Here is a 114,026-nt window from a genome sequence, read left to right on the forward strand (position 1 = left end):
CCAGGTTCGCTACTTCCCGAACCCGACAGCACCGCTTCCCTTCCTCCCGCGCCGTGTTTCCGTTAGCGCGAAAGAGGCGTGATTCTAAGCACCCGCCCCCATCCGCGCAAGCCCTTTGTGAAGAAAGTTTGAAAAAGCCCCCGTGCGCTCACGCGCACGGGGGCTTTGGGCTCGCGGAACGATGTCGCGTTGCCGGCCCGCAGGCCATCGGCAACCTTTCCCTCTATATATGGAGGCGCGTCACTTGCCGCCCACCGCAGCCCGCAGTTGCTCGACGGGCACCGCGTCGGCCATCGCCGTGTAGCCCGCATCGCTCGGATGGATGCCGTCACCGCTATCGTATCGGCGCTGCAGCATGCTCGGGCGCGCCGGATCGCGCAGCACGGCGTCGAAGTCCACTACACCGTCGAACCCGCCGCCACTCCGGATCCACCGGTTCACCTCGAGCCGGATCGCTTCCCGCCCGGCCGGCAACGCCGCCGGCGTCAGCGTCGCGCCGAAGACCTTCACGCCCTGGCGATGCGCCGCCTCGATCAGCCGGCGATAGCCGTCGATCAGCGACGCGGCCGTCACCTGCGTATGCGGGTGATCGCAATCCAGCCCCGCGCGCGGCGGCATCGCCGCGAAGTTGATGTCGTTGATACCGATCAGCACGATCGCCGCCTTCACGCCCGCGCGCGACAGCGCGTCACGCTCGAACCGCGATGCCAGCGACATGCCGTAGCACGGGGAATCGCTGAGCAGCCGATTGCCGCTGATGCCGAGATTCACGACGCCGATCGAATCGGCGCCCGACGCCGTCAGCCGGCGTGCGAGCGCGTCGGGCCAGCGACGGTTCCGGTTCAGGCTGGAGCGCAACCCGTCGGTGATCGAATCGCCGATCGCGGCGATGCTGCCGCGTGCGGAGCCGGCTTCGACGGCGAGCTCCGTCACCCATGCATATTGAGTAAACCGGGTACGGAACGCGGCGGCATCCGGATCGCCCACATGATCGCCCGGCGCCGATACGTAGTTGAACTGGTTCGACACGCGATGCCAGACCGTCATCCGCTGTTTCGGTCCCATTTGGAGACTGATCGCATACGGCTGCGCGGCCGTCACGTCGATCGACACAGGGTCGCTTTCGAGGGCCTGGCCCGGCGCGAGCGTCACCGATGCCTTGCCGCCGAACCGCACCGGCACCGCCACGCCGCCGGCGAGCGCCGCCCCCTCGCCGGCCCGCGCGAGGCTCGCGGCCTCGACGACCAGCGGCGTGCGACCGTACACATTGCTCACGCGGAGCCGCGCGGCTCGCCCGGACACGGTCGGGTAGACGATCTGCCGCACGGTTCGCCCGGCCACGTCGGGTGCGCGGTAGAGCGGCGGCGGTGCGGCAAGATCGGGAATCGGCTGCAGCGCGGTCGCCCACGCGGCGACCCAACCGACCTGCGCGGTCGGCGCGGCCAACGCCGCCAGCGGCGACGCGAAAACGGCCGCGCCCAGCACGGCCGCGGCGAAACTGCTTCGAAATGACATCGGCAAAAATCCTCATCGGAAAGCGGGCATTGTGCCGCAGAAGACGCGAGACCCGCGTGCGAGGCCACACTTGCGCGACCCGATTGCACCCCCGCGTCCCTCGTTTACCCGAGTCCCGCCGAAAATACGCAACAAATTTATTAACCGACCGGTCGGTTGGTTTATACTGCGCACACATTCAACCGGACGAGAGTTTTCGCCATGTACACGCAATCCCTCGACATCCCCGGCAACGTCGCGCCGCTCGACGCCGCAGCCGAGTCGCCCGAGCAGGCGCGGTTCGATGCGGTGATGGCCGCGGACGGCAAGATCGAACCGCAGGACTGGATGCCCGACGCGTACCGCAAGACGCTGGTGCGCCAGATCTCGCAGCACGCGCATTCGGAAGTCGTCGGCATGCTGCCGGAAGGCAACTGGATCTCGCGCGCGCCGAGCCTCAAGCGCAAGGCGATCCTGCTCGCGAAGGTGCAGGACGAAGCCGGCCACGGCCTCTATCTGTATAGCGCGGCCGAAACGCTCGGCGTATCGCGCGACGCGCTGATCGACGCGCTGCACGCCGGCAAGGCGAAATACTCGAGCATCTTCAACTATCCGACGCCGACCTGGGCCGACGTCGGCGTGATCGGCTGGCTGGTCGACGGCGCCGCGATCATGAACCAGATCCCGCTGTGCCGCTGCACGTACGGCCCGTATGCGCGCGCGATGATCCGCGTGTGCAAGGAAGAGTCGTTCCATCAGCGCCAGGGTTTCGACGCGCTGCTGTCGATGATGAAGGGCAGCGTCGCGCAGCGCGCGATGGTCCAGCAGGCGGTCGACCGCTGGTGGTGGCCGGTGCTGATGATGTTCGGCCCGAGCGACGCCGATTCGGTCCACAGCAGCCAGTCCGCGAAATGGGGCATCAAGCGGATCTCGAACGACGATCTGCGCCAGAAATTCGTCGATGCGACGGTCGAGCAGGCGAAGGTGCTCGGCGTGACGCTGCCCGACCCCGACCTGAAATGGAACGAAGCGCGCGGCCACCACGACTACGGCGCGATCGACTGGGACGAATTCTGGCGCGTGGTCAACGGCGACGGCCCGTGCAACAAGGAACGCCTCGCGACTCGCGTGAAAGCGCACGAGGACGGCGCCTGGGTGCGCGAAGCCGCGCTCGCGCACGAAGCGAAGCGCCGCGCCCGCGCCGAACAGCACGCCGCCTGAGCGGCACCCCCGAATTCAGGAATCAGGAGAAAGCGATGAACAAGGAATGGCCGATCTGGGAAGTGTTCGTGCGCAGCAAGCAGGGCCTCGACCATAAACACTGCGGCAGCCTGCACGCCGCCGACGCGACGATGGCGCTGCGCATGGCGCGCGACGTCTATACGCGCCGCCAGGAAGGCGTGAGCATCTGGGTGGTGCCGTCGTCGGCGATCACCGCGTCGGATCCGAGCGAGAAGGCAGAACTGTTCGAGCCGGCGGGCGACAAGATCTACCGTCACCCGACGTTCTACACGCTGCCCGACGAAGTCAACCACATGTAACGCCCGCGCCATGACGATCACGCCCGAACACCTCTCCTACGTGCTGCGCCTCGCGGACAACGCGCTGATCCTCGGTCAGCGCAACGCCGAATGGTGCGGCCATGGCCCGATCCTCGAGGAAGACATCGCGCTCACCAACATGAGCCTCGACCTCATCGGCCAGGCGCGCATGCTGTACACGCACGCGGCCGAGCTCGAGCGCCAGCTGACCGGCGCGACGAAGACGGAAGACGATTACGCGTACTTCCGCACCGAGCGCGAATTCGCGAACTTCACGCTCGCCGAACTGCCGCACTACGGCCCGGTGTCCGGTACCGCGCACGCCGACAAGGACTACGCGGTGACGATCGTGCGCAACTTCCTGTACGCGGCGCTGATGCTGCACGTGTGGAGCGCGCTCGAAACGTCGACCGACACGCAACTGGCCGCGATCGCCGCGAAATCGGTGAAGGAAACCCGCTATCACGTGCAGCATGCGCGCGAATGGCTCGTGCGCCTCGGCGACGGCACCGACGAATCGCACCGCCGCGCGCAGGCCGCGCTCGACTACCTGATGCCGTACACGCGCGAATGCTTCGCCGCCGATGCGATCGACGACGCGATCGTCGCCGCGGGCATCGGCCCGGCACCGGCCGCGATCGAGGCCGCGTGGCGCGCGGACGTGGACGACGCGCTCGCCGAAGCCACGCTCGTGCTGCCGGCGCCGGTGAAGCATGTGACGACCGGCAAGCAGGGCGAGCACTCGGAACACATGGGCTACCTGCTCGCCGAAATGCAGAGCCTCGCGCGCCAGCACCCCGGCGCGAGCTGGTAACCGGCCCACGCCACGGAGCCCGACGATGTCCGCCCAGACCGCCGCCCCTGCCCACGCCGCCCCCGCCGCGCACCGCGACGATCCGCTGCTCGCCCGCGCGTGGGACGTGCTGGAGGCCGTGCCCGATCCGGAGATTCCGGTCGTGTCGATCCGCGAGCTCGGCATCCTGCGCGACGTCCGCCGCGCGGACGACGGCCGGCTCGAAGTCGTGATCACGCCGACCTACTCGGGCTGCCCGGCGATGTCGCAGATCGCCGAGGACATCGCCGCCGCGCTGCAGGCAGCCGACCTGCCGCCGCACCGGATCGAGACGGTGCTCGCCCCCGCGTGGACGACCGACTGGATCACGCAGGAAGCGCGCGACAAGCTGCGCGCGTACGGCATCGCGCCGCCGGTCGGCCAGTGCGGCAGCGCCGCGCCGCGGGAGCACGTCGTGCGCTTCGTGCCGCGGCCGGCCGCGGCGCCCGTGTGCCCGCGCTGCGGCTCCGCGCGCACCGAACGTCTCGCGCAATTCGCGTCCACGGCCTGCAAGGCGCTGTATCGCTGCATCGACTGCCGCGAACCCTTCGACTACTTCAAACCCTACTGAGATGAAACAGCCCCCACGCTCTCTTCGTTCGCTGCCTCCCGAGGGGGCTGACGCCCCTCTTGGGGCGGCCCGGCGGGGGTCGTCGTCGACCCCGCAATTTCATCCGCTGCGTATCCGCGACGTGCGGCCCGAGACCGCCGACGCCGTGACCGTCTCGTTCGACGTGCCGCCCGAGCTGCGCGACGCATACCGTTTCACGCAGGGCCAGTTCGTCACGTTGAAGACCCACATCGACGGCGAGGAGACGCGCCGCTCGTATTCGATCTGCGTCGGCACGACGGACTACGATCGCGACGGCGAACTGCGCATCGGCATCAAGCGCGTGCGCGGCGGCCGCTTCTCGAACTTCGCGTTCGACACGCTGAAGCCCGGCCACACGATCGACGTGATGACGCCGGACGGCCGCTTCTTCACGCACCTGAACGCCGACCACGGCAAGCAGTACGTCGCGTTTTCCGGCGGCTCGGGGATCACGCCGGTGCTCGCGATCGTGAAGACCACGCTGGAACTCGAGCCGCGCAGCACGTTCACGCTGATTTACGGCAACCGCAGCGTCGACGCGATCATGTTCGCCGAGGAGCTCGAGGACCTGAAGAACCGCTACATGAACCGCTTCGTCCTCTATCACGTGCTGTCGGACGACCTGCAGGACGTCGAGCTGTTCAACGGCGTGCTCGACCAGGCGAAATGCGCGGAATTCCTCGCGACGCTGACGCCGGCCGACGCGATCGACGAGGCGTTCATCTGCGGCCCGGCGCCGATGATGGACGCGGCCGAAGCCGCGCTGAAGGCGGCCGGCGTGCCGCCGGCGAAGGTGCACGTCGAGCGCTTCGGCACGCCGCTGCCTCAGGCCGGCGCACCGGTGGTCGAGATCACCGACCAGACGCCGGCCGCCGACCTCGAGATCGTGCTCGACGGCAAGAAGCGCAAGCTGCGTCTGCCGTACGAAGGCGTGAGCCTGCTCGACGTGGGCCTGCGCGCGGGCCTCGCGCTGCCGTACGCATGCAAGGGCGGCGTGTGCTGCACGTGCCGCGCGAAGGTGGTCGAAGGCGAAGTGCGCATGGAAAAGAACTACACGCTCGAGGAGCACGAAGTGAAGGACGGTTTCGTGCTGACGTGCCAGTGCCACCCGATCAGCGACAAGGTCGTCGTGAGCTTCGACGAGCGTTGAGCGGCATCGCGTCGCGGCGCCGGACGGTTTCTCGCCGTCACACATCTCGCTTACACTAGGGGCCGCCGGCCGGCTGGACAACCGCAACGTCCGCCCGGCCGGCGGTTTTCTTTTGTTGACGACAGGCCGATGAGTACCATTCATGTGATTCAGGGCGGCACCGCCGCCGCGTCGTTGCGCGAGGCCCTTGCGCAAGCCGGACGCGACGAGCGCGTCGTCGGTTTGCTCGACGATCTCGGCGTCGGGCCGCTGAAGGGCGCCGACGAGACGCCCGACACGCGCGCCACCTTCTGGCAGCACGTGCTCGGCGACCAGATCCTCGACTGGAACGCGGAAATCGAGGCCGAATTCGCGCGCCTCGACCAGCTCGCGACGGAGACCGGCCAGGTCGTCGTGTGGCACGCGCCGAGCGTCGGCGACAAGCTGCTGTTGCGCCGCGTCGCCTATCACCTGCGCAACGTGCCGCAGCGCCTGAACGAGGTGCGGCTGTCGGCCGCCGACCTCGACGCCGCGCAGCGCGCAGCGCTGTCGCGTACCGACCAGGCGTGCGCGACCGGGATGTTCTCGCCCGCGGAGCTGGCGCGCAAGCGGCCGGCGGCCGCGCCGGTCTCGGTCCTGCGCATCGGCCGCCTCGCGCTCGAATGGCAGGAAGCGAAGCACCTGAACGCCGAGCTGCGCTATTGGGTCAGCAACACGATCAAGAGCGGCTACTACGCCGATCTCGACGCACTGATCGTCGCGCGCGCGGAACCCGACTGGCAGCCCGCGCGGCGCCTCGTCGGCAGCATCATGGCCGCCGCCGACCGCGGCGGGCTGTTCGTCAGCGACTCGATCGCGTGGTGGCGCTGCCGCGAACTCGCGGCAGCCGGCCGGCTCGAGCTGCAGGACGACGCGCCCGACGCCCTCTCTTCCACGCAGGTGCGCGCCGCCGCGCATCGCTAATCTTCCGCATTCGACCATGGCCCGAACCCGAGCGCCCGACCACGAATCCCAGCGCGAGCAGATCCTCGATCTGGCCGCCGAGAAATTCGCGCAGACGAGCTACCCAAGCACGTCGATGTCCGATCTCGCGACCGCGAGCGGCACGTCGAAGGCGCGGCTCTATCACTATTACGAGAGCAAGGAAGCAATCCTGTTCGACCTGCTCGACCGCTACACGAAACGGCTGATGCTGATCATCGCCGAGGTCGAGGGCGCGAGCCAGCGGCGCGGCCTCAGCGAGCGCGACGCGTTCGCCGAGCTCGTGCGCGCGTTCCTCGCCGAATACGAGACGTCGCACAGCCGCCACGTCGCGCTGCTCAATGACGTGAAGTATCTCGAGGACGCGCAGCGCGAAATCGTGCTCGACCGCCAGCGCGACATCGTCGCGGCGTTCACGCGGCAGCTCGCGCGCGCGTATCCGGACCGCATCTCGAAGGAAAACCAGACCTCGGTGACGATGATGGTGTTCGGGATGATCAACTGGACCTTCACGTGGCTGAAGCCGGGCGGCCGCCTTGGTTACCGCGACTTCGCCGAACAGGTGATCGACCTGATCGAACGCGGACTGTCGACGGCGCCCTGATTGCCGCGGGGCAGCATGCGTTGCGCGACGGGCACAGCCGACCGCCCGTCGCGCATTTCATATGATGAATTTTAAATCCGTTCAAAATCAATGTGTTACAGAATGAACTAAGCGGATTTAGAATTCCTCCTCAGCACAAACACCGTCAAATACGGGTTTTCCCCAACCCCGCTCAGGTAAAATGCTGCTGCATTGCACAACCCGTTTGTGCGCCCACACTGAGGAACCCACGATGAACACGCAATTCAACGGCCGTGCCGATGCTGTCGGCAAGGTCGGTACTGCGCCGGTTCTCGTCAGGGAACTGGCTTCCAAAGACCGTGAGCAGATGCTCACCCACTTTCTCTCGCTCGACGAAGAGGACCGCCTGCTGCGCTTCGGCCAGATGGTGCCCGACCACGTGATCGAGAACTATGTCCGCACGATCGATTTCGGTCGCGATACCGTGTTCGGCGTGTTCGACCACGAACTCGAACTGATCGGCGTCGGCCACCTGGCCTATCTGCCGGCCGAAGGCGACACGCGCACGGCCGAATTCGGCGTGTCGGTGCTCGAAAGCGCGCGCGGCCGCGGCGTCGGCTCGAAGCTGTTCGAGCGCGCGGCGATCCGCAGCCGCAACACGCACGTGACGATGCTTTACATGCATTGCCTGTCGCGCAACGCGACGATGATGCATATCGCGAAGAAGTCCGGGATGCGGATCGAGTACGCGTACGGCGAAGCCGACGCGTATCTGTCGCTGCCGCCGGCCGACCACTCGACGATCATCACCGAGATGCTGCAGGAACAGGCCGCGGTGTTCGACTACGCGATGAAGCGCCAGGCGCGCCGTACGACGAAGTTCATCGAATCGCTGATGCCTGCCGCACTGACGGCCTGACGTCGACGACGTCGGCCAGCCGGGCCGTGCCCGCGGCGCGCCCGGCGCCCCCTCCTCCCTTCCCCGCTGCGCTAGCGCACCGAACGGATCGGCAACGCCGTCGTTTCCTTGAAGCAATCGAGCGAGAAGCTCGTTTTCACGTCGATCACCGACGGGTGATGCAGCAGATGCTCCTGCACGAAGCGGGAGAAATGCGCCATGTCCTCGACCTGCACGCGCAGCAGGTAATCCATGTCGCCCGTCATCGCGTGGCACGCGACCACTTCCGGCCAGGTCTGCACGGCCGCGCGGAACAGCTCCGCATGGGTCGCGCCCGCGCGCGCCGACGTCTCGTCGGCTCGCATCGGCGCGAGGCCGCCGCGCTTTTCGAGCCGCACGCTCACGTAGGCGAGCAGGTCGAGCCCGAGCTTCTGCGGATTCAGCAGCGCGACGTAGCCGGTGATCACGCCGATTTCCTCGAGCCGCCGGATTCGCCGCAGGCACGGGCTCGGCGACAGGTTCACGCGCTCGGCGATCTCCTGGTTCGACAGGCGCCCGTTCTCCTGAAGAATCGCGAGAATGCGCCGGTCGATGGCATCCAATTCGGCTTGCGCCATCTTCTGCCCTCCACTGATTATTTTGAGACTGGAAATTGCGCCATCGTAGGCGCGGGCGATTAAGTTCGCAAGTTTCCGCTCGCGACCGCCCGCTACACTCTGTCGCATGTCTCGGCTTGCCGCGCCCGCTCATCGCGGACGCGGCCGTCGACACCGAACCACGCCGGGCACGCGCACGCCGCCCCGGCCGATCGCCCCGCACAGGAGACACGACATGCAGATCCCCACCTGGGACAACCCCGTCGGCACCGACGGCTTCGAATTCATCGAATACACGGCACCGGACCCGAAAGCACTCGGACAGCTGTTCGAACGGATGGGTTTCACCGCGATCGCGCGCCACCGCCACAAGGACGTGACGGTGTACCGGCAGGGCGACATCAACTTCATCATCAACGCCGAACCCGATTCGTTCGCGCAACGCTTCGCGCGGCTGCACGGCCCGTCGATCTGCGCGATCGCGTTCCGCGTGCAGGATGCCGCCAAGGCGTACAAGCACGCGCTGGAACTCGGCGCATGGGGCTTCGACAACAAGACGGGCCCGATGGAGCTGAACATCCCGGCGATCAAGGGCATCGGCGATTCGCTGATCTACTTCGTCGACCGCTGGCGCGGCAAGAACGGCGCGCAACCGGGCGCGATCGGCGACATCAGCATCTACGACGTCGACTTCGAGCCGATTCCCGGCGCGAATCCGAACCCGGTCGGCCACGGCCTCACCTACATCGATCACCTGACGCACAACGTGCATCGCGGCCGCATGCAGGAATGGGCCGAGTTCTACGAGCGCCTGTTCAACTTCCGCGAAGTGCGCTACTTCGACATCGAAGGCAAGGTGACGGGCGTGAAGTCGAAGGCGATGACGTCGCCGTGCGGCAAGATCCGCATCCCGATCAACGAGGAAGGCTCGGACACGGCCGGCCAGATCCAGGAATATCTCGACGCGTATCACGGCGAAGGCATCCAGCACATCGCGCTCGGCGCGAGCGACATCTACCAGGCGGTCGACGGGCTGCGCAGCAAGGAAGTGAAGCTGCTCGACACGATCGACACGTATTACGAACTGGTCGACCGCCGCGTGCCGAACCACGGCGAATCGCTGGACGAGCTGAAGAAGCGCAAGATCCTGATCGACGGCGCCCGCGACGACCTGCTGCTGCAGATCTTCACCGAAAACCAGATCGGGCCGATCTTCTTCGAGATCATCCAGCGCAAGGGCAATCAGGGCTTCGGCGAAGGCAACTTCAAGGCGCTGTTCGAATCGATCGAGCTCGACCAGATCCGCCGCGGCGTCGTGCAGGACAAGGCCTGACGCATCGGCCGCGCGGCGGCGGCTCCGGGCGACCGGGCGATCCGGCCGCGCAAAGAAAAAGGGCGGGAATCCGACGATTCCCACCCTTTTCGCATGCCGGCGCAAACCCGCGGGCCGCGGGCCGCGCGATCGCGTCAACGCACGTTCGCCGTCGACTCGGCGGCACGCTCGGCCGACAACTGGGCCGCGGCGTCCTGGGCCGGCACGATCTGGCGCATCTGCGCGCCGGCTGCCGCCAGCGCGCTCGCGCCGCGGGCGTGCACCGGGCCCGTCATCGAGAAAAACGCGGCGGACACGATCAGGAAACTCTGGATATGACGTGTGTTCATTGCACCTCCTGTAAAACTGCCGGCGCCTCCCCGACTGCGTCGGAACGAACCTACGCGGCCGGGCACCTCCGGCAGGCCGACAAGATTAACGGCATTTGCCCGCAGATCAACGCCGCTTTACATGCTTTTACATGATGTAACGCATCCTCTCACCCCGTTTGATGGTGCACGGCCGCCCTTTCCCCCGCGTTGCGACCGATGGGCGGCGGGTTTGCCCCAGTGCTACCATCCCTTAAAACCGGCGAACATGCCGGCCACTGCAGACGCGCCCAAAAGATGCCGACGCAACCGAAGTTTTGGTGATCCCAGACCGGGTGGAGGAGACAGTTAATGAATGCCCCGCTAGACGCAGACCAACGCGCGTCGCTAGAAGCCGCGCTGAAGTCCGTCACGCTTGACGACAAATACACGCTGGAACGCGGCCGCGCGTACATGAGCGGCATCCAGGCCCTCGTGCGCCTGCCGATGCTCCAGCAGGAACGCGACCGCGCCGCCGGTCTCAATACGGCCGGCTTCATCTCCGGCTACCGCGGCTCGCCGCTCGGCGGCCTCGATCTGTCGCTCTGGAAAGCCAGGCAGCACCTGGCCGCCCACCAGATCGTGTTCCAGCCCGGCCTCAACGAAGATCTCGCCGCCACCGCCGTGTGGGGCTCGCAACAGGTGAACCTGTACCCCGGCGCGAAATACGACGGCGTGTTCGGCATGTGGTACGGCAAGGGCCCGGGCGTCGATCGTACCGGCGACGTCTTCAAGCACGCGAACTCGGCCGGGTCGTCGCAGCACGGCGGCGTGCTGGTGCTGGCCGGCGACGACCACGCGGCGAAATCGTCGACGCTCGCGCACCAGTCCGAACACATCTTCAAGGCCTGCGGGCTGCCGGTGCTGTTCCCGTCCAACGTGCAGGAATATCTCGACTTCGGCCTGCACGGCTGGGCGATGAGCCGTTATTCGGGCCTGTGGGTCGCGCTCAAGTGCGTGACGGACGTCGTCGAATCGTCGGCGTCGGTCGACATCGACCCGCACCGCACCGAGATCGTGCTGCCGACCGATTTCATCCTGCCGGAAGGCGGGCTGAACGTCCGCTGGCCCGATCCGCCGCTCGTGCAGGAAGCGCGGCTGCTCGACTACAAGTGGTACGCGGCGCTCGCCTACGTGCGTGCGAACAAGCTCGACCGGATCGAGATCGACTCGCCGCATGCGCGCTTCGGGATCATGACCGGCGGCAAGGCGTATCTCGACGTGCGCCAGGCGCTGACCGACCTCGGCCTCGACGACGACACCTGCGCGCGGATCGGCATCCGGCTCTACAAGGTCGGCTGCGTGTGGCCGCTCGAAGCGCAGGGCGCGCAGGCGTTCGCGCGCGGCCTCGACGAAATCCTGGTCGTCGAGGAAAAGCGCCAGATCCTCGAATACGCGATCAAGGAAGAGCTGTACAACTGGCCCGACGCGCAACGCCCGCGCGTGTTCGGCAAGTTCGACGAGAAGGACGGCGCCGGCGGCGAATGGTCGGTGCCGATGGGCAACTGGCTGCTGCCCGCGCACTACGAGCTGTCGCCCGCGATCATCGCGAAGGCGATCGCGACGCGGCTCGAGAAGTTCGAATTGCCGTCCGACGTGCGCGCGCGCATCGCCGCGCGGCTCGCGGTGATCAACGCGAAGGAAATGGCGCTCGCGAAACCGCACGTGCAGACCGAGCGCAAGCCGTGGTTCTGCTCGGGCTGCCCGCACAACACGTCGACCAACGTGCCGGAAGGCTCGCGCGCGATCGCCGGGATCGGCTGCCACTACATGACCGTGTGGATGGACCGCAGCACGAGCACCTTCAGCCAGATGGGCGGCGAAGGCGTGCCGTGGATCGGCCAGGCGCCGTTCACCGACGAAAAGCACGTGTTCGCGAACCTCGGCGACGGCACCTATTTCCACTCGGGCCTGCTCGCGGTGCGCGCGGCGATCTCGTCGAAGGCGAACATCACCTACAAGATCCTCTACAACGACGCGGTCGCGATGACGGGCGGCCAGCGGGTCGACGGCGTGCTGACGGTGCCGCAGATCACGCACCAGCTCGCGTCCGAAGGCGCGAAGAAGATCGTGATCGTCACCGACGAGCCGGAGAAGTACGACAGCCAGAAGGCGCTGCTCGCGCCGGGCGTGACGGTCCATCACCGCGACCAGCTCGACGACGTGCAGCGCGAGCTGCGCGAGATCGAAGGCACGACGATCCTGATCTACGACCAGACCTGCGCGACCGAGAAGCGCCGCCGCCGCAAACGCGGCACGTATCCGGACCCGGCCAAGCGCGTCGTGATCAACGAGGCGGTATGCGAAGGCTGCGGCGACTGTTCGGTGCAGTCGAACTGCCTGTCGGTCGAGCCGCTGGAAACCGAATTCGGCACGAAGCGCCAGATCAACCAGTCGAGCTGTAACAAGGACTTTTCGTGCGTGAAGGGCTTCTGCCCGAGCTTCGTCACGGTCGAGGGCGGCCAGTTGAAGAAGCCGAAGGCGGTAGCGGTCGACGGCGGTGCGCTGCCGCCGATTCCGGAACCGACGCTGCCGGCGATCGACCGCGCGTACGGCGTGCTCGTCACCGGCGTGGGCGGCACGGGCGTCGTGACGATCGGTGCGCTGCTCGGGATGGCCGCGCACCTGGAGAACAAGGGCGTGACCGTGCTCGACGTCACCGGCCTCGCGCAGAAAGGCGGCGCGGTGATGAGCCACGTGCAGATCTCGCACGCGCCGACCGATATTCACGCCACGCGAATCGCGATGGGCGAAGCCGATCTCGTGATCGGTTGCGACGCGATCGTCACGGCCGGCGACGAGTGCACGTCGCGGATGCGGCACGACACGACGCGCGTGGTCATCAACAGCGCGCAGACGCCGACCGCCGAGTTCATCAAGAACCCGAACTGGGCGTTCCCGGGCCTGTCCGCCGAGAACGACATCCGTGCGGCGGCAGGTGAATCGGTCGACTTCATCGACGCGAACCGCTTCGCGGTCGCGCTGCTCGGCGACGCGATCTACACGAACCCGTTCGTGCTCGGCTACGCGTGGCAGAAGGGCTGGCTGCCGCTGACGCTCGCGTCGCTCGAACGCGCGATCGAGCTGAACGCGGTGTCGGTCGACAAGAACCGCGCGGCGTTCGACTGGGGCCGCCGCGCCGCGTACGACCTGGCCGGCGTGAAGCAGGCCGCGGCCGGCGACGCCCGGCCCGCGCAAGGCGCCACGGTGATCGCGCTGCACACGAAGAAGGCGGTCGACGCGCTGATCGCGAAACGCGTGGAATTCCTGACCGCGTACCAGAACGCCACGTACGCGTCGCGTTATGCGGCCTTCGTCGACAAGGTGCGCGCCGCCGAGCGCGCGCTGGCGGACGGCGACGCGGTGCAGGAGCCGCTGACCGAAGCGGTCGCGCGCAACCTGTTCAAGCTGATGGCGTACAAGGACGAATACGAGGTCGCGCGGCTGCAGTCCGACCCCGCGTTCGTCGCGCGCCTGACCGCGCAGTTCGAAGGCGACTGGAAGCTGAAATTCCACCTCGCGCCGCCGCTGTTCGCGAAGACGGACGCCCACGGCCATCTCGTGAAGAAGGCGTACGGCCCGTGGATGATGTCGGCGTTCCGGCTGCTCGCGAAGGCGAAGTTCCTGCGCGGCACGGGGCTCGACCCGTTCGGCCGCACCGCGGAGCGCCGCACCGAGCGCGCGCTGATCGGCGAGTACGAAGCGCTGATCGGCGAGGTGCTGGCGCGGCTGAACGCGGCCAACCGGCCGCTCGCGCTGGAGCTCGCGGCGCTGCCGGACGGCATTCGCGGCTACGGCCACGTGAAGGAGAACAACCTGCGCGCGGTGCGGCAGAAGTGGGACACGCTGCTCGCGAAGTGGCGTTCGCCGGCAGGCGGCCAGTCGCACCAGCAGGTCGCGTAACGGCCGGCGCCGCGGGCGTTCGCGGTCCGGACGCTCGCCCCGCGCCGCCGTCGCCCCTTGCGGTTCACAAAAAAAACGCCACGGAACGCTGGTTCCGTGGCGTTTTTCATTGCGCCGCGCGTGACGCGCGGCACACGCAAGCGTGGACTTACTTCGTGTTCACGTTCGCGGCGGCAACGGCCGTCATGTTGATGATCCGGCGCACGGTCGCGGCCGGCGTCAGGATGTGGACCGGCTTGGCCGCGCCGAGCAGGAACGGGCCGACCGTCACGCCTTCGCCGCCGACCATCTTCAGCAGGTTGTACGCGATGTTCGCCGCTTCGACGTTCGGCATGATCAGCAGGTTCGCTTCGCCCGACAGCGTGGTGCCCGGGAACGCCTGCTTGCGGATCAGTTCCGACAGCGCCGCGTCGCCGTGCATTTCGCCGTCGACTTCGAGGTTCGGCGCACGTTCGACGATCAGCTTGCGGGCCTCGGCCATCCGGCGCGACGACGCCGACGGCGCGCTGCCGAAGTTCGAGTTCGACAGCAGCGCGGCCTTCGGCGCGATGCCGAAGCGCTCGATCTCGGCCGCGGCCTGGATCGTCATGTCCGCGAGTTGCTCGGCGCTCGGCAGCTCGTTTACGTACGTGTCGCACACGAACAGGTTGCGGCCCGGCAGCATCAGCAGGTTCATCGCGGCGAAATGCTCGGCGCCCTTCGCGCGGCCCAGCACCTGCTCGATGAACTTCAGGTGGCTGTGGAACGTGTCGATCATCCCGCAGATCATCCCGTCCGCATCGCCCAGGTGCACGAGCATCGCGCCGATCAGCGTGTTGAACTTGCGCATCGCGGCCTTCGCGACTTCCGGCGTCACGCCGTCGCGCGCGCCGATCTCCTGATACGCCTGCCAGTAGCGGTGGTAGCGCGCATCGTCTTCCGGATCGACGATTTCGAAATCGGTGCCGGCCTTCAGCTTCGAGCCGATCTTCGCGAGGCGCATGTCGACGACCGACGGGCGGCCGATGATGATCGGCTTCGCGATCTTTTCCAGCAGCACGAACTGCGCGGCGCGCAGCACGCGCTCGTCCTCGCCCTCGGCGAACACGATGCGGGCTTCCTTCTGCTTCGCGGTCGCGAACACCGGACGCATCACCATGCCGGTACGGTAGACGGTCGCGCCGAGCTGCTCGCGGTACGCGTCCATGTCCTGGATCGGGCGCGTGGCGACGCCCGAATCCATCGCGGCTTGAGCGACGGCCGGCGCGATCTTGATGATCAGGCGCGGGTCGAACGGCTTCGGAATCAGGTAGTCCGGCCCGAACTCGAGCGAATGGCCTTCATACGCCTTCGCGACTTCCTCGCTCTGGTCGGTTTCCTGGGCCAGCTCGGCGATCGCGCGCACGCATGCGAGCTTCATTTCTTCCGTGATCGTCGTCGCGCCGACGTCGAGCGCGCCGCGGAAGATGAACGGGAAGCACAGGACGTTGTTGACCTGGTTCGGGTAGTCCGAACGGCCGGTCGCGACGATGGCGTCCGGGCGCACGGCCTTCGCGTCTTCCGGGCGGATTTCCGGTTCCGGGTTCGCGAGCGCCAGGATCAGCGGCTGGTCGCCCATCGTCTTGACCATGTCCTGCTTCAGCACGCCCGCGCTCGAGCAGCCGAGGAACACGTCCGCGCCGACGATCGCGTCGGCGAGCGTGCGCGCGTCGGTGTTCGCCGCGTAGCGCTGCTTCGACGGATCGAGGTTGCCGCGCCCTTCGTAGATCACGCCCTTCGAATCGGCGACGAGGATGTTCGTCTTCGTGAGGCCGAGGTTCACCAGCAGGTCCAGACACGCGATCGCGGCCGCGCCGGCGCCCGAACACACGAGCTTCACGTCGGCAAGCTGCTTGCCGACGACCTTCAGGCCGTTCAGGATCGCGGCCGACGCGATGATCGCGGTGCCGTGCTGGTCGTCGTGGAAGACGGGGATCTTCATGCGCTCGCGCAGCTTCTGCTCGATGTAGAAGCATTCCGGCGCCTTGATGTCCTCGAGATTGATGCCGCCGAGCGTCGGCTCGAGCATCGCGATCGCCTCGACGAGCTTGTCGGGGTCGGACTCCGACAGTTCGATGTCGAACACGTCGATGCCCGCGAATTTCTTGAAGAGGCAGCCCTTGCCCTCCATCACCGGCTTCGCGGCGAGCGGGCCGATGTTGCCGAGGCCGAGCACGGCCGTGCCGTTCGTGATGACGCCGACGAGGTTGCCGCGCGACGTGTACTTCTGCGCGTCGAGCGGATCGGCGTGGATCGCCTCGCACGCGGCGGCGACGCCCGGCGAATACGCGAGCGACAGATCGAGCTGGTTCGACAGCGGCTTGGTCGGGGTGACCGAAATCTTGCCGGGTTTCGGGTTCAGGTGATAAGCGAGAGCGGCCTGCTTCAGTTGTTCGTCCATGATTGACCTGCGAGAGACATGCGAAATATTGACGACTCAGTACACAGCACCTTCGGCCGCGTCTGCTTGAATCGAGGGGATGGTCGACTGCGAGACGGCCCGCGACGCGCCGGATCGGCACGCCATCGAACCTTGGCGGGTGGCAAGAGGAAAGTACAAAGTACTGAACGATTTCTTAGGGTCGCCTAGTGTACACCCCCTAAATGACCTCCGTTGGTGCACCGCCGCATCCCCGGCATCCGCATCGGGACGGTCGCGCCCCGTTTGTTTCGCCGGTGATGAGCGGCGCGGCGGCACGCGCGAATTCCGCCGAAAACTGGCCTGAATCAGGTAAAATAGCGGGCTACGCGCGCAGCGATGCGATTGGCCTGCCGATCGCGCCCCGGCCCCCCGGCGGGTTCTCTTGCTGCGCCACCGGGCCCGCGCCCGCTCCTCGCTCATCACCCAAGGAATGCCCATGACAGGCTACGATCGTCAGTCGATCTCGGATACGACCGCCAAAATCCTGCTCGAAGTGCAGGCGGTGCACTTCAATGCCGAAAAACCGTTCATCTTCACGTCCGGCTGGGCAAGCCCCGTCTATATCGACTGCCGCAAGCTGATCTCGTATCCGCGCGTGCGCCGTGCGCTGATGGAAATGGCGGAAACGACGATCACGCGCGACATCGGCTTCGAGCAGATCGACGCGGTGGCGGGCGGCGAGACGGCCGGCATCCCGTTCGCGGCATGGATCGCGGACCGGATGATGGTGCCGATGCAGTACGTGCGCAAAAAGCCGAAGGGTTTCGGCCGCAATGCGCAGATCGAAGGCCATCTGGAAGAAGGCTCGCGCGTGTTGCTGGTGGAAGACCTGACGACCGACAGCCGCAGCAAGATCAACTTCGTCAACGCGCTGCGCACCGCGGGCGCGACGGTGAACCACTGCTTCGTGCTGTTCCACTACGACATCTTCAAGGAAAGCGTGTCGGTCCTGAAGGACATCGACGTCGACCTGCACGCGCTCGCCACGTGGTGGGACGTGCTGCGCGTCGCGAAGGCGTCGGGCTACTTCGAGACGAAGACGCTCGACGAAGTCGAGAAATTCCTGCACGCACCGGCCGAATGGTCGGCCGCGCACGGCGGCGCGACGGCCCCGAAGGAATGACGCCACGCCGGCATGCGTGCCGGCGCGCTGGCTGAAGAGCCGCCTGCTTCATCGCAGGCGGCTTTTTTTCGTCCGTCGGCCGGCGCCCTGACCGATCGCAATCGCGGGCGCCGGCGTGCGTCGCTCATCGAACCCTAATGCTAGACTTGATCCATTGCCGCCGCGAGCGGCGCGGGCAACACACCACGCCAACAATGCCGGGCGCCGCGGCCCGGCCCACGTGACGGGAGAAGCGCCATATGCGTGTGGATCGCCGGATCACTCCGCCTGCGCCATCGGGTCGCCCGTCTCCGTTGCTCCTCCCCGCCCTCCTGTGCGCCGCCGTTTTCGCGGCGCTGCCCGCGCATGCGGAAGGCCCGTTCACCGTGACGAGCGACGACCTGACGCCCGGCGCCCGCGTGCGGCCCGCGAACGTGTTCGATCGCGGCGACTGCAAGGGCGCGAACCGCTCGCCGCAACTCGCATGGCGCAACCCGCCGCCCGGCACCCGCGGCTACGCGGTCACGATCTTCGATCCCGACGCGCCCGGGCACGGCTGGTGGCACTGGGCCGTCGCGGGCATTCCGGCGACCGTCACGAGCCTGCCGGCCGACGCGAGCGCCTCCGGCTTCCTGCGCCGCATCGGCGCGAGCGAGGCGCGCAACGATTTCGGGATCGACGGATACGGCGGCCCGTGCCCGCCGCCCGGCAAGCCGCACCGCTACGTGATCACCGTCTACGCGCTGAAAGGCACCGACCTGCGCATCTCGCAGGGCCGCCCCGCGCCGATGTTCGAGCACGAGATCGGCACGCTCGCGATCGGCACCGCGCAGCTCACGGTCACTTACGGCCAGTAGTCGCGCCGCCGCAATTGCCGGCCGCCGCGCCTTTCCAGGCGCCGCACGCGCACGTCGTCTCGTCATTTCGGCTTGCTAGACTCGTCGTCACCGGTCGCGGCATCCCCTGCCGCGCGACCGTCGCGCCGCCCGCCGGCGACGCGTGACGCGGCGAGCCGTGGCGGTCCGCCGTTCCCGTCCCTTTCCGGAGAACGCTTCATGTCGAACATCGTCATCGTCTATCACAGCGGCTACGGTCACACGCAGAAACTGGCCGAAGCCGTGCACGCCGGCGCGCAGGACGCCGGCGCGAACGTGCGCCTGATCGCCGTCGGCGACCTCGACGACGCAGGCTGGGCCGCGCTCGACGCGGCGGACGCGATCGTCTTCGGCGCGCCGACCTACATGGGCGGCCCGTCCGCGCAGTTCAAGCAATTCGCCGACGCCACGTCGAAAGCGTGGTTCACGCAGAAATGGAAGGACAAGATCGCCGCAGGCTTCACGAACTCCGCGACGATGAACGGCGACAAGTTCTCGACGATTCAATATTTCGTCACGCTGGCGATGCAGCATGGGATGGTGTGGGTCGGCACGAGCCTGATGCCGGCGAACTCGAAGGCGGCCACGCGCAACGACATCAACTACCTCGGCGGCTCGACGGGCCTGCTCGCGCAGTCGCCGGCCGATGCGACGCCCGACGAGGGGCCGCTGCCGGGCGACCTCGAGACCGGCAAGGCATTCGGCCGGCGTGTCGCCGAAGCGACCGCCCGCTGGGACGCCGGCGCCCGCTGAACGCGCCCCTCCTGCGGCCCGCGCGCGTACCGGCGGGCGTCGAAGGGACGCAAAGACGGACACGAAGACGGCCCGCTGGCCGTCTTTTTTCGCCCCGCGCGGTGCAGGGCCGCCGGATGACGTCTTAAAATGGCGGTTTCAGGGCGCCGCGGCTCCCGTTTCATTCAGTGAGAGCGAAATGAGCACCAAAGTTTTTGTCGACGGCCAGGAAGGCACGACCGGCCTCAAGATCTTCGAATACCTGTCGGCACGCAGCGACATCGAGATCCTGCGCATCGAGGAAGCGAAGCGCAAGGACGTCGACGAGCGCCGCCGCCTGATCAACGCGTCGGACGTCACGTTCCTGTGCCTGCCGGACGTCGCGTCGCGCGAATCGGCCTCGCTCGTCGAGAACCCGAACACCACGCTGATCGACGCGAGCACCGCGTTCCGCACCAGCGCCGACTGGGCCTACGGCCTGCCCGAGCTGACCCGCGCGCAGCGCGAGAAGATTCGTACGTCGAAGCGCATCGCGGTGCCCGGCTGCCACGCGTCGGCGTTCGTGCTCGCGATGCGTCCGCTCGTCGATGCGGGCATCGTCGCGCCGACGTTCGCCGCGCACAGCTACTCGATCACCGGCTACAGCGGCGGCGGCAAGTCGATGATCGCCGAGTACGAAAGCGCCGCGCCGGGCGGCAAGCTCGCGAGCCCGCGCCCGTACGCGCTCGGCCTCGCGCACAAGCATCTGCCGGAAATGGCCGCGCACACGGGCCTCGCGCACGCGCCGATCTTCACGCCGATCGTCGGCCCGTTCCTGAAGGGCCTCGCGGTGACGACCTACTTCACGCCCGAGCAGCTCGCGAAGCGCGCGACGCCGCAGGACGTGCAGCGCGTGTTCGCCGAATACTACGCGGACGAAGCGTTCGTGCGCGTCGCCCCGTTCGATGCGGACGCGAACCTCGACGGCGGCTTCTTCGACGTGCAGGCGAACAACGACACGAACCGTGTCGACCTGTTCGTGTTCGGCAACGCGGAGCGCTTCGTCACGGTCGCGCGCCTCGACAACCTCGGCAAGGGCGCGTCGGGCGCCGCGATCCAGTGCATGAACCTCAACATCGGCGCGGCCGAGGACGCGGGCCTCAAACGCTGATTCAACATCGCATGCCATGCAAAGCCGGCCATTGGCCGGCTTTTTATTTACCCGTGTCAGGCAATATATAAAACCACTACACCGCGCATTTACAAATATTTACAAGCTTTCGATTGCGCGATTACAAGTGGATTAATCCAGCCCCCTCCTTATCCAGTCAATCCCGAATAGGGATAAACCGGATACCGTCTGTTTAAACGCTGCCGTTATACGCGAGAAGGCGCCGCGAGAGCGTGTCGGGCGTCGCGCATCCCCCACTGCGGCAGCTTTCGGCGGCCCGTCTCGCGTTTAAATTCTTACCGATAGCCTTATTGGGAAAGCATTCAATTAGACGATCCCGTTTCAATCGCCTTTTTTAGACGGGTTCATCAATTGACAGCAAAAACACAGGCAGCGACATTAGCTCGCACAATTAAACGATTGGAGACAGCGGCATGTCGCACACCTTATCGAAGGGGGTGGCAACGGCCTTTGCCATTGCCCCTTTCCTGGTTGCATGTGGTGGGGGGGACTCGGGCGGCGCGCTCGCGCCGATCAATGCACCCCAATGTTCCGGCTCGAGCTGCGGCACGCAAGGGCAGCCGCCTTCGCAGCCCATCAACGGCGCACTGTGCCCGGCCGACGCGGATATCGTGAAGAGCACGTATCTCGGCGGCGCGGGTAGCGGCGAGATCGTCAGCGTCAACATCGACGCGGTCGCGATGACGTACACGCTCAAGTGGCTCGAATCGCCGATTCCGCTGAAGACGGGCACCGTCACGCCGAGCCGCGTCGGCACGACCATCACCGGCAAGGTCATCCATCCGCCGACCGGCACGCTGCCGACCGCCGAGCAGACCCGCTGCGCGTTCGTCCTCACGCCGGGCACCGGCCCCGCGCCGAACGGCTCGACCTATTCGACGGCCGCCGACTTCAACCAGGCGAACCCGCCGATGCTGCTGGTCGGCATGGGCGTCGCGGGCGGCGGCATTCCCGGCGCGACGATCCAGTACGACGGGCTGACGATCATCCCGGGCGTCGTGCAGAACGTCGGCCAGGTGCCGAACCGGCACTTCGATTTCTATCCGTTCCTCGGCTTCGCGAACACGACGACGGACCTCTCGAAGCTGCCGGGCACGTACAACGCGCTGCTCTACCACCTCGTGCCGTCGGGCAACTACGCGACGAAGGGCTCCACCTCGAGCGAGACGTTCGACGCGAACGGCGCGTGCACGTCGAGCGGGTCGGGCGGCTGCCAGACGACCGGCGATCCATGGAAGACGAGCCCGAACGGCGGCTACTTCGATAGCGCCAAGGCGCCGCAGACGCTGCCGCAGACGCAACTGCCGATCGTCGGCGCGACCGGCAAGTCGGCGACCGCGCACATGGTGATCGGCCAGCTCAACGGCGCGACCGTGCCGGTGATCGTGCGCACGGGCAACGTGAATCTCGGCACGCCGCCGCTGCACCTCGATGCGCAGGTCGACGACGAATCGGGCATCGCGGTGCTCGGCGCGGCGACGGCCGTCACGTCGGGCACGATCGACGGCGGCTACGCGGGCGCGGACTCGAACTTCAAGTACACGGCCGCGCTGATCCGCGGCGGCAACGCGTCGTTCATCAACCCGTCCACGCAGGGCGAGGAAGACGGCTTCACGCTCGACTACGGCCAGACGACGCCGGGCCTGCTGAACGCGAAGACCACTCCGCCGAGCGGCGCGAGCTACCCGTCCGCATCGGGCGTGGTGATCGCGACGGGCGGGCTGTACGCGGCGCTGATCCAGGGCACGGTGAACGGCGGCGTCACGTCGACGTCGGCGAATTCGACGACGTCGTCGACCCCGTACTTCGGCGTGGGCGCGCAGATCAGCAAGTAGCGGGCGAGGACGCGGCGGCCGGCCTGCCGCCGCGTGACGCAGGGAAGGCACGAAAGCGTCCGGCACGGCGCGAACAAGACGAGCACGACCAACAGAAGCGGCCGACAGGGAGCTGGCCGCCGCACAAGACAAATCTGGAGGAGCAACATGAAGCGCAACCTCATTCTGGCGGCGGCCTTTGCCGCCCCCCTTCTTTCCGCCTGCGGCGGCGGCAGCGACAACCCGCCGCCGCTCGTCGAAGACCGGCTTTGCCCCGCCACGCTCGACTACAACACCGTGTTTACGGGCGGCGCGGGCAGCGGCGAACTCGCGAAGGTCCAGCTCGACACGACCAAGATGACCTGGCAGGTCACCTACGTCGAATCGGCGGTGCCGCAAAAGACCGGCACCGTCACGCCGACCCGCGCGGGCACCGTCGACAGCGGCACGCTCACGCAGGAAACGCTGCTGCCGACCAACAAGCTGAACCAGTGCGCGTTCCGGCTGAACGGCGCGAGCCTCGATGCGTCGCGTCCGGCGCGCATCTTCGTCGGCTTCGGCGTCGCGGGCGGCACGATTCCCGGCAAGGAGATCCAGTTCGACGGCGTGCTCGGCCAGGCCGCGGTGCCCGACACGACATTCCCGTATTACCCGTTCATCGGCTTCTCGTCGATCGAAACCGACATCACGAAGGTCGCGGGCACGTACAGCCACATCGGCTTCGGCGAAGTGCCGTCGCAGAAATTCGGCCCGGCGTCGATCGACGCGAAGGTGACGATCAACGCGGACGGCACGTGGACCAAGTGCGACACGACCGGCCAGTTCGCCGGCGGCGCGTGCACGCAGCAGGGCACGAACTTCGTGCAGTCGGCCGACGGCAGCGGCGCGTTCCAGTCGAACAACTACGCGAGCCAGTTGAAGCCGACGCTGTCGGCCACGCCGCAGGGCAAGGGCTTCATGGTCGTCGGCAAGCTGCGCAACCAGCTCGTGCCGATCCTCGTGCGCACCGGGGTCGCGAACCCGAACCCGACGCCGGACAGCAACGGCGTGCCGGGCCTGACCGCCGACGACGAATCGAGCATCTCGATCCTCGCGCCGCAGACGGCCGTCGCGGCCGGTTCGCAGAACGGCGAGTACATCGGCGTCGACAGCCAGTTCGATTACCGGACCACCGCGCTGATCGACAAGCAGGCCACGCTGCTCGATCCGTTCCAGCCGTCGCAGGCGTCGCTCACGAGAGTGCTCGACCTCGACTACACGCAGAAGGTGCCGGGCACGGTCACGACGATCCATACGGGTTCGGGCAGCACGTCGCCGACCGGCAAGTTCATCTTCTCGGGTGGCGTGTTCGGTTTCCTCGACAACGCGGGATCGACGCCGTATTTCACGATCGGCGCATTCGTCCAGTAAACGGAGGGGAAAGCCGTGATGAAGAAAACCCTTCTCTGCGCGGCGGCCGGCGCCGCCGCCGTGGCGCCGCTCGCCGCGCACGCGCAGAGCGCCGGCAGCAACGTCGTCACGCTGGGCTGGTTCCACGTCATGCCGCAGCAGAGCAGCACGCCGATGACGACCAACGTCGCGCCGACGCCGATCAACACGCCGCTGCGGCTGCCGCCGTCGTTCACGTCGGCCGGCACCGGGCTGCATACGAGCGGCGCCGACACCGTCGGCCTGACGATCAGCCACTTCCTGACCGACCACATCGCGGTCACGTCGGTGGCCGGCGTGCCGCCGGTGTTCAAGGTGTCGGGCCAGGGCACGATCAAGCCGCCGGGCCCGGCCGGCGCGCTCGGCACGCAGAACATCGGGCTGGGGTCGGTCAACCCCATCGTGAAGAGCGTGCGGCAGTGGAGTCCGGCGGTGATCCTGCAGTACTACTTCGGGCAGGCCACCGCGAAGTTCCGGCCGTTCCTCGGCCTCGGCGTGTCGTACAACTGGTTCAGCGACCTGCAGCTCAACACGAACTTCATCAAGCAGACGCAGGACAACCTCGGCGCGATCCTCGCGGCGGGCGCGGGCAAGCCGGGGACGACCTCGGTGGAGGCGAAGGCGTCGTCGTCCTGGCAGCCGGTGTTCAACGCGGGCCTGCAGTACAACGTGACGGAACACTTCGGGCTGGTCGCGTCGGTGACCTACATTCCGCTGAAGACGACGTCGACGGTGACGATCAAGGCGGCGGACGGCTCGGTGCTCGCCGAGTCGAAATCGGACCTGAAGGCGGACCCGATCATCAGCTACGTCGGGATGACGTACAAGTTCTGAGTGCGCGGCGTCGGCCGGCGAATGGAAATGGAGCGCTGCGACACAATCGCGGGCAAAAAAAAGCCCGCCTGATCGGCGGGCTGAATCCATATCAGAGGAGACATGGAGGAGACAGGTGCAATCATAGCGAATCGGTTTCCGCAATGCAACATTTCCGTAGGGAAAATAAGGATTTTCCCTCGAATGCGGCCTCTAGTTCGTTGTTACGGCGCCTGACCCCTTTTCGTTTCCCGGTCGAGCACCTCGCCCAGCGCGTCGCGCAGCAGCTCGACCGGCCGCATCAGGCGGCCCGGCAACGTGCCGTGCACGATGTCGCATAAACATCGGACACCTACGATGGGAGTTCCTTCGCTCGCCCCCAGGTTTCCGATGAACTGCCCTGCCCCTCGTTGCGCCGCCCCCGTTTCCCCGCCCGTCGCCGCGCCGGCTGCGCTGAGCACCGGCATGACGCTGTTCTTCGCCGCGACGGTCGGCGTGATCGTGATGGACCTGTTCGCCGCGCAGCCGTTGACCGGCCCGATCAGCGCCGATCTGCATCTGCCGGCCGGCCTCGCCGGCCTCGTCGCGATGCTGCCGCCGCTCGGCTACGCGGCCGGGCTCGTATTGCTCGTGCCGCTGGTCGACCTGCTCGAGCACCGCCGCCTGATCGTCGCGACGCTCGCCGTCTGCGCGGCCGCGCAGCGGCTCGCGCACGGCACGATACTCATGGCGCTCGTCGTGCTCGGCGTCGCCGGCGCAGGCGGGTTCGGCTTCGATGCGCACGCCCATCGCGGTGTCGCGCTCGCGCTGCTGGCCGGCGGCGCGGCGCTGCTCGATGCGGGTGTGATCGTCGACCAGACGATCGGCCGCCGCGCGATCAACCTGCTGAACCCGGCCGCGCGCGGACGCCTGAACGGGCTGTTCGTCGGGCTGTTCTTCGTCGGCGGCGCGCTCGGCGCGGCGCTCGCCGGCAGCGCATGGGCATGGGGCGGCTGGAGCGCGGTGTGCGGGGTCGGGTTCGCGTTCGCCGGCGCGGCGGCCGTGTTCGGGCTGGCGGCCGGCCGCGGCGGCGGCGCAGCGGCGCTGGATCGGCCGCGTGCGTGAGCACGCAGCGGTAAAGCACCGCCCAATAGCCGAACGCCCCGCCCTTTTTCAAGGGACGGGGCGTTCGGTACGCCGGGTCGCCGGAAATCAGTGGCGAACCAGCGCCATCATCGCGCCGAAGCCGACGAACAGGCCGCCCGTCAGCCGGTTGAACACCTTCGCGACGCTCTGGCTCTTCAGCGTGGCGCCGATGCGCGTGCCGAACGCCGCGTAGACGAGATACCAGCTCACCTCGATCACCGCGAACGTGACGACGAGGATGCCGAACTGCGGCAGCGTCGGCTCGGCGGCATTGATGAACTGCGGCAGCAGCGCGGCCGCGAACAGAATCGCCTTCGGGTTGCTGCCCGCGACCAGGAAGCCATTGCGGAACAGCGCGACGCGCGAGGCCGATGCCCCTTGCGACACGGCATCGACGTCGGCCGCCGGCGCATCGTCCACGCGGGCGCGCCACGCCTTCACGCCGAGATAGATCAGGTAGGCGGCGCCCGCGAAGCGCAACGCATTGAACATCGCCGGCCATGCGTCGAGCACTGCGCCGAGCCCCGCCGCGGAGACCGCGAGCATCAGCACCAGCGCGCTCAGGCAGCCGGCCATCGTCGCGGACGAGCGGCGCAGCCCGTGCCGCGCGCCGTGCGTCATCACGAGCAGCATGTTCGGGCCCGGAATCGCCGACACGACGAACACCGTCGCCACGAAAAGCCACCACGTATGCAAATTCATCACTGCCTCTGTCTGGAATAGGGGAACGATCCGCCGATTATGCCGCGCGCACCGCGCGTCTGTCGCGTGTCAGCGGCCCGCGCGGCGCAGCGCGGCTTCGCCGAGCACCGCGAAATCCTGGTCGCCGCCGCCGTGCGCGAGCGCGTCGAGCAGGCTGTCGCGCACGACGCTCGCCACCGGCAGCGGCACCGACGTCGCGTCGCCCGCCTCCAGCGCGAGCCGGACGTCCTTCAGCCCGAGCCGCGCCTTGAAGCGCGCGGGCTCGTAGCGCCGCTCGGCGATCATCGCGCCGTAGCCTTCGTAGACGGGCCCCGGAAACACGCTGCTGGTGATCACGTCGAGGAAATCGCGCATCGCGACGCCGTGCGCGCCGAGCAGCGCGGACGCCTCGCCGAGCGTCTCGATCGCCGACGCGAGCGTGAAGTTCGCGGCGATCTTCGCGACGTTCGCGTGCTGCGGCAGCGAGCCGAACCGCCAGGTCTTCTGGCCGATCGCATCGAACAGCGGCTGCACGCGGTCGATCGCCTCGGCCGGGCCGCCCGCCATGATCGTCAGGCGCGCGGCGGCCGCGACGTCGGGCCGCCCCATCACCGGCGCGGCGACATAGTGGATGCCGCGTGACGCATGCGCGTGCGCGAGCGATTCGGCGAGCGCGACCGACACCGTCGCCATGTTCACGTGGATCAGCCCGCGCGGCGCCTGCGCCAGCAGCGCATCGTCGAACACCGCGCGCGCGGCCGCGTCGTCGCCGAGCATCGAGAACACCGCGTCGCCGCGAAATGCGTCGGCCGGCGTGTCGACGACCTGCGCGCCGAATGCCGCGAGCGGCTCGGCCCGCTCGCGCGACCGGTTCCAGACCCGCACCGTGTGGCCCGCCTTCAGCAGGTTCGTCGCGATCGCCTGCCCCATTTCGCCCAGCCCGATAAACCCGAGATCCATGTCCCGCTCCTTCGCATCGTGAAGCCGCGAGTTAAGCACAGATGCCGGCGCTCTGCAGCGCCCGCCACCGGCCGCCGGCCGGGCGCGGTGCACACCGGGCGCCTGAAAAAACAAAACCCCGCATGCCGGAGCATGCGGGGTTGGCCGACCGATGGCCGGCAACGCCGGCCGTGGCGGCGAGCCGCTTAGTTTTGCGCGCCTGCGTCGTTCGTGCCGGCGGCCGATGCGGCTGCACTCTTCGCCTGGCCCTTCTTCGAACCGTGGTGCTTCAGCTGGTGCTTCGGCTTGCTGTGATCCTTCTTCATCGGCGCGGAAGCCGGCGCCATCGCGCCTGCCGGCGCCGACGCCGTCTCCTGGGCGAATGCCGAAACCGATGCGAGTGCGAATGCTGCGGCGATGATCGAAGCGAGCGTCTTCTTCATTGTTCTTCCTTTAGCGGAGAAAAAATCAAACGTACCGGTAAGTAAAGATGCGAGGCATTCGCATCGGAGCCCCAGGCCGCGAGGCCGGCTTTCGCCGTTCCGTCGCGACAAAACCTGACGCACTGGTTCCATAACGCACCGCCTTCGCGGCAAGTTGACACGTTGCTTGCATCCTCGGGTTTCCCCGGGGGCGGGCGCGTCAGCCGGCGCCGGCGGGCCGGACGGGCCGCCGCCGCACGGCGCCGCAAACCGGCTCGCGCGGCGCCGGGGCGACGCTTATACTGGCGTCCATCCGTCCCTTTCCCCGGAAACCGGATCGCGGCCGGTCGCACGACCGCCGCCGTCTCGAGGCGCTCAAATTGCCCGATCACAATCTGGACAAACTGAAAATCGACCGGCGTCCGATCGCCCCGGTGCCGCGCCGGCGCCGCTGGGTGCGCTATGCGGTCGCCGCCGCGCTCGTCGCCGCCGCGATCGCCGCCGGCCTCGCGCTCACCGGCCGGCCGACCGTCGACACCACGTCCGTCACGTCCGCCTACCCGTACCAGAACGACACGCAGCTCAATGCGACCGGCTACGTCGTGCCGCAGCGCAAGGCCGCGGTGGCGTCGAAGGGCCAGGGGCGCGTCGAGTGGCTCGGCGTGCTCGAAGGCACGCGCGTGAAGCAGAACGAGATCATCGCGCGGCTCGAAAGCAGCGACGTGCGCGCGTCGCTCGCCCAGGCGCGCGCGCAGGTGCAGGTGTCCCGCGCGAACCTCGGCGTCGCGCAGGCCGAGCTGAAGGACGCCGAGATCGCGCTGCGCCGCACCGCCGCGCTCGCGCCGAAGGGCGCGGTGCCCGCCGCGCAGCTCGACACCGACACGGCACGCGTGAACAAGGCGCGCGCGACGCTCGACAGCGACCGGGCCGCGATCGCGTCGGCGCAAGCGAACGCGCAGGCCGCGCAGGTGGCGGTCGACCAGACGGTGATCCGCGCGCCGTTCGACGGCATCGTGCTCGCCAAGCATGCAAACGTCGGCGACAACATCACGCCGTTCTCGTCCGCGTCGGACAGCAAGGGCGCGGTCGTGACGATCGCCGACATGGAGACGCTCGAGGTCGAGGCCGACGTCGCCGAATCGAACATCGCGAAGATCCGCGCCGAGCAGCCGTGCGAGATCCAGCTCGACGCGCTGCCCGACATGCGTTTCGCGGGCCGCGTGTCGCGCATCGTGCCGACCGTCGACCGCTCGAAGGCCACCGTGCTCGTGAAGGTGCGCTTCGTCGACCGCGACGAGCGCGTGCTGCCCGACATGAGCGCGAAGATCGCGTTCCTGTCGAAGCCGGCGTCGCCGCAGGACCGGCAGCCGGTGACCGCCGTGCAGGCCAGCGCGGTCGTGGAGCGCGACGGCCGGCCGGTCGTGTTCGTCGTGAAGGACGACGCCGTGCATGCGGTGGCCGTGACGAAGGGCGTGCGGATCGGCGAGCTCGTCGCGGTGCGCGGCGTGACGCCCGGCGACACGGTCGTGCTCGCGCCGGGCGCGAAGCTGAAGGACGGCGCGAAAGTGACCGTCGCGAAGAAGTAACGCGCGTGAACGACGCCCGGCCGCCCCTCGTCGAGCTCAGCCACGTCGCGAAGTCGTACCGGCGCGGCAACCAGATCGTGCCCGTGCTGACCGACATCACGCTCGACATCGGCGACGGCGACTTCGTCGCGCTGATGGGGCCGTCGGGCTCCGGCAAGAGCACGCTGCTGAACCTCGTGGCCGGCATCGACCGGCCCGACAGCGGCGAGCTGCGCGTCGGCGGCCTCGACATCTCGCAACTCGCCGAGGCGCAGCTGGCCGAATGGCGCGCGGCGAACGTCGGCTTCATCTTCCAGTTCTACAACCTGATGCCCGTGCTCACCGCGTTCGAGAACGTCGAGCTGCCGCTGATGCTCACGCACCTGTCGCGCCGCGAGCGGCGCGAACGCGTCGAACTCGTGCTCGACATGGTGAATCTCGGCGACCGGACGAGCCATTACCCGTCGGAGCTGTCGGGCGGCCAGCAGCAGCGCGTCGCGATCGCGCGCGCATTGATCACCGATCCGGTGCTGATCGTCGCCGACGAGCCGACCGGCGACCTCGACCGCGCATCGGCCACCGACGTGCTCGCGATGCTGCAGCGGATGAACGCCGAACTCGGCAAGACGATCATCATGGTGACGCACGACGCGCACGCGGCCGGCGCCGCGCGCTCGCTCGTCCATCTGGAAAAAGGGGAGCTGATCGATGGGCACGCGGCCTGACCGACGCGAGCGCGCGCCATGTATGTGCTGAAGCTGATCGCGCGCAACGCGCTGCGGCACCGGCTGCGCACGCTGCTGACCGTGCTCGGGCTCACGATCGCCGTGCTCGCGTTCGGGCTGCTGCACACCGTCGTCGACGCGTGGTACGCGGGCGCAGCCGCCGCGTCGAGCGGCCGGCTCGTCACGCGCAACGCGATCTCGCTGGTATTTCCGCTGCCGGTCAGCTACGAGAACCGCATCCGCGGCGTGGACGGCGTGACGGCCGTGGTCCGCTCGAACTGGTTCGGCGGCATCTATCGCGACCCGAAAAACTTCTTCGCAAGCTTCGCGGTGTCGGACAACTATCTCGACCTGTATCCCGAATTCATCCTGCCGACGCAGCAGCGCGCCGACTACGACCGCGACCGCCGCGGCTGCCTCGTCGGCCGCCAGCTCGCGACGCAGTTCGGCTTCAAGGTCGGCGACGTGATTCCGCTGAAGGGCACCATCTATCCGGGCACGTGGGATTTCGTCGTGCGCGGGATTCTCGACGGCCGCGACGATTCGACGATCACGCGCCAGCTGGTGTTCCACTGGGATTACCTGAACGAGACGGTGCGCAAGCGCACGCCGAAGCAGGCCGACCAGGTCGGCGTGTTCGTGCTCGGCGTCGCGAACCCCGACGACGGCGCGTCGATCGCGCGCAACGTCGACGCGGTGTTCAGGAACTCGCTCGCCGAAACGCTGACCGAGACCGAGCAGGCGTTCCAGCTCGGCTTCGTCGCGATGTCGAACCAGATCATCGCGGCGATCCGCCTCGTGTCGTACGTGGTGATCCTGATCATCATGGCCGTGATGGCCAACGCGATGGCGATGAGCGCCCGCGAGCGCACGGCCGAATACGCGACGCTGAAGGCGCTCGGCTTCGGCCCCGCGTTCCTCGCGCTGATCGTGTTCGGAGAATCGGTCGTGATCGCGGTGGCTGGCGGCGGGCTCGGGATTCTCGCGACGCCGCCCGCCGCAAGCCTGTTCAAGCAGGCGGCCGGCGGCATCTTCCCGGTGTTCAAGGTGTCGACCGAGACGGTCGTGCTGCAGGCCGCGTGTTCGGTCGCGGTCGGCTTCGCGGCGGCAATCGTGCCGGCATGGCAGGCGGCGCGCGTGCGCGTCGTCGAAGGCCTGCGGGCGATCGGGTAGCGACGCGCATGGCGATCCCGCTCACCTACATCGCGCGCAACCTGTGGACCCGGCGCCTCACCACCGCGCTCACCGCCGGCGGGATGGCGCTCGTGATCTTCGTGTTCGCGACGGTGCAGATGCTCGACGCCGGCCTCACGAAAACGCTCGTGTCGACCGGCGAACCCGACAACGCGGTGGTAATCCGCAAGGGCGCCGAGACCGAGATCCAGAGTTCGATCGACCATCAGCAGGCCAACGCGCTCGAGATGCACCCGGCCGTCGCGCTCGGCCCCGACGGACGGCCGCTCGTGTCGAAGGAAGCCGTCGTGCTGATCTCGCTCGTGAAGACGTCGACCGGCAAGCCGTCGAACGTCGTGATCCGCGGCGTATCGCCGGCCGGCCTCGCGCTGCGCCCGCACGTGAAGCTCGTGGCCGGCCGCCCGTTCGCACCGGGCTCGTCGGAAATCGTCGTCGGCAGCGCGATCGCGAAAGGCTTCAGCGGCACGCAGCTCGGCGACAGCCTGCATTTCGCGCAGCGCGACTGGACCATCGTCGGCATCTTCGACGCGGGCGGCAGCGGCTTCGATTCGGAGATCTGGGGCGACGTCGACCAGCTGATGCAGTCGTTCCGGCGCACCAGCTATTCGTCGATGGTGCTGCGCATCCCGAGCGCGGACGGCTTCGCGCGCTTCAAGGCCGACATCGACGTCGACCCGCGTTTGACCGACGAGGCGAAACGCGAGCAGACCTTCTACGGCGACCAGTCGAAGGCGCTGTCGACCTTCATCAACATCCTCGGCATCACGCTGTCGACGATCTTCTCGATCGCCGCGATGATCGGCGCGATGATCACGATGTACGCGTCGGTCGCGAACCGCGTGGCCGAGATCGGCACGCTGCGCGCGCTCGGCTTCAAGCGCACCAGCGTGCTCGCCGCGTTCCTGCTGGAGGCGCTGCTGCTCGGCTTCGTCGGCGGCGTCGCGGGGCTCGCGTGCGCGTCGCTGATGCAATTCGCGTCGTTCTCGACGACCAACTTCCAGACCTTCTCGGACCTGTCGTTCCGCTTCGTGCTGACGCCCGCGATCGTCGTGAAGACGCTCCTGTTCTCGCTCGCGATGGGGCTCGTCGGCGGGTTTCTGCCGGCGATGCGCGCCGCGCGGCTGAAGATCGTCGACGCGCTGCGCGCGCAGTGACGCGCGCCGCCGCCGCGCACGTTCAACGTTCGCGCGGCACCCACGCGCCGTGGAACCCGGCCGGCACGCGCCGCGGCAGATGCACCGTCCCAACCGGCCCCGCATCGATCGCGCGCGCATCGAGGATCACGACGTCGCTCGTGTCCGTCGCCGCGCGGTAGACCATCACCAGCAGCCAGCCGTCGTCCTCGTCCGCGCCGCCCGGGCGCGGCACGAACACCGGCTCGCCATTCTGGTCGCCGGCCGGCACCGCGTAGTGCGTCGTCGTGCCGCGCGCGTGGTCGAAGCGCATCACGCCGCGCATTTCCGCGTTGGTCGGCTGCTCGGCCGCATACAGATAGCGGTAGCGGCGCCCGGTCCGGCTTTCGTTGATGCGCGGCAGCTCGATGCCGCCGTCGGCGAGCGGCCCTTCGTCGATCAGCCCGTTCGCGGTGTCGATCACGTAGCGCCACAGCTCGCCGACCGGGTTGTCCGCGAAGCGGCCCGTGCGCGGGTCGAGCCGCAGGAACGACGGATAGCGCACCGCATCGAGCACGATGCACGATGCGTCGCAGTCGTACGCATTCACGACGTGCTGGATGAAGCACGGCTCGACGCCGAACCAGCGCACGTCGCCACCGTGGCGCGGCAGCACACCGATGCGCGCGGGCCGGTCGTCGTGCCAGCGCAGCGGCATCCGGTGGCCCTGCTTCAGCAGCGAGAAGTCGTAGCCGACGTTCAGGTCGAGCAGCAGGCTGCGGGTTTCGGTGATCGCGAGGTCGTGCATCATCGACGGCGCGCCGACGTCGATCTCGACGTCGACACGCTTCACACCCATCGCGTCGATCACGCCGTAGCGCAGCCACGGCGCGCGCCAGTCCGCGCGGAACAGGATCAGCTCGCCGGTGACCGGATCGACCTTCGGATGCGCGGTCATTCCGCCGTCGAAGCCCGCGTGCCGCGCCGGCATGCCGAACGAATCGAGCGCGGCGGTGATTGCGAGCGGCGCGCCGCCTTCGGCCATCGCGAGCAATTCGCCCGCATGCTGCAGCACGTTCACGTTCGGATTGGTGTCGGGCAGATGCGGCACTTGCCCCGGTGCGTGGACGGCGGCCCAGCGCTGCGTGCGCGCCCAGCGGTTCCGGTAGCCGGCCGCGCGACCGCCGTCGAACGCGATCGCATGCAGCATCGCGGCTTCCGGCCACCACGACAGCATGTCGTTGCCTTCGAAGCGGCCGCTCGGCGGATTCGGGCCGTTGCGCAGCAACGTGCCGTCGAGTTCGCGCGGAATCGCGCCCGTCACGCGCAGGTCGACGATGTCGACTTCGTCGGCGACCGGCGCGATCGCGCCACGGTTCAGGTCGAATACGGTCATCGCGTCGGCGCTCCGTCAGCAGTCTTCGGCGGTGGGCGGCAGATCGCCGCGCGCCAGCGCGAGCGCATGGTCGCGCACGTCGTCCGGCCAGCCGGCGATCAGCTCGGCCAGCCGTGCCGGATCGTTCGCATACAGCGCCCGCGCCGCTTCCTCGAAACCGGGCAGGTCGCCCGCCATCGCCGACATGAAGTGGTACGCGCGCGCCTGCGCGTCGCGGTGCCGGTCAGCCGCCGCGTGCGTGCGCCGCGCGTCCTCGACGAGCTTGCGCAGCGCGACCGACGCGCCGCCCGGCTGCGCGCCGAGCCATTCCCAGTGACGCGGCAGCAGCGTGACCTCGCGCGACACGACGCCGAGCTTCGGCCGGCCGCGGCCGCGCTGTTCGGCAGCGCCTGGGCCTGGGCCCGCGCCCGCCGGCTCTCCGGCGCCGCCGGATGTGTCGCCAGACGGCGCCGCATAGCGCGCGCGGATGTCGTCCGCCGTGCCGCGCAGGTCGAGGTCGATGGAACGGCCGGTTGCATCGTCGAAGATCAGGATCGTGCCGGACGTCGCGTCGCCGGCTGCCTGCCGGACCGCAAACGCGACCGCCGCGAGCGGGCCCGATGCGAGCCGCCGGTGGCCATCGAAGGCCGTGTACGAAGGAAGAAGCGTGGAAGAGGTCATCGTGGTCGCCCGCGGGCTGGAATCGGAATGACGCTATTTTTATCCGGGTATTAATTGAATGTCAATATTATCCGGGTAAAAAAAATCGTCATCGTAGAATTCCATCCTGCGAGGGCGGTCGCGATGGCGCCACAATGGCGCACGCGCAGGCCAGCGCGTCGTCGAGCGACATATGCCTTTTGAACGCCTACGACGCGGCGGCAGGCTCGAACCGCACGCCGGCATCGTCGGCAAGCTGCGTGCGCAGCGCGGCGACGCACCCTCACGGCAGCGGCACGGACGACGCACGCACGTGACCGCGCCGATCGATTCAAATGCTGAATCGATCAAGTCAGCAATTGGCATGAAAGCGCAAATATCGACATGACAGAATGGCCCCGACGCCCTGCCCGCCTCGGCGTCCGGTGCCCGGCCTCCGCCGGCGGCATCCATACATTACGCGCGCACCCGACGCGCCTGCCGCACGACGGCGCCTTCCGCCCTTCGGAGGAGACAAGTCATGAATCCGCTTCACGCGCTGCCGGCGTCCGCGTCGGCAACGGCCCGGCGCACCCGCGTGCGCTGGCTGGTGCTGGCCGTCCTGTTCGCGGTCACGACGATCAACTACGCGGATCGCGCGGCGATCGCGATCGCCGGCCCGGCGCTGGCCCGCTCGATGCACCTGACGCACGTGCAGATGGGCTTCATCTTTTCCGCGTTCGGCTGGTCGTACGTGATCGCGCAACTGCCGGGCGGCTGGCTGCTCGACCGCTATGGATCGCGCGTCGTCTATGCATTCAGCATCTTCTTCTGGTCGCTGTTCACGCTGCTGCAGGGCGGAATCGGCTTCTTCGGCGGCGCGGCCGCGTTCGCGCTGCTGTTCGGGCTGCGCTTCCTGGTCGGCGCGGCCGAGGCGCCGTCGTTCCCGGCCAACAGCCGGATCGTGTCCGCGTGGTTCCCGGCCGCCGAACGCGGCACCGCATCGGCGATCTTCAACGCCGCGCAGTACGCGGCGACTGTCGTGTTCGCGCCGCTGATGGGCTGGCTCGTGCACGCGTTCGGCTGGCAGTCGGTATTCGCGGTGATGGGCGTGCTCGGCTTCACGTTCGTGCTGGTGTGGAACCGCACGATGTACGACCCGAAGGACCATCCGGCCATCAATCGCGCGGAACTCGACTACCTCGCCGAAGGCGGCGCGCTCGTCAACATCGACCACGCGACGGGCGGACGCGACGGCGGCCCGTCGATGCGTCACGTGAAGGCGCTGCTGAGAAACCGGATGCTGGTCGGCGTGTACGTCGCGCAGTACTGCATCAACGCGCTCACCTACTTCTTCATCACGTGGTTTCCCGTCTATCTCGTACAGGCGCGCGGGATGTCGATCCTCAACGCGGGGCTCGTCGCGTCGATCCCGGCCGTGTGCGGGTTCCTCGGCGGGATTCTCGGCGGCATCGTGTCCGATGCGCTGCTCAAGCAGGGCCGGTCGCTGTCGGTCGCGCGCAAGGTGCCGATCGTGATCGGCATGCTGCTGTCGATGTCGATGATCGTCTGCAACTACACCGATTCGCACGTGCTCGTCGTGCTGTTCATGGCGCTGTCGTTCTTCGGCAAGGGGCTCGGCGCGCTCGGCTGGGCCGTCAACGCCGACACCGCGCCGCGCCAGATCGCCGGCCTGAGCGGCGCGCTGCTCAACACGTGCGGCAATCTTTCCAGCATCACGACGCCGATCGCGATCGGCTATATCGTCGACCGCAGCGGCTCGTTCAACGGCGCGCTCGTCTACGTCGTCGCGCACGCGCTCGTCGCCGTGATCTGCTACCTGTTCGTCGTCGGCGAGATTCGCCGCGTCGAGCTTCAATGAACGGCGCGGGCCGCGCCGGCGCGTCCGGCGGCCCGCGCGCCACCGGAACCAGGAGCGAACCGATGTCCGAACCCAGCCGTGCCGGCACCCCGCGCGTCACGCGCATGCAGGTGATTCCCGTCGCCGGCCGCGACAGCATGCTGCTCAACCTGTGCGGCGCGCACGCGCCGTACTTCACGCGCAACCTCGTGATCCTCGACGACAGCAGCGGACATACGGGCGTCGGCGAAGTGCCGGGCGGCGAAGGCATCCGCCACGCGCTCGAGCGCATGACGGATCTCGTGGTCGGGCAGTCGATCGGGCGCTACCAGGCGACGCTCAACGCGGTGCGCGCGGCGCTGTCCGGCGCGGGCGCCGGTGCCGGCCGCACGATCCGCCACGAAGTGACGTCGGCCGGCGAGGCGGCCGTGCTGCGGCAGCCGCACGAGATCAACCTGCGGCTCGACAACGTGATCACCGCGATCGAAGCCGCGCTGCTCGACCTGCTCGGCCAGCACCTCGACGTGCCGGTCGCGGCACTGCTCGGCGAAGGCCAGCAGCGCGACGCGGTACCGATGCTCGCGTACCTGTTCTATCTCGGCGATCGGCGCCGCACCGATCTGCCGTATCGCGACGAGGCGCACGCATCGGACGCCTGGTTCCGGCTGCGCAACGAGGCGGCGCTGACGCCGGCCGCGATCGCGCGGCAGGCCGAAGCCGCGGTCGAGCGCTACGGTTTCGCCGATTTCAAGCTGAAGGGCGGCGTGATGGCCGGCGCCGACGAGATGGAAGCGATCGCGGCGATCAAGGCGCGCTTTCCCGACGCACGCACGACGCTCGACCCGAACGGCGCGTGGTCGCTCGACGAGGCCGTCTCGCTGTGCCGCGGGCAGGGCCACCTGCTTGCCTATGCGGAAGATCCGTGCGGGCCGGAAGGCGGCTATTCGGGCCGCGAGGTGATGGCCGAATTCCGCCGCGCGACGGGGATCCCGACCGCAACGAACATGATCGCGACCGACTGGCGGCAGATGGATCACGCGGTGCGGCTGCAGGCGGTCGACATTCCGCTCGCCGATCCGCATTTCTGGACGATGCAGGGCTCGGTGCGGCTCGCGCAGCTGTGCCGCGACTGGGGGCTCACGTGGGGCTCGCACTCGAACAACCACTTTGACGTGTCGCTCGCGATGTTCACGCATGCCGCGGCGGCCGCGCCCGGCACGATCACCGCGATCGACACGCACTGGATCTGGCAGGAAGGCGACGCGCGGCTCACGCGCGAACCGCTCGCGATCGTCGGCGGCAAGGTGGCCGTGCCGGAACGGCCGGGGCTCGGGATCGAGTTGGACATGGCGCAGGTCGAGGCCGCGCATGCGCTGTACAACGCGGTGGGTGGTACGGCGCGCGACGATGCGGTGGCGATGCGTTATCTGGTGCCGGGATGGACGTATGATCCGAAGCGGCCGAGTCTGGGGCGGGTTTAGGGCGCGGGCGGCGGGACGGCGCGTGGGCCGAGGGTGGCCGGTTGCCAAACGTGGGAAACGGCTGCATTCTGCCGGCTACCTGGCTCGGCCCGCGCGGCGGACGGTCGGGTACCCTCGCCCCTCCGCGCAAGAACGCTTTTCATGACGTCATCCGATCCGACACCGCGACAGATCATCGTCTTCGTGCTGTATGCAGTGCTGTGCCTGCCCGCGAGCACGACCGTCGCCGGGTTTCTCGCGACCCGGGTCACGCAGAACGTATCGAATTTCGAAGGGGGCGCGGGCTATGCGGCGCTGTGGTGGATCATCATTCTGACCTGCGCGTTCTATGGGCTGTCGATCGCCCTCTGCGCACTGCTGCGGAAGAGGACCGCGGGGCTCGCGGTCATGACGGTGGGGTTCGCCGTGTTGGCGGTGCCGACGTTCAGGGTGATCCATGAGCTGGCGACTTAGCGCGTCGGCCACGGTCCCGCGGAAAAACAAAAAGGCCCGATCTCGCGATCGGGCCTTTCAAATTCCGTTGGTGGAGCGGAGGAGGATCGAACTCCCGACCTTCGCATTGCGAACGCGACGCTCTCCCAGCTGAGCTACCGCCCCAACAGTCAAGCATCATACACACGCATTTCCGCGCTTGGCAATAGGGGTTGAATCGCCCCTGAAAACTTACTTTGACGGCGCGCCGGCCAGCACCCATTCGACCACCGACCGGACGTCGGCGTCGCTCATGCGCGGATGCGCGGGCATCGGAATCGCGCCCCAGACGCCCGAGCCGCCGTCCTTCACCTTCTTCGACAGCTTCGCGACGGCCTGCGGATCGGACTTGTAGCGCGCGGCGATATCCTTGAACGACGGGCCGACGAGCTTGCGGTCGACCGCGTGGCAGCCCATGCACGCGTTGCTGCGCGCAACCTTCAGGCCGTCGCCGACGTCCGCGTGCGCGGCGCCCAGCGTACCGGCCACGAACGCCGCGGCCGCGGCGCCCTGCACCATCCATCGTTTCATCTGCGTCATCTGCCTGCCCGTCATTGCGCCTTCGCCTTCGGATTGCCCGGATGCACGCTCGACGAATTCGAGATCGGCGCGGGCGGCTGCAGCGGCGCGGACTGCACCGACGCGTCGGGCACCGCACCCACCGTCGCGCTGTCCGCCGGTGCGGCGGCCGCCTGCGCGCCGGATGCGCCACTCGCGGGCGACGCGTCCTGCAGCGCCTGCGCGTCCTGCGGCTTCACGTACTGGAACACCTTCACGACCTTCTCGACGCCCGGCACCTGGCTCGCGGCCTCCGCGCCGCGATTGCCTTCGTCCACCGTCACGAGGCCCATCAGGTAAATATTGCCTCGTTCGCTGACGACCTTGTAGTAGTTCGCCGAGATCCCCTTCGTCGCGATCAGCTCCGACTTCACGCGCCCTTCGAGGTACGAGTCGTTCGCGCGCGACGACAGCGACGACGCCGGCTCGACCGACAGCTCGTTGACGATGCCGTTCACGTTGTTGATGCCGCGCACGATTTCCTCGGCACGCTGCTTCGACGCATCGTTCGGCACTTCGCCCGTCAGCAGCACGCGGCGGTTGAACACCGTCACGTTCACGTGCGACTGGTCCGGCAGCCCGTTGTTGATCTGCGTGAGCGACTTGACCTGGATCTCGCGATCCTCCGTCTGAGCGCCGAGCGTACGGCGATCGGTCGCGATCAACGCGCCGCCGCCTGCCGCGGCACCCAGCACGCCGAGCACGCAGCCCTGCAGCGACACGGCAAGGCCCGCCGTCAGCGCGACGAGCAACGTAGTTCTGACGAGCGTCCCTTTGACGCGGCTTTGATTCATCGACGGCTCTCCTTCGTTCAATCCTCACCCAGCAGCATCGCGTCGATGCCGTCGCACAGGCAGTGGATGGTCAGCAGATGGACTTCGTGGATGCGCGCCGCGCGAACGGCGGGCACGCTGATCGGAATATCGGTATCGGACAGCGCGGCCGCGACCGTGTGGTCGTTGCCGCCCGTCAATGCGACGACGGTCATCTCGCGCTCGTGCGCCTCGTCGATCGCCGCGAGCACGCGCGGCGACGCGCCACCCGCGTCGAGCACCAGCAGGATGTCGCCCGTCTGGCCCAGCACGCGCACCTGCTGCGCGAACAATTGCTCGGCCGCCGCCGCGCCCGCGAGGCCGGCCTGCGATGCGTCGGTGGCCAGCGCGATCGCGGGCAGGCCCGGACGCTCGCGCTCGAAACCGCCGACGAGCGACGCGGCGAGATACTGCGCGGCGGCGGCCGACGGGCCGTCACCGCACGCGACGATCTTGTTGCCGTTCGCCAGTGCGGCGAACATCGCATCGACCGCGGCTGCGATCGGCAGCGACAGCGCATCGGCCGCTTCGGCGTGAAGCGCGGCGCTGTCGCGGAATTGTTGCTGAATACGTTCGACTGACATCGATTCCTGGTGAACTGGGCGCGCGGCACAACTCGCGCGACATCGTGGGTGCGGCGAGTTTACCGTACTCCGGCGCCCTCTCCGGGGGTCCGGCAAGAACTCTTTACATCTCGTCACAGCTCGCCGCTACGCATCGTCGGTACGAAATGCGTCGCGCAGCCACGCAAGCCGTCCGGCCTCGAACGCGACGACGTCGAAACGGCACGCGGCGCCGGCCCCGTGCCGCGACCAGAACTGCAGCGCCGCCGCGACCAGACGCCGCCGCTTGCGCCAGCCGACGCTCGCGGCCGCGCCGCCATGCCGGGTGCTGCGCCGCGCGCGCACCTCGACGAACACCAGCATGCCGTCGGGCTCGCGCATCACGAGATCGAGCTCGCCGCCGCGCATCGTCACGTTCGCCGCGACGAACCCGAGGCCATGACGCTCGAGAAACTGCCGCGCGCGCTGCTCGAACGCCGCGCCGACCGGTTTGGATCGCGCCGCGCCGGAAAAGTTGTCGCCCGAACGCGGCCGACCGCTCGCGCCCTCCGGCCGCGCCGGCGCCGCGTGGCACAATGCCGTCCTTGTTCCGTTCGTGCCGCGATTGCGTGCATTGCCTGCCATGACTGCCCTCCTCGAACTCGCGCATACGCAGCACTACCCGGACGCCGCGCTCTACGTGGTCGCCACGCCGATCGGCAATACGGCCGACATCACGCTGCGCGCGCTGCACGTGCTCGGCCTCGCCGACCGCATCGCGGCCGAAGACACCCGCAACACGGGCCAGCTGCTCGCCCGCTACGGGATCTCGAAACCGCTCGTGGCAGTGCACGAGCACAACGAACGCGAAGCCGCGCAGCGCGTGATCGAACTGCTGCGTGGCGGCGAACGCGTGGCCTACGTGTCGGACGCCGGCACGCCGGGCATCTCGGACCCCGGCGCACGGCTCGTCGACGCCGTGCGCGCGGCCGGCTTCACGGTGATTCCGCTGCCGGGCGCGAACGCGGCCGTGACCGCGCTGAGCGTGGCCGGCGACTGGGCCGGCGCGTTCACGTTCGCGGGCTTCCTGCCGCCGAAGCCGAAACAGCGCGCGACCGCGCTGCAGGCGCTGGCGTCGCACCCCTATGCGCTGGTGTTCTACGAAGCGCCGCACCGGATCGCCGAAACCGTCGACGCGCTCGCCGACGCGTTCGGCCCCGCGCGCCGGCTGCTGATCGCGCGCGAGCTCACCAAACTACACGAGCAGCTGTTCCAGGGCACCCTGGCCGAAGGACAGAGCTGGCTCGCCGGCGATGCGAACCGGCAGCGCGGCGAGTTCGTGCTGATCGTCGAAGGCGCGCCGGCGGCAAGCGGCGAAGCCGACGACACCGCGCACGACGCGCTGCTCAGGCTGCTGCTGGAAGAAGTGCCGGTGAAGAGCGCGGCCAAGCTCGCGGCCGCGCTGACCGGCGCATCGCGCAACACGCTGTATGCGCGTGCGCTCGTGCTGAAGGACGGCAACGAAGGCTGACGCGCGCAGCCGCCGCGCGGAAACGACAAAGGGCTGCCGGAAGGCAGCCCTTTGCGCATGAGCGGACGATCCGCCGGGTTGTTGCGGCGGGTTGTCGCGCCGCGTTACTTCGCCGAGATCGATGCGAACATTTCGTCGCGCGCCTCGCGCGCTTCCTGCGGCGACAGCCCTTCGATCTTCACGCGGCCGGTGCCGGCGTGAACGAGGCCGATCATCTTGGCCGCCGCATACGACAGGTCGAGCACGCGGCCACGCTTGAACGGCCCGCGATCGTTGACCTTCACGACGACCCACTTGCCGGTCGATGCGTTCGTCACCTTGATGTACGACGACAGCGGCAGCGTACGGTGCGCGGCGGTGAGCGCGTTCATGTTGAAGCGTTCGCCGTTCGCGGTGCGGCGGCCGTGGAAATCCCGCCCGTACCACGATGCGCGGCCGGTCTGACGGAAATCGGACACATCCTTGCCGTCGATCGGCTCGGCGTCCGCCAGCGACGACTGCTTCGCGTCCTTGCTGTCGGCAGCCGGCATCGATGCCAGCGCGGAATCGAAATTGAGCGGCTGCTTGTCGTCGTCCGCCTTCGCGGCAGCGGCCGTCTTGTCGACCGCCTTCTTCTGGTTCACGCTGCCGGTGGTCTGGCTGGATGGCACCGCACAGCCCGTCAGCGCAAAAAACAATGCAATGGTTCCGAATCGGCTCGGAAAACGTAAATTCATCGACGTGTCGCCTTCTGGTTCGGGCCGCATCGATACAACGCTGCTTCACAACGCAGACATATGCGGCCCGGACGGCAAATGCGTGCACGCCCCGCTCGAATGCGAGCAGGCGGCTAGCATGGGCGCGGCGTTCGTCTAGGCCGCAACCGTCCTGATTAGCTTTCACGTCTGGCGCAACCTGTCCCCAACAGCCTGACCAGACCCCACATGCCGCCATCGAACATGGCTCCACGTTCGCGCGCGTTGCTACGAGCAACGCACAGGAACGGCGGCACAGGCCTCATCCGGCGGCGCGGCAGCAGGGCCGCAGGCGGGCGCGCAGCACCCGGCCGGACAAGACGTGAGCACCGAGTGCTCGGTGCTGGATACACCGCCGGACTCCCCGGCGGTCGATGCTTGACGGTGAATCCGACGCCTCGTTTAACGGGGCCGATACACCAGCGAATGGCGTGAAATTCACGCGCAATGGGGCGCATTATACATAAATCAAAACCTTGTCTCGAAAAGCGCCCCCGGCGGACCATTGATTCTCGCTATGGTTGTAACAATCGGCATGCTCGGGGAATGCCCTGATCCGCGCGGCGAAGCGTGCGTCGCACGGCCGGCAGGCCGCGCGCGCGACCGGTACAATCGCTCCTTTTAGCCGCCGGTGCCTCCATGAAAGTCACGCTCATTCCGGTCACGCCGTTCCAGCAGAACTGCTCGCTGCTCGTCTGCGAGAAGACGGGCCGCGCCGCCGTCGTCGATCCGGGCGGCGATCTCGACCGGATCGAACAGGAAGTCGCGCGGCAGAACGTGCAGGTCGAGAAGGTGCTGCTCACGCATGGGCACATCGATCACTGCGCGGGCGCGAAGACGCTCGCGACGCGCTACGGCGTGCCGATCGAGGGGCCGCAGGAAGAAGAACGCTTCTGGATCGAGAATCTGCCCACGCAGAGCGAGCGCTTCGGCTTTCCGGCCGCCGACGTGTTCGAGCCCGACCGGTGGCTGAACGACGGTGACACCGTGCGGTTCGGCGACGAGACGCTCGAGGTCTATCACTGCCCGGGCCACACGCCCGGCCACGTCGTGTTCTTCAGCCGCGCGCATCGCATTGCGATCGTCGGCGACGTGCTGTTCGCGGGCTCGATCGGCCGCACCGATTTCCCGCGCGGCAATCACGAGGATCTCGTCCGTTCGATCAAGGACAAGCTATGGCCGCTCGGCGACGACGTCACGTTCGTGCCCGGCCACGGCCCGGTGTCGACGTTCGGCGACGAGCGCCGCACGAACCCGTTCGTGTCCGACAAGGTATTCGGATGAACCAGACCGCCATCCCGGAAATTTACGTCAGCACCGACGTCGAGGCCGACGGCCCGATTCCCGGCCCGCATTCGATGCTGAGCTTCGCGTCGGCCGCCTATACCGAGGACAAGCAGCTGATCGCGACGTTCTCGGCGAACCTCGAGACGCTGCCCGGCGCGCACGCGCACCCGGTGCAGGAAGCCTGGTGGAAGACCGAGCCGGAAGCCTGGGCCGCGTGCCGGCGCGACCTGCAGGCGCCCGACGCGGCGCTGGTCGCGTACGTCGAATGGGTCGAGGCGCTGCCCGGCAAGCCGGTGTTCGTCGCGATGCCGGCCGGCTTCGATTTCACGTTCATGTTCTGGTACATGATGCGGTTCGCGGGGCGCTGCCCGTTCTCGTGGTCGGCGCTCGACATCAAGACGCTCGCGTTCGCGATGACGGGCCTGCCGTACCGCAAGGCGATCAAGCCGCGCTTTCCGAAGCACTGGTTCGACGACCATCCGCACACGCACGTCGCGCTCGACGACGCGATCGAGCAAGGCGCGCTGTTCTGCAACATGCTCGCCGACCTGCGCCGGCAGCAGGCCGCGCTGGCGGGCCTGGCCGTGTCGGACACCGATCGGTCGGACCGCGCGGGGGCGGGACAAAATCCCACGGATCCGCGCGCAAATTAGCGAATCCCGCTCAGTCACGCGTCGCCAGATTGCCTTTCCTTTTCCGGCCCTCTAACATTGAGCGTGTTGTAGCTGCCGCATGGAGGCGCAGGTGACGCTCGATTCCTTTTCGCAAAAAATCCTTCGCCTGTTGCAGCTCGACGCGCGCCGTTCGGTTCAGGAAATCTCCGACCAGGTCGGGCTGTCGAGCACGCCGTGCTGGCGCCGCATCAAGGACATGGAACAATCGGGCGTGATCCAGCGCTACACGGCGCTGCTCGATCGCGAGAAGCTCGGCCTGCACGTCTGCGCGCTCGCGCACGTGCACCTGACGCGCCACAACGAAGGCGGCGTCGAGCAGTTCGAGCGCGAGATCGCGACCTGCCCGGAAGTCACCGAGTGCTACAGCACGACCGGCGAAGCCGACTACATCCTCAAGATCGTCGCGCCGGACATCAAGGCCTACGACGTGTTCCTGCACGAACGCATCTTCAAGATCCCGGCCGTGTCGCAGGTGCGCACGAGCGTCGTGCTGCGCGAAATCAAGTTCGACACGCAACTGCCGCTGTAACGCGCGGCCCTGCCCCGCGGGGGCCGCGTTCGCGGCTGCCGGCCGCCGGTCACGTCCGCACGGGCAACGTGCGCGTGAAGCCGATCCGGCGCGCGCCGAATTCGCGCTTCAGCGTGTCGATGTCGAGCCGGCCGGCCAGCGCCGCATCGGTGTCGCGCGGATCGCCGTCGAGCGTCACGTCGACCTCGAGCCCCGTACTCAGGTAATGCAGGTTGATCGCCGCCACATGGAGCCCACGCTGCGCGAGCGCGGCCTCGAGCCGCGCCGCCAGTTCGCCGCGCGGCGGCAGCGCGAGCGCCGGGCGGCGCGCCGCGTCGTTCTCCGGGTCGACATGGATCAGCGCATCGAGCACGCGCGGGTCGGACAGCACCCGCGCCCGCGCGGTCTCGGCGATGTAATGCCCTTCGGAGACGGAGATCTTCGGATCGACGAGGATGTGCGCATCGACGAGCGCGGCATCGCCCATCTTGCGCGTGCGCAGGTCGTGTACGTCGCGCACGCCGGGCGTCGCGACGAGCAGCGCGCGGATCTCGGCCGTGTCGGCCGTATCGAGCGCGCGGTCTGAGAGATCCTGCAGCGCGTCATAGCCGAACGTCCAGCCCATGCGCGCGACCATGAAGCCGACGATCGCCGCCGCGATCGGGTCGAGCAGCCGCACGCCGGCCAGGCTGCCGACGATGCCGATCGCGACGACGAGCGACGACGCCGCGTCCGAACGCGCATGCCATGCGTTGGCGACGAGCATCGCCGAGCGCACGCGCCGCGCTTCGCGCAGCATGTAGCGAAACAGCGCTTCCTTCGACACGAGCACCGTGAGCGCCACGATCAGCGCGGAAAAATGCACGGCCGGAATGTTTTCGAGATTAACGAGGCGGTCGCCGGCACGCCAGAGCATGCCGATACCGACCGCGATCAGGATCGCCCCGAGAAACAGCGACGCGACCGTCTCGTAGCGGCTATGGCCGTAATTGTGGTCGGCATCCGGCGATGCGCCGCTATGCCGATTCGCAACCAGCACGACAAAATCCGAGATCAAATCGGAAATCGAATGCACACCGTCCGCAATCAATGCCTGCGAATGCGCAATCACGCCGACGACGATCTGAAATGTCGCAAGAACGACATTGAGGACAATACTGACGAGCGTGCTCTTGCGCGCAACTGCGTGCTTATCTGCGCTCTGCGCGTCGCCGGAAAACGTGGACATGAAATATGAGATATCGGTGTGCGGTACGCAATTCTATCAAAGGCGCCCCGCAAGCCCTTCCAATACCCACAAATTTCTCATTTAAATCAATCGCTTATGCGAACGTGTCGCATTTTCATTCACACGACGTGCTTGCAGTTTCATGACGAGGCGGACGGGCGCGCCTATGCCCGGAAAACAAAAAAGCCGCGCTCCTCGACGGACACGCGGCTCTTTCGAAGAGCGAACAACCTAAACGAACGTTTAAATCGCAAACTGTTCGCGGTTCTTGCCGGCGATCCAGCGCGGCGGCTTGCCACGACCCGACCACGTCGCGCCCGTTTCCGGATCGCGGTATTTGGCGGCCACGCCTGCGCGCGGACGACCGACCTTGCCGGCCTTCGCGCGGCTGAGACCGAGTTCGGCGAGCGAAAAGCCGTAGTCGGCAATTTTCTGCTTCACGTCATTCAGCACTTCAGCGTATTCACGCGACTTCGCTTCTTCGATTTGCTTCTCCAGCTTCTCCCGCTGGGCCAGCAGGTCCTTGTAAGAAGACATAGTTTCCCTTTCTATCTATCTGACCAATGGCGCCGGTCTGCAGCCAGCTCACCATTCATGAAATATATGTGCCTCGGATTTTCGAAGGCAGAGATTAGCACAAAAAAGATTTGATAGAAGCGAGATTCATGAAAATCCCGAGATCAATTGTAATTCGCACATGTCATTTTGACCGGCCGCGGCCTTTTCTCAAATTTTTACGCTCCTCCATAGAGATTAGGACATTAGCGATTGACCATTAGGTCTTTCAACATACGCAATTACCCTGCACTCAAAAAATCAAAGCTTTCATCGGACGAGAGTTTGACGAAAACCACATGACGCCGTTTGCTAAACGAACAAATCGCTGACCCGTGACGTCACGTCACATCCTTTGCGCGGGCGATCAGCCGCTCCCGCAGCGCGCCGAGGTCGGCCGACGGCGCGTCGAACGGCGTGCGCACGCGGCGGCCGCCGCATCGCCAGTCCGCGCCATGACGATCGACGCCGAGCAGATCGAGCCCGTCGCGGCGTGCATCGCCCGCGTCGTATGCCGCCCACAGCGCCTGTTCGTCGTCGAACGCGAGCGGCGGCAGCGCATCGAGATGCGCGCCGTCGACCCAGCCCATCCGCCCGAACCCGACGATATGGCGCAGCCGCTCGATCTCGAGCGCCCAGAACCCGAAATCGCCGAGCGCGAGATAGCGCGCGGCGTCCGGCTCGTAGCGCAGGTAGCGCGCGGTGACGTGCGGATCGTCGCCGAGCGGCACGAACCGGCCCAGCAGCGTCGCGCGCTCGGCGTTCGGCACATCGCCGGCGCTTGCGTCGACAACGAGAAAGCCCGCACGCGGATCGGCGGCGAGATTGCGCGTGTGCTCGGCCAGGCCGCTCACCAGGATCACCGGCCGATGGCTTGCATCGGGTGCAAACGGCACGACCGTCGGATACGGGAAGCCCTGCGGTTCGCGCGCATGGGTGGCGAGCGTGCCGAACGCGCAGCGGTGCAGCAGGTGCAGGGCGAGGGCGGGATCGATGTTCAAGGTGACTCCTGCGGTCGAAAGGCGGCGCGTCGGCCAGGGTTTCGATGTTACCCGCGGGCGCCGCCCGCCGCGCATCGACCGAACGGCCAATGCGCGACCGGGCCGCTGCCGCGGGTCGGCCCGATCGACCGCGCATCGGCCGAACGGCCATCGCCCGGCAGGATCGTAAGCGGTTCGATAGAATCGGATCCATCCGACGGGCGCCGCGTGCGCCCGCGCATTTTTCCCGACGAGCCGCCCCGTGTCCGAATCCTCTTCCCCCGAATCGCCGTCCCCGTTCGCCGCGCCGCCCGACACGCATCGCGTGCTGCCGCTGCCGGCCCGCCAGCGCGCGCGCACGGCGTCGATGGCGCTGTTCTTCGTCGCCGGCATGATGTACGCGTCGTGGGGCGTGCACGTGCCGACCGTGCGCGACAAGTTCGCGCTGAGCCCCGGGCTGCTGTCGATCGCGCTGTTCGCGGTCGCCGGCGGGTCGATCGCCGCGATGCTGACCATCGCGCGCTGGATCGCGCGCGTCGGCTCGCGCACCGCGTGCCTGGCCGGCGGGCTCGTGATGTCGGCGTGCGCGGCGCTGATCCTCGTCGTGCCCGATTACTGGATGCTGCTCGTGGTGCTCGCGCTGTTCGGCTTCTCGATGGCGACGCTCGACGTCGCGATGAACGCCGAGGCCAGCGCGGTCGAGATCGCGCTCGGCAAGCCGATCATGTCGTCGCTGCACGGGATGTTCAGCATCGGCGGGATGGCCGGCGCGGCGGCCGGCGGCGCGCTGCTGTCGGCCGGCATGGCGCCGGCCGCGCATCTCGCGCTCGCGGCGGCGGCGAGCGCCGCGGTGCTCGTGGCCGCGAGCCCGGCCGTGCTGCCGCACGTGCCGCACCACGAACAGGCGCACGGCGGCGGCAACCGCTGGCGCTCGCCCGCGTTGTGGATGCTCGGCGGCATCGCGCTGATCGCGCTGATCGCCGAAGGCGCGATGTACGACTGGGCGACCGTCTACATGCGCGACGTGGTCGCGGCGAGCCCCGCGCTCGCGAGCGCCGCGTACGCGGCGTTCTCCGGCGGGATGGCCGTCGCGCGCTTCGCGGGCGACGCCGTGCGCGCCCGCTTCGGCGCGCCGCAGCTCGTGTTCGCGAGCGCGTCGCTCGCCTGCGCGGGGATGATCGGCGCGCTGCTGCTGCCGAATCCGGTCGCGGTGCTGACCGGTTTCACGCTGATGGGGCTCGGGCTGGCCAACATGATGCCGGTGCTGTTCGCGGCCGCCGCGCGCGTGAAGGGCATCCATGCGGCCGAAGGGCTCGCGCACGTGGCCGGGCTCGCGTATTTCGGGCTGCTGTTCGGGCCGGTCGTGATCGGCGCGGTCGCGCAGGCCGCGAATCTGACGATCGGCCTGTCGGTCGTCGCGCTGTGCGCGGCGCTCGTCGCGCTCGTCGCCCCCAAGGTGCTCGCGCACCTGAAGATCTGACGGCGCGGCGGCGCACGCCGGCCCAAAAAGAAAACGCGCATGCGTTGCCGCATGCGCGTCTTCACCCTCCTGTCGACCGCTTCGCGTTACATCTTCACTTCGTCGAGCAGTGTCTTCTTGCCGTCCTTGTAGTTGTACAGCGAAATCACGCCGTGCTGCAGGTCGCCCTTCGAATCGAAGGTCGTCGTGCCGATCACGCCCGTGTACTTCGTCGCCGGCATCGCCGCGAGGATCTTCGCCGGGTCGGTCGAGTTCGCGCGCTTCATCGCGTCGGCGATGATGTACACGGCGTCATACGTGAACGGTGCGTAGATCTGGATCGGCTGGCCGAAGCGCTTCTCGTACTTCGCCTTGAACGCGGCGCCGCCCGGCATCTTCTCGAGCGAGGCACCGGCTTCCGAGCACACGATGTTGTCGGTCGCGTTGCCGGCCAGGTCGGCCAGCTTTTCCGTGCACACGCCGTCGCCCGCGAAGATCTTCGCGCGCAGGCCGAGCTGCTTCGCCTGTTTCGCGAACGGGCCGCCGGTGGCGTCCATGCCGCCGTACATGATCGCGTCCGGGTTCTCGCCCTTGATCTTCGTCAGAATCGCGCGGAAGTCGACCGCCTTGTCGTTGGTCGCGTCATGCGACAGCACCTTCAGGCCGAGCGCCTTCGCCTTCTTCTCGAATTCGTTCGCGAGACCCTGGCCGTACGCGGTCGAATCGTCGACCACCGCCACGCTCTTGATGCCCTTCGAATGCGCGTAGTTCGCCAGTGCCGGGCCCTGCTGCGCATCGGTCGCCACCACGCGGTACGTGGTCTTGAAGCCTTGCTGCGTGTAGGCCGGGTTGGTTGCCGACGGCGAGATCTGCACGATGCCCGCATCGCTGTAGATCTTCGAGGCCGGGATCGTCGTGCCCGAGTTCAGGTGGCCCACCACCGCGACGACCTTGTCGTCGACGAGCTTCTGCGCAACCTGCGTCGCCTGCCGCGGGTCGGCGGCGTCATCCTGTGCGTCGAGTTGCAGCGTGATCTTCTGGCCGCCGATCGTCAGGCCCTTCGCGTTGATCTCCTCGACTGCGAGACGCGCGCCGTTTTCATTGTCCTTACCCAGGTGTGCAATGCCGCCCGTCAACGGCGCGACGTGGCCGATCTTGACGACTTGATCGGCGGACGCGTTGCTTGCAGCTGCAGCGCACAGCATTGCCGCTGCGGTGATCGGCAACAGCTTTTGCATCTTGATATTCATGTAAGTCTCCAGTTCGGTCCCAAAAAACGCCATCGCCCGGTGCCCCGCTGCCATCCCCGTGTTTGCCATCACTGGACGATTCGCCGGTTGCATCCTTCATGCACTTGGCCTCAAGCACGTGAAAACCGCCGCTTTTAGCAGCCGCCCGCTCGTACTTGCGCGCAAGTGTAGGTGATCAAATTAATTTGTGGGATTTTTTTGGGCTAGTGGTAACACTACCGATATACGCGCTCTGGAAGGATGATCGAATAGCGCTGCAAGCCCCGGTGGATAAGGGTTTCCGCTAATTTCGACATATTGTCGAAAGGTCGTTTCAATCGATTCGCGCGGGCATTTCGATTCGGTATTTTGTGACCTGGATCATTGAATGAAACGCGCGTGACACCCCGCGCGTTTCGTCGCCCGACATGAACCGTTCAAGCGGCCGAACCGGTGTTCAGGCCGCCGATGCGCGCCATTCCGCGTCGAGCGCGGCGACCAGTTGCGACGTCGTCAGCGCATCGCCGCGCCGCCGCGCGAGCGGCGCGCCCTGGCCGGCCCACAGCGACAGATAGTCGCCGTCGTTCGCGCGCGCGGCCGCCTGGCGCAGCGGCTGGGTCAGCGCGTTCTGCACCGGATACGGCGCGACGTCGGCCGCGTGCTCGCCGAGCCGCGCCATCAGCGTGTTGCGCAGCCCGCGTGCGTGACGGCCGGTGATCGCGCGCGTGACCTGCGTCGACGTATCGGCGCTCGCGAGCAGGCGCGCCTTCCAGTCCGCCGCGATCGCGCTTTCCGCGCACGTGAGGAACGCGGTGCCGAGTTGCGCGGCCTGCGCGCCGAGCGCGAGCGCGGCCGCGATGCCGCGGCCGTCCATGATGCCGCCCGAGGCCAGCACGGGCAGGCCCGTCGCGTCGACGAGCTGCGGAACGAGCGCGAGCGTGCCGATCAGCGCGTCGTCGGCGGCACCGATGAAGGTGCCGCGATGGCCGCCCGCCTCGGCGCCCTGCGCGGAGATCGCGTCGGCGCCGGCCGCCTGCCACGCGCGCCCTTCGGCCACGTGCGTCGCGGTGCCGATCACATAAGTGCCGGCGGCTTTCAGGCGCGCGACGTCGGCCGCGTCGAGCACGCCGAACGTGAAGCTCGCGACCGGCACGCGCAGCGCGACGAGCGCATCGAGCTGCGCGCGGAAATCGGGCGCGTAGCGCGCGGGCGCCGTGCCCGGCGGCAGGCCGAGCGCGGTATTCAGCGGGTCGATCGCCGCCAGCGCGCGCGCGACGGTCGCCGCGTCGGGCGCGGCTTCATCGGGCAACACGAACAGGTTGATCGCGAACGGGCGATCGGTCGCCGCGCGGATCGCGGCGACTTCGGCCTCGATACGCTCGGGCGCGAGCGCGCCGGCGCCGAAGCTGCCGAGCGCGCCGGCATTCGACGCGGCGGCAACCATCGCGGTCGTGGTCGCGCCGACCATCGGCGCCTGCACGAGCGGCAGGCGCAGGCCGAAGCGTTCGGAAAAGGGCGTGGAAAACGGGCGGGCAGACATGGCGAATCCTTCGATGACGATGCGCGAAAGCGCTTTGTAAAGGCCGACACATCGACTCTATCGAAGCGGCGCGGCGTCGAAAAATGAAAAATCGAGATCGAAACGATCGCTGCGCGAGAAGTGCCCGCGTGCGCTGCAGCACCGGTCGATTGGTGGCACACTAGGCCGCCCTCTTTTCACTCTCCGGTGCGCCTCGCGCACCCCGCACGCAGGAGTTCAGAACGTGACTGCCCAATGGATCGACATCCCGACCGGTAACGACAGCTTCGGCGGCTATCTCGCACTTCCCAAGCGCGGCAAGGGCCCTGCCGTCATCATCATCCAGGAGATCTTCGGCGTGAACGCGCACATCCGCGCGGTCGCCGACCAGTACGCGGCCGACGGCTTCGTCGCGCTCGCGCCGGACGTGTTCTGGCGCACGCAGCCGCGCGTCGAGCTGACCTACGACGGCGCGGATCGCGACAAGGGCATCGAGCTGCTGAAGAAGACCGACGTGGGTCTCGCGGTCGCGGACATCGTCGCGACGGCCGACGTGTTGCGCGCACGCCCCGAAGTGGCCGGCAAGCTCGCCGCGATCGGCTACTGCTTCGGCGGCCAGCTCGCGTATCGCGCGGCCGCGACCGGCAAGCTCGACGCGGCGGTGGCCTATTACGGCGGCGGCATCCAGAACGCGCTGGACCTCGCCGGCCAGGTCACGCAGCCGATCCTGTTCCACTACGCGGAAAACGACCACGGCATTCCGCTCACGGCCGTCGACCAGGTGAAGGCCGCGTTCGCCGGCCACGGCGATGCGTCGTTCCACGTGTACCCGGGCGCCGAGCACGGCTTCAACTGCACGGACCGCGCGTCGTACAACCAGCGCGCCGCGGCGCTCGCGCACGGCCGCACGCTGACCTTCCTCGCCGAGCATCTCTAAACAGGCCCTGCCGCGAGCCCGCCACGCCGGGCCCGCGTTATGCTCGCACCATCGCCACGAGTCACAACGGGGGTGACCGCGATGCACTCGGACTATCTCGCGCATGACGCAATCGGCCTCGCCGCGCTCGTGCGCGACCGCCACGCCAGCCCGCGCGAACTGCTCGACGCCGCGATCGGCCAGGCCGAAGCGGTGAACGGCGCGATCAACGCGATCGTGCTGCAGGACTACGAAGCCGCGCGCGCGCGTGCGGCGGCCGCGCCCCCGCCCGGCGCCGACGCGCCGTTCGCGGGCGTGCCGTATCTCGTCAAGGATCTCGGCGCGGCGGTCGCCGGGCTGCCGCTGTCGATGGGCAGCCGGCACTACCGGTATTTCGTGCCGACCGACGATTCACCGGTGATCGCGCGCAGCCGCGCGGCGGGCTTGAACGTATTCGGCAAGACCAACACGCCCGAGATCGGCCAGATGCCGTACACGGAACCGGAACTGTTCGGCGCGTGCCGCAACCCGTGGAATCTCGACCACACGCCCGGCGGATCGAGCGGCGGCGCGGCGGCGGCCGTCGCGGCCGGCATCGTGCCGCTCGCGCATGCGTCCGACGGCGGCGGCTCGATCCGCATTCCGGCATCGTGCTGCGGGCTGTTCGGGCTGAAGCCGAGCCGCAACCCGGTGCTCGTCGACCTGCCGTCGAACGGCGAACTCGTCGTCCAGCACGCGGTGTCGCGCAGCGTGCGCGACAGTGCGCTGCTGCTCGACGTGACGACCGGCCAGACGCTGCCGCCCGGCGCGCCCGGCACCTTCCTCGGCGCGCTCGATACGCCGCCCGGCCCGCTGCGGATCGGCCTCGTCGTCGATCCGATGCTCGCGCCGGCGCTCGCCGACGACACGCGCGCGGCGCTCGACGATGCGGCCGCGCTGCTCGAATCGCTCGGCCACCACGTCGAGCCCGCGACGCTGCCGATCGACTACGCGCGCGCGGCCGAAACCTTTCTGACACTGTGGGCGACGATCGCCGAGGACATGGTGCTCGGCGCGCGCGCGCTGACCGGCCGCACACCGCGGCGCGGCGAATTCGAGGCCGCGACGTGGGCGATGGCGGTGGTCGGCCGGCGTCTCGCGCGCACGCGCCTGCCGGACGTGCTCGAATGGCAGCGCCAGCTCACCGTGCAGGTCGCCGGTCTCGTGTCGCGTTACGACGCGATCCTGTGCGCATCGCTCGCGGGGCCGCCGGTGAAGATCGGCGAGCTGCAGCCGACGCCGTTCGAATCCGCGCAGATGAAGCTCGTCGCCGCGCTGCCGGTGAAGCCGCTGCTGAAGGAAATGCTCGCGAAATCGTCGGAGAAGGCGTTCGCGTGGGCCGGCTGCACCGAGCTGTTCAACCTGACCGGCCAGCCGGCGATGTCGGTGCCGCTGTACTGGAACGCGCGCGGGCTGCCGATCGGCGTGCAGTTCGCCGCGCGCCACGCGGACGACGCGCTGCTGCTCCGGCTCGCGCGGCAGCTCGAACAGGCGCGGCCGTGGTTCGACCGCCGCCCGCCGCTGATGCAGGCGCAGCGCTGATTCGGCGGCTTGCGCCGCGCGGCATGCGCGGCGCGTCACGATAAAAAAGCCCCGCCGGCGCAAACCGGCGGGGCTTTCACGCAGGCAACCGCGTGACGGCGCTCGTTACACCGCGAGCCGTTCGCAGATCGTCCGCGTGGCGGTCGCCAAGTTCAGCGTGTAGAAGTGCAGCCCCGGCACGCCCGCGTCGATCAGGCGCTGGCACAGGCTCGTGACGACGTCCGCGCCGAACGCGCGGATCGACTCGCGATCGTCGCCGAAGCTCTCGAGCCGGCGCGCGACCCAGCGCGGTACTTCGGCGCCGCACATCTCGGAGAAGCGCATCAGCTGCGAGAAGTTCGTGATCGGCATGATGCCCGGCACGATCGGCACGTCCACGCCAAGCTTGCGCGTATCGTCGACGAAGCGGAAATACGCATCCGCGTTGAAGAAGTACTGCGTGATCGCGGAATTCGCGCCGGCTTTCACCTTGCGCGCGAAATTCTCGAGATCGGCCTTCGGCGAGCGCGATTGCGGGTGGTACTCCGGATAGCCGGCGACCTCGATGTGGAACCAGTCGCCGTGCTCGGCGCGGATGAAACTGACGAGCTCGGACGCATAGCGCAGCTCGCCGACCTCGCCCATTCCCGACGGCAGATCGCCGCGCAGCGCGACGATGTGCCGGATGCCGTGCGAGCGGTACTGGTCGAGGATCGCGCGCAGGTTGTCGCGCGACGAGCCGATGCACGACAGGTGCGGCGCGGCCTCGAGGCCGTCCTTCTGCATGTCGAGCACGGTATCGAGCGTGCCCTGCTGCGTCGAGCCGCCGGCGCCGAACGTCACGGAGACGAATTTCGGCTTCAGCGGCAGCAGCTGCGCGCGCGTGGCGCACAGCTTTTCGACGCCGTCCGCCGACTTCGGCGGGAAGAATTCAAACGAGAGTTCGATCGATTTCATGATTCGATGGGATTGGGCCTGCGCCCGCCCGCGCTCAGCCGAAGTCGCGCTGGCCGAAGATCAGGGCGGACAGCAGCCACGACACGATGCTGTACAGGATCGAACCGAAGAACGCGGACCAGAACCCCGACACCTCGAAGCCCTTCAGCAGCGACGACGCGAACCAGAAGCACAGCGCGTTCACGACGAGGATGAACACCCCGAGCGTGACGATCGTGACGGGCAGCGTCAGCAGGATCAGCACCGGCCGGATCACCGTGTTGATCAGCCCGAGCACGACCGCGACGATCAGCGCGGTGCCGAAGCTCTTGATGTGGATCGACGGCACGAGGTACGTGATGATCAGCAGCGCGAGCGCGTTGATGACCCAGGTGAGGATGACGCTCATGGAGGGCTCCGGTTCGGTTGTCGATCGGTACGATCGGGGAGCGCCGCCGCGCCGCGCACGCCCGTTCGGGGCGCACGGCGCGGCGGCGGCCGCGCATCGGGGTCAATAGCGGTAGTGGTTCGGCTTGAACGGGCCGTCCTTCTGCACGCCGATGTACGACGCCTGCTCGTCCGACAGCACCGACAGGTTCGCGCCGATGCGCGCGAGGTGCAGGCGCGCGACCTTTTCATCGAGATGCTTCGGCAGCACGTACACCTTGTTCTCGTACTCGTTGCCGCGCACGAACAGCTCGATCTGCGCGAGCGTCTGGTTCGCGAACGAGTTCGACATCACGAACGACGGGTGGCCGGTCGCGCAGCCGAGGTTCACGAGGCGGCCTTCGGCCAGCAGGATCACGCGCTTGCCGTCCGGGAAGATGATGTGGTCGACCTGCGGCTTGATGTTTTCCCACTGGTACTGGCGCGTCGACGCGACGTCGATTTCCGAGTCGAAGTGGCCGATGTTGCAGACGATCGCGTTGTGGCGCATCGCCTTCATGTGATCGTGGTTGATCACGTGGTAGTTGCCGGTCGCCGTCACGAAGATGTCGGCTTTGTCCGCCGCGTATTCCATCGTCACGACGCGGTAGCCTTCCATCGCCGCCTGCAGCGCGCAGATCGGATCGATTTCGGTGACCCACACGGTCGCGCCCAGCCCGCGCAGCGACTGCGCGCAGCCCTTGCCCACGTCGCCGTAGCCCGCGACGACCGCGACCTTGCCCGCGATCATCACGTCGGTCGCGCGCTTGATGCCGTCGACGAGCGATTCGCGGCAGCCGTACAGGTTGTCGAACTTCGACTTCGTGACGGAATCGTTCACGTTGAACGCCGGGAACGGCAGGCGGCCGTCCTTTTCCATCTGGTACAGGCGGTGCACGCCGGTCGTGGTTTCCTCGGTCACGCCCTTGATGTGCGCGAGGCGCTTCGAGTACCAGTTCGCGTCGACGTCGAGGTGCGCCGCGATCGACTTGTACAGCGCGACTTCTTCCTCGTTGGTCGGCTTCGCGATCACCGAACGGTCCTTCTCGGCCTTCGCGCCGAGGATCAGCAGCAGCGTGGCGTCGCCGCCGTCGTCCAGGATCATGTTCGCGAATTCGCCGTTCGGCCATTCGAAGATGCGGTGCGAGAACTCCCAGTATTCGTCGAGCGACTCGCCCTTGAACGCGAACACCGGCGTGCCGGCTTCGACGATCGCGGCCGCCGCGTGATCCTGCGTCGAGAAGATGTTGCACGATGCCCAGCGCACGTCCGCGCCGAGCGCCTTCAGCGTCTCGATCAGCACGCCCGTCTGGATCGTCATGTGCAGCGAACCGGCAATGCGCGCGCCCTTCAGCGGCTGCTGCGCCTTGTATTCGTCGCGGATCTGCACGAGGCCCGGCATTTCGGTCTCGGCGATGTTGAGTTCCTTGCGGCCCCAGCCGGCCAGCGCCATGTCGGCGACGACGTAATCGTGGGAAGCCTTGGAATCGATAATGGCGTTCATCACGCCCTCCTTTCTAAAAAGTTTCTAGATTGGTGACGTGAGCGCCGTTCAGGAAGCGGGGCCGGCGGGAAAATCGCCGCACGGCTGCTTGGTGAAGCTCTCCGAGCCTGGCGGACACTGATGGCCCGTCGCAACGCTCCTCGGAAAACGGAGGGGATTGTAGCAAATCGGCGCGCGAAATGCGCAAGGACGATGCGTAGGCACGAGACGCGCGCGGCGCGGGCGCGCGCGGCCGTGGCCAACGGGGCAGGACGCCGGGGTCAGGACTCGGCGCCGACCCACGCCTGTTCGCGCAGCCGCGCGCGCAGGCGCGCGACGGCCTGGCTGTGCAACTGGCACACGCGCGATTCGCTCACCTCGAGCACCGCGCCGATTTCGCGCAGATTCAGGCCCCGTTCGTAGTACAGCGACATCAGCAGCTTCTCGCGCTCCGGCAGCCGCTCGATCGCCTCCACGAGCGCCTCGCGCAGGTGCTCGTCGAGCAGCGCCGACAACGGATCGGCATGATCGACGCGATAACGGTCGAGGAACGGCTCGTCGTCGGCCGCGCGATCGAAATCCTCGTAGTAGATGAGCTGGCTGCCGTGCAGATCCTGCAGCATCCCCTGGTATTCGTCGAGCGGCATGTTCAGGTGCTGCGCGATCTCGGTCTCGGTCGCCGAGCGGCCGAGGTGCTGCTCGACCTGGTGCACCGCGTGCTCGACCTCGCGCGACGTCTTGCGCAGGCTGCGCGGCAGCCAGTCGTTGCTGCGCAGCTCGTCGAGCATCGCGCCGCGGATCCGCTGCGTCGCGTAGGTCTCGAACTGCGCGCCCTGGTCTTCCTTGTAGCGGCCGGCCGCGTCCATCAGGCCGATCATGCCGGCCTGGATCAGATCGTCGAGATCGACGCTCGCCGGCATCTTCGCGACGAGCTGCAGTCCAAGGCGGCGCACGAGCGGCGCATATTGCGCGAGCACGTCGGCCTGGGACATCTTTCCTTGAGCGTTGTACATCATGGCTCCCTCCTTCGGGTGGCGCTCACGCGGCGTGTGCCGCGCCCGCCTCATACGACGGCTTGCCGCCGGCATGGACCGCGCGGCCCGCGCCCGAACCGGGGCGCATCGGCCAGTACAACAGGTCGGCGGCAATCTGCCGGTAGTCGCGCGCGGCAGCCGACGACGGGAACGCGTCGACCACCGCATGCATCAGTTCGCGGGCGTGCTCGACGAGCGGATCGGCGCTCACGCAGCCCGCGTCGGCGATCGACACGGTCAGGTAGCGGCTCGCGACGCCCGCGAGGTTGTCGAAGGCCGTCTTCGCGTCCGCGTGGCTGGCGACCTGATTGGTCAGCACGCGGAACTGCGCGAACGCGTGCGCGAAATGCAGCCGCTTCATGCACGCATACGCCTCGGTGATCGCCTGCGCGGCGACCCGCGTGACGATCAGCACGTCGTGCGCTTCGCGCGCGAGCGCCGACAACGATCCGTCGGCGCCGAGCTGCGCGTCGACGAGGACGATGTCGGCCGGGCCGTCGATGAAGTCGCTCAGTTGCGCGTCGCCGTAGCCGGCGCGCGCGAGCCGCGCGGCGCCGCACAGGCCGAAGCCGGCCGCCACCCGCGTGCGTTCGCCGTCGCGCAGCCACGCGCCGGCGAGCGTCGCGCTGGCCGAATGCACGTCGGCGCGCTCGTCGACGACGAGCACGTCCTTGCCGAGCGACGCGAGCGCCGCCGCGAGGTTCACGACGGTGGACGTGCAGCCGACGCCCGCCGGCCCGCCCGTCACCGCGACGATGCGCGACGCGCGCCCGGCCAGCAGGCGCCGCAGCCCTTCGGCCTGATCGATGATCCGTTTATCCAAATCGCACCTCGTGCAGCTCGGCGGTGGAACGTGCGGTCAGTGCGGAAAGCAGCGTCGGCATGTCCTCGTCTTGCGGCACGAAGGGCGAGCCGTCGCGCGGTACACAGAACGCGCTCTTCAGCAGGAATTTGGTCGATGCGACGTACAGGTTCTCCGGCACCTTCTGGCCGGTCGACACGTAGTGGACCGGCAGCTTGTAGCGGATCACCGTGTCGAGCACGCCGCCGAGGTGAGTCGCCTCGTCGAGCTTCGTGAGGATGCAGCCGGCCAGGTCCGGATGCTCGCCCGCGCTGCGGTACGCCTGCACGACTTCGTTCAGCGTGTCGCCGTGGCTCGTCGCGTTGAGCAGCAGCAGGCGCTGCACCGGCGCGTTCGCGCCGTGCAGCATCGCGATCTGGTCGGACACCGCGCGGTCGCGCTGGCTCATGCCGATCGTGTCGATCAGCACGATGTGCTTGTTGCGCAGCTCGGACAGCGCGAGCGCGAGGTCGCCCGCATCCTTCACCGCGTGAACCGGCACGCCGAGGATCTTGCCGAAGATGCGCAGTTGCTCGTGGCCGCCGATCCGGTAGCTGTCGGTGGTCAGCAGCGCGACCTTGCTCGCGCCGAAGCGCATCACGCAGCGCGCGGCCAGCTTCGCGGTGGTGGTCGTCTTGCCGACGCCCGTCGGGCCCATCAGCGCGAACACGCCGCCGCGCTCCATCAGCGCGTCCTCGCTGTCCAGCACCGGCAGGTTCGATGCGAGCACCGACTGCGCCCATTCGGCGGCCTGCTCGAAGGTCTGCGCGCCGTCGCCGGACGGCAGGTTGTCGACCAGCATCCGCACGAGCTGCGCGGAGAAGCCGGCCGCGAACAGGTGCTTCGTCAGCGCGCCGTGGACGGGGCCGCGACGCTGGCGGTCGTGCCACATCAGGCTGTCGAACTGCTCTTCCATCATCCCGCGCAGCTCGCCCAGCTCCTGCATCACCGTGTCGTTGACGATCCGCTCGATGCGCGACTTCACCGCATCGGCCACCACGGCGGCCGTGTCGGCGGACAGGTGCGTGCGTTCCGTCGCCCTGGCGCCGTATGCGGCGCCCGTGTCGGCTGCGCGCTTCGCAGAGGCCGGCGCTCCGGCGGCCGGCGACCGGCGTTCGGCGTCGCGCACGATGTCGCGCGCCCAGTCGGGCGGCGTCGCGCGGGCGGCGGCTTGCGGCGCGGGCGTGCTCGCCTGCGGCTCGGCAGACGCCTGCGCACGGGCGAGCAGCGCGTCGCGCTGCTGCGTCAGGCGCTTCGCGTGCTCGACGAGCCACGGTGCGGGTTCGGAAGCAGGCGCGGACGATCCGGCGGCCGGCATGCCTGCCGCGGCGGATGCGGCGCTCGACGGCGCTGCCGCCGCGGGCGCGTCCGCATCGATCGGCGCCGCGTGCGCATCCGCGTCTTGCATGTCGGCGCTCGCGCCGAACACGGACGAGAACACGTCCGGCAGCCCGCCTTCGCCCGCCGCATACGGATTGACGGCCGGGCGCGGAGCGATGCCCGGGCGCGACACGATGCCCGGCACGGCGGCGGCCGGCACGGATTCCGGCGCGCGCGACGTGGCGAGGCGCGGACGCGCGGCCGGCGGCGCCACCGCGGCGAGATCCGAATCGGCGAGTGCAACGATTTCGACGCTGCCGTCATCGAGCGTGCGGTTCGACAGCACGACCGCGTCGGCGCCGAGCGCCTCGCGCACGAGACGAAGTGCGTCGCGGCTCGTTGCGCCGGTGAATTTGCGAATGTTCAAGCGGAACCCCCGATGACGTTAACGACTTTGATCGTGCGTGTGTCCGGCACTTCGGCGTACGACAGCACTTTCAGTTGCGGCAGGCTGCGGCGCAGGAAACGCGCGAGCATCGCGCGCAGCGCGTGCTGCACCAGCAGCACGGGCGGCAGCCCGAGATTCTGTTGACGCAGCATCGCTTGCTGCGTGCCGGTCAGAAGGTTGTGCGCGAGGCCGGGTTCGAGGCCCGGATTCGCGCCGGTGGCGAGCGCCTGCGACAGCACGCGCTCCAGATTCGCGTCGAGGCCCATCACCTGCATTTCGCCGTTGCCCGGATACCACTGCTGCGTGATCGCGCGGCCGAGCGAGAGCCGCACCGCCGCCGTGATCTCGAATGCGTCGCCGCGGCCCGCATGCTCGGACACGGCCTCGAGGATCGTGCGCATGTCGCGGATCGGCACGCCTTCCTCGAGCAGGTTCTGCAGCACCTTCTGCAGCGTGGTGAGCGAGATCGTCTTCGGCACCAGGTCCTCGACGAGCGACGGCGCGTCCTTGCCGGTGCGCTCGACGAGCGCCTGCACTTCCTGGCGGCCGAGCAGCTCGGCCGCGTGCTGGACGACGAGATGGTTCAGGTGCGTCGCGACCACCGTGCTCGCGTCGACCACCGTGTAGCCGTACACCTGCGCCTGCTCGCGCAGCGCGACGTCGATCCACACGGCCGGCAGCCCGAACGCGGGATCCTGCGTGACGGCGCCCGGCAGCGCGGCCGTCACCTGGCCCGGGTTGATCGCGAGCCACTGGCCCGGAAACACTTCGCCGAAGCCGATCTCGACGCCTTTCAGCGCGATCCGGTACGCGTTCGGCCGCAGTTCGAGGTTGTCGCGGATATGGATCACCGGCGGCAGGAAGCCGATTTCCTGCGCGAATTTCTTGCGGATGCTCTTGATGCGCTTGAGCAGCTCGCCGTCGCTGTTCTTGTCGACGAGCGGGATCAGCCGGTAGCCGACTTCGAGGCCGAGCGGGTCGATCAGCTGCACGTCGTCCCAGGTCGCTTCGTGGCTGTCGGCCGGCAGCACGGCGGGCGGCGCGATGTCGGTCACGTCGCCGGCCGCCTTGCGGGCCGCCGCGCGCTTGGTCTGCGTGCGCGCCAGCCAGATCGCGCCGCCGCCGAGCGCGAGGAACGCGAAGTGCGGCATGCCCGGGATCAGCCCCATCAGCACGATGATCGCGCCGGTGATGTTCAGCACGCGCGGGTTCGTGAACAGCTGGCCGGTGATCTGCGTGCCGATGTCCTCGTCGGTCGCGACGCGCGACACGATCACGCCGGCCGCAGTCGAGATCACGAGCGACGGGATCTGCGCGACGAGGCCGTCGCCGATCGTCAGCAGCGTGTAGTTGGTGCCGGCCGCGGCGAACGACATGTCGTGCTGGACCATCCCGACGATCAGCCCGCCGATCACGTTGATCGCCATGATGATCAGGCCGGCGATCGCGTCGCCGCGCACGAACTTCGACGCGCCGTCCATCGACCCGTAGAACTCGGCTTCCTGCGACACGGCCAGGCGCCGCTTGCGCGCCTGTTCCTCGTTGATGAGGCCGGCGTTCAGGTCGGCGTCGATCGCCATCTGCTTGCCGGGCATCGCATCGAGCGTGAAGCGCGCGGACACTTCGGCGATCCGCCCCGCGCCCTTCGTGATCACCATGAAGTTGATGATCATCAGGATCACGAACACGACGATGCCGACCGCGAAGTTGCCGCCGACGAGGAAGTGGCCGAACGCCTCGATCACCTGGCCGGCCGCGTCGGGGCCGGTGTGGCCTTCGAGCAGCACGACGCGCGTCGACGCGACGTTCAGCGACAGGCGCAGCAGCGTCGAGAACAGCAGCACGCTCGGGAACGCCGCGAAGTCGAGCGGCTTCATCGTGTACATGCTGACGAGCAGCACCATCACGGACAGCGCGATGTTGAACGTGAACAGCAGATCCAGCAGCATCGGCGGCAGCGGCAGGATCATCATCCCCAGGATCATGCAGATGAGGATCGGCCCCGCGAGCGCGCGCAGGTTCTTGCCTGCGAATGGGTTCGGGCGCTTCGCGAACAGGCCGGTGGTCGGGGTGCTCATGCTGCGTTCCCTTGCTTGCCGAGGGCGTCCTCGGCTTCTTCACGTTCGTCGTCGGCGGCGACCGACGTGCCCTTGTCGAGTTCGGCCGGCACGTCCAGATCGACCGGCATCGCCGGGAACGCGCCGCCTTCCGAACGGAAGCGCTTGAGCTGGTAGACCCACGCGAGCACTTCGGCCACGGCCGAGTACAGCGAGCCCGGGATCTCGCGTTCGAGTTCGACGTTGTGATACAGCGCACGCGCGAGCGGCGGCGCTTCGAGCAGCGGCACGTTGTGTTCGGCCGCGAGTTCGCGGATGCGCGCGGCGACGAGGTTCACGCCCTTCGCGACGACCTTCGGCGCGCGCATCTCGCCGTCCGTGTATTGCAGCGCGACCGCGAAGTGCGTCGGGTTCGTGACCACCACGTCGGCCTTCGGCACGGCCGCCATCATCCGGCGCCGCGCGATCGCGCGCTGCTGCTGGCGAATCCGCCCCTTCACGTGCGGATCGCCTTCGTTCTCGCGATGCTCGCGCTTCACTTCTTCCTTCGTCATGCGCAGCTTCTTGTTGTACTGCCAGAGTTGGTAAGGCACGTCGAGCCCGGCGACCACCAGCATCCCGGCGACCGTCGTGCCGCAGCACACGGCGACCAGATGCAGCGCATCGGGCAGCGCGGCGCCGAGCGGCTGCGTGGCGAGGCCGAGCAGTTCGTCCTTGCTGCGCCAGATCGCGATGCCGCCGATCCCGCCGACGACCAGCGTCTTCGCGATCGACATCCCGAGCTGGATCGGCCCCTGGATCGAGAAGATCCGGCCGAGGCCCGAGATCGGGTTCAGGCGGTCGAACTTCAGCTCGAAGGTTTTCTGCGAAATCAGCCAGCCGCCGAGCGCCATCGGCGCGAGCAGCGCGGCGACGCCGGTGAGCGCGAGCAGCGGCAGCAGCGCGGCGAAGCCTTCGAGGCTCGCGCTGCCGGCCGCCGACAGCATCCGGTGGGTGTCGAACGCGGTCGCGCGATCGAACGTGAACGCGCCGCGCAGCATCGCCTGCAGATGCCCGCCCGACGGGCCCGCGAGCAGCCATGCGCCGTAGAACCCCGCCGCGAGCAGAGCGAACGAAGCCAGTTCGCGCGAACGCGCGACCTGCCCCTCCTCGCGCGCCTTCTCGCGGCGCCTGGGAGTGGCGGCTTCGGTCTTGTCGAGATCGCTCTCGTCTGCCACGGGGCCTCCAGTCGGGTACGGCGGAATGCCGCTTTCCAGTGACACCGATTATTCATGGAGGCGTCAAACGCCGATCGGTCGAGCAAAGCCGGGAAAGGGGGGTATTTCGGGGAATCGGGCGAGCGCCCGCGAACGCGGCTGGAACGGCGCGCGGCGCGGCGGAAAAACGGAGCCGCCCGAGCATGGGCGACGCGGCGGCCGCAAGCGAGGCGGCAGCGGCGGAATGCGCGGGGAACGGTGAAACGACGGGCGGGAAAGGCGCGAGAAACGGGAAAAACGGGAAAGGCGGGAAAAGCAGGCCCCGACGAACGGCGACGCGCGTCGGTCGGGGCAGGCGTCGGTCAGGCCGCCGGAATCGGGTCCGCGCCGAAGCGGTTCGGGCCTTCGGTGCCGCGCGAGCACATCCACACGAGCAGCAGGATGCCGCCGACGATCGGAATCAGCGCGAGCAGCAGGAACCAGCCCGAGCGGCCCGTATCGTGCAGGCGGCGCACGCTGACCGCGATGCCCGGAATGATCAGCGCGAGCGACACGAGGGAGATGACGCCGAGCAGCAGCAGCGTGATCAGGCCCGCATCGCGGCCCGCCGCGCCGATGATCTGGCCGACGATCGACAGCACGCAGCTCAGCAGCGCGAAATACCAGTATTCGGCACGACGCGCACGGCCTTCGAATGTCGCGTATTTATTCAGTGCGGCACGAACGGCTTCGGAAAAATTCATTTTATTACCCTCCTGTTTTATATTGGCACCCCGGAAACAACGCCGGAATTATATGATCGAATTTCGGTGGCTTCCATCTCTTTTGGCATATGGGGCAATACGCATTCAAATGACGCGGGAACGGCTGCAAGAGCGGATTTCGCGTCCCGGGCTTGCATGCCGCGTCATTTCAATAATCGTGAAGATCTGACAGAGGCGACCGTCCCGGATAATCCGGCTTTGATTACATCCGAATGAAATCGCGCGAATCGATAATCGATTCGAGTGCCCTTATTCGATTAACCGGCCGGCCGGCGATACGCAGGCGCGCCGGTCGCGGTGCCTTTCGGCATCGCCGGTTCCGTCCGAATCGCGCCCTACGGCGTCGGGACGGCACGGCCGGCCATCGCCGGCCCGAACAGCCTGACCGACCTGAGCGACCTAACCGGCCGCCGCACGCTGCAACGCGCCGAGGTCGAGCTTCTTCATCGTCATCACCTGCGCCATCACGCGCTCGGCGCGGGCCGGGTCGCCCGTCATCAGTTCGGTCATCTGCACGGGCACGACCTGCCACGACACGCCGAAGCGGTCCCGCAGCCAGCCGCATTGCTGCGCACGTTCGTCGCCGCCCTCGGACAAGCGCGTCCAGTAATGGTCGATCTCGGCCTGGTCGCGGCAGTTGACGACGAACGACACGGCCGGCGTCATCTGGAACACGGGGCCGCCGTTCAGCGCGACGAACGCCTGCCCGTCGAGCTCGAACGACACGGTCATCACCGCGCCCTCGGCGTTGCCGGACGCATGCGCGCCGGCCTTGCCGTAGCGCGCGACGTGCACGATGCGCGCGTTGTCGAACACCGATACGTAGAAACCGGCCGCCGCCTCGGCGTCGCGGTCGAACCACAGGAACGGCGTGATGCGCTGGATACGCGGGTTCATGCGCTGTCTCCTTCGATGTCTTGCCGGCACCGGTGCCGGTCTTACATCGTAGGCGCTATGTCGGCGCGTGGCGGCGATGCGGTCCGTAGCGCACGCGCGGCGCGCCGGAATAAAAAAGGGGGCGATCGCTCGCCCCCTCGTTCCTGCGTCCGGCGACGCCGCGTCAGAACGCGACGAACGGCTGCGCGCCGCCGCTCGCGGTCTTGTCCATCCCGAAGTAGATCGTCTTGCCGTAGAAGTGCGGCATGCCGATGTCGAGCCAGTTGGACGAGCCGAACGGCCCCGCGATGTCGTTGAACGCGAACGTCGACGCGTTCGAGAACAACGAATCCGCGTTCGCGACCGGCATCGACACGGTGCCCGACGCGCCGTTCTGGCCGCTCAGCGTGGCCGAATAGGTGGTCGTGGCCGACGGGCAGTAGAACTCCGTATTCCTCGAACAGACCGTCTGCGCCGAATCGTTGAAGAAATACGCGTTCGAGCCCGTGTCGAAGAACGCGGTCACGTTGCGCCCCTGGAACGTCGCGCTGACGTCGCCGGTCGTGGTCGACGTCAGCACCGTCTTGCCGCTCAGGTTCGGCAAGCCGAACGTCAGCGTGCCGGTCGCGCTCCCCTGCCCGTTGCTCGAGATGGCCGGCATCTGCACGCTCACGCCGTCGTTGTTCGCGAACCGGTGCACCGGGTTGGCCACCTGCTGCGCCAGCGGCACGAGCGTGACGGTGCAGCTCGCGTTGTCGCCGTTCGGGCACGCGTAGTAGTTGTTGTTCGTCGACGTCGACGTCGCGCAGGTCGTGCCGCAGTCGTACGGCGCCGGCCCGATGCCGAGGATCCCGTTCGCGCCGAGCGCGCTCGTCGAGTTGGCCGACGCGCCGCCGTTCGTGCACGAGCTCGGCACGTTCGTCGTGCCGAGGTCGCCGATGATCTGCACGGGCAGCGACGCGGCCTGCTCGCTGCCGATCGACAGGTCGACGGTGCGCACCGAGCCCCACGTGTAGCTCGACACGAACTTGCCGCATTCGGCGACCGGCGCGCCGCCGCTCGTCACTTGCGGCAGGCTGTCGTGCACGCCCGACACCGCGCTGCCGACGAGCCTCAGCCCGTAGGACGCGGTATCGACGAGCACGTTGTTGACGATCTGGCAGTTCGACGTGCCCGGCACGCAGACCTTCACGCTGATGGTCGGGATGTTGATCACGTTCGCGGCGCCGGCGGCGACCGTGATGACGGCCGTGTTGCCGCTGTTGCCGTCGGATCCGCCCGAGCCGTTATTGCCGGTATTGCCGGTATTGCCGTTGTTGCCCGAACTGCTGCTGCCGCCGCCATCGCCGCCGCCGCAAGCCGTCACGAGCACGGCCGTCGCGGCCAGGAGGCCCAGCACGCCGAACCAGCGCTTGAATGTACGAGTCATGCTCAAGATCGCTCTCCCGCTGTCACTGGATATCGGTGCCGGCCACGCCGGCCGGCAGCGCCGACGGCAGCCATGCCTGGCCGGAGAAGGCGCCCATGTGGCCGCCCGTCCGGATCACGAGGCCGCTCGTCTCGACGGTCACCGGCGCACGCCAGCCGCGCGCCCGGTGCGCCGCCTGGACGCCGGCGGTGTACTGCGGGAAATAGCTGCCGAGCAGCGACGCGAGATCCGGCATCGTCGGCCCGCGCCACGCGAGGCCGAACACGCTGCCGGCGGCCGACGTGTATTCGTGGATGACAGTGCCCGATCCGAGCGTGATCTCGCGCACGGTATAGGCGGCCGTGCTCGTCTGCACGCCGTCCGCCGAGCGCATCGCGCGCTGCAGCGCGCGCACGGTGGCGGCCTGATCGTCCGCCGGCGGCGACATCGGCGCGCCGCCCAGTTCCGCGTGTGCGTGGACGGCCCACAGCACACCCATTGCAGCCGTCGCATGCGCGACGGTCCAGCCCAAGCGTTTCAGCTTCACGTTCCCCCCCCAAGGCTTCGGTGCCGACGGCGCCGCCATCGGCCCGCGCCGCCTGCCCACTTATGAATCGTACGAATGACGCTACGTTGCTGCTGACGCGTAGTATGCCTGCGGAGTGTGTCAGCGTGTCAATTCGACGCAGGATCACGCCGCGCCGCGCAGCGGCGGCGGGCGTGGGAAACGAGACCGCGACGGGGCATGCGCGCATCGGGGCGGCCCCGCAGAACGGGGCGCCCGGCAATGGGGCGCGCGGATGCGCGGCGGCAGGATCAGAAGCCGAGGCTCGCGAGCAGGTCGTCGACCTGCCCCTGGTCCTGAACGACATCGGATTTGCCTTCCGGCGCGATCTGCGGGCCGTTCAGCAGCGATTCGGGGCTGCCGGTCGCGCTCATCGCTTCGGCCGCGAATGCCGCCGCGGTGGCCGCGAACTGCTCGCGCCGCTCCGGCGCGATGTTCTCGACGAGCACGGTGAGGAGCTGCTGCTCGATCAGGTAGACCATGTCCATGATCTTCTTGATCACCTGCCCGGTCAGATCCTGGAAATCCTGCGCAAGCATGATCTCGAGCAATTGCGCGCGAGTCGCCGCCGTCGATTCGGGCAGCGTGCGCAGGAACGCGCGCGTATCGTCCATCAGCTCGCGCACTTCCGCATGCTCGATCGGCGCGGCGTACCACTGCGCCCAGCGCGCATCGAGCGCCTCGGCTTCGTTCTGCACGCGCTCCTGCATCGGCTTCGCGATCTCGATCGCATTCAGCACGCGCACGGCGGCCTGCTCGGTCATCGTCGCGACGTAGCGCAGCCGGTCGCGCGCATCGGGCACGGCTTCCGCCGCGCGCTCGACATGCTTGTCGAGCCCGAGTTCGCGCATCGAATCGCGCAGCGTGCGCGTGACGTGGCCGATGCGCGCGAGGATCCGGTCGCTCGCGTAATCGGCGCCTTCGGCATGGCCGTCGGCATTGACCGCCGCGCCGGCAAGCGCCGCATGGATCGGCTCGTTCACGTTCAGCTCCCGGCCTTGGCCATCTTGTCGATGATCTTGTTCAGCTTCTCGTCGAGCGTCGCGGCCGTGAACGGTTTCACGACGTAGCCGCTCGCGCCGGCCTGCGCGGCCGCGATGATGTTCTCCTTCTTCGACTCGGCCGTGACCATCAGCACCGGCAGGTGCGTGAGCGTCGCGTCCGCGCGGATCTCCTTGAGCATCGCGAGACCGTCGAGGTTCGGCATGTTCCAGTCCGAGATCACGAAGTCGAAGCCGCCGCCGCGCAGCCGCGCGAGGCCGGCCGCGCCGTCCTCGGCCTCGTCGACGTTCGTGTAGCCCAGTTCCTTGAGCAGGTTGCGGACGATCCGGCGCATCGTCGGGAAATCGTCCACCACCAGGATTTTCATGCTCTTGTCCATCGTCGTTCCTTTCCAGATTCGTTTCCGTCGGGACGCGTATCGTGGCACGCGCCCCGTGACAGTCCATTCACACGCGCTGCACGCGGTCGCCCATCGTCGCCAGGCGCGCCATCACGCGGCGGCTCATGTCGGCGAGCGGCGCGACCTCGTCCGCACCGCCGAGCGCGATCGCCTCGCGCGGCATCCCGAACACGATACAGCTCGCCTCGTCCTGCGCGAACGTGTAAGCGCCCGCGCGTTTCATTTCCAGCAGGCCGGCCGCGCCGTCGCGGCCCATCCCGGTGAGGATCACGCCGATCGCGTTCTTGCCCGCGTGCGTCGCCGCCGAGCGGAACAGCACGTCGACCGACGGGCGGTGCCGGTTCACCGGCGGCTCGTCCGACAGTTGCGCAATATAGTTCGCGCCGCTTCTCGCGAGCAACAGGTGCGCGTGGCCCGGCGCGATGTACGCATGGCCCGGCAGCACGCGCTCGCCGTGCTCGGCTTCCTTTACCGCGATCCGGCACAGGCCGTTCAGCCGCTGCGCGAACGATTTCGTGAAGCCGGGCGGCATGTGCTGCGCGATCAGCACGGCCGGCGCGTCCGGCGGCAGCGGCGTCAGCACTTCGCGGATCGCCTCGGTGCCGCCCGTCGACGCGCCGATGATGATCAGCTTCTCGGTACTGACGAGCGGATTGTTGATCATCGGCGCGGCCGCGGCGCTGTCCGCCGTGCGGGCGGCGGCCTGCGGCTGCGGCGCCTGGCGCACGCGCGCGCGCGACGCCGCGCGGATCTTGTCGGCGAGCTTTTCCGCGTAGTCGAGCATCCCGTCGCGAATCCCGACGCGCGGCTTCGTGACGAAATCCACCGCGCCGAGTTCGAGCGCGCGCAGCGTGATTTCCGAGCCGCGCTCGGTCAGCGACGACACCATCACGACCGGCATCGGCCGCAGGCGCATCAGCTTCTCGAGGAAGTCGAGCCCGTCCATGCGCGGCATTTCGACGTCGAGCGTGAGCACGTCGGGGTTGTGCTGCTTGATGAGCTCGCGCGCGACGAGCGGATCGGGCGCGGTCGCGACCACCGTCATGTCGGGCTGGCTGTTGATGATCTCGGTCATCAGGCTGCGGATCAGCGCCGAATCGTCGACGCACAACACTTTGATCTTCTGCACTGCGGTCATGCCTCCTGCTTTCTTGATAGGTTCGCCGTCCGCGCGGCGCCGGCCGCGGCCGCGCTACCGCCGCCGGCCGGCGCGGCGCCGCGTCCGCCGAACAGCTCGATGCGCGGGCGCGCCGGCTGCGGCGCGGCAGGCCGCTTCGCGGCAAACAGCTCGACGTGCGCGCGACGGGCGCGCTCGGCCTCGCGCGCGAGCGCGGCTTCGCGTTCGGTCACGCCCGGCACCTGCAGCCGCAGCTTCTTCACCATCGCGCGCCCGCTGTGCGGCATGAACGCGACCTTGCGCGGATGCACGCCCTGCAGGTCTTCCGCGGTGATGCGGATGCGCTCGAGCGCGAGGTAGCGGCGCACGAAATCCGCGTTGCGATCGCCGATGTTGATCGTCGTCATCCCGGCGAGCACGGCCGCGCCGCCGAACACCTTCGCCTCGAAGCGCTCGCGGCGCCCGCCGGCCTTGATCAGCTCGTTGATCAGCACTTCCATCGCATATGCGCCGTAGCGCATCGATTCCGACGCGGCCGCGCCCGGATCGGCGCCGTCGTCCGGCAGCATGAAATGGTTCATCCCGCCGATGCCCGCGTACGGGTCGTGCAGGCACGCGGCGACGCACGAGCCGAGCACGGTCATCAGCACCATGTCCTCGGCGGTCGTGTAGAACTCGTTCGGCAACAGCTTCACGCCGGGGCGCTCGAAGTGGTTGTCGAAGTAGCGATTGGTCGCGATCGGCAGTGCGCTCATCCGCGCTCTCCATAGGCGGGCGCGCCGCCCGCGGCCCGCGCGCGCGACGGCATCGCGGCCGCCGCGCTCGCCTGCGCGCCGCGCGAGCGCGCGCCCTGCTCGACGTCGCGCGTCAGTTCGTACACCGTCTGCCCGCGCAGCCGGAACGCCTGCGTCACGTACGTGAAGTTCTCCGAATGGCCGGCGAACAGCAGCCCGCCCGGTTTCACGAGCGGATCGAAGCGCGACAGCACCTGCCCCTGCGTCGGCTTGTCGAAATAGATCATCACGTTGCGGCAGAAGATCGCGTCGAACGGCTTCGCGATCCCGTAGTCCGCATCGGTCAGGTTCAGCTGCTCGAAGCGGATCATCGCGCGCAGCTCGGGGCGCACCTTCACGCGGCCGGCCTGCGCGCCCGTACCCTTCAGGAAGAAGCGCTTGAGCCGCTCCGGCGACAGGTGCTTGACCTGGTCGTACGTGTAGATGCCGGCTTCGGCCTTCGCGAGCACCTGCGTGTCGAGATCGGTCGCGAGGATCGTCGCGCTGCGCGCGGCCGAATCGCCGAGCGCCTCGATCAGCGTGATCGCGATCGAGTACGGCTCCTCGCCGGTCGACGCCGCGGAGCACCAGACCGACACGGGCGCCGGCCGCGATTTCACGAATTCCGCCAGGATCGGGAAATGGTGCGCCTCGCGGAAAAACGCGGTCAGGTTGGTGGTCAGCGCGTTGGTGAACGCTTCCCACTCGAGCGGATCGTCTTCCTGCTCGAGCAGGTCGAGGTAGTCGCGGAACGTGTCGAGGCCGCGCGCCCGCAGCCGTCGCGCGAGCCGGCTGTAGGCCATGTCGCGCTTGTGCTCGGACAGCGAGATGCCCGCGCGTTGATGGATCAGCGCGCGGATGCGCGCGAAATCCGCGCCGGTGAACGCGAAGTCGCGCCCCGGCTCGCCCGCGCGGGGCGAGGCATCCGGTGCATCGGGTCGAAACGGCGCGCGCGCGTGCTGCATGGCTTAGAAGGTCTCCCAGTCGTCGTCGGACGCGCCGGCGGTCGCGGGCGCCGGCTTCTCGCCGTTCAGCGCCGGGCGCACGAGCGCGGGCTTCGCGGCCGGCTTGTCCGCCGGCGCGGCCGTCTTCGCGAGACGCGGGCCGTAGCCGCCCGCGGCGGCGCCGCCACGCGAAGCCGGTGCATCCTTCTGGGTCCGCGCGGCGGCATCGGCCGCACGCGTCGATTCGGGCGCCGCGGTCGCGGCAGCCGTGGCAGCCGTGCGCGACGCCGGCGCGGCGCGCCGTGCCGCCGGTTGGGCCGCCGGTTGGGCCGCCGGCTGCGGCGCCGGCAGCGCGGCGACCGGCGCATCGTGGCGCGACGCCGACGGCAGCGCCGCCGGTTCGTGGGCCACCGGCCGCGCGACGCTGCGCGCCGGCGCGAGCGCGATGCCGCCCGCGACGCGCCAGCCCGACACGATCGCCTTCATCTGGCGCGTCTGCTCCTCGAGCGACGCGGCCGCGGCCGCCGCCTGCTCGACGAGCGCCGCGTTCTGCTGCGTGACCGCATCCATCTGGCCGACCGCGCGGTTGACCTGCTCGATGCCGGTCGACTGCTCGTCGGACGCGGCGCTGATCTCGCCCATGATGTCGGTCACGCGGCGCACGGCCTGCACGATCTCGTCCATCGTCGTGCCGGCGCGCGCGACGAGCGCCGACCCGCTGTCGACCTTCTCGGCCGAATCGCCGATCAGTTGCTTGATTTCCTTCGCGGCGCTCGCGCTGCGCTGCGCGAGCGAACGCACCTCGCCCGCGACCACCGCGAAGCCGCGGCCCTGCTCGCCGGCCCGCGCCGCCTCGACGGCCGCGTTCAGCGCGAGGATGTTGGTCTGGAACGCGATGCCTTCGATCGTGCCGATGATGTCGACGACCTTGCCCGAGCTCGCCGCGATGTCCTGCATCGTCGACACGACCTGGCCGACCACGTCGCCGCCCTGCGTCGCGATGTCCGACGCGTTCACCGCGAGCTGGCTCGCCTGCCGCGCGTTCTCCGCGTTCTGCCGCACGGTGCCCGTCAGTTGCTCCATGCTCGACGCGGTTTCCTGCAGCGACGCGGCCTGCTCCTCGGTGCGCTGCGACAGGTCGATGTTGCCGGTCGCGATCTCGCGCGCGCCGACGTCGATCGACTCGGTGCCGCGATGCACGGCCTGCACCATCGTCGTGACGGCGTCCTGCATCCGCTTGATGCCGCCGAACAGGCGGCCGATCTCGTTCGCGCTGGCAACGTTGACCGGCTGCGTGAGGTCGCCGCCGGCAATGCGCTCGAAATGCGCGATCGCGTCCTCGATCGGCTGGACGATCAGCCCGCGCAGCACGAAGCGGATCGCGATCACGACGACGAACGCGATCGCGATGCCGGCCGCGATCAGCGCGATCATCATCGAGATCTGCGACTGCGTCTCGGCCTGGCGGTCTTCCGCGCGCTTCGTCAGCGCGGCGATCACGGCCGCCGCCGTCTGGTCGAACGCAATGAACATCGGGCTGATCTTCGTGTCGGCGATCGCGTGGTACGCGGCCATGTCGCCCGCGCGCGCCGCGGCGAACTCCGGCTCGACGCCTTCCTTCACGATCGTCGTGTGCCGGGCGGCGAGCTCGTCGAGAAGCGCCTGATCGACACCGAGCTTCGGCGTCGACTGGAACGCCTGCCAGTTCTGGTTCGACTTCCCATACAGCTCCTGCGCGCGGTCGAGCACCTTCGCCGCCTCGGTCGCATTGCCGCCTTCGGTCAGCGTACGAAAACGATCGAGCGCGACGCGCGAGCGCAGCAGCTGCGCGGCCGCGTCGTCGAGCGTGTGGATCGCCGGCAGGTCGACGTGCGCGATCTCGTCGAGCGAGCGGCTCGCGTGATTGAGCGCGTAGAGGCCGAGCCCGCCGACCGCGGCGGTCAGGCACACGAGGATGAGTCCGACCGCCGTGAGCGTCGTGCGGATCGACCAGTTATGCAACATTGCAGATTCTCCCGAAATTGCTGCGCGCGCGGCGCGCTTACCCGCCGAGTGTCTCGATCAGCGCCATTTCACGGCTCGACATCAGCTTCTCGATGTCCATCAGGATCAGCATCCGGCCATCGACCGTGCCGAGGCCCGTCAGGTACTCGGTCGTCAGCGTCGCGCCGAATTCCGGCGCCGGCATGATCTGGTCGGTCTGCAGCGTCAGCACGTCCGACACGCCGTCCACCACCATCCCGACCACGCGGTTCGACACGTTCAGGATGATCACGACGGTCTGGTGGTCGTACTCGACGCGGCCGAGGTGGAACTTGATCCGCATGTCGACGATCGGCACGATGATGCCGCGCAGGTTGATCACGCCCTTGATGAACTCGGGCGCGTTCGCGATGCGCGTGACGCTGTCGTAGCCGCGGATTTCCTGCACTTTCAGGATGTCGATCCCGTATTCCTCGTCGCCGAGCGTGAAGACGAGAAATTCCTGGCCCGTCGCGTCGCCGTGTTCGGCGTCGCGGCGGCTGGTCGCTGCCGCGTTCGCCGCGGCGGTATTGATCATTTGGACTTCAGCAGACACGTTTGCCCCCAATCGGTTGAATGGCGAGAGTCAGAAGACGGCGAGCTCGGCGCCCGCTCGGGCGCCGTGCATCGCACGGGTTTCACGGTTCAGCGCCGCGACGTCGACGATCAGCGCGACGCTGCCGTCGCCGAGGATGGTCGCCGCCGAGATGCCGTGCACCTTGCGGTAATTGGTTTCGAGGTTCTTCACGACCACCTGCTGCTGGCCGACCAGCTCGTCGATCAGCATCGCGAAGCGGCGCCCCTCGGTTTCCATGATCGTGACGATCCCCTGGGTCGGGTCGGTGCGCGCGTCGTCGACCGAGAACACCTCGTGCAGCGCGACGAGCGGCAGGTATTCGCCGCGCACGCGCACCACGCGCTCGCCGTTGCCGACCGTGTAGATGTCGTCGTTCGACGGCTGCAGCGACTCCATCACGAAGTTCAGCGGCAGGATGAAGATCTCGCTGCCGACCTTGACCGACATCCCGTCGAGGATCGCGAGCGTGAGCGGCAGCACGATCCGCGTGGTCGTGCCGCGGCCGGCCTGCGACGAGATCTCGACGTGGCCGCCCATCGACTGGATGTTGCGCTTCACGACGTCCATCCCGACGCCGCGGCCCGACACGTCGGTCACCGTCTCGGCGGTCGAGAAGCCCGGCGCGAAGATCAGTTGCCACACTTCGTCGTCGCTGATGTTCTCGGAGATCTGCATGCCCTGCTTCGCGGCCTTCGCGAGGATCCGCTCGCGGTTCAGGCCCGCGCCGTCGTCGCTCACCTCGATCACGATGTTGCCGCCGTGATGCGCGGCCGACAGCACGAGCTGGCCGACCGCGTCCTTGCCGGCGGCGACGCGCTTGTCGACGGTTTCGATCCCGTGGTCGAGGCTGTTGCGCACCAGGTGCGTGAGCGGATCGATGATCCGTTCGATCAGGCTCTTGTCGAGCTCGGTCGCCTGGCCGAACGTCACGAGCTCGACCTGCTTGCCGAGCTTGCCGGCGAGGTCGCGCACGAGCCGCGGGAAGCGGCTGAACACGTAGTCCATCGGCATCATGCGGATCGACATCACCGCTTCCTGCAGGTCGCGCGCGTTGCGCTCGAGCTGCGCCATTCCGTTGAACAGGCGGTCGTGCAGCGCCGGATCGAACGCGCTGGCCGTCTCCGCCAGCATCGCCTGCGTGATCACCAGTTCGCCGACGAGGTTGATCAGCTGGTCGACCTTCTCGACGCCGACGCGGATCGAGCTGCCTTCGGCGCCGCCTGCCGCCGTGGCGGCCGGGCGCGCGCGCTTGTCGTCGTGATGCGCGGCGGCGGCCGGCGCCGCATGTTCGGCCGGCTGCGGTTGAGCGGGCGGTTGCGACTGCGGCTGCGCGGCGGCTGCGGCGGCCGGGGCCGGCGCCGGAGCGGGTGCCGCGGCAGCCGGTTGCGGCGCGGCGGCCTGCGGCGCGAACACCTCGACGCGCGCGGGCGGCGCGGCGGCGGGCGGTTCGGCAGCTTCGGCAGCTTCGGCAGCTTCGGCAGCTTCGGCAGCTTCGGCAGCTTCGGCAGCTTCGGCAGCCACGGCTGCGGCGGCCGGCGCCGCCTGGGCAGCCGGCGCCGTGCCGCGCCCGACGCGGATCTGGCTTTCGTCGATCACGAAGCAGCACACCGCGACGATGTCGTCGGACGGCACCTCCGATTCGACCCACAGCGTCAGGTCCGCGCCGACTTCCTCGCGGCCGACGATCCGGCCGAGGTTGCCGAGTTCTTCGGTGAGCAGCGCCTGATCCTTCGCGTCGACGCCGACCAGCGTGATCTTCAAGTGCGGGCCGTCGGCGCCGGCATCGGCGTCGGCCGCCGGATGCGCGGCCGCCACGGCCTGCTCGACCACATGGTCGGGCGCACGGTCGCCGCCGACGGCGGGCTCGGCGGCCGGCGCGACGGCGGCGGCAACCGGCGCGGCCGGCGTAGGTGCGGCCGGCTCAGGCGCGGCCGGCGCAGGCGCCGCTGCGGCAGGCGCGCCGCCGCCGCTTTCGGCCTTCAGCCGTTCGAGCTTCGCGCAGATCGCCGCCGCGGCCGCCGCGTCCGGCTCGGCGCTCGCGCGGTAGTCGACGAGCTGGTCGGACAGCACGTCCTTGGTTTCCAGGAACGCGTCGACCATCTCCTTGGTCAACGTCAGCTCATGGTTGCGCGCGCGGTCGAGCAGCGATTCGAGGATGTGCGTCGTCTCGGTCAGCGCGGAAAAGCCGAACGTCGCCGCGCCGCCCTTGATCGAATGCGCGGCGCGGAAGATCGCCGCCAGATCCTCGGGATCGGGCGAATCGACGTCGAGGTTCAGCAGCAGCTGCTCCATCTGCGCGAGCAGCTCGTCCGCTTCGTCGAAAAAGGTCTGGTAGAACTGAGTGATGTCGAGAGTCATGCCCGGTCACCGGTTGAATTCATCGCGTTCATGTCAGGAAGCAGCCGGCTCGGACAGCGTGGCGACCAGGTCGACCAGCACGCCCGGGTCGATCGGCTTTTCGATCCAGCCGGTCGCGCCCGCCTCGCGTGCGGCGTCCTTGAACGCATCGCTGCCTTCGGTCGTCAGCACGAGGATCGGCGTGTGCGCGTACGCGGTCAGCTTGCGCAGCGCGGCGATCACCTCGAGCCCGCTCTTGCGCGGCATGTTCTGGTCGGTCAGGACCAGGTCGTACGGCGCCGTCGCCGCCATGTCGAAGCCGGCTTCGCCGTCCGGCGCCACCGTCACGTCGTAGCCCGCCTGCGCAAGCGTGGCCTGCAGCAGCGCACGCATGGTCGCGGAGTCGTCGATGGCGAGAATGGTTCGGATCATGTCTGTCTCGGAAACGTCAGGGTTTCGGCGCCACGGCGACAGCGCTCGCCACGATCGGGCGCGCCGCCGGCGTCGGGCCGCCGAGCTGCTGCGCGAGCAGCTTCGAGCCGGCCGCGTCGGCGGACAGCGTCGTCGTCGTCGCGTCGTCGCGCATCAGCGCTTCTTCGGATTTGCGATTCAGCACGATCACGCTGATCCGGCGGTTTTCCGGATCGAGCGGATCGGCCTTGTTCAGGTTCTGCGTCGACGCGAGGCCCAGCACGCGCAGCACTTTCGCCTCGTCCATGCCGCCGGAGATCAGCTCGCGGCGCGATGCGTTCGCGCGATCGGCCGACAACTCCCAGTTGCTGTAGCCGCCCTCGCCGCCCGCGTACGGCACGGCGTCGGTGTGGCCCTGGACGATGATCCGGTTCGGCACGTCGTTCAGCGTCTTGCCGATCTCGCGCAGGATGTCGCGCATGTACGGCTCGACGTGGTCGCTCGACATCGCGAACATCGGCCGCTTCTGCGAATCGACGATCTCGATGCGCAGCCCCATCAGCGTCGAATCGATGCGGATCTGCTGCTTGAACTGGCGCAGCGTCGGATTGGCCTCGATCGCGGCCATCAGCTTGATCTGCAGGTCGTGCAGGCGCGTCTGCTCGAGCCGGTCCTGCGCGCCCTGCGCCTGCGACCGGGAATGCTCGTCGCCCGCCTTCGCGAGGCGCTCGGCGAGCGGCGTCGTGCCGTCGGTGCGGCGCAGCGTGCCGGCATCCGTGCTCGACAGGTCGCGGCCGCCGCCGTTGACGATGCTGGAATCCTGCGAGCTGCGGTCGCCGCTGCCGAGAATCGCGGCCTTCAGCGGCATGTTGAAGTATTCGGCGATCCCCTTCAGCTGCACCGGCGTGACGGAACTCAGCAGCCACATCAGCAGGAAGAACGCCATCATCGCGGTCATGAAGTCCGCGTACGCGAGCTTCCATGCGCCGCCGTGGTGGCCCTTCTTCGCCGGGGCCACCCGCTTGACGACGATTGCGCGATCCTTGCTCTTGCTCATCGGTCGCTCCGCCTCACTTGGTCTTCACGCGGCGCACGTGTTCTTCGAGCTCGGAGAACGACGGACGCTCGGTCGAGAACAGCACCTTGCGGCCGAACTCGACCGCGATCGCCGGCGCATAGCCGTTCAGCGTCGCGAGGATCGTCACCTTGATGCACTGGAACATCTTGGTCGACTCGGCCACGCGCTGCTCCGCGAGGCTCGCGAGCGGCCCGATCAGCCCGTACGACAGCAGGATCCCGAGGAACGTGCCGACCAGCGCCTGCGCGATCATCGCGCCGAGCACCGCGGGCGGCTTGTCGGCCGAGGCCATCGTATGCACGACGCCCATCACGGCCGCGACGATCCCGAACGCCGGCATCGCGTCGCCGACGCGCATCAGCGCGTGCGCCGGGCCTTCGCCTTCCGTGTGATGCGTCTCGATCTCCTCGTCCATCAGGCTTTCGATCTCGAACGCGTTCATGTTGCCGCCCACCATCAGGCGCAGGTAGTCGGTCAGGAATTCGACGATGTGGTGATCGGCGAGGATCTTCGGGTATTGCGTGAAGATCGGGCTCTTTTCCGGATCGTCGATGTCGGCCTCGAGCGTCAGCGTGCCTTCCTTGCGTGCCTTCGCGAGCAGCACGTAAAGCAGCGCCATCAGCTCCATGTAGACGTCCTTCGTGTATTTCGAGCCCTTGAAGAGCGTCGGCAGGACGCGCAGCGTCGCCTTGATGGTCTTGACGCCGTTGCCGAGGATGAACGCGCCGACGCCGGCGCCCACGATCATCAGGATCTCGATGGGCTGGACCAAGGCGCCCAGATGCCCGCCTGCCAGCGCATAACCGCCGAAGACGGACAACAGCGTCACGAGTGTTCCCACGATAATCAGCACTGCCTGTCCCTCACGAAAGACCGGCGGGAAGACCGCCGTTAAACAGGTTTACGGCAGTCGGCAGGAAAACTTTCGCGGCCGCCCGGCGGTAGCCCGACGGTGTTTACCAGCAATGCGCAGACGATTCGCGCGGCCCGCGGACGTCGCTCGCGCGCCGCTCGCGGCCCGTCCGGCCTTGCCCGGCCCGGCGCTCAGGCCACGGCGGCGGCCAGTTCGGCGCGCGCGGCGGCGGCCTTGCGGGTCTTGCCGGCGCGCGACGGCGGCTGGCACAGGCCGCACACGAAACCTTGATGCGGATCATGCGCATGCGCGACGAAGTGGCCGCCGCAGCGCGTGCAGGGCGTCATCTGCAGCATCCCCGAATCGAAGAAGCGCACCAGCGTCCACGCCCGCGTGAGGCTCAGCGCGGCCTCGTCGCCAGACAGGTTCACGTGCTCCAGATAGAGCCGGTACGCCTTCACGATCGACTGGATCGGGTCGCAGCGGCCGTGGTCCTGCATGAACCGGTACATGTTGTAGAACAGCGACGAGTGGATGTTCGGCTGCCACGTCATGAACCAGTCGGTCGAGAACGGCAGCATCCCCTTCGGCGGCGACACGCCCTTCAGTTCCTTGTACAGCTTGATCAGACGGTCCCGCGACAGGCTCGTCTCCGCCTCCAGCAGCTGCAGCCGGGCGCCCAGTTCGATGAGTTCGATGGCGAGGGTGATTTCCTTCACCTCGATCACGACGCTTTTGCTTGCCATGGTGATAACCGTCCGCTTGACGTTGTGCGAATGAATGGCCAATACGCTGCCGGCCGGCGCGGCACGCCGGGACGAACGCAAGGCGGGATGGATCAGCGGACGCCTTCGACCTGCTGCCCGGCCATCAGGATGGCCGAGTGGGCGTGCGCGACGACATCGCTGCGGCCCTTGTCGGCGAGCGACGACAGCAGCGCGTGATCATCGAAGCGGAAGCGGCACAGCATCTGGTTCGACGCGGCCAGCTTCACGGTCTGCGCGAGCGTGAGGTTGGCGAGCACGTCGGCCAGTTCCTGGGAAATGCCCATGCGAAACATGCCCATCGCCTTGTCTTCCCGCAGCAGTCGCTGCGCGAGGAGGAGATACGACAGGTTGACCTCTTTGATCTCACTGAGCATTTCACTGGTGGCGCTCATGATTCCCCCGTTAAAAAACTGTGCTTTGGCCAATCATGTTATGAAAACGTTTGCTCGATCAGCGCGCACTGGGCGCTCAGTCGGCTCGTTTATAGTCTTACAGGGCGAATTTTGGCCAAACGGGATTTATGTCGGTATCAGCGAAGTGGCGTATGCCGTGCAGGATTTGTCTGTAAACCGTGTAGGAATTTTTCCGACAAGGCGAATTGAAAGGAACGGTCGGAAAAACGGATTGCAACGCGGATTCGGTTGCGAGGGGCGCCGATGGCCGCCGCGCCGGGAGCGGAAGGCTTGCCGGCAAGGCGCCGGCAATCGGATCGGTAAAAATTATAGTGCTTTTTCACGATAGCGCAACAATAGTTATGGCTGTCGCGCTTCATGATTCCGTGCCCTTTTTCTCGGGGTTTTCGCGTATTTCATCGTGTAACAAGCCTTAAGTGTTTGAAAAAACACTCGAACCCCTCAGGGCGATATCGATAATGGACTCCAATGGGCGGCGGCGCGAGCCGTGCCGGCCCGCCCCGCAGCTTGCCGCCGGCGCTCCGCGCACCCCGCCCAGGGCCCGGCCACGTATCGCGAACCGCGTGCGTCGGCAAGTTCCGCAACCTTGTACGGGATCCGCATCGGCGCCGCCGCGCGCTCGGATCGACACAGGAGAACATCCATGCGAATTGCCCAGATCGCGCCGCTTTACGAAGCCGTCCCGCCGAAACTCTACGGCGGCACCGAGCGTGTCGTGTCCTACCTCACCGAGGCGCTCGTCGAACTCGGCCATGACGTGACGCTGTTCGCCAGCGGCGACTCGGTTACGTCGGCCCGTCTCGAGGCGGCCTGGCCGCGCGCGCTGCGGCTCGACCCGTCGATTCGCGATTCGATGGCGCCCCATATGCGGCTCCTCGAGCAGGTCGCCCGGGTCGCGCACGAATTCGACGTGCTGCACTTCCACCTCGACTACCTGCCGTTCCCGCTGATGTCGCGCCTCGACACGCCGTACGTGACGACGCTGCACGGCCGCCTCGACCTGCCGGAGCTGCAGCCGGTGTTCGACGCGTTCCCGAATTCGCCGGTCGTGTCGATCTCGAACAACCAGCGCAAGCCGCTGCCGCAAGCCGCGTGGGCCGGCACCGTCTACCACGGGCTGCCCGACACGCTGCTCACGCCGCGGCCGGACGTGAAGCCCGAATACCTCGCGTTCCTCGGCCGGATCTGTCCCGAAAAGCGTGTCGACACCGCGATCCGGATCGCCGCGCAAAGCGGGCTGCCGCTGAAGATCGCCGCGAAGGTCGACAAGGCCGACGCCGACTACTTCAAGGAAGTGATCGAGCCGCTGCTCGACCAGGCGCATGTCGAATTCATCGGCGAGATCAACGAAGCGCAAAAGCCGGCGTTCCTGTCCGGCGCGAAGGCGCTGCTGTTCCCGATCGACTGGCCGGAGCCGTTCGGCTTGGTGATGATCGAGGCGATGGCGTGCGGCACGCCGGTCGTCGCGTTCAACCGCGGCTCGGTGCCGGAAGTGATCGAGGACGGCGTGACCGGCTTCATCGTCGAGGACGTGCAGGGCGCGGTCGGCGCGCTGCACCGGATCGACAGCCTGTCGCGCACCGCGATCCGCGAGCGTTTCGACACGCGCTTCAGCTCGAAGGCCATGGCGCAGCGTTACGTCGAGACCTACGAATCGCTTTGCGCGGCCACCAAGCAACCGGCATTGCGCCGGGTCGCGGGCGCCTGACACGGAAATCCGCGCGGAAATACGTCGTAAATCCGCGCGAAAATCGACACGCAAAACAAAAGAGCCGCATCGTCGATGCGGCTCTTTCTATTTGGCTTTCCCTCACTCGATCAGGAAACGATCGCGGTTTTTGCCGACGATCCAATTCGGCGGCTTGCCGCGCCCGCTCCAGGTTGCACCCGACTTCGGATCGCGGTATTTCGGCGGCAGCGGCGCCTTCTTCGGCGGACGCCCGCGCCGCGCTCGCTCCGCGAAGCCCAGATCCTGGGCCGTCAGGCCATATTCGGCAATCATGCGCTGGACATCGGCGATCACCGCCGCCACTTCCTGGCGCCGCACGTCGTCCGCCTGGGCTTGCAGATCGGCGATCTGAGCCTTGAGTTTCGCGTATTGAGACATTTTTCGACTCCCCTTTTTCGATGATGCGGCCCCGGCGACTCCGGCCGGAACACCAACATCCGTTACGTCATCCGCACTGCCGCCCTGCCCTTCGAATTAATGCTGCCATCTTTAACCGAATCGCCTATATCGAGAATGCGGACTTATTCTAATAAAGGCATTCGTCGACCATTCAAATTTAACAATCGTTTACCCTCCCGGGCCCGATTCATTTCCTATAATCCAGACCAATTCCCGGTAACGCGATAAATGCGTTGCGTCGCGCCGGGTCTTCAACCCACCTGGACGAGATCCTTACATGAATCTTTCTCAGCGTCTCGCTGCAGAGGTATTCGGCACGTTCTGGCTGGTGCTCGGCGGGTGCGGAAGCGCCGTGCTGGCCGCCGCCTTTCCGGGGCTCGGCATCGGCTTTGCCGGCGTCGCACTCGCCTTCGGCCTGACCGTGCTGACGATGGCATTCGCAATCGGCCACATCTCGGGTTGCCACCTGAATCCGGCGGTCAGCGTCGGCCTGACGGTCGCCGGCCGCTTCCCGGCACGCGATCTCGCGCCGTACATCGTCGCGCAGGTCGTCGGCGCCACGCTCGGCGCATTCGTGCTGTACCTGATCGCGACCGGCAAGCCGGGTTTCGACGTGGTCGGCAGCGGCTTCGCGACGAACGGCTTCGGCGATCGCTCGCCCGGCCACTACTCGCTCGCCGCATCGTTCATCTGCGAGGTCGTGATGACGGGCTTCTTCCTGTTCGTGATCCTCGGCGCAACCGACAAGCGCGGCGTGCCGGCCGGCTTCGCGCCGATCGCGATCGGGCTGTGCCTGACGCTGATTCACCTGATCTCGATTCCGGTCACCAACACGTCGGTGAACCCGGCACGTTCGACCGGCCCGGCGCTGTTCGTGGGCGGCGACGCGATCGGCCAGCTCTGGCTGTTCTGGGTCGCGCCGCTGATCGGCGCGGTACTCGCCGGGATCATCTACCCGCTGGTCGCCGGGCGTGACGACGCCGTCGACCTGCTGCCCGCATCAGCTCGCACAAGCGAATAAAACACTACGGGGTCAAGCGAGCAGAGCAGCGAGCCTCACGCTGTCGAAGAACACGAGGCAGGCAATTTCGACGGGCGCCCATGCGGCGCCCGTTTTTCATTTCGGCGCAGGGAACGGCGCCGGGGCGGGCGCTCAGGACGCGACGACGTCGTCTTCGAGCGAGAACAGCGTGCGCAGGTGACGGGCGACGCCCGCGTCGAAGTTGTTGCCGATCCGCGGGATGTGCGGCAACCGCGCCACCAGATCGGGGTTCGCGTTGTTCATCATGAACGCGTGACCGGCGGTTTCGAGCAGGTCGATGTCGTTCATGTTGTCGCCGAACGCGATGCAGTGGCCGGTATCGACGCCGAGCCGCGCGAGCACGGTGCGCAGCGCGCGCCCCTTCGACACGTTCGCGGTCATCACTTCGAGGCAGTCGGGCAGCGAGTACGTGACGTACAGCGTATCGCCGAACTGCATGCGCATCTGCTCGGCGACGACCGCCAGATCGGCCGGTTCGCCGATATACAGCACCTTCGCGATATCCGCGCCGTCGTGCGCGGCCATGTCGATCACGTCGTACCGGAAGCCCGAATCCTGGTGGAATGCGAGCAGGTGCGGCGCTTCGCGATCGATCAACCAGCCGTCGTTGGTGAACAGGTTGACGATCACGCGGCCGTGCGCGCCGACGACTTCCGGCTGCACGAGGCGGCGCACGATCGCTGCGTCGACGTTCTGCGCATGGATCGTCGTGTCGTCCGGCGTATGCACGCGCGCGCCGTTCGACGTGATCAGGTACGGCCGGATGCCGAGCACGTCGCGAATGCCGGCGACGTCCGCATAGTGGCGCCCCGTGGCGATCACGAACTGCACGCCGTCGCGGTCGAGCCGGCGAACGGTGTCGATCGTATACGGGTCGAGCTGGTGGTCGCTGTTCAGCAGCGTACCGTCGAGATCGGTGGCGATGACTTTATACATGGGGCGGGAGAGCGGCGCTCGCGGCACGGAAGAAGCGTCATTTTAACGTCGTGCCCCGCAGCGCGCCGGACGGTTGCCGGCCACGCGCCGCCCGGGGTGCTGCCGCGGCGCGGCATCCATCCCGCTCGCGCCCCGCCCGGCTCAGCCGCCCTGCGCCGCGCGCAATGCCTGCAGCGCGAGCCGCAGCGCGCCATGCGCCGAATCGTCGAGCGGCGCGCGCAGCCGGGCGGCGTGCTGCGCCGGCACGGCCGGCGCGAGCGCGTCGGCCAGCCCGCCGCACAGCGCGACCGGCAGCACCTGCCGAGGATCGAGCGCGTCGATCATCTTGCCGATCTCGTCGCCGGCCTGCGCGATCAGCGCGCTCGCGACCGGATGCGTGCGGTGCGCGAACACGACCGGCGCGAGACGCGCGTAGATCGTCTGGTTCGCGTCGCACGACCACTGAACGAGCGCGTCGCGATCCCGCGCACCCGTTTCCGCGAGCAGGGCCGCGGCAAACGCGTCGCGCGGCACGCGGCCGTCGAGCGCCTGTTGCGCATAGGCGAGCGCGCGCACGCCGAGCCACGCGCCGCTCGCCTCGTCGCCGGACGGAAAGCCAAAACCGCCCGCGATCCGGCACGCGCCGCCCGCATCGAGCGCCGCCGCGATGCTGCCGGTGCCGAGCGCGACGATGAGCCCCGGCGCGCCGCCATGCGCGCCGACGACGGTCGTATACGCATCGCTCTCGATCGCGAGCGCGCCGAGCGGCGCCCGCGCGCGGAATGCAGCGAGCCACGCTGCGTTGTTGACGCCCGCCAGCCCGCAGCCGAGCGCGCACTGCGCCCAGTCGAACGCGAGGCCGGCGTGCGTGAACGCGTCCGCGCACGCCGCGCCGATCGATGCCCATGCGCGCTCGATGCCGAGACCGAGCCCCGACGGGCCGCCGCGCCCCTGCGCGAGCTCGCGCCCGTGCCGGTCGGCCAGCACCGCGCGGGTGCCCGTGCCGCCGCCGTCGATGCCGATCGCAAAAAGTAATGCCGCCATGCCTTCATCCCGCTGATTCGAACAGGCGCCAAGCTTAACCGGATCGGCGCCGCGCGCCCATCTGCCGTTCGGCCGGCTATCCCGCCAAAAGGGCTTCCGCTATGCTGGCGCGATCGAATCGATACTGAAAACGAGGCAGACGATGTCGCAGCGGTGCAACTGGGTGAAGACGGAAGCGGACGCTCACTATCACGATACCGAGTGGGGCGTGCCGTCGCACGACGATCGCCACCTGTTCGAAATGCTGATCCTGGAAGGCGCGCAGGCCGGGCTGTCGTGGTCGACGATCCTGAACAAGCGCGCGGGCTATCGCGAGGCATTCGCCGATTTCGACGTCGATGCCGTCGCGCGCTTCACGCCCAAGCGCATCGAGAAATTGCTGGAGAACCCGGGCATCGTGCGCAACCGCGCGAAGGTTGAATCGGCGGTGACCAACGCGCGCGCGGTGCAGCGCATCCGCGAAGAACATGGGTCGCTCGCCGCGTTCCTGTGGTCGTTCGTCGGCGGCACGTCGATCCAGAATGCGTGGCAGTCGTACCGCGACGCGCCCGCCTCGACCGAGCAGTCCGACGCGCTCAGCAAGGCGCTGAAGGCGTACGGCTGCAAGTTCGTCGGCTCGACGATCTGCTATGCGCTGATGCAGGCGACCGGCATGGTCAACGATCACGAAGCCGGCTGCCCGTGCCATGCGCAATGCGCGGCGCTCGGCGGCAAGCAGCCGGCACGCCGGCGCAAGGCGGGCTGACGCGCAGGCCTGAGCGCGAAGATCGACTTCCGAACGCCGCCGCACCGCCGGCCATCGGCCGAAACAGTCGCGCCGCAACGGTCCGGGGGCTTTCCCGGCCCGCAAAAGCAAAACGGCGGAGCGGCCTCTTTCGAGGCACACTCCGCCGTTTCGCGGCGAACCGTCAGATGCTCTTAGTGGAGCTTCTTCGGCAGCATCTGGCTGCGCAGGCGCTTGTGCAGGCGCTTGACGGCTGCTGCCTTCTTGCGCTTGCGGACTGCGGTGGGCTTTTCGTAAGACTGGCGCTCACGCAGTTCAGCGATCAGGCCATTTTTTTCGATAGCGCGACGAAAGCGGCGAATCGCCACTTCGAACGGCTCGTTTTCTTTCAGAAGAATCGTCGTCATGTCGTTCCTAAATTGCTTAAACGGTCAAAAACGTAGCGGCCAAGCGCCACGCACCGGCCATCCGAGCGTCCCCACAACAGGCGAAACGAGCGGAAATACGGCCTCGGAGGCCGGAAAAGAGAGGCGGAAAGCACCGCGAGTACGCTTCACAACCGCGTGCAGCGCCGCGTTTGACTGCCAGCAGACATGCCGAAACCGGCAAAGGCGTGACAGAAAATCTCAATTCAGCCCGCCATCATAGCAGGGAATCACAGACAAAACCACCCTTTTGTCGGTCACCGGCAAACGTTCCACCCCATCTCGCGATTCTCGCGCCACGGCCACCACGCCGCCCGCCATGCCCCATGCGCCTTCCGGGCAAAACCGGCCCTTCCGTCCCGAATTTCCTCAAACATCCCTCTAAAGTTTTCGCCGGGTGCCGCCGTCAACCAGGAAAGGCGGGCAGCGCCAGACGCAAAAAAGCGCCACGCCGAAATCAGAACCTGTCTGTATCTCAGGCATTTTCCAAAACGAGGAAGCAAATGCTGAACATCAACACCAACATCCTTTCGCTGACGACGCAGACGAATCTGTCGGGCTCGCAAAGCGCACTGTCGCAAGCAATCAACCGCCTGTCTTCGGGCAAGCGCATCAACACCGCTGCTGACGATGCAGCAGGCCTGGCGATCTCGACGTCGCAAACGGCGGCAATCAATGCGCTGACGCAAGGTGTTGCAAACGCGAACAACGGCATCTCGATGATCCAGACCGCCAACGGCGCGCTGCAATCGACGGTCGACAACCTGCAGCGTATCCGTACGCTGGCGCAACAAGCAGGCGACGGCTCGCTGGATTCGAGCGCCCGCGCGAACCTGCAAGCTGAAGTGACGACGCGTCTCAGCGAAATCGACCGTGTCGCATCGCAAACGACGTTCAACAGCCAGACCATCCTGGGCGGCGCCGGCAGCGTCACGTTCCAGATCGGCGCAGCAGCGAACCAGGTCGTTACCGTCGACTTCGGCACGGCGAACTGGAACAGCACGGGCATGAGCGTGAACAGCCTGAGCGTCGCCACCCAGTCGGGCGCGCAATCGGCGATCACGGCGATCGACGCGGCACTGAAGCAAGTCAACACGTTCCAGGCAACGCTGGGCGCAGCACAGAACACGTTCCAGGCTGCGATCTCGACGACGCAAACCCAGGCAACCAACATGACCGCCGCTCGCTCGCAGATCACCGACGCGGACTTCGCGACGGAAACGGCGAACCTGAGCAAGGCGCAAGTGCTGCAACAAGCTGGTATCTCGGTTCTGGCGCAAGCGAACTCGCTGCCGCAGCAAGTCCTGAAGCTCCTCGGCTAATCGAGCAGCACCCGCGGCGGGCCACGTGCCCGCCCGCCTCCGGGCACGGCGGCGTCGCCATGCGACGCATCGCGACGCCGCCGAAACCGCCCGGACCGGAATTCTCCAGGGAGGCACGCCTCCCTCTTTGCATTGAACCGCGGCGCCCCGCCGCATCGCGCACGTTGATTGCGCGGACGACCGGAGCAACGGCATGGCCACCACGACCCCCGTCAGCAGCACGGACATCAGCACCATCCTGGCGAATGCAGGTCAATCGATCATCAGCGGCGCGACGAATTCGACGCTCGACGTCAATACGCTCGTCACGACGCTGGTGAACGCGAAGACGGCCGGGCAATTGCAGGCCCTGCAGACCCGGCAGACGAACGACAATACGCAGCTGTCCGCGATCGGCCAGCTGAAGGGCGCGCTGTCCGCGCTGCAGACCGCGCTCACCGGCCTCTCGGACGGCACCGCGCTCGGCAGCCTGGCCGCGACGGCGAGCGGCACGGGCATCGCGACGACGATCAAGAGCGGCAGCGGCGCGGTGGCCGGTTCGTATTCGGTCAATGTCACGCAGCTCGCGACCGCCAACAAGCTGTCGTCGGCCGGCGTGACGTCGGCGGACACGATCTCGGCCGGCTCGCTGAGCATCACCTTCGGCAGCAACCCCGCATTCAACGTCAACGTGGCGGCCGGCGCGTCGCTGTCCGACATCGCGTCGTCGATCAACTCCGCGTCCGGCAATGCCGGCGTCACCGCGTCGGTCATCACCGGTTCGGACGGCCAGCATCTCGTGATGCAGTCGAACGCCACCGGTGCGGCCAACACGATCTCGATCACGGGCACCGGCGTCAACTCGAAACTGACGTCGGGGTACACGACGGTCACGCCGGCCGCCGACGCGAATCTGACGATCGACGGCACGCCGGTGTCGAGCGCGTCGAACAACGTGTCGGGCGCGCTGACGGGTGTCACGCTGGCGCTGTCGCAGGCCGCGGTCGGCACGACGCAAACCATCACGCTGTCGCAGGACACGGCCGCGGCGACGACCGCGATCAACAATTTCGCGACCGCGTATACCAACTTCGTGAATACCGCGAAATCGCTGTCGAGCTACGACTCGACAGCGAATACCGCCGGCCCGCTGCTCGGCGACGCGATGCTGAACACGATCAGGAGCACACTCGCGACGACGCTCAGCAGCGGCGTCACGACGGGCGGCACGACCTATGCGCTCGGCAGCATCGGCATCAACGTGGATTCGACCGGCGCGATGTCGGTCGACACCGCCGCGCTGACCACCGCGCTCAAGTCGAACAGCTCCGCGGTGACGGCGATCTTCAACCAGACGAACGGCATCGCCCAGGCGCTCAATGCGAACATCAACTCGTACACGCAGACGTCCGGCCTGATCGACCAGCGCACCACCGCGATCAACGCCGATCTGAAGAGTGTGCAGAGTCAGGCGACGCAACTGCAGAGCTACTCGGACCAGTTGACCAAGCAATACAATGCGCAGTTCACCGCGCTGAACACGCTGATGGCGACGATGGCGAACAACACCCGCTACCTGACCCAGCTGTTCGGCGGCCAGAACAGCGCCGGCACGCTGGCCAACAACAAGTAAACGTTGGCCGCCCCCCTTCGGAGCAGAACCATGACGAACGACACCCTGTCCCGCGCCTTCGATCTGACCCGTGCCATGCAGTCGGCGGCCGATGCGCGCGACTGGGTGCGCGTCGCGGCCCTCGCCGACGAACGCTCGCCGCTGCTGATGAACCTGTCCGGCGAGCAGACCCCGGACGTGCTGGACCAGGTGCGGCAGATCATGGCGATCGACGCGTCGATCACCGAGCATGCGCAGACGGACCGTGACCGCCTGGCTGCGGAATTTGCGCAGTCCCAGGAGCGGATCAAGGCCGCGAGCCAGTACCAGAAAGCCGGCATGCTGTGACCGGCCGGGCGTCTCGCCCGCCGCGCATTTCGAATTAAAAGACGCCGCCAGTCGAGCGGTCCGTTGTCGCCGTACCGTCGAGCCGCTTCAATGCGGCTTTTTTTCGCCTGCGGGCGGGAGCGCGAGCCGGATCGCGCCGGCTACGGCCGCGTCGATCATCTCGGGCGGCCGGCCCGACGATGCGCGAGCGCGGCTTCCAACCGGGGCGCGATCCCGCTCGTCACGCGTCCCGGGGCGCCGTCTCGCCGGCCGCGTAGCGGGTCCACATGCCGTGCAGCGCGTCCTCGAGGTTGCGTGCGAAGCGCGACGCATCGCACAGCGGCGACGCCAGCGCGCGCTCGCGCAGCGTTGCACGCAGCGTCGCCAGCCCGTCGCGGTCGCGCGCGAACGCGACCGCCTTCGCGAGGTACGCATCCTCGTCTTCCGCGATCCAGTCGCCCATGCCCGCCGCGTGCAGCAGGCTTTCGCAAATGTGCGTGACGAACCGGCTGCCCTTCATCCCGAGCACCGGCACGCCCATCCACAGCGCTTCGGCCGTGGTCGTGCCGCCCGGGTACGGGAACGGGCTCAGCGCGATGTCGATGCGGTTATACGCGGCGAAGTACTCCGCACGCGGCGAACCGCCTTCGAGAATCAGCCGATCCGCGCCGACGCCGTGCCGCGCGAAGCGGTCGAGCGTCGCCTGGTTCACGTCGCCGGCGCCGAGCTCATGGGCCTTCAGCAGCAGGCGTGCGTCCGGCAGTGCGTGCAGGATGCTCGACCACAGCGCGACGACCTCGTCGCTGATCTTGATCAGCTTGCCGAAGCAGCCGAACGTGACGCCGCCATGAGCCGCCATCGGCAGCGGGCCGACCGCGACATCGTACGGCGGCGGCGTGAAGCACAGGTAGCTGTCCGGCAGCCGCCACGGCCGCTCGGTGAAGTGATGCGCCTCGTCGGCCGGTAGCGTATGCGCATCGCCGATGAAATAGTCGATCGCGCGGCAACCGGTCGTCGCGAAGAAACCGAGCCAGCTCGCCTGCACCGGCGCGGGCTTGTGCCCGAAGATCGGCAGGCCGCTCCAGTTGGTGTGGCCTGCCATATCGATCAGGATGTCGATACCGTCGTCGCGAATCAGTTGCGCGGCCTCCTCGCGGCCCAGGCTGACCACCTTCTTCCAGCTCGCGAAGTTCGGCCTGAGCCGCGCGGTCACGTCGTCCTCGCCGACGAAGGTCACATAGGCATGCGGCTCGATGCGCGACCGGTCGATCCGCGCGAGCACGCTTTCCAGGAAGATGCCGACCGGGTGCTGGCGCAGGTCGCCCGACACGAAGCCGACGCGCAGCGGCCGCCCCTGCGCCTGCGCGACGCGCTGCGCGCGGTCGTGCTCGAACGGGTGCGCATCGCGCTCGAGATGCTCGCCGTAGCGGCGCGCTTCGGCGACCCACTCCTGCGGCTCGAACGCGGGTGAGCTCGACATGTTGAACAGCATCCGCGAGTACGCGCGATGCACGTCGTGCCGAATCGCCGAGCGGAACGCATCCAGCGCGCCGGCGAGGTCCCCTTTCGCCCACAGGATGTCGCCGAGCGTCATCTGGACCTTCAGCGGATCGATGCCGAGCGCCCTCGCGATCTCGGTGTGCTTCATCGCCTCGTCGAGCTTCTCGAGCCGAAACAGCGCGGCGGCGAGGTTGTGATGCGCGTCGGCATCGTCCGGGTTCAGGTCGATCGCGTGCCGGTGGCTCAACTCCGCGGCGGCCAGCAAATTGAGGTTGTGATACGCGAAGCCAAGGAAGTTGTATGCGTCGGCCAGTTCGGGATCGAGCTCGATCGCACGCCGGCACACCTGCACCGCCTGCCCGTATTCGCCCTGCTGGTTGCGCAAATCGCCGAGCCACGCCCATGCCTGTGCATGCGCGGGGTCGATCGCGACCGCCTGCTCGAGCAGCTCGAGCGCCTTGTCGAAATCGCCGATGCGCTGCAGCAACCTTGCCAGCACGCAGTGCGCGTCTGCGTCGCCCGGATCGAGCCCCTCGCGCGCATGGTCGATCGCGCCGTGCAGATCGCCGGCCGCGCGCAGCGTCGCGCTCAGCCCCCGGTGCGCGACACGGAAGCCCAGTTGCAGCGCGATGGCGCGACGATAGGCATCCGCAGCATCGTCGAATTTCTCCTGCGCATGCAGCGCGTTGCCGAGATTGCAGTACGCATCCGCGTACTGCGGCTGGTGCGCGACGGCCTTCGCGTAGCTCGCGGCCGCCGCTTCGTGCTCGCCCAGGTCCTGCAGCGCGTTGCCGAGATTGTTGTACGCCTCCGCATAACCGGGGCGCAGCTCGATCGCGCGCGCGCAGCTCTGCATCGCGGCCGCCGGCTCGCGTGCATCGCGCAACGCGTTGCCGAGGTTGTTGTGCGCCTCCGGATAGTCCGGTCGCAGCCCCACCGCGCGCCGGTAGTGCGCGATCGCGTCGTCGAGCCGGCCGCTTTCGCGCAGCATGTTGCCCAGGTTGTTGAAGTACGACGCATCCGGCCGCTCGACGAGCGATTGCTCCATCAGCGCGAGCCCCGCGTCGTACTGCTTCAGCTGGCATGCGAGCAGCCCGAGGAAATGCAGTGCATCCGGCTGGCCCGGCTGCGCGGCGAGGATCGCGTCGTACAGCGTCTTCGCTTCCGCGAGACGCCCCGCCTGATGATGCGCCAGCGCGGACTGCAGCGTGTCGTGGATATCGTTCATGCTTCCTGCTCCGAGTTCGTATAGCGTTGCCACATGGCGAGGAACGCCGCTTCGAGATGCGCCGCGAACCGGCGCGCGTCGCACAACGGCGACGCGAGCAGCTGCGCACGCAGGCTCGCGCGCAGCGCCGCGAGGCGCTCGCGATCGTGCACCGCCGCGATCGCCTTCGCGACATAGCCGTCCTCGCCGTCAGCAACCCATTCGCCCATGCCCGCCGCGTGCAGCACGCTTTCGCAGATGTGCGTGACAAAGCGCCCGCCCTTCATGCCGAGCACCGGCACACCCATCCACAGCGCTTCGGCCGTGGTCGTGCCGCCCGGGTACGGGAACGGGCTCAGCGCGACGTCGATGCGGTTATATGCGCCGAAGTATTCCGCGCGCGGCGAACCGCCCTCGAGGATCAGCCGGTCCGCGTCGATGCCATGCCGCGCGAAGCGTGCGGCGGTCGCGTCGCGCACGCCCTCGCGACCGAGTTCGTGCGCCTTGAGCAGCAGCCGCGCGTTCGGCAGCGCGTGCAGGATGCGCGACCACGAGCGCACGACGTCGTCGCCGATCTTCACGAGCTGGCCGAAGCAACCTAACGTCGGCTGGCCGCTCGCCGCCATCGGCAGCGGGCCGACCTCGACGTCGCAGGCCGGCGGCGTGAAGCACAGGAAGCTGTCCGGCAGCCGCCACGGCTTCTCGACGAAGTGATGCGCTTCGGCGTCCGGCAGCGTGTAGCGGTCGCCGATGAAGTAGTCGATCGCGTCGCAGCCGGTCGACGCGAAGAAGCCGAGCCAGCTCGCCTGCACCGGCGCCGGTTTCCAGCCGAACACGGGGAGCCCGCTCGACTGCGTATGGCCCGCGAGGTCGACGAGAACGTCGATTTCGTCGTCGTGAATCATCCGCGCGGCCACGTCCGGACCCAGCGCGGCGATCGAGCGCCAGCCGTTCGCGTGCGGCTTCAATTTCGCGGTGATCGCGTCCTCCTCGTCCGTGGTCACGTACACGCGCAGGTCGATGCGCGTGCGCTCGAGGTGCGCGAGCACGCTTTCCAGGAAGATCCCGACCGGGTGCAGGCGCAGGTCGCCGGACACGAAGCCGACGCGCAGCGGCCGCCCTTGAGCGCGCGCGCCCCGCTCGCGCGGATCGTGCGCATGGCGCGTCGAACGCGCGGCCAGGTGCCGGCCGTAGCGCCGCGCATCGGCCAGATAGTCGGCGGGGTTCACGCAAGCGGACGCCGCCGCGCTGAACAGCAGCCGGTTCAGCACGGTCGCCGCGACGTCGTCGGCATCGTCGCGCACCAGCGCGAGCGCGTCGCGATAGGCGTGGACCGCGGCATCGACGTTGCCCTGCGCGCGCAGGATGTCGCCGAGATTGACGTGCATCAACACGGCCGGCGGGCCGGCCTGCAACGCCCGCCGGCAATACACGAGCGCCTCGTCGAGCCGCTGCAGCTTCAGCAGCACGACGGACAGGTTGTGGCACGCGCCGGCGTCCGCCGGATTGAGCGTGACGGCCGTGCGATGGCACGCTTGCGCATCCTCGAGCCGGTTCAGTCCGTGATACGCGTTGCCCGCGTGGTTATGTGCGTCGCCGAGGTTCGGCGCGAGCCGGATCGCGTCCTGCGCATGCGCGAGCGCTTCCGCGCAGCGCAGTTGCTTGTGACGCACGGCGCTCAGGTTCGCGTGGGCCATCGCCATCGACGCATCCAGCTCGATCGCGCGGCCGTAATGCGTGGCGGCGCCATCGAGGTCACCCAGATCCTGCAGCGCATTGCCGAGGTTGTTGTACGCCTCCGCGTAACCGGGGCGCAACGCGATCGCGCGCGCGCAGCTCTGCATCGCGGCCGCCGGCTCGTGCGCGTCGCGCAACGCGTTGCCGAGGTTGTTGTGCGCCTCCGGATAGTCCGGCCGCAGCGCCACCGCGCGCCGATAGTGCGCGATCGCGTCGTCGAGCCGGCCGCTTTCGCGCAGCATGTTGCCCAGGTTGTTGAAGTACGACGCGTCCGGCCGCTCGACGAGCGATTGCTCCATCAGCGCGAGCCCCGCGTCGTACTGCTTCAACTGGCACGCGAGCAGCCCGAGGAAATGCAGCGCATCCGGCTGGCCCGGCTGCGCGGCGAGGATCGCGTCGTACAGCGTCTTCGCTTCCGCGAGACGCCCCGCCTGATGATGCGCGAGCGCGGCCTGCAATGCCTGTCCTGTTCCGTCCATCTCGTCTGTCCTGCTCAATAGGGATGCGGTTCGCGTCGGAAGTCGATCGGCCTGCCGCCGTGCCCGATCATCACCGCCGGCGCCGCAATCCCGTCGCGCGCCATCCTGACGACGGTGTCGCGCACGTGCCGCCGGTCGGAATGACGATCACGTCGGCCGGCGCGGTGTTCAGCGCGGGAGCGCCATGTTCCGCTTGCCGCCAACGTGGAAATGCCCACGCCCGTCAAGTCGTGAGCGGCCTCACACGGATGCGACCCGCGCGGCTTCGACGTGCCGCGCCCACATGCCGTGCAGTGCGTCCTCGAAGTGGCGCGCGAAGCGGGGCGCGTCGCACAGCGGCGACGCGAGCACCTGCGCGCGCAGCGTCGTGCGCAGCGCCGCCAGCTCGGCGGGCTGGCCGACCTGCGCGACGGCCTTCGCGACATACGCGGCGTCGTCGTCCGCGATCCACTCGGGCAGCCGCGCCGAATGCAGCATGCTCTCGGCGATGTGCGACAGGAAGCGCTCGCCGCGCCGGCACAGCACGGGCACGCCCATCCACAGCGCTTCGGCGGTCGTCGTGCCGCCCGGATACGGGAACGGGCTCAGCATCAGGTCGACACGCCGGTACGCGGCCAGGTATTCGGCGCGCGGCGAGCGGCCTTCGAAGATCAGGCGCTGCGCGTCGATGCCGTGCGCCGCGAAGCGCGCGGCAAGCGCCTGCTGCTCGCGCGGATCGTCGAGATGCTCGGCCTTCACGAACAGCTTCGCGCCCGTGACCGATTGCAGCACGCGCGACCAGACCGCGACGACCTGATCGGTGATCTTCGCGAGCTTGCCGAAATAGCCGAAGGTCGGATGGCCGTTCGCGAGCATCGGCAGCGCGCCGACGTCGACAGGCTCGGCCGGCGGCGTAAAGCACAGATAGCTGTCCGGCAGATGCCACGGCCGCTCGGTGAAATGCGCGGCCTCGGCGGGCGGCAGCACGTGACGGTCGCCGATCACGTAGTCGATCGCGCCCACGCCGGTGCTCGCGAAATAACCGGGCCAGCTCGCCTGCAGCGGCGCCGGCTTCCACGCGAACAGCGGCAGGCGGTTGTAGACCGTGTGGCCCGCCGCGTCGAGCAGCACGTCGATGCGGTCCGCGCGGACACGCGCAGCCGCCGCTTCGTCGCTCAGGCCGGCGATGCTGGTCCATGTCGAGAAGGCCGGCTTGATGCGGGCGGTCACGTCGTCCTCGACGTCGCGCGTCGGGTACGCATGCATCTCGATCCGGTTCGGGTCGAGATGCTTCAGCATGCTCTCGATGAAATAGCCGACCGGATGCGACTTCAGGTCGCCCGACACGATGCCGACCTTCAGCGGCCGCCCGAGCCGGGGAGCCAGGTCGACGAGCCAGTCCGTCCACGGCTTCGCGCACCGCGTGACGAGTTCGTCGTAGCGCGCGGCCTCGGCGAGATAGGCGTCGTGGTCGAACGCTTCGCTGCAGTGGCTCGCGAACAGCAGGTTGCTGCGCGGCTCCGGCAGTTCGGGGCGCAGCGCGACCGCGTGCCGGTATGCCTCGAGCGCGGCCGGAATCTCGTTCAGGTCGAACAGCGCATTCGCAAGATTGTTGTAGGCCTGGCCGTTGTCCGGCTTCAGCGCAATGGCCTGGCAGAACGCATCGACGGCCGCGCGGACGTCGCCGGCGAGCCGCAGCGCGTTGCCGAGGTTGTTGTACGCATCGACGTAGTCGGGTCGCAGCTCGATCGCGAGACGGAAGCACTCGGCGGCGGCGGCGTGACGGTTGTCCGCCTGCATCACGTTGCCGAGGTTGTAGTAGTACATCGCGTCGGGCCGGATCTCGATCGCCGCCATGATCAGGTCGGATGCCTCCTGATAGCGTCCGTACTGATGGCCGATCAGGCCGAGGAGGTGAAGCGCGTCCGCGTGCCGGGGATCGGTGTCGAGGATTTGCCGGTACAGCGTCTCGGCCTCTTCCAGCCGTTCGGCCTGATGGTGCGCCAGCGCCTGTTCGATCGTGGCGGCGGCGGGGGAGGTGGGCATCATGAGCTATGTCGTCCTGGTAGCCAATACGGGATTCGAATCGCGGCCGGCGCCGCTGCGTCGGCACACGCCTTCGCCCGCGGACGCACGCACCGACGGTCTCCGACGTGTCCGAATTCTCCACGCGCACGTCGCGTTCCAATTTGGCGAGCAGGTGCTGGAATTGGTCGCTATTCCCGCGACTGCAAGCCGCCCCCGCGGGCGCCCGAATTCGCGCCGGACACGCGCGCATCCATCGAAATGCGGGGTGAAACCACCCGCTAATCCGACATTCGATCCTGGCGGCGCTCGCTAGACTTGATCGTAGAAAGATGTCCGACCTGCGACGCTCGGACGGTTGCGCATTCCGATGCCGCCGCGCCGACACGCGCTCGTCCGGTCACACCCTTTGTGCCTGGAGCCCTGTGTATGCACGAATCAGCGATCATCACCAACGCAGATGGCGATCAGCTCGCGGCGCGCCGCGAACTGTTCGACCTGATGCAGACCTACCCCGCGACGCGCGAGGAACTGGAACGGTCGCTCGGCCTGTTCGTGCGCGGCTCGCTCCTCGCACGCATTCTCGCGACCTTCGAGATTTATCAAAAAATCGTGCCGCTGCCGGGCGCGATCCTCGATCTCGGCACGTGGCGCGGGCAGACCGCCGTGCTGTGCGAGAACTTCCGCGCGATTCTCGAGCCGCTGAACTTCCAGCGCCGCATCCACGCATTCGATACGTTCACGGGCTACACGGGCTTCGCCGAGCACGACACGCGCGACCGCAAGCTGTTCTCCGACGGCACGTACTCGCTGTCCGGCGAGTACGCCGACCTGCTGCGCAAGCTGCTGAACCTGCACGAGCGCAGCAACGCGATGGGACACGTGCATGACAAGCACCACGTGTGGGAAGGCGACTGCCGCGACACGCTGGCGGCGTTCGGCGAAGCGCATCCCGGCGAGATGGTCGCGCTCGCGTGGTTCGACCTGAACGTGATCGAGCCGACCCGGCACGCGTTCGACGCGGTGATGGAGCGGCTGGTGCCCGGCGGCGTCGTCGCGTTCTGGCAGCTCACCCGCGGCGGCCAGCTGCCCGCGGAAGGCGTCCATTACCTGCGCGACCTGCTCGGCAACCGTCCGCACCAGATCCACAAGGCGGCGGCCTATCCGTCGCTCTGCTACCTGTCATTCCCCGAAGGTGGGGGCACACGCAAATGAAAATCGCAATCCTCGGCAACGGCATTCTCGGCCTGATGACGGCCCGCGCATGGCAGCAGGCCGACGCGGGGGTCGAGCTCGTGATCGTCGGCCACGCGCATCGGCCCGGCTCGGCCACGCGCGCTGCGGCGGCAATGCTCAATTCGTTCACCGAGCTGGAAGGCGATTCGCTCGGCACGCCGATCGACCGCTTCAAGTTCGAGCTGAGCCGCGGCGCGACGGCAGCCTGGCCCGCCGTATTCGCTGAAATCTGCACGCCGGAGCGCGCGATTGCGCACGGCTTCGGCACCTTCGTGCTGAACAACGCGGCGACCGACGCGCTCGACGACGAGAACTTCGCGGCCATGCAGCGGTTCTGCCGCGAATTCGAGGAGCCCTGCGAGGCGGTCGACCCGTCAGGCATCCCGAACTATCATCCGGACCCGCGCTATCGCGCGCTGAAGGCGGTCTTCCTGAAGCGCGAAGGCTGGGTCAATCCGAAACAGTTTCTCGACGCGCTGACCGCGTCGGTCGCGCAAGCCGGCAACGTGCGCTTCATCGACGCCGAGGTCGAGCGGCTCGACACCGCGGCCGGACGCGTCACCGGGGCGCGCCTGTCCGACGGCAGCGTGCTCGGCGCGGACCGCTTCATCCTCTGCAACGGCGCCAACGTGACGCGCGTGCTGCAGGCGAGCCTGCCCGATCTGCCGGTGCAGCGGATGTTCTACGGCATCGGCATGTCGATCGAACTGCAGAGCACGGAGAACGTGCACACGCACTGCGTGCGCACGACCAACCGCGGCCTCGCGTGCGGGGTGTATTCGGCGCCGTACGGGCCCGACCGGACCCTCGTCGGCGCCAGCAACTACATCAGCCCGGTGCCGCACGAGCACGGCCACGCCGGCAGCGCGTACACGCTGCTCAAGTCCGCGATGGACCAGATCAACACCCGCTTCTCGCGCGCGAACCTGGTCAACGTCAACGTCGGCTGGCGACCGACGACGTCCGACCTGTATCCGCTGTTCGGCGAAACCAGCGTGCGCGACCTGTGGATTCTCGGCGGCACCAAGCGCGACGGCTTCCACCTGTCGCCGGTGCTGAGCCGCGATCTCGTCGCGGCGATGCGCGGCGAGCCGATCGATCCGCGCTACGCGGAACTCGCGCCCGAACGCCCGCTGATCCGCAACATGACGCGCGAGGCCGCGATCGCGAAGACGGTACGCCATCAGATCAATGCCGCGTACCAGCACGATTTCGTGCCGGCGCGCAACCGCATGGTCGAACAGCTTCGGAACGCGATGCGCGCGGACCTGGAGGCGCTGCACGACAAGCTGGGCGCAACGGACTGGGGCATTCCGCCCGAGCTCGTCGACATGTACCGGTACGGCCACATTCCGGCATGAGCGGTGCGACCATGAACCGCGACGCGAAGCGGGTAGCGATCGTCCAGTCCAACTACATTCCGTGGAAGGGCTACTTCGACCTGATCGCCGCCAGCGACGAGTTCATCCTCTACGATGACGCGCAGTACACGCGCCGCGACTGGCGCAACCGCAACCAGATCAAGACGCCGCAGGGCGTGCAATGGCTGAGCGTGCCGGTGAAGGTGAAGGGCAAGTATCACCAGTCGATCCGCGAAACCGAGATCGACGGCGCCGACTGGGCGCCGCTGCACTGGAAGGCCCTGCAGCAGAACTACGCGCGCGCGCCGCACTTCGCGCGCTATGCGGACGAGCTCGAGGCGCTCTACACCGGTCGCACCTACGGGATGCTGAGCGAGCTGAATTTCGCGATGCTGACGTGGGTCCTGCGGCAACTGGAGATCGGCACGCGCGTGTCGTCGACGTCGGACTATGCGCTCCACGGCGACCGCACCGAGAAGCTGCTGAACCTGTGCGTGCAGGCGGGCGCGTCCGAGTACCTGTCCGGCCCGGCCGCGCGCAGCTACCTCGACGAAAACCTGTTCGCCGATGCCGGCGTCGCGGTGCGCTGGTTCGACTATCCGACCTATCCCGAGTATCCGCAGCAGTGGGGCGACTTCGTCCACGGCGTGACGGTGCTCGACGTGCTGTTCAACTGCGGTCCCGACGCGCGTCGGTACGCGCTGACCTCGAAAGACTGAGGCGATGTCCATGAGCGAATCCCGGCATGCGAGCCTGCTGGAAGAAGTGGCCGCGTACTACAGCGCGCGGCTGGCGGAGCACGGCGCGACCGCGCGCGGCGTCGACTGGAACGGCGAATCCAGCCAGTTCCTGCGCTTCGAACAACTGACGAAGATCCTGCCCGAGTCCGGCGGCCACTCGGTAAACGACATCGGCTGCGGCTACGGCGCGCTGGTCGATTTCCTGAAGGCGCGTGCGCTGTCGGACAGCTTCGCGTATGCGGGCTACGACATCTCGTCCGATATGGTCGACGCCGCGCGGCAGCGCTATCGCGAAGACGCGAACGTCGCATTTCATGTCGGCGCGGTGCCGCAGGCCGCATCGGACTACGGGATCGCATCCGGCATCTTCAACGTCAGGCGCGGTCACGGCGACGACGCATGGCTCGACTACATCCACGCGACGCTCGACACGCTGCACGCGACGAGCCGACTGGGCTTCGCGTTCAACTGCCTGACGTCGTATTCCGATCCGCCGTTCATGCGCCCGGACCTCCTGTACTACGCGGACCCGTGCGCGCTGTTCGATCGCTGCAAGCGCCGCTATTCGCGTCACGTCGCGCTGCTGCACGACTACGGCCTGTACGAATTCACGATTCTCGTCCGCAAGGACATCTGAGCGGTGCCGCGCGCGAGCCGCGCGGCCGAACGTCCCCCTTACTGCGGAGCCTGACCATGTTCGGCCCACCCAATCTCGACGTCATTCCGTTCGGCCGCCCGTTCGTGGTCGGCAAGGAGCTCTACTACATCGCGAAAGCGGTCGAGCAGGGCGGCCTCGCCGGCGACCAGGCGTTCACGAAGCTCTGCCACCGCTGGCTGGAAGCGCGCATCGGCTGCCAGCGCGCGCTGCTCACGCACTCGTGCACGGCCGCGCTCGAGATGGCTGCGATCCTCGCCGACGTGCAGCCCGGCGACGAAGTGATCATGCCGTCCTACACGTTCGTGTCGACCGCCAACGCGTTCGTGCTGCGCGGCGCGACGCCGGTGTTCGTCGATATCCGCCGCGACACGCTGAATCTTGACGAGACGCAGATCGCCGCCGCGATCACCAAGCGCACGCGCGCGATCGTGCCGGTGCACTACGCGGGCGTCGCATGCGACATGGACGTGATCGGGCGGCTCGCGGCGGACCACGACCTGTGGGTGATCGAGGACGCCGCTCAGGCGCTGCAGTCGTCGTGGAACGGCAAGCCGCTCGGCAGCCTCGGCCACCTCGCGTGCCTCAGCTTCCACGAGACCAAGAACGTGATCTCGGGCGAAGGCGGCGCACTGCTGGTCAACGACCCGCGCCTCGTCGAGCGCGCGGAGATCATCCGCGAGAAGGGCACCAACCGCAGTCAATTCTTCCGCGGGCAGGTGGACAAGTACACATGGGTCGACGTCGGCTCGTCGTTCCTGCCGGGCGAGCTGATCGCGGCGTTCCTGTACGCGCAGTTCGAGCACGCGGACGTGATCACCGCGCAGCGGCGTGCGACCGTGCAGCGCTACCAGGACGCACTGCAGCCGCTGCACGCGGACGGCCTGATCGAGCTGCCCGCGATTTCGCTCGCCGAGCGCGGCAACGGCCACATGTTCTATTTCCTCGCACGCAACCTCGCCGAACGCACCGAGCTGCTGCAGCAGATCCGCGCGGTGGGCGTGAACGCGGTGTTCCACTACGTGCCGCTGCACAGTTCGCCGGCCGGCCAGCGCTACGGGCGCTGCGGGTCCGGCATGGCGGTGACGGACCTCGTCGCCGACCGGCTCGTCCGGCTGCCGCTGTACCACGACATGACCGAAGCCGAACAGGATCGCATCCTCGACGTGGTCTTCGATTTCTACCGCACCCGATAACGATGACCACTCCCAAATCTGGCTTGGCGCACGGCGGTTCGCGCATCTTTACGCGACTCGGCCACCCGTACTACATACTCGCGCCGAATTTCCGGCAAACCTCCGGCGGGATCCGCGCGATGCACTACCTGTGCCACGTGCTGAACCTGCTCGGCCAAGAAGCGTACGTCTGCACGCCGGTCGTGCATCCTGATCTGCGCACGCCGCCGCTGACCAACGACATCGTGCAGGCGCATGCCCGCGCGAATCGCAGCCCGATCGTCGTCTACCCGGATGTCGTCACCGGCAATCCGTTCAACGCGCGCTGCGTCGTGCGCTACCTGCTGGCCGAGCCCGGTCGCATCAACGGCGAACCGATCGCCCTGCAGCCGAACGACCTCATCTTCACGTTCGGGCCGTCGCTGGTGCCCGAAGAATGGAAGGCCGACCTGCTGCGCATACCGCTGGTCGACACGCGCATCTTCAACAGCGACGGTGTCGACAACGCCCGCCGCAACGGCACGGCCGTCTTCATCAATCGCCACCTGCGGCGCGGCGGCACGCTGCATCCGGTCACCGCCGAGTCGATCGAAATCTCGACCCGCGTGCCGGAACGTTCGGCGCACGAACTCGCGGCGCTGTTCCGACAGGTCGAGTGCGTGTACATGTACGAATGGTCCACCGCCGTGTTCGAAGCGCTGCTGTGCGGATGCCCGGTCGTGTGCATCATGAATGACGCGTCGCTGTCGGAGCCGACCCGGTGGGTGATGGACGGCAAGGGCATCGCGTGGGGGCTCGACGAACACGAGATCGCGCACGCGAAGGCCACCGTTCACGAAGCGCGCGGCGTCTACCTGAAGGAAGAGGACGCGTTCTGGCAGCAGTTGCAGAACTTCGTCGAGCGGACCCAGGCACACGCGGACAAGCTGGATGCGCAGGCCGTCGCGACGGGCGCCGCCGCCCCGGGACAGCCGGCGTCCGCGCCGCGCTCGTGCATCGCGGTCGTCACCGCCGAACCGGCCGACCACGCGCGCACCAGCCTGCGCTTCGTGCAGCCGTTCGCGCGGCTGGACCGCGAATGGGCACTGACTTTCCCTGTCACGCAAGCCGGCATCGATCCCGACGCGCTGCAGCGCGCCGACCTGATCGTGCTGCAGGGCGACACGCCGGGCCTGCTGTCCCCCGCCACGCTGGAACACCTGTTCTCGCTCGGCAAGCCGGTCGTCCTCGAGATCGACACGCCGCTCGACACGCTGCTCGCCGACATCCCCGGCGCGGCCGACAACGCGCGCCGCAAGGCCGGCATCCGCAGCGCCGTGCAGCGCGCGCATGCGCTCGTCGTGCCGTCGGAAGCGCTGGTGCGGCAGTACCGTCATGTCAACGCATCGGTCCACGTGCTGCCGACCGGCGTCGATCTCGAGCGTCTGCACCGCGCGGCGCCCGGCGTGCGCGACCACGTGAACCTCGCCGTTTCCGGCACCGGTCTCGACGGCGTGCGTCTCGAGCAGCTCCGCCAGGCGCTGGCCGAGCTCCGCCGCCGGTTTCCGGGGAAGCTCCGGGTGTCGTTCGTCGGCGCGGCGCTGCCGGCCGGCTGGGAACGCGAACCGGACGTCACGCTGATCGCCGAGCCTGCCCCTTACGACAGCTACGCCGACGCGCTCAAGCGCGCGGACCTCGACATCGCGCTGGTCGCGGCGCCGGTCACGTTGCGCGACGATGCGCCGCCGCGCGCATGGCTCGAATGCTCGGCGGCCGGCGCGGCCACGGTGCTCGTCGCCACGCCGGCGGACGGTTGCCCGGTTGTCCACGGCCGCACGGGCTGGCTCGTCGCCGACACCGCCGACGCGTGGGTCGACGCGATCGCGCACCTGATCGAGCATCCGCAAACCCGCGCGCAACTCGCCGCGGCCGCGCAGGATGCGATCCGTGCGCAGCACGACATCGGCCGCAACGCCGCCCGCCACGGCGTGCTGTACGCGCGGCTGCTCGCGGAGAACCGGACGCGGGCGCCCGTCGCCGCGACTGCGGACGCCGCACCGCGCCGCAAGCGCCTGATCGTGTATTCGATCGATCCGGACGCGTGCGCGTCATCGCGAATTCGCCTCACGCTGCCGTTCGATCTGCTGAACGACGAATGGGAACTCGTCCCGGGCATCCGGGACGGCCAGATCGACAGCAGCGTGCTGGCCACGGCCGACGCCATCCTGCTGCACCGGCTGACGCCCGGCATCCTGACGGGCAACGACCTGTATACGATCTTCAAGCATGAAAAGCCGGTGATCTACGAGACCGACGACCTGCTGACCGACCTGCCGGCCGCGCACCCGCTCGCCGCGCAAGGCGGGATGGCCCGCGCGGGGATCGAGCTCGTGCTGCGCAACGCGGACGCCGTGATCGTATCCACGCCGTTCATCGCCAGCCGCTATCGGCTGTCGCACCCGCGCGTTCACGTGCTGCCCGACAGCGTGGACTTCGACCGGTTCTACCGCCCCGTGACGGCGCGCGGCGACGACTGCGTGACGATCGGCATCGCCGGCGCGTCGCTGCGCGCCGACAACTTCGCGCTCGTCGACACGGCGCTGCAGGCGATCTGCGCGCGCCATCCCGGCAAGGTGAAGGTGAGTTTCGTCGGCGCGGACGTCCCGCCAGGCTGGGCCGGCCACCCGGACGCCGGTTGCGAGCCCGAGCTTCACGACTACGACGCGCACGCACGACGCCTGCCGGAACGGTGCTGGGACATCGCGCTGCTGCCGCTCGCCGACCACGACTACAACGCCGGCACGAGCACGATCCAGTGGCAGGAATACGCGGCGGCCGGCATCGCCTCGATCGTCAGCGACCGGCCAGCCTATCGCCTCGCGCTGCACGACGGCTGCGACGGCCTGCTGGTCCCGGACGAGCCACAGGCGTGGGTCGACGCGCTCGACCGGCTGATCGTGAACCCGGCGCTGCGCCGCGGGCTCGCGCGCACGGCGCAGGCGAAGGTCCGCAAGCATCACGCGCTACAGCAGGCGCTGCCGCGCTATCGCCATGTGTATCAGCAGTGCATCGACAAAGGCGCTGTCGGCAACCAGCCCGGCCGGCCGGATGCGCCGATCCCCGGCGCGCTGATCCTGGACGCCGAGGGCGACCTCGACAAGGTCCGGCTGAGCCTGCAGGAAATCGCAAGGCGGCCGGAACAGGATCTGCTGGCGGTCGTGCTGACCACGTCGCAGGCGACGCTGCTCGAATGGACCGACAAGGTGCGCTACCTGCACGCGCCCGTGCACGAATACACGGCCACCGTCGAACAGCTCTGCGCACTGCCGGCGTTCGACTGGACGCTGATCGTCGAGGCGGGCGACGGGCGTGCTGCGCAGGCACGAACGCCCGCCGATGCCGCGATCGCGTAGTTCGACGCGCGCCGTGCCGCTTGCCTGACGCTGGCGGCCCGGCGCGCTATCCCGGCAGCGCCCGGTGCTCAGTTGCTCGAACAGCCGCCGCAACTGCTTGAGCTGCATGCGCTCGACGAACTGCACGAACTCGAACTGCTGCCGTCCCCGGCGCCGGAGTCGGACGAACCGCTCGACCCGCCGGTGTTCACCGCGACGGGCGGCGGCGCCATCAGCACTTTCGAATGCGCGGCCCACACGGTGCCGGCGAGCGCGCCGGCACCGAACAGCGCGGCCGTCCACAAGAGGCCGTCCGGCGTCGCGCGGTCGCCCCGGCGTTCGTCGCGGTGCGCGGCGAGCGCCGCCTCGCCGCCGCGCGTCATGCCGCCGCGCCCGAAGCCGGGCAGGCGTCCGACCATGAAGTGGTACGCGACCATGAACGCCGTCATGAAAATCATCAGCAGCAGCACGGGCCTGCCGCGGCTCAGGCCGACCGCGAGCTTCGCCGCGCCCGCGCCGAACACGAGCAGCAGGATCGCGCGCGCGGCCATCCGCGTCGCCCGCATCTCGCCTGGCGCCCAGAGCCAGCCTTTGCGCTGCAACGCTGCGGCGCAGTCGGCTTCGCGCCACGCGAGACGCTGACCGAACGCGTGGCAGCTCGTCTCGCCGCCAGGTTGCCTCCTCAGCCATTCCCAGTCGGCGCCATAAGCGCCTGCATGTCGCGGATCGTCGATCCGCACCCGCGCGCCGTGGACCTTGCTCATCCGCAGCTCGATCGCACCGGCATGCGCGAGCGACAGTATCGCGACCTGCGCCATCCGCGCGCCGCCGCCCGCGAGATACGCCGCTTCCTCCGCGCTCAGGTCGGGCGACGATTCGGGGGCACGCGTTCCCCACGCACGGTGGCGGTATTCGATCCACTGCAGGCCGGCGATCAGCAGCAGCGCGGCGATGCAGAGCGGCACGTAGAACAATCCGAGAAAGTCCGGCCCAGAGAAGTCCAGCACATTGAAATCGCTCGCGCTCGCGCAGGTCGCCGCGACGCTGATCGCCGCCGTTGGCCACGCGAACTTCGCGAAGCGCCGCCAGCGTCGCCGGCGCGCGGCGGGCGCGCTCGAAGGGCCGTCGCGCCGTTCTGCGCGCTGCTGCACCGGGGCGTCGGCGGGCACGGCCGGCTCGGCCACGGGGCGCGGCCATATCGCTTCGGGCGGTTCGCAGCCCAAGAGCCGGCGGTAGCTGTCGAGCGTCTGCCGGTAGTGCCGCGCGTACTGCGCGGCCTCGTCGGGCGCGCCCGCGCCCGGCACGTGATGCAGCGGCGCGCGCAGCACGTCGGCACAGAACCCGTCCCAGTATTCGCGCGTGTATTGCAGGTGCAGGTGCCATGCGGCGTCCACCGCGACCGACGGCGTGACCGGATGGCCGGCTACCTGCGCGAGGAACGCGAAGCGCTTGTATTCGTCGATTACGGCCAGCGCGTGGTCGTGCGACCAGCTTTCGGCTTCGGCGAGGCGGCGGCTGTACGGCAGCGGCGCGTGCGGATCGTCGGGGGAATATGCATGCAGACGCGCGAGCAGCGCCTGCTGCACATCGGTCAGCGCGCAGGCAGCGACTGCGGTCGAGGTGGACGGAATGGCAGCCATCGGAGTCGGCGCGATGCGCGGACGGCCGCCGCGATCGACGCTTGGAGTTGTCGTTGCGGGCGATTCTCGCACAATGGGAAGGCGGCGGAATAGCGTGGGAAGCGGTGCGGGAGATGGCGATGCGATACCGTGGGGTGACGCTACGCTTGGCGATTTCAGGAAAACGGATCGGGTGTGGAGTTGCACAATTGTTGTCGCTCACGAACAACCAATTCGTGTCGCAGCAACGGCCATAAAGCCATTTTTGGCCTGGGCTCCTGACCTTCGTACCAGCTATTCGTGTCGCGCTCGCATATGGATGCTTAACTTCCTGATGACCCGCCCCCGATTACCGCCTACCAACAGGGCAAGCTAGCGCTCGGGTATAGCCTCGAGTGAATCGCACAATCTTTGTCGTGACCTGTATCGGCTCCACCCGCGCGGACCTTTAGCAGTCCAGTCACGAATGTCGCCAGCCCGTTCGGGCTCCCTGAGCAAGGCCTGTGAGGGTCGCTGCTGCTTCGCGCAGGGCAGCGAGGCCTCGAATGATAGGCCCCGCTGCCTATCTATTATGTGGTCCAAAGGTCATCCGGTCCCAAATAAGTCACGAGCACTTTTCCCGCCTCGCGCGATACCGAGACGCGTGCAACTCCTTTGCGTATTACGTTTAAGGGTGCTCTGAGAGCGCCTATGAGTGAGCCTGTTGCGTCCAGGACGACGGGTCTGTCGTCGAGATGAAAAAGACGAACCGGTGTCTCGGGCGGCGGCGGCACATTGTGCCAAGCGACTGGCGCCAGATACTTCCGCTCTGACCATATACTTTCGCCACGCGGAGCAAATCCGAGAACGAACTCCTTCCACATCGATACAGTCTCCGCAGATGGCCAATTCGGTGTGGTACTCCAAGCCGCCACGGCATCCGATGCAAGCCACCCTCTCAGCTCGGCGGCATTGAGGAAGGTCGCACCGGTGTCGGTGACCGCTTTGATAGCGGCCAGCCGCGACGCAAAACCAGCTTGGATGAGAAGCGCAGCAGATTGGTTGAGCGTTCCAGTTTCAACGGCCGCCACAGCCGCATCCAATTCGAATGTGTCAAGCGGCAAACCGAAATCTGCGTCAACGTCGCCGTTTGCCGCTGCTCGTACACGAACGGCTTCCATGGCCCAAGGAAGCCGATATACCAAACCTCCCTCAACAAATTGAAGCGTTTCGTTTTCTTGGCCAGCAGCAACCTCGGCAAGCTGTGCGCCAAGTAGCCATTGCCGCAGAATCTCACGCCAGTTTTCGGGCAGAGGGTCCGGAGTAAACGGATAGATGGCGAAGACCAGCTCAGCAATCGAAGTAATTGCCTGAATTGCTGCTTCATACTGAGCCGTCACTATTGCACCATTAGAAGCTATAAGCAGAGCGTTTAACTCTGCGGAGATTGCGTCTAACGCGAGGCCCGTCTCGAGCCCTATACCAGCGAGGAAGTATCCTTTCCGCCTGAGCGGCGTGGAGCGAGCCCAAACAAAGCGACTGCGCGAAGTCAATGCAGCCTTCAAAACTCGCTGGTCGCCCTCGTCTCTCCGCTTTAGACGACGCTCCCAAAGCGATGACTGCAGGATGCCATCAAGCGCGTCAGGAATGGCTTCGTCGGCAATGTCATTGTCGCCTATGAGGCTCAGAATCGCAGTATCGAGTGTGGCAACGTGGCGCGTCCATGTTGCGTATGCAAGCTCTCGTGCATCCGCCTTTTCTCCCGGCACCTCCGGAAAAGTCCACGCCGCTGCATTATTAACGACATACTCAACAAGCTCGTCTAACGTTCCGCCAGTCTTACTGTACATCCGAATGAGAAGCCACATGAGTAACTGTACGAGCCCACTCTCCATATCTCGCGCATTAACATCGGAAATCAGGCCCTCCCATCGGGAAAGACGCTTCTTCTGCTCATCAAAAATCGGATAAAGAACGATACCTTCTATATCGACATACGCGCGCCCCGCGCGACCGATTACGTTTTTGAACTCAGCGGCCGGGATGACCTCTCCGCTTCGATGTAGAGAGTGGAAAACGACAGCGGTCGCGGAGAGATTGAGGCCCTGCGCAAGGGTCGGCGACGAAATGGTTACCTTCAACACACCATCTCGCAAGAGTCGCTCTACTTCTTTCCGAAATGGAGTCGGCAATGCTCCATGATGGAACGCGACGCCCAATCGCAGACATTTCAAAATTGCGTGCTCTTGACCCAACCACTCCGCACCAAGGGTGAGTGCCGTTTCCAATTGCGCAGCATCGGCAGTAAGCAATGACCGGAGAGCACCACGTTCATTCAACTCGACAATCACGTCCGCAAACGGCTCCACGCTTCGACGTTCTGGACAAAACACCAAAACCGTCTGCCCATCGTCGACAAGTCGCCAAGCTGTAGCCAACGTGAGTTCTTGCTGGTCCGCAGGGAAAGTTTTCTTGCGTTTGCGCTTCGGTGGAACATACAGTTGAGGCACGAAACCCGTTATGAACTTCGGAACGAAAGGGCGTTCGTCGCCAACGCGCAGATTCAAACGAGCGGTCGCGCCGTTCCACATCACTTCACCGAAGCGCAAGCGAGTGGGACGCCAGTCCGCCTTTACAAGCTCTCCTGGCCGGTCCCGCCTTAGCCAGCTCGAGAAATCTTCAAGCTGCTCACCGTCGGGGAGTATCGCTGATAAGCAGACGATACGGCGCTGTTGGGCATCCGCGCGTCTCAACAGCCGTTGAATCTGGACTTCGTAACGAACCTCTCGCTCATTGAGACCTATCATATGCCCTTCGTCGAAGACGAGAAGTCCGACATCGTCGAGCAACGTAGGGTCGTTGCGTAGGGCGAAATCCAGCTTTTCCGGCGTCGCAACAACGATGTCGCGACGCCGGATAGCATCCTTCTCGAATCCGCTCACTCCTATGCTTCCGTATAGCGCGGAAACAGATTTCCCGAGCGGCCCGAACGTTCTCTGCAGTGTCTGTTCTGTTTGAGCGGACAGAGCGCGCAGCGGTGTGATAAATAGAACGCGCTTACCACCGGCCAGACAGCGCAAGATGCACAACTCGGAAATCCGGGTCTTTCCCGCACTCGTCGGCAGCGATACGACCAGGTCGTCCGCCTGGTCTACAGAGCGTGATGCCGCAGATAGCTGCGATGGCCACAAATCAACTTCCGCCTTTGGTCGACGATACAACGTCGCGATAAAAAGCTCGCGCAGACGCGGCCACTCGTGCGCATCCCCACCAGCGGGTAAGACAGGAAGCTGCTTGTGGAACGTTGAGTCCCACATGTCTGACAGAAGGTGAATAGCAATCTTGTGGGACCACCATTGCGGAACTAGATTAATCTCGCCGCAGACGTCGAGTCCCAAACGCAGTCGCTCCAAGGCCTCCTCAAGGAGCGGCTGTTCACCTCGCTCGAGTGCGAGCAAATACTCAGACAGCGCCCCAAAAAAATTATCGGTGAGCGCCAAATCAACTTGGTCCAGCATGTGAGCAGCATGCTCGTCATATCTATCCTCATCTGCGGCTGCCTCAGCGCGAGCAACGTTAGCCTCTATGGCGGCTCGGAGCCGCAAGTCAGCCGCCGCCCCGGACATGCGAAATCCTAAGACGCTGTCTTGCAAAGCGCTAAAGTCGCGCAGCATTAGTAGAGCGAGAACTCGTTCGATTGGTGAGAAGTTTGCCTCGCTCCGGACAATGGACAACAGGGAGTAGGCACGTGCGGACAACCTAGCAAGATGATATGCCGCAGCACTCATCACGAAGTGAAAGTCGCGGTCGTGGTCACCACGATTCCCTTTAGCCACCACCGCTTCAAGAGCAGTCCCGGCTTGCTCAAACGCGATACGAGCGTGGGCCGGGTCACCGCCAAGTTCGCCAAGACGTAGACCAAGACCTAGCAGAGAATAACCGTACGAGTGGAGGTCATAGCTCAGTTGGGGGGAAAATGCCGGTGCATCGGGAGGCAGAACACCATCCCGCCAAATCATGGCTCTGGCCTGTCCTCGCGCAATCAATCGCCCTCGAAATCCTGGAGCGGAAGCCTCATTAATGTCAGCGACGATACCGTCAACTGTTGTTGGCATTGTGAATCACCTGCTTGTATACATTAGCGATAAATGCAGCGTGGTCTTGGACAACAAGTCCAGCGCCCCACTGGCCAATCGGTCCAGAATATCCTGCCAATGATGCAGTCAAAATCTTATTTGGCAAATTTGCCGAAAAAGTAAACAGAAGGTGGCGGACCGATTCCTGTTGAATACCATATTTCAGCTGCGCATCGTCAATCAAATTGGCAAGTTCATCGTCGCCTGTTTCGGCAAGGCGACTGGCCACGAACGACAGAGCGTGTGGAGACGGAAGGCCATCGTCCTTATCTAGAGCCGTCCGCGCCTCCTTGACGACACCGGCGGTCAACGTAACTCGGCTCTTTGCCTCGACCTTCAGGAACTTTGCGTGACCGGTTTTCTCATTATGAGCGATACCAATAACGTCATCGCCTCGCATGGCCATATTTCGATGGTCCCGCCATCGAAGTCGTTTGATTGGAACGTCGTATCTGGTTCGCTCCTGGATGAATTCCGTGGCGAGAATCTCACCCAAGTCGCCCGAGCGAATCGCCTTGGTTGTGGGAAGCAGCTCCTGAATGAACTTCGACGCTTCTGGCTTCCCCAATCGAGCCAAGATTCGAGCAATACGCTCCTCCGACGCGTAGTGAGATGGAACGACCTCAGCAGTCGCGGTAATTCCGATATTTATCTTTGCGGAATTGACGGTAATCACACGCAACTCATGCAACCCAACTGTAGCTTTATCTGTCGTACACCAATCTTTGAAGTTCAGCATTCGTCACCTGCGAGCGCCGTAGGCGTGTTTGATTGTTCGCGAAAAATTATTTAGGCATCTTAAATCAGCGCGAGCCTCTGCAACTCTCGCCTAACTAACGGCGACAACCGTCTAAATCGCTCGGGCGATAACGACTTCAGTCTTTTCTTGACAATTACAGAGTTCAGGTCTCTGCCATCTAAAACGTCCGTCACCTCTCTTGCCGCAATTCTTGACATTCCCAAGTCCATGCACCCAATCATCGTGCCCGAGCACGCCCCGAGCTCCAAGAAAAGCGGAATAGGAGGTATGTCTTGCAAATCCAAACCCTTCTCCGTTAATGCGGCCAAGCGAAGTAGGTCGATATAGCAAGCAACGAATTTCACATATTTGAACCTCAACTGCTCCTCGATTTGCTTCATCACACTCTTAATCGTTTCGCCCGCAGGCACAAGCCCGTCATACCCTTCCTCTTTTGCCTTTTCTCGTGCCCTTTTAAGCTGAAAATCAATCATCTCGTACAAAGAACGACCTCTCATCCACGACAAAGCGAACCAGCTGTAGTAACGGTGAGCACGATTCGATATGCCCTCGAGGTTCGTATGAATTAGAGAAAGAATGAACATGAAGCGCGTCTTCACCTCGCTGTATTTGTGCTGAGGATGAAGAGGAACGTGCTCCTCGAGTTGCCCCGCACGAACCGCGAACCGAAGAACGTCATACATTTGCTGCTGACGTAGTGGCGAAATCATCCCATGGCGTTTTAGCACTTCTGGAGGAAGGGTCACCTTATCCAACTGTCCTTCTACCGCCGCAATCGTCTGTACAGCATCAGCGTGAAGACCGTTTGGCGCAACACGCCGAATCGTCTCTGCCAGTGCACCGGTCTTGATGTCAGTAACCAAACGAGAAAACACGCTTTCGGCGAATGCCGTCTGACGTACGCCGGACCGGTGATTAGCGTTCTGTGCGAACTTCAGGAGAATCTTCTGTTCTGTAGTCAGTGCTGTTGTAAACGCGGCAGTAACTTCTGTCGACGGAGGTTCGTGGGCCGGCCTATTCTTCCATGTGTCATAGCTAACCAAGAAGACGTTCCCGTGAGTATCCTTCTTGAGTCGCCCGGCACGCCCGGCCAAATTCCAAAAGTCGTCCGGATTCATCGGCGTGTGGTTGCCCTTCTCCGGCTTGTACAAGAAAATGTTGCGAGCAGGAAGGTTGACTCCCTGAAGGAGGGTCGACGTGCAAACCAATGTATGCAGAAGGCCTTCTACGAAATACTCTTCTATAGCCTTTGTGAGGTTTGTCGGCATATTGCCGAAATGAAACCCTACACCGCGTTCCACACAGTTTGCCAGAGTAAATTCCGGGTGGACGTGTTTCCGAATGAATCCAGCCAATTCGAGCAAACGGGCGTTCGGCTCATGCTTACTAGCGTTTGCCAGCTCGTTTGCGATGCTCTCTGCGGGATGCTTGGAAGAAGCGTAAACGAGGCTCTGCCCCTCTTTTCCGAGCTGAAGTATCGCATCGATGAAGCGGCCGATTTCAGTACTCGAAGGGCCGGCCAGCAACCTCCCGATAGTGAGGCGCCCGCCTTCGGGCCGCTGAAGCGTCAGCACCATGTGCTCGTCCCGCTTCGCCTCTTCGAAGTTCACGAAAATCAAATTCTGCCGCACCGGCCTCAGATTCGTTCCAACGTCTACCACGCCGTGAACGCCAAGCAACCTACCGATGGTAGCTGCGCTCTGCGTACCAGGGGTGATGAAGAGTAACCTGGACTGCGGCATTCTTGACGCGACGTCTTCGAGGCAATCCAGCAAGAGCATTCCTCTGGCCCCATCCGCGATTTGCTGAGCTTCATCGACAATCAGCATGTCGAGCGACAAATCACTCTGGTCGAGAGCGGTTCGCAGACGTTCTTGCGTAAAAACAAAGACCCGCGATTGGTGCGACGCAAGTTCGGGTCTCGCTCGAGGTACGCTGCTGATAACCGGTGGAGTCGGCAATTGTTCTAGTAACCGGGCGAGGTTCCCTTGCACTTCGTGAATCAATGACCGAGAGGGAACGATGTACGCAATGTCGAGTACAGCGTCTGACTTTTCAAGCGTTTCTTTGATGAAAGCTTGGACGATGTATGATTTCCCTGCGGAAGGACCTATCCGTGATTTCGTGGGCGAGGCATATCATGAGGTGTAAAAGTCATGGATATGCCAATGAAGAAGAAACGGCAAACTGTAGCGCGTCAGGCGGCGGCTCGCGGGCCGCTGCCTGAACTGCC

101 protein-coding genes, 1 tRNA gene, 1 pseudogene and 1 riboswitch are annotated in these 114,026 nt (G+C 67.2%); of the genes and pseudogenes, 46 read left to right on the forward strand and 57 right to left on the reverse strand.

What is annotated here, in order from left to right; genetic code table 11:
* Nucleotides 1-240 precede the first annotated feature (240 nt).
* Entirely contained in the window at nucleotides 241-1,515 is a 1,275-nt protein-coding gene (locus QZM72_RS31620; RefSeq protein WP_089466435.1) for an SGNH/GDSL hydrolase family protein, read from the reverse strand.
* A 201-nt stretch (nucleotides 1,516-1,716) separates the two neighbouring features.
* On the opposite strand from QZM72_RS31620, the gene paaA reads away from it, so the two are divergent.
* The 8 genes from paaA (at nucleotide 1,717) to QZM72_RS31660 (ending at nucleotide 8,053) form a co-directional block, all read left to right on the forward strand.
* On the forward strand, nucleotides 1,717-2,715 hold the full coding sequence (gene paaA / locus QZM72_RS31625; protein WP_301740073.1) for a 1,2-phenylacetyl-CoA epoxidase subunit PaaA: 999 nt from the start codon (nucleotides 1,717-1,719) through the stop codon (nucleotides 2,713-2,715).
* 35 nt (nucleotides 2,716-2,750) lie between these two features.
* Nucleotides 2,751-3,035 (forward strand): 1,2-phenylacetyl-CoA epoxidase subunit PaaB, encoded by a 285-nt coding sequence (paaB, locus tag QZM72_RS31630; protein ID WP_006482881.1) that lies wholly within the window; start codon nucleotides 2,751-2,753, stop codon nucleotides 3,033-3,035.
* A 10-nt stretch (nucleotides 3,036-3,045) separates the two neighbouring features.
* On the forward strand, nucleotides 3,046-3,849 hold the full coding sequence (gene paaC, locus QZM72_RS31635; RefSeq protein ID WP_301740074.1) for a 1,2-phenylacetyl-CoA epoxidase subunit PaaC: 804 nt from the start codon (nucleotides 3,046-3,048) through the stop codon (nucleotides 3,847-3,849).
* Between the two features lie 25 nt (nucleotides 3,850-3,874).
* Nucleotides 3,875-4,438 carry a 1,2-phenylacetyl-CoA epoxidase subunit PaaD gene (paaD, locus tag QZM72_RS31640; RefSeq protein ID WP_301740075.1) on the forward strand — a complete coding sequence of 188 codons (564 nt, stop codon included), beginning with the start codon at nucleotides 3,875-3,877 and terminating at the stop codon, nucleotides 4,436-4,438.
* A gap of 31 nt (nucleotides 4,439-4,469) precedes the next feature.
* A complete protein-coding gene (gene paaE / locus QZM72_RS31645; RefSeq protein WP_089466452.1) occupies nucleotides 4,470-5,609 on the forward strand; it encodes a 1,2-phenylacetyl-CoA epoxidase subunit PaaE in 1,140 nt (379 codons plus the stop codon).
* Between the two features lie 129 nt (nucleotides 5,610-5,738).
* Entirely contained in the window at nucleotides 5,739-6,551 is an 813-nt protein-coding gene (locus tag QZM72_RS31650; RefSeq protein WP_301740076.1) for a DUF1835 domain-containing protein, read from the forward strand.
* 16 nt (nucleotides 6,552-6,567) lie between these two features.
* Entirely contained in the window at nucleotides 6,568-7,173 is a 606-nt protein-coding gene (locus QZM72_RS31655; RefSeq protein WP_047851429.1) for a TetR/AcrR family transcriptional regulator, read from the forward strand.
* A 232-nt stretch (nucleotides 7,174-7,405) separates the two neighbouring features.
* A complete protein-coding gene (locus tag QZM72_RS31660; RefSeq protein WP_301740077.1) occupies nucleotides 7,406-8,053 on the forward strand; it encodes a GNAT family N-acetyltransferase in 648 nt (215 codons plus the stop codon).
* A gap of 71 nt (nucleotides 8,054-8,124) precedes the next feature.
* Here the strand turns inward: QZM72_RS31660 and QZM72_RS31665 are convergent, their stop codons facing one another.
* A complete protein-coding gene (locus QZM72_RS31665; protein ID WP_059790400.1) occupies nucleotides 8,125-8,649 on the reverse strand; it encodes an Lrp/AsnC family transcriptional regulator in 525 nt (174 codons plus the stop codon).
* A 214-nt stretch (nucleotides 8,650-8,863) separates the two neighbouring features.
* Here QZM72_RS31665 and hppD point away from each other — a divergent pair, with 214 nt between their 5' ends.
* Nucleotides 8,864-9,961 (forward strand): 4-hydroxyphenylpyruvate dioxygenase, encoded by a 1,098-nt coding sequence (hppD, locus tag QZM72_RS31670; protein ID WP_069619239.1) that lies wholly within the window; start codon nucleotides 8,864-8,866, stop codon nucleotides 9,959-9,961.
* A gap of 134 nt (nucleotides 9,962-10,095) precedes the next feature.
* On the opposite strand, the gene QZM72_RS31675 is transcribed toward hppD, so the two are convergent.
* Nucleotides 10,096-10,290, reverse strand: a complete 195-nt coding sequence (locus QZM72_RS31675; RefSeq protein WP_089466429.1) for a hypothetical protein — start codon at nucleotides 10,288-10,290, stop codon at nucleotides 10,096-10,098.
* A 330-nt stretch (nucleotides 10,291-10,620) separates the two neighbouring features.
* Here QZM72_RS31675 and QZM72_RS31680 point away from each other — a divergent pair, with 330 nt between their 5' ends.
* On the forward strand, nucleotides 10,621-14,211 hold the full coding sequence (locus tag QZM72_RS31680; protein ID WP_301740078.1) for an indolepyruvate ferredoxin oxidoreductase family protein: 3,591 nt from the start codon (nucleotides 10,621-10,623) through the stop codon (nucleotides 14,209-14,211).
* Between the two features lie 148 nt (nucleotides 14,212-14,359).
* Here the strand turns inward: QZM72_RS31680 and QZM72_RS31685 are convergent, their stop codons facing one another.
* A complete protein-coding gene (locus QZM72_RS31685) occupies nucleotides 14,360-16,630 on the reverse strand; it encodes an NADP-dependent malic enzyme (protein WP_089466427.1) in 2,271 nt (756 codons plus the stop codon).
* Nucleotides 16,631-17,087: 457 nt separating this feature from the next.
* Here QZM72_RS31685 and QZM72_RS31690 point away from each other — a divergent pair, with 457 nt between their 5' ends.
* The 7 genes from QZM72_RS31690 (at nucleotide 17,088) to QZM72_RS31720 (ending at nucleotide 24,607) form a co-directional block, all read left to right on the forward strand.
* Nucleotides 17,088-17,774 (forward strand): orotate phosphoribosyltransferase, encoded by a 687-nt coding sequence (locus QZM72_RS31690; protein ID WP_011546659.1) that lies wholly within the window; start codon nucleotides 17,088-17,090, stop codon nucleotides 17,772-17,774.
* 239 nt (nucleotides 17,775-18,013) lie between these two features.
* On the forward strand, nucleotides 18,014-18,610 hold the full coding sequence (locus tag QZM72_RS31695) for a YbhB/YbcL family Raf kinase inhibitor-like protein (protein ID WP_089466426.1): 597 nt from the start codon (nucleotides 18,014-18,016) through the stop codon (nucleotides 18,608-18,610).
* A gap of 198 nt (nucleotides 18,611-18,808) precedes the next feature.
* A complete protein-coding gene (locus tag QZM72_RS31700; protein WP_011546661.1) occupies nucleotides 18,809-19,381 on the forward strand; it encodes a flavodoxin family protein in 573 nt (190 codons plus the stop codon).
* Nucleotides 19,382-19,559: 178 nt separating this feature from the next.
* Nucleotides 19,560-20,510, forward strand: a complete 951-nt coding sequence (argC, locus tag QZM72_RS31705) for an N-acetyl-gamma-glutamyl-phosphate reductase (RefSeq protein WP_089466425.1) — start codon at nucleotides 19,560-19,562, stop codon at nucleotides 20,508-20,510.
* A gap of 434 nt (nucleotides 20,511-20,944) precedes the next feature.
* Nucleotides 20,945-22,366, forward strand: a complete 1,422-nt coding sequence (locus QZM72_RS31710; protein WP_301740079.1) for a DUF2957 domain-containing protein — start codon at nucleotides 20,945-20,947, stop codon at nucleotides 22,364-22,366.
* A gap of 147 nt (nucleotides 22,367-22,513) precedes the next feature.
* The gene (locus QZM72_RS31715; protein WP_301740080.1) at nucleotides 22,514-23,755 is read left to right on the forward strand and encodes a DUF2957 domain-containing protein; all 1,242 of its coding nucleotides are present in this window, start codon (nucleotides 22,514-22,516) and stop codon (nucleotides 23,753-23,755) included.
* Nucleotides 23,756-23,773: 18 nt separating this feature from the next.
* Complete coding sequence (locus QZM72_RS31720; RefSeq protein ID WP_089466422.1) at nucleotides 23,774-24,607, forward strand: OmpW family protein; 834 nt, start codon at nucleotides 23,774-23,776, stop codon at nucleotides 24,605-24,607.
* Between the two features lie 203 nt (nucleotides 24,608-24,810).
* Here QZM72_RS31720 and QZM72_RS31725 read toward each other — a convergent pair.
* A pseudogene (locus QZM72_RS31725) lies at nucleotides 24,811-24,918 on the reverse strand (LysR family transcriptional regulator); the annotation flags it as partial.
* A 58-nt stretch (nucleotides 24,919-24,976) separates the two neighbouring features.
* On the opposite strand from QZM72_RS31725, the gene QZM72_RS31730 reads away from it, so the two are divergent.
* Nucleotides 24,977-25,690, forward strand: coding sequence for a hypothetical protein (locus QZM72_RS31730; protein ID WP_301740081.1), 714 nt, complete (start codon nucleotides 24,977-24,979; stop codon nucleotides 25,688-25,690).
* An 87-nt stretch (nucleotides 25,691-25,777) separates the two neighbouring features.
* Here the strand turns inward: QZM72_RS31730 and QZM72_RS31735 are convergent, their stop codons facing one another.
* The 3 genes from QZM72_RS31735 to QZM72_RS31745 form a co-directional block, all read right to left on the reverse strand.
* Nucleotides 25,778-26,413, reverse strand: a complete 636-nt coding sequence (locus QZM72_RS31735; protein WP_301740082.1) for a LysE family translocator — start codon at nucleotides 26,411-26,413, stop codon at nucleotides 25,778-25,780.
* Between the two features lie 69 nt (nucleotides 26,414-26,482).
* Complete coding sequence (locus tag QZM72_RS31740) at nucleotides 26,483-27,352, reverse strand: NAD(P)-dependent oxidoreductase (protein WP_089466419.1); 870 nt, start codon at nucleotides 27,350-27,352, stop codon at nucleotides 26,483-26,485.
* A gap of 185 nt (nucleotides 27,353-27,537) precedes the next feature.
* Entirely contained in the window at nucleotides 27,538-27,774 is a 237-nt protein-coding gene (locus QZM72_RS31745; protein ID WP_089466418.1) for a hypothetical protein, read from the reverse strand.
* Between the two features lie 359 nt (nucleotides 27,775-28,133).
* Between QZM72_RS31745 and QZM72_RS31750 the strand changes: the two genes are divergently transcribed.
* Genes QZM72_RS31750 through QZM72_RS31765 form a run of 4 tightly spaced genes read left to right on the forward strand, consistent with a single transcriptional unit; the run spans nucleotide 28,134 to nucleotide 32,391 of the window.
* Nucleotides 28,134-29,339 (forward strand): efflux RND transporter periplasmic adaptor subunit, encoded by a 1,206-nt coding sequence (locus QZM72_RS31750; protein WP_301740083.1) that lies wholly within the window; start codon nucleotides 28,134-28,136, stop codon nucleotides 29,337-29,339.
* A 5-nt stretch (nucleotides 29,340-29,344) separates the two neighbouring features.
* A complete protein-coding gene (locus QZM72_RS31755) occupies nucleotides 29,345-30,043 on the forward strand; it encodes an ABC transporter ATP-binding protein (RefSeq protein WP_301740084.1) in 699 nt (232 codons plus the stop codon).
* An 18-nt stretch (nucleotides 30,044-30,061) separates the two neighbouring features.
* Nucleotides 30,062-31,216, forward strand: a complete 1,155-nt coding sequence (locus tag QZM72_RS31760) for an ABC transporter permease (RefSeq protein WP_301740085.1) — start codon at nucleotides 30,062-30,064, stop codon at nucleotides 31,214-31,216.
* A gap of 8 nt (nucleotides 31,217-31,224) precedes the next feature.
* Nucleotides 31,225-32,391: an ABC transporter permease gene (locus QZM72_RS31765; RefSeq protein WP_301740086.1), complete on the forward strand. Its 1,167-nt coding sequence runs from the start codon at nucleotides 31,225-31,227 to the stop codon at nucleotides 32,389-32,391.
* A gap of 22 nt (nucleotides 32,392-32,413) precedes the next feature.
* Here the strand turns inward: QZM72_RS31765 and QZM72_RS31770 are convergent, their stop codons facing one another.
* Both QZM72_RS31770 and QZM72_RS31775 read right to left on the reverse strand, forming a co-directional pair.
* Nucleotides 32,414-33,745, reverse strand: coding sequence for a carotenoid oxygenase family protein (locus QZM72_RS31770; RefSeq protein WP_301740087.1), 1,332 nt, complete (start codon nucleotides 33,743-33,745; stop codon nucleotides 32,414-32,416).
* 15 nt (nucleotides 33,746-33,760) lie between these two features.
* Nucleotides 33,761-34,405, reverse strand: a complete 645-nt coding sequence (locus QZM72_RS31775; protein ID WP_301740088.1) for a DUF2239 family protein — start codon at nucleotides 34,403-34,405, stop codon at nucleotides 33,761-33,763.
* A gap of 172 nt (nucleotides 34,406-34,577) precedes the next feature.
* Here QZM72_RS31775 and QZM72_RS31780 point away from each other — a divergent pair, with 172 nt between their 5' ends.
* The 4 genes from QZM72_RS31780 to QZM72_RS31795 all read left to right on the forward strand — a co-directional run bounded on the left by QZM72_RS31780 (nucleotide 34,578) and on the right by QZM72_RS31795 (nucleotide 38,158).
* Nucleotides 34,578-34,772, forward strand: a complete 195-nt coding sequence (locus tag QZM72_RS31780; protein ID WP_301740089.1) for a hypothetical protein — start codon at nucleotides 34,578-34,580, stop codon at nucleotides 34,770-34,772.
* 132 nt (nucleotides 34,773-34,904) lie between these two features.
* The gene (locus QZM72_RS31785; RefSeq protein WP_301740090.1) at nucleotides 34,905-36,245 is read left to right on the forward strand and encodes an MFS transporter; all 1,341 of its coding nucleotides are present in this window, start codon (nucleotides 34,905-34,907) and stop codon (nucleotides 36,243-36,245) included.
* A 62-nt stretch (nucleotides 36,246-36,307) separates the two neighbouring features.
* A complete protein-coding gene (locus QZM72_RS31790; protein ID WP_301740091.1) occupies nucleotides 36,308-37,705 on the forward strand; it encodes an enolase C-terminal domain-like protein in 1,398 nt (465 codons plus the stop codon).
* Nucleotides 37,706-37,846: 141 nt separating this feature from the next.
* Nucleotides 37,847-38,158, forward strand: coding sequence for a hypothetical protein (locus tag QZM72_RS31795; protein ID WP_301740092.1), 312 nt, complete (start codon nucleotides 37,847-37,849; stop codon nucleotides 38,156-38,158).
* 68 nt (nucleotides 38,159-38,226) lie between these two features.
* Here the strand turns inward: QZM72_RS31795 and QZM72_RS31800 are convergent.
* From QZM72_RS31800 to QZM72_RS31820, 5 genes are all read right to left on the reverse strand, one after another.
* A tRNA-Ala gene (locus tag QZM72_RS31800) sits at nucleotides 38,227-38,302 on the reverse strand.
* A gap of 66 nt (nucleotides 38,303-38,368) precedes the next feature.
* Nucleotides 38,369-38,731 (reverse strand): c-type cytochrome, encoded by a 363-nt coding sequence (locus tag QZM72_RS31805; RefSeq protein ID WP_301740093.1) that lies wholly within the window; start codon nucleotides 38,729-38,731, stop codon nucleotides 38,369-38,371.
* Nucleotides 38,728-39,528, reverse strand: a complete 801-nt coding sequence (locus QZM72_RS31810; protein ID WP_301740094.1) for a BON domain-containing protein — start codon at nucleotides 39,526-39,528, stop codon at nucleotides 38,728-38,730. Before QZM72_RS31810 ends, QZM72_RS31805 begins: the two co-directional genes overlap by 4 nt.
* Before the next feature lie 17 nt (nucleotides 39,529-39,545).
* Nucleotides 39,546-40,130, reverse strand: coding sequence for an SIS domain-containing protein (locus tag QZM72_RS31815; protein WP_089466408.1), 585 nt, complete (start codon nucleotides 40,128-40,130; stop codon nucleotides 39,546-39,548).
* A gap of 126 nt (nucleotides 40,131-40,256) precedes the next feature.
* Entirely contained in the window at nucleotides 40,257-40,685 is a 429-nt protein-coding gene (locus QZM72_RS31820) for a YraN family protein (protein WP_179233358.1), read from the reverse strand.
* Between the two features lie 46 nt (nucleotides 40,686-40,731).
* Here QZM72_RS31820 and rsmI point away from each other — a divergent pair, with 46 nt between their 5' ends.
* The gene (rsmI, locus tag QZM72_RS31825) at nucleotides 40,732-41,619 is read left to right on the forward strand and encodes a 16S rRNA (cytidine(1402)-2'-O)-methyltransferase (protein WP_301740095.1); all 888 of its coding nucleotides are present in this window, start codon (nucleotides 40,732-40,734) and stop codon (nucleotides 41,617-41,619) included.
* A 104-nt stretch (nucleotides 41,620-41,723) separates the two neighbouring features.
* Here the strand turns inward: rsmI and QZM72_RS31830 are convergent, their stop codons facing one another.
* Nucleotides 41,724-42,335 (reverse strand): septal ring lytic transglycosylase RlpA family protein, encoded by a 612-nt coding sequence (locus tag QZM72_RS31830; RefSeq protein ID WP_089466405.1) that lies wholly within the window; start codon nucleotides 42,333-42,335, stop codon nucleotides 41,724-41,726.
* Between QZM72_RS31830 and QZM72_RS31835 the strand changes: the two genes are divergently transcribed.
* From QZM72_RS31835 to QZM72_RS31850, 4 genes are all read left to right on the forward strand, one after another.
* A complete protein-coding gene (locus tag QZM72_RS31835) occupies nucleotides 42,217-42,474 on the forward strand; it encodes a hypothetical protein (protein ID WP_179233352.1) in 258 nt (85 codons plus the stop codon). The two genes, QZM72_RS31830 and QZM72_RS31835, sit on opposite strands and share 119 nt — an antisense overlap.
* Before the next feature lie 518 nt (nucleotides 42,475-42,992).
* The gene (locus tag QZM72_RS31840; protein ID WP_089466404.1) at nucleotides 42,993-43,637 is read left to right on the forward strand and encodes an MBL fold metallo-hydrolase; all 645 of its coding nucleotides are present in this window, start codon (nucleotides 42,993-42,995) and stop codon (nucleotides 43,635-43,637) included.
* Nucleotides 43,634-44,293 carry an exonuclease gene (locus QZM72_RS31845; RefSeq protein ID WP_089466403.1) on the forward strand — a complete coding sequence of 220 codons (660 nt, stop codon included), beginning with the start codon at nucleotides 43,634-43,636 and terminating at the stop codon, nucleotides 44,291-44,293. Before QZM72_RS31840 ends, QZM72_RS31845 begins: the two co-directional genes overlap by 4 nt.
* Before the next feature lie 79 nt (nucleotides 44,294-44,372).
* Nucleotides 44,373-44,843 (forward strand): Lrp/AsnC family transcriptional regulator, encoded by a 471-nt coding sequence (locus QZM72_RS31850; RefSeq protein ID WP_006477376.1) that lies wholly within the window; start codon nucleotides 44,373-44,375, stop codon nucleotides 44,841-44,843.
* Nucleotides 44,844-44,892: 49 nt separating this feature from the next.
* Here QZM72_RS31850 and QZM72_RS31855 read toward each other — a convergent pair whose 3' ends face one another.
* From QZM72_RS31855 to QZM72_RS31865, 3 genes are all read right to left on the reverse strand, one after another.
* A complete protein-coding gene (locus QZM72_RS31855) occupies nucleotides 44,893-46,050 on the reverse strand; it encodes a cation diffusion facilitator family transporter (RefSeq protein ID WP_089466402.1) in 1,158 nt (385 codons plus the stop codon).
* 243 nt (nucleotides 46,051-46,293) lie between these two features.
* A complete protein-coding gene (locus QZM72_RS31860) occupies nucleotides 46,294-46,587 on the reverse strand; it encodes an H-NS family nucleoid-associated regulatory protein (protein WP_006491875.1) in 294 nt (97 codons plus the stop codon).
* 359 nt (nucleotides 46,588-46,946) lie between these two features.
* Nucleotides 46,947-47,606, reverse strand: a complete 660-nt coding sequence (locus tag QZM72_RS31865) for a HugZ family protein (RefSeq protein ID WP_089466401.1) — start codon at nucleotides 47,604-47,606, stop codon at nucleotides 46,947-46,949.
* Between the two features lie 187 nt (nucleotides 47,607-47,793).
* Between QZM72_RS31865 and QZM72_RS31870 the strand changes: the two genes are divergently transcribed.
* Nucleotides 47,794-49,065 carry an MFS transporter gene (locus QZM72_RS31870; RefSeq protein ID WP_367620049.1) on the forward strand — a complete coding sequence of 424 codons (1,272 nt, stop codon included), beginning with the start codon at nucleotides 47,794-47,796 and terminating at the stop codon, nucleotides 49,063-49,065.
* Nucleotides 49,066-49,151: 86 nt separating this feature from the next.
* Here the strand turns inward: QZM72_RS31870 and QZM72_RS31875 are convergent, their stop codons facing one another.
* Both QZM72_RS31875 and QZM72_RS31880 read right to left on the reverse strand, forming a co-directional pair.
* Nucleotides 49,152-50,294, reverse strand: a complete 1,143-nt coding sequence (locus QZM72_RS31875; RefSeq protein ID WP_089466449.1) for a branched-chain amino acid ABC transporter substrate-binding protein — start codon at nucleotides 50,292-50,294, stop codon at nucleotides 49,152-49,154.
* A gap of 436 nt (nucleotides 50,295-50,730) precedes the next feature.
* Nucleotides 50,731-51,813, reverse strand: a complete 1,083-nt coding sequence (locus QZM72_RS31880) for a nitronate monooxygenase family protein (RefSeq protein WP_301740097.1) — start codon at nucleotides 51,811-51,813, stop codon at nucleotides 50,731-50,733.
* Nucleotides 51,814-52,036: 223 nt separating this feature from the next.
* Between QZM72_RS31880 and QZM72_RS31885 the strand changes: the two genes are divergently transcribed.
* Nucleotides 52,037-52,729: a dienelactone hydrolase family protein gene (locus QZM72_RS31885; RefSeq protein ID WP_089466398.1), complete on the forward strand. Its 693-nt coding sequence runs from the start codon at nucleotides 52,037-52,039 to the stop codon at nucleotides 52,727-52,729.
* Between the two features lie 81 nt (nucleotides 52,730-52,810).
* Nucleotides 52,811-54,289 (forward strand): amidase, encoded by a 1,479-nt coding sequence (locus QZM72_RS31890; protein WP_301740113.1) that lies wholly within the window; start codon nucleotides 52,811-52,813, stop codon nucleotides 54,287-54,289.
* Between the two features lie 105 nt (nucleotides 54,290-54,394).
* On the opposite strand, the gene metF is transcribed toward QZM72_RS31890, so the two are convergent.
* From metF to flhD, 25 genes are all read right to left on the reverse strand, one after another.
* Nucleotides 54,395-55,225, reverse strand: coding sequence for a methylenetetrahydrofolate reductase [NAD(P)H] (gene metF, locus QZM72_RS31895; RefSeq protein ID WP_301740098.1), 831 nt, complete (start codon nucleotides 55,223-55,225; stop codon nucleotides 54,395-54,397).
* A 34-nt stretch (nucleotides 55,226-55,259) separates the two neighbouring features.
* Nucleotides 55,260-55,613 carry a phage holin family protein gene (locus QZM72_RS31900; RefSeq protein WP_089466396.1) on the reverse strand — a complete coding sequence of 118 codons (354 nt, stop codon included), beginning with the start codon at nucleotides 55,611-55,613 and terminating at the stop codon, nucleotides 55,260-55,262.
* A 102-nt stretch (nucleotides 55,614-55,715) separates the two neighbouring features.
* Nucleotides 55,716-57,134, reverse strand: coding sequence for an adenosylhomocysteinase (gene ahcY, locus QZM72_RS31905; protein ID WP_089466395.1), 1,419 nt, complete (start codon nucleotides 57,132-57,134; stop codon nucleotides 55,716-55,718).
* 32 nt (nucleotides 57,135-57,166) lie between these two features.
* Nucleotides 57,167-57,282, reverse strand: a riboswitch (S-adenosyl-L-homocysteine riboswitch).
* Nucleotides 57,283-57,394: 112 nt separating this feature from the next.
* Nucleotides 57,395-58,129: an RNA polymerase sigma factor FliA gene (locus tag QZM72_RS31910; protein WP_089466394.1), complete on the reverse strand. Its 735-nt coding sequence runs from the start codon at nucleotides 58,127-58,129 to the stop codon at nucleotides 57,395-57,397.
* A 22-nt stretch (nucleotides 58,130-58,151) separates the two neighbouring features.
* Entirely contained in the window at nucleotides 58,152-58,970 is an 819-nt protein-coding gene (locus QZM72_RS31915) for a MinD/ParA family protein (protein ID WP_301740099.1), read from the reverse strand.
* Complete coding sequence (gene flhF / locus QZM72_RS31920) at nucleotides 58,963-60,735, reverse strand: flagellar biosynthesis protein FlhF (RefSeq protein WP_301740100.1); 1,773 nt, start codon at nucleotides 60,733-60,735, stop codon at nucleotides 58,963-58,965. Before flhF ends, QZM72_RS31915 begins: the two co-directional genes overlap by 8 nt.
* Entirely contained in the window at nucleotides 60,732-62,834 is a 2,103-nt protein-coding gene (gene flhA, locus QZM72_RS31925; RefSeq protein ID WP_089466391.1) for a flagellar biosynthesis protein FlhA, read from the reverse strand. The genes flhF and flhA overlap by 4 nt, the downstream gene beginning before the upstream one ends.
* Nucleotides 62,831-64,030 carry a flagellar biosynthesis protein FlhB gene (gene flhB, locus QZM72_RS31930; RefSeq protein ID WP_089466390.1) on the reverse strand — a complete coding sequence of 400 codons (1,200 nt, stop codon included), beginning with the start codon at nucleotides 64,028-64,030 and terminating at the stop codon, nucleotides 62,831-62,833. The genes flhA and flhB overlap by 4 nt, the downstream gene beginning before the upstream one ends.
* Nucleotides 64,031-64,371: 341 nt before the next feature.
* On the reverse strand, nucleotides 64,372-64,752 hold the full coding sequence (locus QZM72_RS31935; protein WP_089466389.1) for a DUF805 domain-containing protein: 381 nt from the start codon (nucleotides 64,750-64,752) through the stop codon (nucleotides 64,372-64,374).
* 420 nt (nucleotides 64,753-65,172) lie between these two features.
* Complete coding sequence (locus QZM72_RS31940) at nucleotides 65,173-65,670, reverse strand: VOC family protein (RefSeq protein ID WP_089466388.1); 498 nt, start codon at nucleotides 65,668-65,670, stop codon at nucleotides 65,173-65,175.
* A gap of 163 nt (nucleotides 65,671-65,833) precedes the next feature.
* Complete coding sequence (locus QZM72_RS31945; protein WP_089466387.1) at nucleotides 65,834-67,084, reverse strand: DUF3443 family protein; 1,251 nt, start codon at nucleotides 67,082-67,084, stop codon at nucleotides 65,834-65,836.
* Between the two features lie 16 nt (nucleotides 67,085-67,100).
* Nucleotides 67,101-67,604, reverse strand: coding sequence for a DUF2844 domain-containing protein (locus QZM72_RS31950; protein WP_089466447.1), 504 nt, complete (start codon nucleotides 67,602-67,604; stop codon nucleotides 67,101-67,103).
* Between the two features lie 269 nt (nucleotides 67,605-67,873).
* Nucleotides 67,874-68,605 carry a protein phosphatase CheZ gene (gene cheZ / locus QZM72_RS31955; RefSeq protein WP_069618698.1) on the reverse strand — a complete coding sequence of 244 codons (732 nt, stop codon included), beginning with the start codon at nucleotides 68,603-68,605 and terminating at the stop codon, nucleotides 67,874-67,876.
* A gap of 2 nt (nucleotides 68,606-68,607) precedes the next feature.
* Entirely contained in the window at nucleotides 68,608-69,003 is a 396-nt protein-coding gene (gene cheY, locus QZM72_RS31960) for a chemotaxis response regulator CheY (protein ID WP_006754880.1), read from the reverse strand.
* A 67-nt stretch (nucleotides 69,004-69,070) separates the two neighbouring features.
* On the reverse strand, nucleotides 69,071-70,162 hold the full coding sequence (locus QZM72_RS31965; protein WP_089466386.1) for a chemotaxis response regulator protein-glutamate methylesterase: 1,092 nt from the start codon (nucleotides 70,160-70,162) through the stop codon (nucleotides 69,071-69,073).
* Nucleotides 70,159-70,896, reverse strand: coding sequence for a chemoreceptor glutamine deamidase CheD (gene cheD / locus QZM72_RS31970; RefSeq protein ID WP_089466385.1), 738 nt, complete (start codon nucleotides 70,894-70,896; stop codon nucleotides 70,159-70,161). Before cheD ends, QZM72_RS31965 begins: the two co-directional genes overlap by 4 nt.
* Nucleotides 70,893-71,879 carry a CheR family methyltransferase gene (locus QZM72_RS31975; protein ID WP_089466384.1) on the reverse strand — a complete coding sequence of 329 codons (987 nt, stop codon included), beginning with the start codon at nucleotides 71,877-71,879 and terminating at the stop codon, nucleotides 70,893-70,895. Before QZM72_RS31975 ends, cheD begins: the two co-directional genes overlap by 4 nt.
* A 3-nt stretch (nucleotides 71,880-71,882) precedes the next feature.
* Entirely contained in the window at nucleotides 71,883-73,862 is a 1,980-nt protein-coding gene (locus tag QZM72_RS31980) for a methyl-accepting chemotaxis protein (RefSeq protein WP_301740101.1), read from the reverse strand.
* A gap of 37 nt (nucleotides 73,863-73,899) precedes the next feature.
* Nucleotides 73,900-74,418 carry a chemotaxis protein CheW gene (gene cheW / locus QZM72_RS31985; RefSeq protein ID WP_050016005.1) on the reverse strand — a complete coding sequence of 173 codons (519 nt, stop codon included), beginning with the start codon at nucleotides 74,416-74,418 and terminating at the stop codon, nucleotides 73,900-73,902.
* A 48-nt stretch (nucleotides 74,419-74,466) separates the two neighbouring features.
* A complete protein-coding gene (gene cheA / locus QZM72_RS31990; RefSeq protein ID WP_301740102.1) occupies nucleotides 74,467-76,815 on the reverse strand; it encodes a chemotaxis protein CheA in 2,349 nt (782 codons plus the stop codon).
* Nucleotides 76,816-76,848: 33 nt separating this feature from the next.
* Complete coding sequence (locus tag QZM72_RS31995) at nucleotides 76,849-77,226, reverse strand: response regulator (RefSeq protein ID WP_089466381.1); 378 nt, start codon at nucleotides 77,224-77,226, stop codon at nucleotides 76,849-76,851.
* 16 nt (nucleotides 77,227-77,242) lie between these two features.
* Nucleotides 77,243-78,262: a flagellar motor protein MotB gene (gene motB, locus QZM72_RS32000; protein ID WP_301740103.1), complete on the reverse strand. Its 1,020-nt coding sequence runs from the start codon at nucleotides 78,260-78,262 to the stop codon at nucleotides 77,243-77,245.
* Between the two features lie 13 nt (nucleotides 78,263-78,275).
* Nucleotides 78,276-79,136 (reverse strand): flagellar motor stator protein MotA, encoded by an 861-nt coding sequence (gene motA / locus QZM72_RS32005; RefSeq protein WP_089466379.1) that lies wholly within the window; start codon nucleotides 79,134-79,136, stop codon nucleotides 78,276-78,278.
* A gap of 191 nt (nucleotides 79,137-79,327) precedes the next feature.
* Nucleotides 79,328-79,882, reverse strand: a complete 555-nt coding sequence (gene flhC / locus QZM72_RS32010) for a flagellar transcriptional regulator FlhC (RefSeq protein WP_050015993.1) — start codon at nucleotides 79,880-79,882, stop codon at nucleotides 79,328-79,330.
* A 92-nt stretch (nucleotides 79,883-79,974) separates the two neighbouring features.
* A complete protein-coding gene (gene flhD / locus QZM72_RS32015; protein ID WP_011350590.1) occupies nucleotides 79,975-80,295 on the reverse strand; it encodes a flagellar transcriptional regulator FlhD in 321 nt (106 codons plus the stop codon).
* A 664-nt stretch (nucleotides 80,296-80,959) separates the two neighbouring features.
* Here flhD and QZM72_RS32020 point away from each other — a divergent pair.
* On the forward strand, nucleotides 80,960-82,024 hold the full coding sequence (locus QZM72_RS32020; RefSeq protein WP_089466376.1) for a glycosyltransferase family 4 protein: 1,065 nt from the start codon (nucleotides 80,960-80,962) through the stop codon (nucleotides 82,022-82,024).
* 102 nt (nucleotides 82,025-82,126) lie between these two features.
* On the opposite strand, the gene QZM72_RS32025 is transcribed toward QZM72_RS32020, so the two are convergent.
* Entirely contained in the window at nucleotides 82,127-82,423 is a 297-nt protein-coding gene (locus QZM72_RS32025; protein WP_006489320.1) for an H-NS histone family protein, read from the reverse strand.
* 298 nt (nucleotides 82,424-82,721) lie between these two features.
* Between QZM72_RS32025 and aqpZ the strand changes: the two genes are divergently transcribed.
* Complete coding sequence (gene aqpZ / locus QZM72_RS32030; RefSeq protein WP_006489324.1) at nucleotides 82,722-83,465, forward strand: aquaporin Z; 744 nt, start codon at nucleotides 82,722-82,724, stop codon at nucleotides 83,463-83,465.
* 132 nt (nucleotides 83,466-83,597) lie between these two features.
* Here aqpZ and QZM72_RS32035 read toward each other — a convergent pair whose 3' ends face one another.
* Nucleotides 83,598-84,422 (reverse strand): Cof-type HAD-IIB family hydrolase, encoded by an 825-nt coding sequence (locus QZM72_RS32035; RefSeq protein ID WP_089466374.1) that lies wholly within the window; start codon nucleotides 84,420-84,422, stop codon nucleotides 83,598-83,600.
* A gap of 141 nt (nucleotides 84,423-84,563) precedes the next feature.
* On the reverse strand, nucleotides 84,564-85,445 hold the full coding sequence (locus QZM72_RS32040) for a BadF/BadG/BcrA/BcrD ATPase family protein (RefSeq protein ID WP_301740104.1): 882 nt from the start codon (nucleotides 85,443-85,445) through the stop codon (nucleotides 84,564-84,566).
* A gap of 142 nt (nucleotides 85,446-85,587) precedes the next feature.
* On the opposite strand from QZM72_RS32040, the gene QZM72_RS32045 reads away from it, so the two are divergent.
* Complete coding sequence (locus tag QZM72_RS32045) at nucleotides 85,588-86,190, forward strand: DNA-3-methyladenine glycosylase I (RefSeq protein WP_089466372.1); 603 nt, start codon at nucleotides 85,588-85,590, stop codon at nucleotides 86,188-86,190.
* A 173-nt stretch (nucleotides 86,191-86,363) separates the two neighbouring features.
* Here the strand turns inward: QZM72_RS32045 and rpsU are convergent, their stop codons facing one another.
* Nucleotides 86,364-86,576, reverse strand: a complete 213-nt coding sequence (gene rpsU, locus QZM72_RS32050; RefSeq protein ID WP_006401410.1) for a 30S ribosomal protein S21 — start codon at nucleotides 86,574-86,576, stop codon at nucleotides 86,364-86,366.
* A 521-nt stretch (nucleotides 86,577-87,097) separates the two neighbouring features.
* Between rpsU and QZM72_RS32055 the strand changes: the two genes are divergently transcribed.
* The 3 genes from QZM72_RS32055 (at nucleotide 87,098) to QZM72_RS32065 (ending at nucleotide 89,855) form a co-directional block, all read left to right on the forward strand.
* Nucleotides 87,098-87,916, forward strand: a complete 819-nt coding sequence (locus QZM72_RS32055) for a flagellin domain-containing protein (RefSeq protein ID WP_027783219.1) — start codon at nucleotides 87,098-87,100, stop codon at nucleotides 87,914-87,916.
* Nucleotides 87,917-88,109: 193 nt separating this feature from the next.
* Entirely contained in the window at nucleotides 88,110-89,528 is a 1,419-nt protein-coding gene (fliD, locus tag QZM72_RS32060; protein ID WP_089466371.1) for a flagellar filament capping protein FliD, read from the forward strand.
* Nucleotides 89,529-89,558: 30 nt separating this feature from the next.
* The gene (locus QZM72_RS32065; protein WP_089466370.1) at nucleotides 89,559-89,855 is read left to right on the forward strand and encodes a flagellar protein FliT; all 297 of its coding nucleotides are present in this window, start codon (nucleotides 89,559-89,561) and stop codon (nucleotides 89,853-89,855) included.
* A gap of 220 nt (nucleotides 89,856-90,075) precedes the next feature.
* Here the strand turns inward: QZM72_RS32065 and QZM72_RS32070 are convergent, their stop codons facing one another.
* The 3 genes from QZM72_RS32070 to QZM72_RS32080 form a co-directional block, all read right to left on the reverse strand.
* On the reverse strand, nucleotides 90,076-92,562 hold the full coding sequence (locus QZM72_RS32070; protein WP_301740105.1) for a tetratricopeptide repeat protein: 2,487 nt from the start codon (nucleotides 92,560-92,562) through the stop codon (nucleotides 90,076-90,078).
* Nucleotides 92,559-94,757 carry a tetratricopeptide repeat protein gene (locus QZM72_RS32075; RefSeq protein WP_301740106.1) on the reverse strand — a complete coding sequence of 733 codons (2,199 nt, stop codon included), beginning with the start codon at nucleotides 94,755-94,757 and terminating at the stop codon, nucleotides 92,559-92,561. Before QZM72_RS32075 ends, QZM72_RS32070 begins: the two co-directional genes overlap by 4 nt.
* Before the next feature lie 240 nt (nucleotides 94,758-94,997).
* Nucleotides 94,998-96,785, reverse strand: a complete 1,788-nt coding sequence (locus QZM72_RS32080; protein ID WP_301740107.1) for a tetratricopeptide repeat protein — start codon at nucleotides 96,783-96,785, stop codon at nucleotides 94,998-95,000.
* 405 nt (nucleotides 96,786-97,190) lie between these two features.
* On the opposite strand from QZM72_RS32080, the gene QZM72_RS32085 reads away from it, so the two are divergent.
* From QZM72_RS32085 to QZM72_RS32110, 6 genes are read left to right on the forward strand one after another with little or no spacing between them, the layout of a single operon-like run.
* Nucleotides 97,191-97,976 carry a class I SAM-dependent methyltransferase gene (locus QZM72_RS32085; RefSeq protein WP_059561588.1) on the forward strand — a complete coding sequence of 262 codons (786 nt, stop codon included), beginning with the start codon at nucleotides 97,191-97,193 and terminating at the stop codon, nucleotides 97,974-97,976.
* On the forward strand, nucleotides 97,973-99,358 hold the full coding sequence (locus tag QZM72_RS32090; protein ID WP_089466366.1) for an FAD-binding oxidoreductase: 1,386 nt from the start codon (nucleotides 97,973-97,975) through the stop codon (nucleotides 99,356-99,358). The genes QZM72_RS32085 and QZM72_RS32090 overlap by 4 nt, the downstream gene beginning before the upstream one ends.
* Nucleotides 99,355-100,077, forward strand: coding sequence for a WbqC family protein (locus QZM72_RS32095; protein ID WP_089466365.1), 723 nt, complete (start codon nucleotides 99,355-99,357; stop codon nucleotides 100,075-100,077). Before QZM72_RS32090 ends, QZM72_RS32095 begins: the two co-directional genes overlap by 4 nt.
* Before the next feature lie 10 nt (nucleotides 100,078-100,087).
* Complete coding sequence (locus tag QZM72_RS32100) at nucleotides 100,088-100,735, forward strand: class I SAM-dependent methyltransferase (RefSeq protein ID WP_089466364.1); 648 nt, start codon at nucleotides 100,088-100,090, stop codon at nucleotides 100,733-100,735.
* 56 nt (nucleotides 100,736-100,791) lie between these two features.
* Nucleotides 100,792-101,949, forward strand: a complete 1,158-nt coding sequence (gene rffA / locus QZM72_RS32105) for a dTDP-4-amino-4,6-dideoxygalactose transaminase (protein WP_301740108.1) — start codon at nucleotides 100,792-100,794, stop codon at nucleotides 101,947-101,949.
* A 2-nt stretch (nucleotides 101,950-101,951) separates the two neighbouring features.
* Nucleotides 101,952-105,320, forward strand: coding sequence for a glycosyltransferase (locus QZM72_RS32110; RefSeq protein ID WP_301740109.1), 3,369 nt, complete (start codon nucleotides 101,952-101,954; stop codon nucleotides 105,318-105,320).
* 68 nt (nucleotides 105,321-105,388) lie between these two features.
* Here QZM72_RS32110 and QZM72_RS32115 read toward each other — a convergent pair whose 3' ends face one another.
* From QZM72_RS32115 to QZM72_RS32130, 4 genes are all read right to left on the reverse strand, one after another.
* Nucleotides 105,389-106,939 carry a TIGR04222 domain-containing membrane protein gene (locus QZM72_RS32115; protein WP_301740110.1) on the reverse strand — a complete coding sequence of 517 codons (1,551 nt, stop codon included), beginning with the start codon at nucleotides 106,937-106,939 and terminating at the stop codon, nucleotides 105,389-105,391.
* A gap of 548 nt (nucleotides 106,940-107,487) precedes the next feature.
* A complete protein-coding gene (locus QZM72_RS32120; protein ID WP_301740111.1) occupies nucleotides 107,488-111,012 on the reverse strand; it encodes a DEAD/DEAH box helicase in 3,525 nt (1,174 codons plus the stop codon).
* A complete protein-coding gene (locus tag QZM72_RS32125; RefSeq protein ID WP_301740112.1) occupies nucleotides 110,996-111,772 on the reverse strand; it encodes a Hachiman antiphage defense system protein HamA in 777 nt (258 codons plus the stop codon). Before QZM72_RS32125 ends, QZM72_RS32120 begins: the two co-directional genes overlap by 17 nt.
* A gap of 59 nt (nucleotides 111,773-111,831) precedes the next feature.
* On the reverse strand, nucleotides 111,832-113,907 hold the full coding sequence (locus QZM72_RS32130; RefSeq protein ID WP_301740114.1) for a DEAD/DEAH box helicase: 2,076 nt from the start codon (nucleotides 113,905-113,907) through the stop codon (nucleotides 111,832-111,834).
* Nucleotides 113,908-114,026: the final 119 nt, after the last annotated feature.

The sequence above is a fragment of the Burkholderia sp. AU45388 genome (assembly GCF_030481585.1).
GTDB classification, from domain to species: Bacteria; Pseudomonadota; Gammaproteobacteria; order Burkholderiales; family Burkholderiaceae; genus Burkholderia; species Burkholderia sola.

Coding starts and splice junctions, on each gene's coding strand:
- QZM72_RS31760 (WP_301740085.1), top strand. CDS start 30,062: ATGTATGTGCTGAAGCTGATCGCGCGCAACGCGCTGCGGCACCGGCTG.
- hppD (WP_069619239.1), top strand. CDS start 8,864: ATGCAGATCCCCACCTGGGACAACCCCGTCGGCACCGACGGCTTCGAA.
- cheY (WP_006754880.1), bottom strand. CDS start 69,003: ATGGACAAGAGCATGAAAATCCTGGTGGTGGACGATTTCCCGACGATG.
- QZM72_RS32055 (WP_027783219.1), top strand. CDS start 87,098: ATGCTGAACATCAACACCAACATCCTTTCGCTGACGACGCAGACGAAT.
- QZM72_RS31855 (WP_089466402.1), bottom strand. CDS start 46,050: ATGTCCACGTTTTCCGGCGACGCGCAGAGCGCAGATAAGCACGCAGTT.
- QZM72_RS31655 (WP_047851429.1), top strand. CDS start 6,568: ATGGCCCGAACCCGAGCGCCCGACCACGAATCCCAGCGCGAGCAGATC.
- QZM72_RS32070 (WP_301740105.1), bottom strand. CDS start 92,562: ATGAACGATATCCACGACACGCTGCAGTCCGCGCTGGCGCATCATCAG.
- QZM72_RS32100 (WP_089466364.1), top strand. CDS start 100,088: ATGAGCGAATCCCGGCATGCGAGCCTGCTGGAAGAAGTGGCCGCGTAC.
- QZM72_RS31830 (WP_089466405.1), bottom strand. CDS start 42,335: ATGAATTTACGTTTTCCGAGCCGATTCGGAACCATTGCATTGTTTTTT.
- QZM72_RS31900 (WP_089466396.1), bottom strand. CDS start 55,613: ATGAGCGTCATCCTCACCTGGGTCATCAACGCGCTCGCGCTGCTGATC.
- QZM72_RS31695 (WP_089466426.1), top strand. CDS start 18,014: ATGCGTGTGGATCGCCGGATCACTCCGCCTGCGCCATCGGGTCGCCCG.
- QZM72_RS32095 (WP_089466365.1), top strand. CDS start 99,355: ATGAGCGGTGCGACCATGAACCGCGACGCGAAGCGGGTAGCGATCGTC.
- cheD (WP_089466385.1), bottom strand. CDS start 70,896: ATGAGCGCACTGCCGATCGCGACCAATCGCTACTTCGACAACCACTTC.
- QZM72_RS31740 (WP_089466419.1), bottom strand. CDS start 27,352: ATGGATCTCGGGTTTATCGGGCTGGGCGAAATGGGGCAGGCGATCGCG.
- QZM72_RS31910 (WP_089466394.1), bottom strand. CDS start 58,129: ATGATGTACAACGCTCAAGGAAAGATGTCCCAGGCCGACGTGCTCGCG.
- QZM72_RS32045 (WP_089466372.1), top strand. CDS start 85,588: ATGTCGCAGCGGTGCAACTGGGTGAAGACGGAAGCGGACGCTCACTAT.
- QZM72_RS31730 (WP_301740081.1), top strand. CDS start 24,977: ATGAACTGCCCTGCCCCTCGTTGCGCCGCCCCCGTTTCCCCGCCCGTC.
- QZM72_RS32090 (WP_089466366.1), top strand. CDS start 97,973: ATGAAAATCGCAATCCTCGGCAACGGCATTCTCGGCCTGATGACGGCC.
- QZM72_RS31795 (WP_301740092.1), top strand. CDS start 37,847: ATGACGTCATCCGATCCGACACCGCGACAGATCATCGTCTTCGTGCTG.
- cheA (WP_301740102.1), bottom strand. CDS start 76,815: ATGACTCTCGACATCACTCAGTTCTACCAGACCTTTTTCGACGAAGCG.
- QZM72_RS32040 (WP_301740104.1), bottom strand. CDS start 85,445: ATGGCGGCATTACTTTTTGCGATCGGCATCGACGGCGGCGGCACGGGC.
- motB (WP_301740103.1), bottom strand. CDS start 78,262: ATGAGCAAGAGCAAGGATCGCGCAATCGTCGTCAAGCGGGTGGCCCCG.
- QZM72_RS32065 (WP_089466370.1), top strand. CDS start 89,559: ATGACGAACGACACCCTGTCCCGCGCCTTCGATCTGACCCGTGCCATG.
- QZM72_RS31995 (WP_089466381.1), bottom strand. CDS start 77,226: ATGATCCGAACCATTCTCGCCATCGACGACTCCGCGACCATGCGTGCG.
- QZM72_RS31805 (WP_301740093.1), bottom strand. CDS start 38,731: ATGACGGGCAGGCAGATGACGCAGATGAAACGATGGATGGTGCAGGGC.
- QZM72_RS31700 (WP_011546661.1), top strand. CDS start 18,809: ATGTCGAACATCGTCATCGTCTATCACAGCGGCTACGGTCACACGCAG.
- QZM72_RS31845 (WP_089466403.1), top strand. CDS start 43,634: ATGAACCAGACCGCCATCCCGGAAATTTACGTCAGCACCGACGTCGAG.
- QZM72_RS31940 (WP_089466388.1), bottom strand. CDS start 65,670: ATGAACCCGCGTATCCAGCGCATCACGCCGTTCCTGTGGTTCGACCGC.
- QZM72_RS31770 (WP_301740087.1), bottom strand. CDS start 33,745: ATGACCGTATTCGACCTGAACCGTGGCGCGATCGCGCCGGTCGCCGAC.
- metF (WP_301740098.1), bottom strand. CDS start 55,225: ATGAAATCGATCGAACTCTCGTTTGAATTCTTCCCGCCGAAGTCGGCG.
- QZM72_RS31620 (WP_089466435.1), bottom strand. CDS start 1,515: ATGTCATTTCGAAGCAGTTTCGCCGCGGCCGTGCTGGGCGCGGCCGTT.
- QZM72_RS31875 (WP_089466449.1), bottom strand. CDS start 50,294: ATGAATATCAAGATGCAAAAGCTGTTGCCGATCACCGCAGCGGCAATG.
- QZM72_RS32110 (WP_301740109.1), top strand. CDS start 101,952: ATGACCACTCCCAAATCTGGCTTGGCGCACGGCGGTTCGCGCATCTTT.
- QZM72_RS31785 (WP_301740090.1), top strand. CDS start 34,905: ATGAATCCGCTTCACGCGCTGCCGGCGTCCGCGTCGGCAACGGCCCGG.
- rsmI (WP_301740095.1), top strand. CDS start 40,732: ATGACTGCCCTCCTCGAACTCGCGCATACGCAGCACTACCCGGACGCC.
- QZM72_RS31650 (WP_301740076.1), top strand. CDS start 5,739: ATGAGTACCATTCATGTGATTCAGGGCGGCACCGCCGCCGCGTCGTTG.
- ahcY (WP_089466395.1), bottom strand. CDS start 57,134: ATGAACGCCATTATCGATTCCAAGGCTTCCCACGATTACGTCGTCGCC.
- flhD (WP_011350590.1), bottom strand. CDS start 80,295: ATGAGCGCCACCAGTGAAATGCTCAGTGAGATCAAAGAGGTCAACCTG.
- QZM72_RS31780 (WP_301740089.1), top strand. CDS start 34,578: ATGCCTTTTGAACGCCTACGACGCGGCGGCAGGCTCGAACCGCACGCC.
- QZM72_RS31840 (WP_089466404.1), top strand. CDS start 42,993: ATGAAAGTCACGCTCATTCCGGTCACGCCGTTCCAGCAGAACTGCTCG.
- QZM72_RS32025 (WP_006489320.1), bottom strand. CDS start 82,423: ATGTCTCAATACGCGAAACTCAAGGCTCAGATCGCCGATCTGCAAGCC.
- QZM72_RS31685 (WP_089466427.1), bottom strand. CDS start 16,630: ATGGACGAACAACTGAAGCAGGCCGCTCTCGCTTATCACCTGAACCCG.
- QZM72_RS31660 (WP_301740077.1), top strand. CDS start 7,406: ATGAACACGCAATTCAACGGCCGTGCCGATGCTGTCGGCAAGGTCGGT.
- rffA (WP_301740108.1), top strand. CDS start 100,792: ATGTTCGGCCCACCCAATCTCGACGTCATTCCGTTCGGCCGCCCGTTC.
- paaC (WP_301740074.1), top strand. CDS start 3,046: ATGACGATCACGCCCGAACACCTCTCCTACGTGCTGCGCCTCGCGGAC.
- QZM72_RS32085 (WP_059561588.1), top strand. CDS start 97,191: ATGCACGAATCAGCGATCATCACCAACGCAGATGGCGATCAGCTCGCG.
- flhA (WP_089466391.1), bottom strand. CDS start 62,834: ATGAGCACCCCGACCACCGGCCTGTTCGCGAAGCGCCCGAACCCATTC.
- fliD (WP_089466371.1), top strand. CDS start 88,110: ATGGCCACCACGACCCCCGTCAGCAGCACGGACATCAGCACCATCCTG.
- cheW (WP_050016005.1), bottom strand. CDS start 74,418: ATGATCAATACCGCCGCGGCGAACGCGGCAGCGACCAGCCGCCGCGAC.
- QZM72_RS32020 (WP_089466376.1), top strand. CDS start 80,960: ATGCGAATTGCCCAGATCGCGCCGCTTTACGAAGCCGTCCCGCCGAAA.
- QZM72_RS32075 (WP_301740106.1), bottom strand. CDS start 94,757: ATGGACGGAACAGGACAGGCATTGCAGGCCGCGCTCGCGCATCATCAG.
- QZM72_RS31775 (WP_301740088.1), bottom strand. CDS start 34,405: ATGACCTCTTCCACGCTTCTTCCTTCGTACACGGCCTTCGATGGCCAC.
- QZM72_RS31735 (WP_301740082.1), bottom strand. CDS start 26,413: ATGAATTTGCATACGTGGTGGCTTTTCGTGGCGACGGTGTTCGTCGTG.
- QZM72_RS31665 (WP_059790400.1), bottom strand. CDS start 8,649: ATGGCGCAAGCCGAATTGGATGCCATCGACCGGCGCATTCTCGCGATT.
- QZM72_RS31980 (WP_301740101.1), bottom strand. CDS start 73,862: ATGTTGCATAACTGGTCGATCCGCACGACGCTCACGGCGGTCGGACTC.
- QZM72_RS32120 (WP_301740111.1), bottom strand. CDS start 111,012: ATGCCAACAACAGTTGACGGTATCGTCGCTGACATTAATGAGGCTTCC.
- QZM72_RS31860 (WP_006491875.1), bottom strand. CDS start 46,587: ATGTCTTCTTACAAGGACCTGCTGGCCCAGCGGGAGAAGCTGGAGAAG.
- QZM72_RS31710 (WP_301740079.1), top strand. CDS start 20,945: ATGTCGCACACCTTATCGAAGGGGGTGGCAACGGCCTTTGCCATTGCC.
- QZM72_RS31745 (WP_089466418.1), bottom strand. CDS start 27,774: ATGAAGAAGACGCTCGCTTCGATCATCGCCGCAGCATTCGCACTCGCA.
- QZM72_RS31715 (WP_301740080.1), top strand. CDS start 22,514: ATGAAGCGCAACCTCATTCTGGCGGCGGCCTTTGCCGCCCCCCTTCTT.
- QZM72_RS31975 (WP_089466384.1), bottom strand. CDS start 71,879: ATGCAGCACGCGCGCGCGCCGTTTCGACCCGATGCACCGGATGCCTCG.
- QZM72_RS31765 (WP_301740086.1), top strand. CDS start 31,225: ATGGCGATCCCGCTCACCTACATCGCGCGCAACCTGTGGACCCGGCGC.
- QZM72_RS31810 (WP_301740094.1), bottom strand. CDS start 39,528: ATGAATCAAAGCCGCGTCAAAGGGACGCTCGTCAGAACTACGTTGCTC.
- QZM72_RS31680 (WP_301740078.1), top strand. CDS start 10,621: ATGAATGCCCCGCTAGACGCAGACCAACGCGCGTCGCTAGAAGCCGCG.
- QZM72_RS31965 (WP_089466386.1), bottom strand. CDS start 70,162: ATGACCGCAGTGCAGAAGATCAAAGTGTTGTGCGTCGACGATTCGGCG.
- QZM72_RS31675 (WP_089466429.1), bottom strand. CDS start 10,290: ATGAACACACGTCATATCCAGAGTTTCCTGATCGTGTCCGCCGCGTTT.
- QZM72_RS32125 (WP_301740112.1), bottom strand. CDS start 111,772: ATGCTGAACTTCAAAGATTGGTGTACGACAGATAAAGCTACAGTTGGG.
- paaB (WP_006482881.1), top strand. CDS start 2,751: ATGAACAAGGAATGGCCGATCTGGGAAGTGTTCGTGCGCAGCAAGCAG.
- QZM72_RS31935 (WP_089466389.1), bottom strand. CDS start 64,752: ATGAATTTTTCCGAAGCCGTTCGTGCCGCACTGAATAAATACGCGACA.
- QZM72_RS31880 (WP_301740097.1), bottom strand. CDS start 51,813: ATGTCTGCCCGCCCGTTTTCCACGCCCTTTTCCGAACGCTTCGGCCTG.
- argC (WP_089466425.1), top strand. CDS start 19,560: ATGAGCACCAAAGTTTTTGTCGACGGCCAGGAAGGCACGACCGGCCTC.
- QZM72_RS31720 (WP_089466422.1), top strand. CDS start 23,774: ATGAAGAAAACCCTTCTCTGCGCGGCGGCCGGCGCCGCCGCCGTGGCG.
- QZM72_RS32080 (WP_301740107.1), bottom strand. CDS start 96,785: ATGATGCCCACCTCCCCCGCCGCCGCCACGATCGAACAGGCGCTGGCG.
- QZM72_RS31890 (WP_301740113.1), top strand. CDS start 52,811: ATGCACTCGGACTATCTCGCGCATGACGCAATCGGCCTCGCCGCGCTC.
- QZM72_RS31690 (WP_011546659.1), top strand. CDS start 17,088: ATGACAGGCTACGATCGTCAGTCGATCTCGGATACGACCGCCAAAATC.
- rpsU (WP_006401410.1), bottom strand. CDS start 86,576: ATGACGACGATTCTTCTGAAAGAAAACGAGCCGTTCGAAGTGGCGATT.
- flhC (WP_050015993.1), bottom strand. CDS start 79,882: ATGGCAAGCAAAAGCGTCGTGATCGAGGTGAAGGAAATCACCCTCGCC.
- paaA (WP_301740073.1), top strand. CDS start 1,717: ATGTACACGCAATCCCTCGACATCCCCGGCAACGTCGCGCCGCTCGAC.
- QZM72_RS31850 (WP_006477376.1), top strand. CDS start 44,373: ATGGAGGCGCAGGTGACGCTCGATTCCTTTTCGCAAAAAATCCTTCGC.
- paaD (WP_301740075.1), top strand. CDS start 3,875: ATGTCCGCCCAGACCGCCGCCCCTGCCCACGCCGCCCCCGCCGCGCAC.
- QZM72_RS32115 (WP_301740110.1), bottom strand. CDS start 106,939: ATGGCTGCCATTCCGTCCACCTCGACCGCAGTCGCTGCCTGCGCGCTG.
- QZM72_RS32035 (WP_089466374.1), bottom strand. CDS start 84,422: ATGTATAAAGTCATCGCCACCGATCTCGACGGTACGCTGCTGAACAGC.
- aqpZ (WP_006489324.1), top strand. CDS start 82,722: ATGAATCTTTCTCAGCGTCTCGCTGCAGAGGTATTCGGCACGTTCTGG.
- QZM72_RS31790 (WP_301740091.1), top strand. CDS start 36,308: ATGTCCGAACCCAGCCGTGCCGGCACCCCGCGCGTCACGCGCATGCAG.
- QZM72_RS31815 (WP_089466408.1), bottom strand. CDS start 40,130: ATGTCAGTCGAACGTATTCAGCAACAATTCCGCGACAGCGCCGCGCTT.